Raw genomic sequence first — 110,222 nt, forward strand, 5'->3', positions numbered from 1 at the left:
CCATTGCGAATTTCTTTTCGAAGCCTTCCTGACGGTCCCTCATGCTGCTCATGGTTTGCCTCGCTCAGACGTGAGTTCGACCGCCTTCGATGCATGAGAAGAGCGGCCAGGAGAAGCGAAAATGGGGAGCATGAAGGCCTGTAGCAAGGCCTGATCGTGCTGTGGACGCCGCGGACCCGAAATTCGTGCCGTGCCGGGCCGAAGCTCCGATGTGATTTGACCTGGCCGTGCCGTAGCCTACTTTCGACCGCTGGCAGGAGGAGTGGAGGAGACGGGCGATGCAGTTACCGTTGAACCCCATGCAGGGCGTCGTGCTGGCGGCGGCGTTGATGTTTGGCACTGCCGCCTATGCCCATCACGGCTGGTCGTGGACGCAGGACGAGTTCTTCGAGCTCAAGGGCAAGATCGCGGCGATCTATATCGGCAATCCGCATGCGACGCTGGACGTCGATGCGCAGGGCGAGGTGTGGCGGGTGGAGATGGCGCCGCCGGCCCGCACCATCGCCGCCGGCTTCACCGAGGAGGTCGCCAAGCTCGGCGACGCGGTGACCGCGATCGGCCATCGCTCGCGCGAGGAGGCGGAAAAGCGCATGAAGGCGGTGCGCATCATCGTCGGCGGCAAGCGCTACGACGTCTATCCCGACCGCCTGCCGCCGGCCTAGATGGCGGAGTTTCTGGCCGGCATCGAGCAGCTTGCCTTGGTGCGCGGGCTGAAAGCCTCCTTCGTCGCCTATCCGATCGTCAATGCGCTGCACATCATGGCGGTCGGCGCGTTGCTCACCAGCGTCGGCCTCATGGATTTCAGCGTCCTCGGCGCCTTCCGCTCGCTGCCCCACGCGCCGCTCGTCGCGCTGCTGCGCCGCGTAGCCCTTGGGGCGTTTGGCGGGGCAATCGTCACCGGGGCGCTGCTGTTTTCGGTAAAGGCGAGCACCTATGCGGCGATGCCGATCTTCCTTGCCAAGATGACGCTGATCCTGCTGGCGGGGGCCAATTTCCTCGCCTTCACTCGCCTGATCCGCACGAGCGGGGTGGCCGAGTCGGCCGGGGGCATCGCGGCCGTCCTGGCCGTGATTTCGCTCGGCCTGTGGACCTGCGTGCTTTTCGCCGGGCGGTTCATAGGGTTTTTGTGAAGCAATTCCATGAAGAACCGCTTGCTGCTCAGATGTCCGGCGCGCTGCCGACCTTCTTCTTCAGCTCCAGCGCCCAGGCGCGGCCTTCGTCGCCGCCCCACAGCAGCCAGGCGATGTAGCCGGCAGAGGGATTTTCCTCGTTGCCGTAGTTCTTGCCGCGCTTGTCGACCTCGTGGCGGGCGAAATAGCTGACCATGCGGCGGATGGTCGAGGGTGAAAGGTTCTTGCGGTTCTTCAACTCCGTCGCCCGCGCGACGCCGATCTCGGTGCCGCCGCGGCCGAACTCCTTGCGCAGGCGCAGCCCCTTTGCGGCGTTGTCGGCGACCACCTGCGGGCAGCGCAGATCGATTTCGTCTTCGGAGATGTCACCCATCGCAGATTTTTAGCCTACGGGCAGAATGCGGGGAAGCGGGGTTCCGGAGTTGCTAATCGGTGCCGGTACCAAAATGCGCTGAGATGAACGGGCACGAAGTCGCGCTCTACGGCGCCCCCCTCTGTCCTGCCGGACATCTCCCCCACAAGTGGGGAGATCAGCCGTCATCGCGGCTTTCGCCAATCGCCAACGGTGCAGGATCGGCGAGGCGGCGAAGCTGCGCCAATAGCCTCACCCAAAATACTCCTGCAGCGGCCGAACCTCGAGGTTTCCCGCGCGCAGCGCCGCGATCGCCTCGGCCACGGCCGCAGCGCCCGACAGCGTCGTGTAGTAAGGCACCTTCTGCATCAGTGTCGCCCGCCGCAGCGACTTCGAGTCCGACACGGCCTTCTGGCCATCGGTGGTGTTGAAGACGATCTGGACCTGGCGATTGCGGATGGCGTCTTCGATGTGGGGGCGGCCTTCGAGCACCTTGTTGATCTTTTCCGCCGTCACGCCGTTTTCGGCGAGGAAGCGGGCGGTGCCGGAGGTGGCTAAGACCTTGAAGCCCTGCTCGGCGAGGCGTTTCACCGCCGGCAGAATCCCCTTCTTGTCTTCGTCGCGCACCGAGACGAACAGCGTGCCGGAGCGGGGCAGGTCGACATTGGCCCCTAACTGGCTCTTGGCGAAGGCCAGCGCAAAGTCGCGGTCGAGGCCCATGACCTCGCCGGTCGAGCGCATTTCCGGCCCGAGCAGGATGTCGACGCCGGGGAAGCGGGCGAAGGGGAAGACGGCTTCCTTGACCGCGATATGGCCGGGATTGCGCGCGTCGGGCATGGCGCCGTAATGCGCGAAGGCGTTTTCCAGCGTCTCGCCGGCCATGATGCGGGCGGCGATTTTTGCAATGGGACGGCCGATGGTCTTGGCGACGAAGGGCACGGTGCGCGAGGCGCGCGGATTGACCTCCAGCACATAGACCGTGCCGTCCTTGATGGCGTATTGCACGTTCATCAGGCCGCCGACATTGAGCGCCCGGGCAAGTGCGGCGGTCTGGCGTTCCAGCTCGTCGACGAGTTCCGGCTGCAGCGAATACACCGGCAGCGAGCAGGCGCTGTCGCCCGAATGGATGCCGGCCTCCTCGATATGCTCCAGGATACCGGAGACGAAGGTCTCCTTGCCGTCGCAGAGGCAGTCGACATCGACTTCGGTGGCGCCGGTGAGATAGGTGTCGAACAAAAGCGGGTTCTTGCCGAGCAGCGTGTTGATCTGGCCGGTCTTGTCGGCCGGATATTTCTGCTTGATGTCCTCCGGCACCAGGCCGGGCACGGTGTCGAGCAGATAGGTCTGCAGCATGCCTTCGTTGTAGATGATCTGCATGGCGCGGCCGCCGAGCACATAGGACGGGCGCACCACCAGCGGAAAGCCGAGCTCGGCAGCGACGAGGCGCGCCTGCTCGACCGAATAGGCAATGCCGTTCTTCGGCTGGGTGAGCCCGAGCTTGTGCAACAGCTTCTGGAAGCGGTCGCGGTCTTCGGCAAGATCGATCATGTCGGGCGAAGTGCCGAGGATCGGGATGCCGGCCTTCTCCAGCGCGTCGGCCAGCTTCAGCGGTGTCTGGCCGCCGAATTGGACGATGACGCCGACCAGTTCCCCGGAGGCCTGCTCGGCGCGCAGGATCTCCAGCACGTCCTCCGGCGTCAGCGGATCGAAATAGAGCCGGTCGGACGTGTCGTAGTCGGTCGACACGGTCTCCGGGTTGCAGTTGACCATGATCGCCTCGAAGCCGGCGTCGCGCAGCGCAAAGGCGGCATGGCAGCAGCAATAGTCGAACTCGATGCCCTGGCCGATGCGATTCGGGCCGCCGCCGAGGATGACGACCTTCTTGCGCGACGACACACGCGCCTCGTTGGCGAGCTCGCCGGCGAAGGGCGTCTCATAGGTCGAGTACATGTAGGCGGTCGGCGAGGCGAACTCGGCGGCGCAGGTGTCGATGCGCTTATAGACCGGGTGAACGCCGAGCCTTTGCCTGGTCTTCTGAATCGCTTCCGCGTCGGTTCTGGTCAGCGACGCCAGGCGTGCGTCGGAAAAGCCCATGGCCTTCAGCATGCGCAGGTTCGCCGCGTCCTGCGGCAGGCCGTGCTCGCGGATGCGCTCTTCCATGGCGATGATGCCGGCGATCTGCTCGAGGAACCACGGGTCGATCTTGCACATGGCGTGCACGTCTTCGAGCGAGGTACCCATGCGGATCGCCTGCGCCACCATGCGCAGCCGATCGGGCGTCGGCGTGCCGAGCGCGGCGCGGATGGCGTTGCGGTCGTCGACGTGGTCTGCCGAGCCAAGGCCGGGGATCTCGATCTCGTCGAGGCCGGTGAGGCCGGTTTCCAGTCCGCGCAGCGCCTTCTGCAGCGATTCCTGGAAGCTGCGGCCGATGGCCATGACCTCGCCGACCGACTTCATGGCGGTGGTCAGCACCGGCTCGGCGCCGGGGAATTTCTCGAAGGCGAAGCGCGGGATCTTGGTCACCACATAGTCGATCGACGGCTCGAACGAGGCCGGCGTCGCGCCGCCGGTGATGTCGTTCTCCAGCTCGTCGAGCGTATAGCCGACGGCAAGCTTTGCCGCGACCTTGGCAATCGGGAAGCCGGTCGCCTTCGAGGCGAGCGCGGACGAGCGCGAGACGCGCGGGTTCATCTCGATGACCACCAGGCGGCCGTCGGCCGGATTGACGGCGAACTGGACGTTGGAGCCGCCGGTCTCGACGCCGATCTCGCGCAGCACCGCGATCGAGGCGTTGCGCATCATCTGATATTCTTTGTCGGTCAAGGTCAGCGCCGGCGCGACGGTGATGGAATCGCCGGTGTGCACGCCCATCGGGTCGAGGTTCTCGATCGAACAGATAATGATGCAGTTGTCCGCCTTGTCGCGGACCACTTCCATCTCATACTCCTTCCAGCCGAGCACGCTCTCCTCGATCAGCACCTCGGTGGTGGGCGAGGCGTCGAGGCCGGACTGGACGATGTCGTAGAACTCGGCGCGGTTGTAGGCGATGCCGCCGCCGGTGCCGCCCATGGTGAAGGAGGGGCGGATAATCGCCGGCAGGCCGACATGGTCGAGCGCTTGCGCCGCGATCGCCATGGCGTGGCTGATATAGCGCTGCTTGCGGTCGCCTTCGCCGAGATTCCAGCGCGTCTCCAAAGCATCGAGCGCGGCATCGAGGTTTTCGGGGTTCTCGGCTTTGAGCGCGGCGCGCTCGGCCTCGTGGATCTTGCGGTCGGCGTCCTTGACCTCGGTGGCATTGGCCAGCATCGAGCGCGGCGTCTCCAGGCCGATCTTGCTCATCGCCTGGCGGAACAGCGCGCGGTCCTCGGCCTTGTCGATGGCATGCGCATCCGCGCCGATCATCTCGACATTGTAGCGGTCGAGCACACCCATGCGGCGCAGCGACAGCGCGGTGTTGAGCGCGGTCTGGCCGCCCATGGTGGGCAGCAGCGCGTCGGGGCGCTCCTTGGCGATGATCTTCGCCACCACTTCGGGCGTGATCGGTTCGATATAGGTGGCGTCTGCCAGCTCCGGATCGGTCATGATCGTGGCCGGGTTGGAGTTGACCAGGATGACGCGGAAACCCTCTTCCTTCAGCGCCTTGCAGGCCTGGGTCCCGGAATAGTCGAACTCGCATGCCTGGCCGATGACGATGGGGCCGGCCCCGATGATCAGGATCGACTTGATGTCGGTGCGTCTTGGCATGGTCTATGGATTCCGTTCGGCGAGCGGCTTGCACGAAAAACCGGGCGGGGAGGACCCGGCCGGTTGTGCTTGCGATTCTGGTATCAGGCTAGGAGGGCCTTATAGGGAAGAGTTTTGGCGGATGTAACCCCGAAAATGAGGGTTTTGCGGGTTGGCGTGACGGAACAAAACAGGCGTCTCATTCCTTCGCGCCCCCCTCTGCCCTGCCGGGCATCTCCCCCACGAGGGGGGAGATTGGACGTCACGACTGCTTTCGCCAATTTTCGACGGCGAAGAAAAAGCGAGGCGCCAAAACAGCCGATCTCCCCCCAAGTGGGGGAGATGTCCGGCAGGACAGAGGGGGCGCTGTCCCGCCGGCGTCTTCAGCCTATCAATTCCCCAGTGCCAGCTTATCCGTGATCTCAAAGCGCTCCGAAACGCCGATGCGGATCATGTTCAGGCTGCCTTCGCGGGTGAAGCGGAACTCGTCGGAGGAATCGGAGCCGGCCGGCTTGCCGTCATGGAAGTGGATGATGCGCGTGCCGCCGTCCGGCCAGGTCACGGTCACGACGCTGTCGCCGGCCTCATGTGCGACGCTGATCAGGCAGCGGGTCATCGGCTGGCCGATCCGGCGCGCGCAGGGGATGCCGTCGGTGGCGTCTGGGGCAGGGGTGTCGGACTCCGTGATTGCCGAGGCGGCGAAGGCGAGGGCGTAGGCATCCTGCATGGCGATGGCGCTGATATCGGCCGCGGAAGGAGGATCGGCCGGCTCGCTGCGACCCAGGCGCGCGGCGATGTCCGGCTGCGGTTCTTCAGAGGGCTCCGGCGCGTTCGCTTCCTGTGGCGGGCCGGCGTCAGTTGACGGCACGGCTGCATCCTCGGGCGCCGGGGCCGGGTTGTTCGGGCTGAGATAGCGGGCCGGCGCCCATCCGACGATATGCGCGTCCTGCGTGTCCTCGACCTTGCACCAGGGATACTTGTTGACGGTCTTGCAGCCGTAATTCTTCACGGCCGTGCCGTTGGGCAGGCGCGCCGCGATCTTTCCATCCGGGGAGGCGGTGGTGCGGATGTTGAGGAGATCGTCCGGGGCGAGGCCGCCGATGATCGAAATGATCATGCCTGGCGCGTCCTGGGCCAAAGCCGGCACGGCGGCCAGCAGCAAAGGTGCGGCGATCAGCAATGTCGATCGGAGCGTGACTTTGCGCTTCATCCTTAAATGCACTGCAATCCTGGCGTTTCCGCTCAATCAAATATGAACTTCGTTCAACCCTGGATATGAGCTGGGCTCAATCCTGAATATGAGCTTCGCTCAATCTAGATATGAGCTGCGCTCAATCTTTGTAAATCCGGTCCGCGGCGCGTGCGCCCATTCCGGCCGTCCCGCTGCTTCGGCCTGCTTTGCGGCAGCTTCATGGTCGTAGGCGATGGCGATCGCCTCGGAGCGGCCGGAGGCATCCAGCTCGACGATGCCGTAGCGCGCATGCCGGCTGCCCTGCTCGGAGACATGCGCCGGCTGCGTATTGTCGGAATAGGCGGGGCAGCCGACGCCAGCACCTTGCCATGGATATCGGCCAGAAGCGCAATGCGCATCAGGCGTCGATCTCGGCGTCGGCGGTGCCGACCGCTGGAAGCGCCTTGTCCTCGCCGGCGGCCGCGATCACGCTGTCGAGCAGGCCGGGGAAGCGCTTGTCGAGGTCGTCGCGGCGCAGGGTGATCAGCCGGCTGGTGCCGACCGCTTCGGTGCGCGTCACGCCCGCCTCGCGCAGCTTGGCGAGGTGGTAGCTGAGGTTGGTCTTGGAGGCGAGGTCGAGGAACTTGCCGCAGTTCATCGGCACGCCTTCCTTGCTGGCCAGAAAGCGCACGATGGCCAGCCGGGTCGGGTCGCCGAGCACGGCAAGCACGATCGGCAGGCTGATCTGATCGGCGGTCGGATGGGGCAAGGTCATGGCTGAGAATTAAGCGCAAACGGAACCAACTTCAACGCGTCTCCGCTTCTTGCTTGGTTACACAGCTTCCCGGTTTCTACGGCGTCCTGACACAGGGCTGTCAGCAGGGTTCGGCTAATTTGCCCGAGCTCCGTTGACATCATGCCCCTTCAGGTCCAATTGTTCAATAACTTTTGAACAAAGGATATCCCATGGACAAGCGGATCTTCTGGCTTGCGCTCGGATCGTTTGCGATCTCGACCGAAGGCTTCGTCATCTCCAGCCTTCTTCCCGATATCGCCGCGGATGCCGGCATCTCCGTTCCGCTCGCCGGCTCGCTGATCACCGCCTTCGCGCTCGCCTATGCGATCGGCGCGCCGATCCTGGCGACGCTGACCGGCGAGTGGGACCGGCGGCGCGTCATCCTGTGGACGCTGGTGTTCTTCGTAATCGGCAATATCGTCGCGGCGCTAAGCTCGTCCTTCGAATTGCTGCTCATCGCACGCATCGTCATGGCGCTGTCGTCCGGCCTGTTCGCGGCAACCGCGCAAGGCACGGCCGTGGCGCTGGTCGACGACCATCACAGGGCCCGCGCCATCGCGGTCGTGGTCGGCGGCACCACGGTGGCGGTCGCGGTCGGCGCGCCGCTCGGCGCGCTGGTGGCGGCGATTGCCGGCTGGCGCGGCACTTTCTTTGCCATTGCCGGCCTCGGTGCGCTTGCCGGGGCGATCCTGTGGTGGCGGCTGCCGCGCGGCATTGTCGGCACCAGGCTGCCGCTCAAGGCGCGGCTGGCTGCGGCGGTCCGTCCCGGCGTGTTGCCGATCCTGGTCACAACCGTGCTGGCGCTGGTCGGCGCCTTCACCGTCTTTGCCTTCATCGCGCCTCTGGCGATCGAGGGCGGCGGCCTCAGTCCGCTGGCGCTTCCCGGCATGCTGCTCGCATTCGGCGTTGGCGCCGTCATCGGAAACATCGCCGGCGGCCAGGCGGCGGACCGTTTCGGCGCGGCGCGCACGGTTTGCTGGTCGCTGGGGCTGAGCGCAGCGATGCTCGTTACCCTCTCGCTGATCCCGACCTTCCTGCCGCATTCGATCGCCGGGCCGGGGCTGATGGGCATGATGGTGCCGTGGGGCATCGTCGGCTGGGCCTTCCCGCCGGCCCAGGCGAGCCGGATCATCAAAATAGCGCCCGATGCCGCCCCGATCGTGCTCTCGCTCAACGCCTCGGCGCTCTATTTCGGCGTCGCCCTTGGCGCGGTGGTCGGGGGCGCGGTGCTGCGCTTCGGCGCGCCGGCCGATCTCGGTCTGGTCGCGGCTGTATTCCCGATCGTCGGGTTGGGTGTGGTGCTCGCGGGTCGCGCGCTCGCCCGCCCGGTCGCCATGCCGGCGGAATAGACTTCGCAAACCTGAAGGACTTGCCGGCCTCAGGCTGGCCGCCACATCTGCAGGATGGAGGCGGCCAGCAGCAGGCCAAGCACGATGTTGAGCGCGCGCCATTGCCGCTCGGTTCGGAGCAAACGTGCCAGCAGCGTGCCGGCTACGCACCAGAGCGACAGCGAGACGGCCGCGGCAAGGCCGAACACGGCGCCGAGCAGCAATGCCAACTGCAAGGGGCCGTCGGCAAGCGCCGCGAAGGAAGCGGCCGCACCCAGGCCCATTGCCCAACCCTTGGGATTCATCCACTGAATCCCGGCGCCGCCGAAGAAGCTGTTCGGCCTAGCCATGCTCACGTCGAGCTTGGGCGGGCCGCTGCGGCCGATCCTGATCGCCAGCCAGATCAGATAGAGCGAGCCGGCGATCTTCATCGCAAGCTGGAGCGAGGGGACGGCGGCGATCAGCCCGGCCAGGCCGGCAGCACCCGCCGCCGCTACCGACGCCAGTCCCGCGGCGCTGCCGGCCATCAGCGGCACCGATCGGCGAAAGCCGAACTGCGCCCCGGATGCCGTCGACAGCGTCGTGGCGATGCCGGGCGTCGAGGTCGAGATCAACGCGAACAGCACAAGGGGGATGATGGTTTCGGACATCCAAGCCTCCACGGTGGAAGGAGCCTGCATGTTAGGCGCTCGGCGCTATCAGTAAATGCAATGTTGGATATGGTCTGCATTAGTGATTATAATGCAGCGATGTTCCGCGATCTCGACACCTCACTTGTCCGCACCTTCGTGACGACGGCCGACAAAGCCAGCATGACGGCCGCGGCCAACGCCCTCAATCTGACCCAGGGCGCCGTCAGCCAGCAGATCAAGCGGCTGGAGGAGATCCTTGGCCAGATGTTGTTCGAGCGCGACCGCCGCGGCCTGAGACTGACGCGTTCCGGCGAGCGGCTGCTCGACAAGGGCCGGCGTCTCTTGCGGCTCAATGACGAGATCCTGGCGGAGATAAGCGGCAAGGCGGTCGCCGGCGGGGTGCGGATCGGCGTGCCCTACGATCTTGTCGGCACATTGCTGCAACCTGTTTTGAAAACCTACGCCGAAGCCTATCCGCAGGTGGAGATTTCGCTGGTCTGCGCCTCTTCGCCGGAACTCGCGGCGGCGCTGGCGGCGGGGACAATCGACCTTGCGGTCATCGAGGAGCGGGCCGGTCCGACGGCCGGCGAATGCCTGGTGGTCGACCGCCTGGTCTGGGTCGGCGCCAAAGGCGGCTCCGCGCGCCTGAAGCGGCCTTTGCCGATTTCCATGGTCGCGGATACCTGCGCCTTCCGTCCGGCGGTGCTGGCGGCGCTCGGCACGCATGGGCTCGATTGGCGCACCGTGTTCGAGAACGGCAACATCGACGCAACGACCGCAACGGTACGGTCGGACCTTGCGGTGACCACCTGGCTCGCCTCGACGGTTCCGGCCGACCTCGACATCCTGTCCGACGCCGACTTACCGGCGCTGCCGAATTTTTCCGTCAACCTGCACCTGCCGAAGCATGCGGTCACGCCGACGGCAGAGGCATTCGCCACTCATATCCGCGAGGGTCTGGCGCGGCATCGCCAGGCAGCGTGAGCGACACTTTTCGTTCCTCGCCCCCGCTTTGGGGGCGAGGAACCTTGGCGCTACTTCCAGTTCTTGCGCCGTTCGAGCTCGGCTTCGGAAGGCTGCTCTGTCGCAAAAGATCCGGTCTTGACGTCGCCGCCACGCTCATAGGTCGCCATGATGACACCCGTGCTGGTGGTTTGCGACTTGATGAGCTTGAAGGCGGCGGGCATCGCGTCATCGCCGAACAGGCGCTTTCCCTTGCCCAGCAACAGCGGGAAGATCATCAACCGGATCTCGTCGATCAGCCCATTGGCGAGCAGGGTCTGGATTAGATTGCCCGAACCCTGGATGAGCAGATCGGGTCCGTCTTCCTGCTTGAGCTGCCTGAGCCTGGCAACGACGTCTGGTCCAAGCGGCTGCGTGTTCTGCCAGGTCAGGCTATCCGGCCGATGCGTCGCGACATATTTGGTCGCCGGGTTGAAGGCATCTGCGATCGAATCTTTCTGATACGGCCAATACGCGGCGAAGATGTCATAGGTTCTGCGGCCGAGCAGCAGGGCGAAGGGCTTGGAGAACAATTCGTCCATTGCCTCCCCCGCCACCTCGTCAAAGTAATGGAAGGTCCAGCCGCCGAATTGAAAGCCGCCGACCGGGTCTTCTTCCGGGCCGCCCGGAGCCTGCATGACGCCGTCGAGGCTGACGAATGTGGCGGCGATGATCTTGCGCATCTGTCTTCTCCCTTTTCGTGATCCGCGCCGTCGCGGCCGGATTTCGGCCTAAGGACGGGCGACGAGCCTACGTTCCGACACAGGCTCCCGCAGATTTCTATCGTTCGCTGTCGGCGCGCATGGCGCGGGACGAGAACCAGACATCGCCGAACACGGCAGTGGCAGTGCGATCGGGCGCCTTGTCCTCACTCAGCCAGATCGAGCGCGTGCGGCTGGCGCGTTCGCGAGTTGGCACTCTTGCCTCCGGGCCGGCGAGGGAGGCGCCGACGCAAGGGATGAACCAGGAACCCATGAAGGGCCTGCAGGCGAAACCCGCCTGCATGCGGGTGACCAGCACGGCGAGGCCGATTCGCTGCGCCGGCCGCCAGGGGAAGATCAGCCGGCCGCCGGGCCTGAGCGCCCTCAGCCACGCAGGGGGCGGGGCAATGACGGCAGCATTGACATAGATGATGTCGGAGGGCGGCAGCGGGCCGGCGACAGCGTCGCCGGCAACGACCTCGACATTGCCATAGGCCGCGAGGTTCACCTTGGCTTGCGCGGCGAGATCCGCTTCGATCTCGAAGGCGGTGACGCTGCCGCCGGGCTCGACCAACCTTGCCAGCAGCGCGGTATAGTAGCCGGTACCGGCGCCGATATGGGTGACGGCTTCGCCGGGTTTCGGTTCGACCTTGCCGATCCACATGGCGTGCAGAACCGGTTCGCCGTTGTTGATGCCCTTGTCGGCATCGAGCACCACCAGCACGTTCTGGTAGATGTAGCCGGGATCGGCAGTCGGGGTTTTGAACGCCCCGTCGCCGGCAAAGACGGTCCAAGGTCCAGGGCCGAGAAAGGCCTCGCGCGGCACGGAGGCGAACGCCTCCTCGATGCGGGGATCGGCGGAGCGCGCATGCGCGGCCATCAGTTTGGCGTAGAATTTTCGGGCGTCGTCCGAAACGGTCATGCTTTCAGAAGATAGCGCGGCCGGCCGGGATGTCGCGGCTCGAACTCAGCCGGCAAAAGTGTCGAAGAGCAGCTTGAAGTTGAGCACCAGGATGATCGCCGCGACTACCCAGGCGAGTGCGGCGACGCCGCGCGAGATGGCGAAACTGCCCATCTTCTTGTTATCCGAGACGAACTGCACCAGCGGCACAACGGCGAAGGGCAACTGCATCGACAGGATGACCTGGCTGAAGACCAGGAGTTGGGCCGTTCCCTTTTCGCCGTAGAGCGCGGTGACGATCACGACGGGGACGATGGCAAGGCCGCGCGTCAGCAGGCGGCGCGCCCATTGCGGAATGCGCAGACGCAGGAAGCCTTCCATCACGATCTGGCCGGCGAGCGTCGCGGTGACCGTCGAGTTGAGCCCGGACGCGAGCAGCGCGACCGCGAACAGGATCGAGGCAATGCTCAAGCCCAACAGCGGCGACAGCAGTTCAAAAGCCTGACCGATCTCGGCGACATCCTGGTGCCCGGTGCCGTGGAAGGCCACTGCCGCGACGATCAGGATGGACGCGTTGACGAACAGCGCCAGGATCAGTGCGATGGTCGAGTCCGTAGTCGCCCACTTGATGGCATCGCGCTTGCCCGCATCGGTGCGCTCATAGGCGCGGGTCTGCACGATCGAGGAGTGCAGGTAGAGATTGTGCGGCATCACGGTGGCGCCGATGATGCCGATGGCGATGTAGAGCATCGTCGGGTTGGTGACGATCTCGGGCGACGGCACGAACATCGAATGCAGGATTGTGCCTGCGGGCGGGACGGCGACGAAGATCTGGATGGCGAAGCAGCCAAAGATGATGATCAGGAGCGCGACGACGAACGCCTCGAGATAACGGAAGCCCCTGTTCATGAGCAGCAGCACAAGGAAGGCGTCGAGCGCGGTGAGGACGGCGCCGCCGATCAGCGGGATGCCGAACAGGAGCTGCAGCGCAATCGCCGTGCCGATCACCTCGGCGAGGTCGCAGGCGATGATCGCCAGTTCGCAGGCGATCCAGAGCAGGAAATTTACCGGACGCGGATAATAGGCGCGGCAGGCCTGCGCGAGGTCGCGGCCGGTGGCGATGCCGAGGCGGGCGGCCAGCGCCTGCAACAGGATCGCCATCAGGTTCGACAGCATGATGATGAAAAGCAGCGTGTAGCCGAACTGGGCGCCGCCGGCGAGGTCTGTCGCCCAGTTGCCCGGGTCCATATAGCCGACCGAGACCATATAGCCGGGACCCATGAAGGCGAACAGGCGGCGGAACCAGAGACCGGTGTCGGGCACCCTGATCGAGGCATTGACCTCGCGCAGACTGGGCTGCTCAGTCTCATCGGAGCGGGCAAATTGCCACGAGGGACGGGACACTGCTTCTGACATCGGGGGGTCCGCTGGAAGGGTATCGAGGATCGCCACTATGTATGCTAAGGCTGAACATTATGCAACAGGCTATACTTCATTGTTCAAGCTCTTGTGATGCAGGCCGACAGGCGCCGCGTGCAGCAGCAAACGCCGGGTTGCGCCGACCCGGGAATGCAAATAAACGGCCAGAGCAGCTACGGTCCGTGCTATGAGTGCGGAGCCGATTCAGCCATGAAGGAGCGCGTATTGGCGCTGAGGAACAGACCAGTTCGACGCGAAAAGCCGCTTCCTGATGCCGAAATCCATTCGGAAGGGTTCAGGCAGACCCGCGAAGCGCGCCGCAGCGCGCTTGTCGAGGACTATGTCGAGCTGATCGCCGATCTGATCGAGGACGGAAACGAGGCCCGTCAGGTCGATATCGCGGCCAGGCTTGGCGTCGCGCAACCCACCGTGGCAAAAATGCTGACACGGCTCTGCGCCGATGGGCTGGTGTCCAGGAAACCCTATCGCGGGGTGTTTCTCACGGACGCCGGTCGCAAGGTGGCGCAGGAGAGCCGCATCCGTCACGAGACTGTCGAAGCCTTCCTGCGCTCGCTCGGTGTCAGCGCCGAGACGGCACGGATCGATGCCGAGGGCATCGAGCACCATGTCAGCGCCGAGACGCTGGATGCATTTCGCAGGGCGATGACGACACGCTGAGCCCCGCCAGCGTTAAACTTCCCGACCGACGAGTCGCTGGAACCGCCGAACGGTACGCACGTTGCTCCTGACGTTGCGCGATGATCGCGTGGAAGGGAGGAAGCGACGGGCGTTGAACAGGCACGGACCACGAAGGGCTAGCAAGCGGCCAACGGGTTGAGACAGGCGGCGGCTCGTGACGAGCGCAAAGACCGAGGCCGAAACCGGTCGAAACAAAAGCTCTGAATTCTCCTCCCATCTGGAGCCGGACGCGCGGTCTTTTGGTCAGCAAAAATGCTGTGACTCGGCGTGACCGTTGCGATAATTGTCTGAAGGGGGCGGTCTTAGGCCGGACCTTCCAGAACATCTGCATTGCGAGGAAGTTGCCATGCTTTGGAAAGGCCGCCGTCAGAGCGACAATATCGAGGACGAGCGCAGCGACAGCGGCGGCGGGTTCGGCGGTGGCGGTCCGCGGCAGTTCCGCGTTCCGATCGGGGGGCGAGCGGGCGGCGGCGGCAGCATCATCTTCGTCATTCTGGTGGTTCTCGCCGGATGGTATTTCGGCTTCGATCCATCGCAGATCCTGGGTGAAGGTGGTGGCCTTGTGCCGGGCGGCGGCGGCCAGATTACCGAAGACAGTAGTTCGCCGGACAGCGGCGCGCCCGCCTCGGACGAGATGAAACAGTTCGTGGCGACCGTGCTCGCCGAGACCGAGGACACATGGAGCGGTATCTTCAAGGCCAATGGCCTCACCTATGAGGACCCGAAACTGGTGCTGTTCAGCAGCCAGATCCGGTCGGCTTGCGGCTTTGCCTCTTCGGCGGCGGGACCTTTCTATTGCCCGGGCGATCACAAGGTCTATCTCGACATGACCTTCTTCCAGCAGCTCGACCAGCAGTTCGGCGCCTCGGGTGAATTCGCCCGCGCCTACGTGATCGCGCATGAGGTCGGCCATCACGTGCAGAACCTCACCGGCATCATGTCGAAATTCAACCAGATGCGGCAGGGCATGGGCGAGGCCGAGGCCAATCAGATGTCGGTCCGGGTCGAGCTTCAGGCAGACTGCTTCGCCGGTGTCTGGGCGCACTATACCGCGCAGAAGGGCATTCTGGAGCAGGGCGACATGGAAAGCGCGCTGAATGCCGCCAAGCAGATCGGCGACGACACGCTGCAGAAAAAAATGCAGGGCTATGTGGTTCCGGAAAGCTTCAATCACGGCACGTCGGCGCAGCGGCAGACCTGGCTGGCGCGCGGCTACAAGAGCGGCAAGCTTTCGGACTGCGATACATTCAATAATCCGGTCTGAACAGCGACGCAGGGCTGCGGCACCGCGGCGGGCTGCCGGGAACTGATGTCAGGATGAGGCAGTTGCGGTCGTTCGCTTATTGTTCCGGCCGGCTGTCTCGCCTATAAGACCCTCCCGTCCAAGGCGGCCGAGGAGCTTGTCACCATGATCGACCCCAAGACCGCCAAGCGGGGCCTTGCGCTCGTTTTCACGACGCTGCTGCTCGACGTCATCGGCTTCGGCATCATCATGCCGGTGCTGCCGGCCTATCTGCAGGAGCTGACCGGCGCCGGCGTAAGCGAGGCGGCTATCGAGGGCGGCTGGCTGTTCTTCGTCTATGCGGCGATGCAGTTCTTCTTCGCGCCTGTCATCGGCGGCTTAAGCGACCGTTTCGGGCGGCGGCCGATCCTGCTCGCCTCGGTGCTCACCTTCTCCATCGACAATCTGATCTGCGCCATCGCCTGGTCCTATCCGATGCTATTCATCGGACGCGTGCTCGCCGGCATTTCCGGCGCCAGCTATTCGACGACGTCGGCCTTCATCGCCGACATCTCGAACGACGAGAACAGGGCCAAGAATTTCGGCCTGCTCGGCATTGCCTTCGGCGTCGGCTTCGTCATCGGCCCGGTGCTCGGCGGACTGCTCGGCACATTCGGGCCGCGCGTGCCGTTCTACTTCGCCGCCGGGCTCGCCTTGGTGAACTTCCTCATCGCGATGTTCTTGCTGCCGGAGACATTGGACGAGCAGCATCGTCGCCGCTTCGAATGGAAACGCGCCAATCCGGTCGGCACGCTCATCCAGATGCGCAACTATCCCGGCATTGGCTGGATCGGGCTGGTCTTCTTCCTGATGACGCTCGGCCACATGATGTATCCGGCGGTCTGGTCCTTCGTTTCAAGCTACCGTTATGGCTGGAATGAGCAGCAGATCGGCTTCTCGCTCGGCGCCTTCGGCCTATGCGGCGCGATCGTCATGGCGACGGTGCTGCCGCGTGTCATCCCGAAGCTCGGCGAGTGGAGGACGGCGGCGATCGGCCTTACCTTCACCGCGCTCAGCGCCTTCGGCTACGCGTTTGCGACGCAGGGCTGGATGATCTACGCGGTGATCGTCGCCGGCTGCCTGGAAGCGCTCGCCGACCCGCCATTGAGGAGCCTTGCGGCCGCCAAGGTGCCGCCTTCGGCGCAAGGCGAATTGCAGGGCGCGATGACCTCGATCTTCTCGATCACCTCGATCATCACGCCGCTGCTTTATACGGCGATCTTTTCCTGGTTCACCGGCCCAAGCGCGCCGGTTGAGTTCGGCGGCGCGCCCTATGTGCTCGGCGCGGTTTTCCTCACATTGGCGGTGATCGTCTTCGTGACGAAGGTGGCCAAGCCGACACCGAAGGAGGTCGAGCGCATGCACGCGCAGGAAGCGGCGACCGACGCGGCCTGAGAACGACTAAGGCTCGATCCATTCTCCGGGGATATCGAGCGCCTTCGCCAGCATTGCGCTGGTCTGCTCAGACGGCTTACGGCGATTGGATTCGAGGTCCGATAGGAAACCCTGGCTGACACCGATCGCCGCAGCCAGTTCGGCTTGGGTGAGCTTTCGCCAGTTGCGCAGCGCCTTTAGTCGACTGGAGCCGCGCAAGACATCCATGGTCACGTCCGCCGGTAGCGTCCTTTCGGTTTTGAGGTCGGCTTTTCGCTCGTCATAGATGGCGACATCCGCAGCATCTTCGAGAGCCTCCTCGGCGGCATGCAGCAACGCCTCGTAATCCGCCTTGGGGATCACGACCAATTCCTCGCCGGTTGAGGTTTTGATGATTTGCGGGGCATTCATGACACTTGTCCCGTTATGACCTGCTGTAGGTTGTTGTCTCGCGTTTTCCTATGTAGATAGCTAGGATAGTAGCGCGATCCTCGTCGAATATAACTCGGTAGCGACCGATCCGCAGCCTGCAGCCATCTCTGCCAGCCAAGCGCTTTACATCTCCTCGACCGCTTATCGCGTAATCTACCAAGCCCTCGGATACTTGGTTCCGAACGTCAGCGGGTAGATTGTCGAGATCACGAGCCGCGGCCGCCGAGAGGATGATAGTCTTCACCGGATATCGCCGCTCTTATTTTTATGTCGGCGATATTATAGCTAACACACAGGGCGTGTCAACGTTCTGCCAGCGCTTCCTCGCCGCGCCGCTCGCGGATGAGATTGACGAAGCGGCGGAAGAGATAGTGCGAATCCTGCGGGCCGGGCGAGGCCTCGGGATGGTGCTGGACCGAGAACACCGGCCGGCCGGTCAGCGCGATGCCGCAATTCGAGCCGTCGAACAGCGAGACATGGGTTTCCTCGACGCCTTCGGGCAGCGAGTCGGCGTCGACGGCGAAGCCATGGTTCATCGAGACGATCTCGACCTTGCCGGTTGTGTGGTCCTTGACCGGATGGTTGGCGCCGTGATGGCCCTGATGCATCTTCTCGGTCTTGCCGCCGAGCGCCAGCGCCAGCATCTGGTGGCCGAGACAGATGCCGAACACCGGGAGATCGGTTTTCAGCAGGTTCTGGATGACCGGCACGGCATATTCGCCCGTCGCTTCCGGATCGCCGGGGCCATTGGACAGGAAGATGCCGTCCGGCTGTATGGCTAGGATCTCTTCCGCGCCGGTCTTGGCCGGCACGACGGTGACCTTGGCGCCGAGGCCCGCGAGCAGGCGCAGGATGTTTCGCTTGACGCCATAGTCGATGGCCACGACATGCAGCGACGGCTCGTCCTGCTCGCCGAAGCCTTTGTTCCAGGCCCAGGGCGTCTCGCGCCAGACCGAGGATTGACCCGAGGTGACCTCCTTGGCGAGGTCCAGCCCGATAAGGCCCGACCAGGCGGCGGCGCGCCGCTTCAGGTCGTCGAGGTCGAAAACGCCATCCGGTGCATGGGCGATGACGGCATTGGGCATGCCTTTCTCGCGGATCAGCACGGTGAGAGCGCGAGTGTCGATCCCCGAAAGCGCGACGATGCCGCGCCTCTTCAGCCATTGATCGAGATGCCCGGCTGCCCGGTAATTGGAGGGGTCGGTGACATTGGCCTTGAAGATCGCGCCGACGGCGCCCGCGCGGGCAGCCGGATGCAAATCCTCGATATCCTCGCTGTTGGTGCCGACATTGCCGATATGCGGGAAGGTGAAGGTGACGATCTGGCCGGCATAGGAGGGGTCGGTAAGGATCTCCTCGTACCCGGTCAGGGCGGTGTTGAAGCAGACTTCGGCGACCGCCGATCCGGTGGCGCCGAGGCCGCGGCCTTCGATCACCGTGCCGTCGGCGAGCACCAGAAGGGCGGTCGGCTTTTCGGTGGCCCAAGGGGCGGTCGTGGCCATGGCGGCACTCCTAGAGGCGGCTTCCGGATCATCCCGTTGCAGGGGACGATCCGCGCAGCAAACGACGCGCGGCGGCGAATTCGCGAGCCTGTGCGCAACCAAAGTTTCAGTTCATGCGAGGCTCAGTACATAGGGGATAGCGCCAAAGCGGTCAATGACGCTTCCTCCGAGCGGAATCGATTTGTTTAGCCGAGCAAAATCAACGGTTTGCGGCGATTTGCCTTGAGCGTCCGGCGAAGCTATTGTCCGCCGCGATCGAAGGAGAAGCATCATGCGCGAGAAAATCGCCGAATCCATGAAGAGCGCGATGAAGGCGCAGGACAAGCATCGGCTGCCGACGCTCAGGCTGATCCAGGCCGCCATCCACGACCGCGACATCGCCAATCGCGGCGCGGGCAAGCCGGCGGCGAGCGAGGAAGAGATCCTGCAGATCCTTTCCAAGATGGTGAAGCAGCGCGAAGAATCGGCCAAAGCCTTCGAGGACGGCAAGCGGCCGGAACTGGCGGCGCAGGAGCGCGGCGAGATGGAGATCATCCGCGAGTTCCTGCCGGCACAGCTCGACGATGCCGCGATCACGGCGGCGGCGCGCGAGGCGATCGCGGCGACGGGTGCCGCCAGCCAGAAGGACATGGGCAAGGTGATCGGCGCGCTGAAGCAGAAATATGCCGGCCAGATGGATTTCGCCAAGGCGAGCGCCATCATCAAGGGGCTGCTCCAGTAGAAGACCGGCTCAGTTCTTGCAGATCGGCACCGGCTGCGGCGGCGGTGCCGGATGGTCTTTCTTGTACTGCGCGATGATCGGCTCGAGGGTCTTCTTCGGCCAGAACTTCGGAGAGCCGATTTCCTTCAGGCAGGATGCGTTCCAATAGACGCCCGCAGCCGACAGCGCTTGGCCGGCGGCCTTTGCGCGCGCCACAGCGGCGATGTCGCGCGATTCAGGATAGATGTAGAGCGTGGTCGGGTTGTTCTTCACCAACGGGATGATCTGCTCGGCATCGGCCGGCGACCAGCTGGTGCAGCCATTGCTGCGGCCGCCGGCATAATTCACCAGCTTGCCGAACGGGACGAAGCCGTCATGGTCGGCGTAGGAGCTGTTCGGATCTTTCCGCAGGCACATGCCCCTGAGCAAGGCTGCCGGATGGCCGCCGATCACGCGCTGCCTGGCGTTCGCCGCTTCGCCTTCGCCATCGAACTGGATGAAGGTACGCATGAACACCGCGTTCTGCGCACCGACGCGATAATAGCCCTTGAAGGACGTCTTGGTCTCGGCGGTCATGTAGGCTCCGCCTGCCGTCAGCTCCGAGTCCATCGCGTTGCCGAAGTTTTTCGCGCAACGCCTGCCATTGGAGAAATCGGCAACGCCTTTGAGATTGCGACCGCCGCCATGGCCCGAAGAAACCGCTCGAAAGAGCTGCTTGGCCTCGCAGATGATATAGTAGCGTTGGCCAAGCACACTGTTGCCCAGGTCGCCGGGCCGCGTTGCATCCATGGCGAAGTAGCAGGGGTTGCTGACCGAACCTTCACTGACCTTCTTCTGGTAGAGGGCGCGCGCCCGCTCCAGCACGACCTGCGAGATCTGACCTTCGTTGTCGCCGACATGGCGCTGCAGCCAGTCCGGAATGTTCGATGGGCGCAACGCCGCGAACGAGCCGACCGATGCCGTCAGAGCGGCGAGGACGAAGAGGACGGCGGCACCAAGCGGAACAGATATCAACCGCACCGGATTAATCCCCCTCGAACTGGTATCGCTTGTGGTGAATCACCTGCGCCAATCATAAGAGCATAGCGCCGATGGGCGAAACACTTCTTGTGTCTAGTGCGATCTGCCGAAGCTGGCGCATCTGCGATTTTCGACAGGCAAGAAGTTGGCTACTATCTGATTCCGGCGCGCCCACGCCTCCTCCCTCCGTTGGGAAAGCATTGTTCATGCAGGGCATTCGATCGCTAAACCGACTGTTCGAGCATCGGCATAAGGAGGGATTGCGAAGACTGCTCGCAATAGGAGGTTTTTTGATGCGGCTTTCCGCACCCGTCTATCATCTGAAGCGCCAGGCGAGGTTGCTGTCGCGCAAGGAAAATGTTCCCCTTCATGAGGCGCTTGACCGCATGGCCTTCAAGGAAGGCTTTGGCAGCTGGAGCCTGCTTGCGGCGAAAGCCGCCGAGGCCGCACCCGCCGGGAGGCTGCTGGCGCAACTGATACCCGGCGACATGGTCCTCGTTGCGGCCCGGCCGGGTCAGGGCAAGACGCTGATGAGCCTCGAACTCGCCGTGGCGGCCATGAAGCAGGGCAGTCGCGCCGTATTCTTCACCCTGGAATACATGCATGCCGATATCCTCGACCGGTTCCGCGACATCGGCGTCGACCCTGCCGTTTTCGACCATCTGTTCGAGTTCGACAATTCCGACGCCATCAGCGCCGCCTACATCATCGAGGCGTTGGGGTCGGCGCCGCGCGGCACGCTGGCGGTGATCGACTATCTGCAACTGCTCGACCAGAAGCGCGAAGATCCCGAGCTCATGGTCCAGATACGCGCCTTGAGATCATTTGCCCGGGAACGCGGGCTGGTGCTGGTCTTCATCTCCCAGGTCGACCGGTCATACGATGCGTCCAGGAAGCCTTTTCCCGACCTTGACGATGTCCGGCTGCCGAACCCACTCGATTTATCGCTCTTCGACAAGATGTGCTTCCTCAACAAGGGCGAAATCCGCTTTCAGTCAGCTTGAGGGCGATCCTGACCGGGGCTATGCCTGCCGATCTCGCAAAGGACACGGCTTCATGGTCGAACTCGTCAAACCAGCGCTCGAGCATCTGCCATCCTACAAGGCGGCGCTGGAGCGCGGCTGGTCGCCGGACAATGTGCGGCTGCTGGAGGCTACGCGCGAGCAGCTCGAGGCCATTGAAGAAGATCCGGTGGCATTTCTCGCCGACCTGGACGACCCCGAGGCGAAAGGGTCGCCGATCGCGCTGCCGGACGGCACGACAGTGCCGCGTCTGCCGGGCTTCCGGCGCTGGATCTGGGACGGCGAGGCCGCCGGCTCGATCGGGCTTCGCTGGCAGAAGGGCACGTCGGCGCTGCCGCCGCACGTGCTCGGCCACATCGGCTATGCCGTGATGCCATGGAAGAAGGGACGCGGCTATGCCACCGAAGCGCTGCGGCTGATGCTTCACGAGGCAAGGGCGGTCGGTCTCGACTATGTCGAGATCACCACGGATCTCGACAATCTTGCATCCCAGAAGGTGGTGCTCGCCAATGGCGGCATTCTCGTCGGGCGGTTCGCCAAAGTCGCCGCCTATGGTGGCGCGGAGAGCCTCAAGTACCGGATCGACCTTTAGGTCTCAAGGCAAGCGAGCTTGAGAACCTTATTCGCCGGGCCTGGCCAGTCTTCCTTCTGCGGCCTTGTAGTAGAACTGGCTCGCGACAAGCCAGCCTTTCAGCGGCCTGAGCGGCGGAATGCAGGTCGCAAGGATGATCGGCAACGAAACGAAGGCGTGGAACCACATGGATGGCTCGAACGTCACCTGCGCCCAGACGGCGAACAGGACGGAGGGCACGCAGGCAAAGCAGATGACGAAGAAGGCGGGTCCGTCGGCCGGATCGGCAAAAGAATAGTTGAGCCCGCAGACTTCGCATTTCGGCGCCAGCTTCAGAAATCCGTCGAACAGCCGGCCCTCTCCGCAACGCGGGCATCGCCCGCGGATGCCGACCCGCCAGGGTTCGAGGTGGGGATAGTGCGCGTCGTGCATGGTCATCACTCCAGGACCTCGCATGCATTCGATCGGCCTTGAGGTCACGCATACATACTAATATGATTATTGTATGCATACAATGCGACAAAATGTATGGATACCGGTGGCATGAACAGTGAAGGGGACCTCAGCTGGCTTTCTCCCTTGGCGGAAGACTCACGACCGCTCTATCTCAAGATCGTCGAGGCGCTTGCGGCTGCCCGCTCGATCGGGCGGCTGCAACCGGGGGACAGGCTGCCGCCGCAGCGAGAGCTTGCCCGCTTCCTTGGCGTGGATCTGACCACGGTCACCCGGGCGTTCACCGAAGCCCGCCGCAGGAACCTGATCGATGCAACGACCGGTCGCGGCACCTTCGTCACCCCCGGCGAGCCGGAAGAGCCGATCCTCGATCTGAGCATGAACATTCCGCCGGCGCCTTCGGGCCTCAGCCTGCCGGCATTGATCCGGAGTGGCATCGAGGGACTGCTCAAACGTTCCAGCGCCGAAGCACTGCTTTCCTACCATCCCGGCCCGGGTTCTCCCGCCGAACGCGCCGCTGGCTCGTTTTGGCTTGCCACAGCCGGCGACAGGTTGCCTGTCGAGCGCGTTGCTGTTGGTTCGGGGGCGCAGGCGCTGCTCGCCGCCGTCCTTCTGTCGCAAACCCGCGAGGGCGATACGATCCTCACGGACGCGCTGACCTATCCCGGCCTGATCGAGCTGGCGCAGGCCACGGGGCGAAAGCTGGCTGGGGGGGGCCGCGACGATGACGGCATGCGCCCCGACTATCTGGAGGAAGCGGCGCGACGATACGGCGCCCGCGCTCTCTATCTCAACGCGACACTTCACAATCCGACCACGCTCACCATGCCGGCGGGCCGGCGCCGGGACCTGGTTCGGATGGCGGGCAGGCTTGGCCTGGTGATCGTCGAGGACGATCCCTACAGTCCACTGCAGACCACTTCACCGCCAGCCTTCCTCAGCCTGGCGCCGGAGCGGACATTCCATGTGGCTACATTGGCGAAATGCATCTCGCCATTTCTGCGCACGGCGTTCCTGGCGGCGCCTGACGTGAAATCCGTCGAGCGGATCGCGGCGACAATCCGGGGCACCACCATGATGGCGCCGCCGCTGATGACGGGGCTCGCCTGCGAGTGGGTGCGAAGCGGCCTGGCCGGCGAGATCACCGCCGCGGTGCGTGCCGAAGCAGAGGCCAGGCAGACGATCGCGCGCAAGATCCTGCCGGCCGGTTTCGCCTCGACGGAATCAAGCCTGCATCTTTGGTATCCGCTGGATGCGCGATTGCGTTCATCGGATATCGCCGAGATCGCACGCCGTCGCGGATTGGCCCTCAGCCCGGCGGAAGAGTTCTCCGTCGTGCCCAGTGCCGCTGATGGCTTGCGGCTGGCGTTGGGTGCCGCATCCAGCCACGAAAGGCTGGAGGAGGGGCTTCACAGTTTGGTGTCGATCCTGTCGGGCGGCTCTGGCTCCTTGCGTCCTCACGTCTGAGGCGGCAGAGCGGCACGCCAAGGCTCTATTCCGCCGCAGCCGGCAACGGCGGCGTCGCCCGGCTGCGCCATTCCCAAGCCTGCGAGGCAAGCGCGACCGCCAGGGCCACCAGCATGGCAAGCGCGCCGGCGACCGGCAGGCTGCGATAGCCAAGACCGGCATTGAGCATCGCAGCGCCCAGCGAGGCAGCGAGCGCGATGCCGACATTGAAGCCCGAGGGAATCAGCGACGAGGCAAGGTTCGAGGCGTCTGCCGTCCAGGCCAGGATCCGGGTCTGGATCGGCGCGCCGATGGCGAAGTTGAGGCCGCCCCATATGACGATCGCGACGATCATCGGCACCGGGTAGGGACTGACCGCATAGATGACGCCAAGCATTACCGCCTGCAGGAAAAGCATGGCGATCAACGACGGCATCAGCTTCCAGTCGGCAAGCTTGCCGCCCAAGAGAACGCCGATCGTCGCGCCGACGCCGTTGAGCAGCAGCACAAACGGGATCAGGCTTTCGTGGAGGCCGGTGACTTCGAGCAGCGTCGGCGTGATGTAGGTGAAGAGGCCGAACTGGCCGATCATCAACATCAGCATCAGGATGAGCGAGGTCCAGACCTGCTGGCGCCCCAACACGCGCACCTCGCGCGCGAGGCCGGCGGGCCGGTTGGCGGCGCCTGCCGTGCGGGGCAGCAGCGCAAGCATGGCAACGATCGCGACGACGCCCAGCGCGCACATCACCCAGAAGGTCGCCCGCCAGCCCCAGAGACCGCCGATCGCGGTGCCGGCCGGAACGCCGATAACGTTGGAGACGGTCAATCCAGAGAGGATGACCGCGACCGCCCGGCCGCGCTGGTCCTCGCGCACCAGGCCGACCGCGACCACCATGGCGACGCCGAAATAGCAGCCATGCGCCACTGCAGTGGCAATGCGCAGGAGAAGCATCGAGGTGAAATCGGGCGCCAGCGCGCAAGCGGCCTGGCCAAGAGTGAAGGCAATGGTCAGGGCGATGAGCAGCGACTTTCGCGAGACCCTGCTGGTTGCGAGCGCCAGGAGCGGACCACCAACGGCGATGCCGCAGGCATAGCCGGAGACGAGATAGCCGGCGGTGGGCACGGAAACACTCAGACCCTGCGCTACCTCCGGCAGCACGCCGGCGATGACGAATTCAGTCGTGCCGAAAGCGAAGGCGGCAATGAACAGGGCAATGAGGGGCAGCATGGCGCGGACAGCGATCCTGAATGAGCTGGCCTCAAATCACGGATGGACGCTACGGGCAATGCAGAAATTGTCGATGCCGCTTTAGGTTTTCTTGACCGGGTTGGGCAGTGGTCTCGACTGGCCCTCTTCGTGCCGTACGGGCGCTCAGTCGGAGCCGTCATCACGCTCACCGTCACCTAGCCGACGGATGCGAGGATTGAACGAAGGCTAATTGTGTGCGGGCCGGTCGGTCGATGCTAGCTCGCCTTCAGCGATGCTAGCTCGCCTTCAGCCGCGAGCCGCCGAGCAGCCCGCGCTCCTCCAGCACCGGGTAGGCCATGGAGGCGAGCAGCGAATTGATCTGCTTGAGGTCGCGGATGGTGTCGAGATGGATCGAACTGGTCTCGACGCTTTTCGCGGTCCCGTCGCGCAGCCGCACGAAGTGGCTGGCGCTGGTCTCTTTCTCGCGCTCGCGCAGCAGGTCCTTCTCGAGCACCAACTGGCGGGCGGTTTCCGGGTCGCGCGAGACCAGCACGTTGAAGGCAAGCCGCGCATTGGCCAGAACCGAGGCATGGAAAGCGCAAAGCTCGCGCCAGCCCTCGGGCGTGAATTCCAGCCCGCGCTCCAGCTTCTTCCTGACATGCACAAGCATGTTGCGCACGATGATGTCGCCGACCTGCTCCAGCTTAACGCACGCGCCGATCAGTTCCTGGCAGCGCAGCGCCTCGTCCTCGCTCAGGGGGTTCTTGGTGACCTTGGCCAGATAGAGCTTGATCGCGGCGTGCTTCTGGTCGACCCGGTCGTCGAGCGCGGCCAGCGCCTTGATCTTGCCGGCGTCGGCGCTCCCATAGAGCTCGATGATCCGCTTCAGCATGATCTCGACCGTCTCGCAGACCCGGACCACCTCGCGCGTGGCGTTGGCCAAGGCCTGGCTTGGCGTGTCGAGCGCGCTCTCGTTCAGCGCGGACAATTCGACCACGTCGAGCGCTGCCGCCGGTTCGGGCTTAGTACCGAGCGCCACGATCTTCTGCGAAGCGCGATAGACGAGGCCGGCGAGCGGCAGCCCGGCAAGCAGGATGATCACGTTGAACAGGATATGGGCGTTGACGATCTGGCCGGAGGCCGTCGCGCCGAGAAAGGAGAAGTGCGGCCTGAAAATCATGAACAGGATCAGCATCACGAGCGAGCCAAGCCCGCGCATCAGAAGATTGCCGATCGGAACGATGCGGACTTCCGCCGCTGCCGAGCGGGTGAGCATCGGCGCGATGATCGAGGAACCGAGATTGACGCCCAGGATCAGGACGACGCCGAGCTCCGGAGTGATCAAACCCCGGCCGGCGAGCGTGGCCATGAGCAGGACCGCCGCGATGCTCGACTGGAACAGCCAGGTGATCAGTGCCGCCAGCAGGTAGGAGCTGATCGCATCGCCGGAGAAGTAGTCGATGATGACCGGCATGAGCTGGCTGTCGCGCAACGGCTCGGAAGCTTGGCCGATCATCTCCAGCGACAGGATCAGAAGGCCGATGCCGACAAGGATGCGGCCGGTCTGACGCCAATCGCGGCGCTCGGTGGCCATGAACATGATGGTTCCTGCGACCAGGCACAACGGCACCACGAGCGACAGATCAAAGGTAAGAAGCTTCGCGACCAAGGCCGAGCCGATCTCGGCGCCGCGCACGGCAAGCTGCCCGGCGGCGCCCGACACGATGCCGGCGCCGGCGAAGGAGCCGACCAGCAGCGTGACGGCGGTTGAACTCTGCAGCGCGATCGCGAGGCCACAGCCGGCCAGCACCGCCATCAGCGGCTTGCGCATGGTGGCGCGCAGCCTGTGACGCAGCACATCGCCATAGGCGCGCTCGACACCGGTTTTTACCATGCGGGTGGCGAACAGCATCAGCGCCACTGCGCCGGCAAGGTGCAGAAGGACAACGGATCCGCTCATGCCGAGCCTCGCAACGAGGCGGCCAGGAAGCGGAAAAAGGTGCGAATCGCAAGCATTTCGAAGGTCGAGACTAAAGCAGTTTACATTAGCCGGATAATAAATTTTACCCGATTCGGCCGACATTCGGCACACGACGGCCTGTGTCGGAAATGGATAGAAGGTGCTTTGGTTGCAGATCGCGGTCGGACAGGCGGCAAATGTCGCGTCGACGCGAAGCCTGGGCTTGAACCGGTTTCTGTAAATTGGTGAAGCTGCTTGCGTAACCAACGGAATTCATTACGGAATTGTAACCAGGGTGTTCAGTTTCGGTTCATGCCAGCCGGAATATCTCCCTGCCTATCGACAACCAAGGAGCACTGACCATGAAGCGTCTCATACTTTCCACCGTGACCGCCGCGATGCTGACCGCTTCGGCCTTTTCGGGCCAGGCGGCGCCGCTCGTTCAGCCGAGCGAGACGCAATCGACCTACACACAGGTCGACTGGCAGAAGCCGGGCCGGCATGTCGAGAAGCGCGTCGTGAAGAAGAAGGTCGTGGTGAAGCGCAGCCATTGGCGCAATGGGCAGAAGTATTCCAGCTGGAAGCGCCATCAGGCGGTTCGCGACTGGCACCGTTATGGGCTGCGCCGTCCCGGCCCCGGCCAGGAGTGGATTCGCGTCGGCAACGACTACCTTTTGGTCAGCATCGTGTCCGGTATCATCTTCGGCGCGATCGCCGCGCACTGAGCGGGGAATGGTCCGAAAGACGGGAAGGCGGCCGCGCGGCCGCCTTCTTTTTGTCTGTGAAAAGCGGGTACGATCGGGCTTATCGAGTCGTCGCGCCCAAGCGGCTTGATTATATGGAGGGTAAACGAGCCTTTCCCGATGCGCTTTCCACCCGCCTTCCTCGACGAGATACGCGACCGCGTGCCGATTTCTTCGGTGATCGGTCAACGCGTTTCCTGGGATAGGAAGAAGTCCAACGCATCGCGCGGCGATTATTGGGCGTGCTGCCCGTTTCACGGCGAAAAGAGCCCGTCGTTCCACTGCGAGGACAAGAAGGGGCGCTATCACTGTTTCGGCTGTTCGGTCTCGGGTGATCATTTCAAGTTCCTGACCGAGCTCGACGGCATGAGCTTTCCCGAAGCGGTCGAAAGGATCGCAGAGATGGCCGGCGTGCCGGTGCCGGTGCGCGACGCCCAAGAAGAAAAGCGCGAGAAGGAACGCGCCAGCCTGACCGACGTCATGGAGATGGCGACGGTCTTCTTCCAGGAGCGCCTGCAGGGACCGGAAGGCGCCAAGGCCCGCGCCTATCTGCGCGACCGCGGTCTGACGCCGGCGACGCAGCAGTCCTTCCGGCTCGGCTATGCGCCGGACAGCCGCAACGCGCTCAAGGAATACCTCGCCGCCAAGGGGGTGCCGAAGGCCGATATCGAAGCCTGCGGACTGGTCCGGCATGGCGACGACATCCCGGTCTCCTATGACTGGTTCCGCGACCGCATCATGTTCCCGATCCCGGATTCGCGCGGCAGGATCATCGCCTTCGGCGGTCGGGCGCTGGCGCCGGACGCTTTGGCGAAATACATGAACTCGCCGGAGACCGAGCTCTTCCACAAGGGCAACGTGCTCTACAATTTCGCCCGCGCCCGCAAAGCGGTGGCCAAGGGCGGCACGGTGATCGCCGTCGAAGGCTATATGGACGTGATCGCGCTGGCACAGGCCGGCTTCGAGAATGCCGTGGCGCCTCTCGGTACGGCGCTTACCGAAAACCAGCTCGAGCTTTTGTGGCGCATGGCCGGCGAGCCGGTGCTTTGCTTCGACGGCGACCAGGCCGGGCTGAAGGCCGCCTGGCGCGCCGCCGACCTCGCCCTGCCGGCGATCCAGCCCGGGCGCTCGGCACGCTTCGCGCTGCTGCCCGAAGGCAAGGACCCCGACGATCTGGTCAAAGCGGATGGGCCGGACGCGTTCCGCGCGGTGCTTTCGGAAGCGCGGCCGCTCGCCGATCTTCTGTGGATGCGCGAGACGGCCGGCGGCGTGTTCGATACGCCGGAGCGGCGGGCGGAGCTCGAGAAGACGCTGCGCGAGCTTACCGGCCGCATCCGCGACGAAAGCCTGCGCTACCACTATCAGCAGGAGATGCGCGAGCGCGTCCTAAGCTTCTTCGGCTCGCAGCGCGGCGCGCGGCAAGGCCTACACGGGGGACGCCAGGACGGCCGGCCAGGCGAGCGCGGCAGAGGTTCGGCGCCAGGCGGGGCGTTTGGCCGGAGCGCTGCGGGCGCGCGCACCGCCATCACCGAAAGCCTCGGCCGCTCGGCGCTGGTCAAGCGCACGGGCGAGGCCATGTCGGTACGCGAGGCGACGATCATCGTGGCGCTGGTCAACCATCCGCCGCTGATCGACGAGAATTTCGCGCATGTCGAATTCCTCGATCTTGCCAATTCGGATCTCAGGCGGCTGCATGCAGCCATCCTCGACGCGATGGCGCATGACGCGGCCGACGACCGCGACGCAGTCATCGCCACCATCGAGCGCGCCGGATGCGGCGACATCTGGGAACGCGCGGTGGCGCTGATCAAGCGGGCGCGGCAGTGGCCGGCGCTCGAAACCGCGGGACTTGACGATGCCCGGGACGCCTTCAACCAAGCGCTGCACTTGCAGCGCAGCGCGCGCACCTTACATAGGGAGCTGAAACAGGCGCAGGTGGCGCTCGATGCAGACCCGTCGGACGAAAACTTCCGGCATCTCGTCGAGATTCAAGCGCAATTCAACGATGTACAGGCAACGGAAGCGCTGATCGAAGGGTTCGGCGTTTCGTCGGGCAGGGCTGGGCGCGCTTAGGCCCAGGTCGGCCCGAAATGAAGTGGAAATGCTCAAGGCGCGTCGATTCGACGCCTCTAAGTCGGGCAATTGATTCGCTTTTTTCATGCGAATCATGCCAGAGGCGCTTGACCTTCTGGCAGATTGGCGGAATCAGGACGATTCGAAACGTTAACCGTGCCCGGCGTCGGTGGGAAATTTTGAGCGATGTAAGGTTCTGGCGACTGGACAGGCAAAAGGCCTGCCACAGATACCAGGGTTAATCTGGACTTAATGCATGTCGCCCAAAAGTGGAACCGGTTTTGGGGCAACGACAGGCAGCAAACAAAAGAGATGATGCGGTCAGTGGCCCGGTAAGAAGCGTTCTGGGGCGAGCGCATCCGGTTTGACCGGTCCGGCAGCTTACGCGGCTTCGATATTCGGCCGCTTGGAGACGACAAAGAATGGCGACAAAGGAAAAGGAAGAGGTCGAGACCGAACGTGAAGGCGCCACAGATGGCCCGCTGCTCGACCTTTCCGATGATGCTGTCAAGAAGATGATCAAGGCCGCCAAGAAGCGCGGCTATGTGACCATGGACGAACTGAACTCGGTGCTGCCCTCGGAGGAAGTGACATCCGAGCAGATCGAGGACACGATGGCCATGCTGTCCGACATGGGCATCAACGTCGTCGAGGACGACGAGCAGGGCGAGGAGGCGGAAGGCGGCGACGCGGGCGCCGACTCCGAGGAAGACGCTAACGAGCTTGCCGAGCAGACCGGCACCGCCGTTGCCACCACGACCACCAAGAAAGAGCCGACCGACCGCACCGACGATCCGGTGCGCATGTATCTGCGCGAGATGGGCTCGGTCGAGCTCCTGTCGCGCGAGGGCGAAATCGCGATCGCCAAGCGCATCGAGGCCGGCCGCGAGACGATGATCGCGGGCCTATGCGAGAGCCCGCTCACCTTCCAGGCGATCATCATCTGGCGCGACGAGCTAAACGAATCGAAGATCCTGCTGCGCGAGATCATCGACCTCGAGGCGACCTATGCCGGCCCCGAGGCCAAGCAGGCGCCGGTCGTCGAACGCGTCGAGGAAGCGCCCAAGGCCGAAGAGAAGCCGCGCGGCCGCTCGGCGGCGCGCGAGGAAGAAGACGACATCACCAATGTCGGCGGCGACACGCGCGGGCTGGAAGAAGAGGAAGACGACGAGGACGAGGCAAGCCTGTCGCTGGCCGCGATGGAAGCGGAATTGCGCCCGCAGGTGATGGAGACGCTCGACGTCATCGCCGATACTTACAAGAAGCTTCGCAAGCTGCAGGACCAGCAGGTCGAGAACCGGCTGGCGGCTGCCGGCACGCTTTCGCCCAGCCAGGATCGCCGGCTGAAGGAGCTCAAGGAGCAGCTCATCAAGGCGGTGAAGTCGCTGTCGCTCAATACCGCGCGCATCGAGGCGCTGGTCGAGCAGCTCTACGACATCAACAAGCGCCTGGTGCAGAACGAGGGCAAGCTGCTTCGGCTCGCCGAAAGCTACGGCGTGCGCCGCGAGGAGTTCCTCAAGGAGTATCAGGGCTCGGAGCTCGATCCGAACTGGACCCGCTCGATCGCGAATCTCACCTCGCGCGGCTGGAAGGAGTTCACCAAGAACGAGAAGGACGCGATCAAGGAGCTGCGCGCCGAGATCCAGAACCTCGCCACCGAGACGGCGATCTCGATCTTGGAATTCCGCAGGATCGTCAACCAGGTGCAGAAGGGCGAGCGCGAGGCCGCGATCGCCAAGAAGGAAATGGTGGAAGCGAACCTTCGGCTCGTCATCTCCATCGCCAAGAAGTATACCAATCGCGGCCTGCAGTTCCTGGACCTGATCCAGGAAGGCAATATCGGCCTGATGAAGGCGGTCGACAAATTCGAGTACCGCCGCGGCTACAAGTTCTCGACCTACGCGACATGGTGGATCCGGCAGGCGATCACCCGCTCGATCGCCGATCAGGCGCGCACCATCCGCATTCCGGTGCACATGATCGAGACGATCAACAAGATCGTCCGTACCTCGCGCCAGATGCTGCATGAGATCGGCCGCGAGCCGACGCCGGAAGAGCTGGCAGAGAAGCTCGCAATGCCGCTCGAAAAAGTGCGCAAGGTGCTGAAGATCGCCAAGGAGCCGATCTCGCTCGAAACCCCGGTCGGCGACGAGGAGGATTCGCATCTCGGCGACTTCATCGAGGACAAGATGGCGATCCTGCCGATCGACGCGGCGATCCAAGCCAATCTGCGCGAGACGACCACGCGCGTGCTGGCTTCGCTCACCCCGCGCGAGGAGCGTGTTCTGCGCATGCGCTTCGGCATCGGCATGAACACCGACCACACGCTGGAAGAGGTCGGCCAGCAGTTCTCGGTGACACGCGAGCGTATCCGTCAGATCGAGGCCAAGGCGCTGCGCAAGCTCAAGCACCCGAGCCGCTCGCGGAAGCTGAGAAGCTTCCTGGACAGCTGAGCGGAAACGCAACATATGAAAAAGGGCGCCTCGGCGTCCTTTTTCATTTCCTGTCATTTGTTATGACGCCTTGCCGGGCTTGCTCAACAGGAGGATAATTTCAGGGTCGGATGCATTTGTGGGCGACAAGCCGGATGCCCGCCCCGGACGCCGGTCGCAACTGCCAGGCGTCGCGCTCCGTGGCTCCCGGTGGGAGGTGTGCCATGACAACCTACATCGTGCTTATCAACTGGACCGAATTGGGCGCCAAGAACGTGCGGGAGTCGCCGAAGCGGCTCGATGCCGCCAAGAAGCTGCTCGGTGAAATGGGCGGATCGTTCAAGGCATTCTATCTGACCATGGGCGAATGCGACATGGTCGCCATTGTCGAAGCGCCGGACGATGCCGTGCTTGCCCGTTTCGCGCTGATGTTGTCGTCCGGCGGCAATGTCAGGACGCGGACGATGAAGGCGTTTCCGGAATTCGCCTACCGCGAGATCATCAGTTCGCTGGGGTAGAACGCCGGAAACAGCCCGGCTCGATGCTGTTGCGGTGCCGCGCTCGGTCGCCGATAGTCGCGCGATGCCTGAACCGTTGCTGACTGTCTGGTACAACACACGCTGCCCGGTCTGCGATGCCGGCATCAACCGCCAGAAACGGCGGCTGATTGAAGCGGTCAAATCCGGCCGCGTCGAATTCCGCGATATCAATCTCGAACCGAAAGCGCTTTTAGCCTTCGGCGCCTCGCTCGAGGATGTCCGCCGTCGGCTGCATGCGACCGATGCCGAGGGCAAGCTGCTGGTCGGTGCCGATGTGGCCATCGCGGTCTGGCGGCTCACGCCTGGCGAGGGATGGCTGGCCACCCTGTTCGGCAATCCGGCCGTGCTGCGGCTGACGCGCTTTGTCTATGATCGCTTGGCCGATCTTCTCTACGCCTGGAACCGCCGCACAGGCCGCTGGTAGCCGGTTTTCGCAGCGCGTGGCGTCGCATTTCGGACGCCTGGCGGTTCGCTTGGCGTCAACGAAGATACATCGTAAGATATATCTTGACTTAACGGCCGCCGCCTACTTAAGATATATCGTAAGATAGAACTCAAGGAGCGATCCATGCACAAGCATAGTCCCTTCGGGTACAACCATTTCGGTCAGCGCATGTTCATGCACATGGCCGGTCGTTTCGGCGGTCGCGGCGGCGGCTTTGGTCCCTTCGGGCAGGGCATGCGGGGCGGCGGCCGCGGCGGTCCGGGCGACATGTTCCGCGCCGGCCGCATGCTGGCCGACGGCGATCTCAAGCTGATCACGCTGTCGCTTCTGGCCGAGGCGCCGCGGCACGGCTACGACATCATCAAGGCGCTGGAGGAACGCACCAGCGGCATCTACAGCCCGAGCCCGGGCGTGGTCTATCCGACGCTGACCTTTCTCGAAGAGGCCGGCTATGCCGTCTCGTCAAGCGAAGGCAACAAGAAGGTGTTCTCGATCACCGAGGCGGGCAGGGCGCATCTCGAGCAAAATCGCGAGATGATCGATCACGTGCTCGACCATCTCGAGCGGTTCGGCCGCAAGATGGCCAAGGCTCGCGACTGGTTCGGCTGGAACGACGAGGGCGAGGACGGCGGCCGGCGCGGCCGTCACGAAAAGCGCGACCGGTTCCGCGCACTGCGCCACCGCCTACGCGCCGCACTCAGCGATATTGTCGATGCGCCGGAGGACAAGCAGGCCGAGGCGATCAGCATTCTGGAAGACGCCGCCGCAGCGCTCGAGGCCCTCTCACGTCGATGAGCCGCCCCGGCACTGAAGGAGCTATTGCTGGCTCTCAAAGCGGGATGACTTCCAAAAGTCATCCCGTTTATCTTTGTGAGCATGCTCTTCCCGAAACCGCTGCACAGTTTTCGGGATCATGCTGTAGTGAAAATCGTCCTGCGGCACGCTATGTGATGCAGGACGATTTGCCGTTGGAGGATGCGCTATGTCTTTTCTGAAACGTCTTTTCGGCGGCGGCGGTGGTGAGGCGACGGACACCGGAGCCGCGAAGCCGGCAAAGCAGGTCGAGCACAAGGGATTCCTGATCAGCGCCACGCCCTACAAGGCGGACGGCCAGTACCAGACCTGCGGCATCGTCTCCAAGGAGGTGGACGGCGTGATGAAGGAGCACCGCTTCATCCGCGCCGACCGTTTCGCCGGGCTGGACGATGCGGTCGACATCTCGATCAAGAAGGGCATCCAGCTCGTCGACGAGCAGGGCGAGCGGATGTTCGGATAGGCGTTGCCGCGGGGTCCGTTTTTGTCGGGATCAGAACGCGACTTTGTCGCCGCCCTTCAGCTGCAGGATGTGCCGCGCCTCGTCGGGCGTGGCGATCGAGGCGCCGAAGCCCTCGATGATCTGGCGGACCTTCGTTACTTGTTCGGCGCTCGAGCGGGCAAGCTTGCCCTTGCCGATCCATAACGAGTCCTCCAGGCCAACCCGCACATTGCCGCCCAGCGCGATCGCCTGCGTGGCGATCGGCAGTTGGTGGCGGCCGGCGCCCAGCACCGACCAGTGATATTCGTTGCCGAACAGCCGATCGGCCGTGCGCTTCATATGGGCGACGTCCTCCGGATGCGTGCCGATTCCGCCGAGGATGCCGAACACGCTCTGGACGAAGAACGGTGCCTTCACCAGCCCGCGCTCGACGAAATGCGCCAGGGTATAGAGATGGCCGATGTCGTAGCACTCGATCTCGAAGCGCGTGCCGTTGTCGGCGCAGGTGCGCAATATGTGCTCGATATCGCCGAAAGTGTTGCGGAAGATCCGGTCGCGCGACGATTCGAGATAGGGCCGCTCCCACTCATGCTCGAACGTCTTGAAGCGCTCCAGCATCGGAAACAGCGCGAAGTTCATCGAGCCCATGTTGAGCGAGGCGACCTCGGGCGCGAAGACTTTCGCGGGCCTGACGCGTTCCTCCACGCTCATCGTCGCCGCACCACCGGTGGTGATGTTGACGACGCAGTTGGAGCGCTGCTTGATGACCTGCAGGAAAGGGGCGAACGCCTCGGTCGACTGGTCGGGGCGTCCGTCGACCGGATTGCGGGCATGAAGGTGGACGATCGCGGCACCCGCCTCGGCCGCCTCGATAGCGGCGGTCGCGATCTCCTCGGCCGTCACCGGCAAGTGCGGCGACATTGACGGCGTGTGGATCGAGCCTGTGACCGCGCAGGTGATGATGATCTTGTTCTGGCTTGCCACTTTTTGATGCCCTGATCTGATCTCTTCGCTATTCGGCCGCGCCCTGTTCGACCGCGCCTTGTTCGACCGCGCCCTGTTCGACCGCTTGGGTGATGCCGGCAATGAACCGCTTCGACGGCACGACATAGAACAGGGTACTCGGCAGCGCCGCCAGTGTCAGCCCGGTGAACAGCTAGTCGGCGGTGAATCCGACGAACACCGTCAGGCCCTGGGGCAGTTTCCTCAAATTGTCGAAGGTGATCAGCACCAGCGGGAAGAAACAGTCGTTCCAGATCGGGACGGCTTGACGAACATGCAAGAAAGGCAGGCGCCAATCGGCGCCCGCCTTGTCATTCTCAGGGTATCTTCATTCTCAAGGCAATGATTACGCGGCCACGGCGATCCCGTCCGCGTTAGCAGCCGCGGCAGCGATCGCATCCACCTTGGCGGTCGCCTTGGCAAGCGCGGCGGTAACCGCGTCGGCGCCCATGCCGACGCCTTCGACGCGGATCACTTCGACGTCCGTCATGCCCAGGAAGGCAAGCACGCCGCGCAGGTAGGGGATGGCGTGATCCATCTGCACCGCGGCACCCTCGGAATAGATGCCGCCCGAAGCAAGCACGATATAGACCTTCTTGCCGGCGACCAGGCCCTTCGGGCCATTCTCACCATAAGCAAAAGTCCTGCCCGAGCGTGCGACGTGGTCGATCCACGACTTCAACGTCGAGGAAATGTTGAAGTTGATGAAACCGGTGGCGAGGATAATCGTGTCAGCCGCGAACAGCTCGTCGAGCACCGCATCGGATACGCCGACCACCTCGGCCTGACGCGGGCTGCGTGCCTCGGCCGGGGTGTAGATGCCGGTGGCATAGTCAGGATCGATATGCGGCAGCGGATCGGCGACCAAGTCGCGCACGACAAGTGTGTTGGACGGATCGGCGGCGACCAGCTTCTGAGCAAGATCGGTGGCGACGCGGGTCGAGTGCGAGGCGGCGCCGCGCGGGCTGGAGGTAACAAGCAGTATGGACATGGCGGTGTCCCCTTTGGGTTGGATTGACTTTCCCGTCCAATATGGGGTTGCCGCTCTATCCGGAAAACTGGTATTATTTGCATAGTATCCATCGAGAATGTGGATTGATCATGCAGCCAAATCCGACGCTCGACCAATTGCAGATCCTGGTGGCGGTGGCCGACACCGGCAGCTTCTCGGCCGCGGGGCGCAAGCTAAACAGGGCGCAGTCGGTGGTGAGCTACGGCATCGCGAACCTGGAAGCGCAACTGGGCCTGAAACTGTTCGAGCGCGAAGGCCTGCGCGAGCCCCAACTGACCGATGTCGGAAAGGCCATGCTGGAGGACGCGCGGCGCATGATCGGCGTGCTGCAGCGCATCCGCTCGCGCGCCGACGGCTATAGGCAAGGGCTGGAGGCGGAAGTGAGCCTGTCGGTCGACGTGGCGCTGCCTTCGCCGGCGCTCGTGCGGGTGCTCAAGGCTTTCGAGGCCCAGTTCCCGGCGGTGATGCTGCGCCTCTATATCGGTTCGCTCGGCCTGATCGTCGATCAGGTCGTCAACGGCCAGTCGGACCTCGGCTTTGGCGGCCTGCAAGGCGATGCGGACGTCAATCTGCTGCGCATCGGCTTCATCTCGCTGGTGCCGGCTGCCGCACCCGACCACCCGCTGGCGAAACTGCCGAAGCCAATTGCGATCGAAGATCTGCGCGACCACATCCAGCTTGTCGTTTCCGACCAGTCGGAGCGGACGCGGGGCCGCGACTATGGCGTGTTTGCCTATCGCACCTGGCGGCTGACGGACGTGCGCACCAAGCACGCCCTGATGCGTGAGGGTCTCGGCTGGGGCGGGCTGCCGCGCTGGCTGATTGCCGACGACATCGCCAGCGGGCGGCTGGTCGAGCTCGATCTCGAGCCTTATCGCGAGGTGCGTGCGCCGATGTACGCGATGCACCGCAACGACCGGAGCCCCAAGCCGGCGGCGTCGTGGCTCATCGACGAGTTCAAGCGGCAGCTCGGCTGCTTCAACGAGCTGGAACCGGGCGTTTGGACGGAGGAGGAGCCGGAGACAAGCCGTCCATGAGCGCGATCAGCACGGCGCGATAATCCTCGACCGATGCGCCGGCCTCGATGGCCAAAGCCGCACGATCGAAGGCGGCGGCCAGCAGGGCGGTCAGCGCCTCGGCCGGCAGCTTGACCATCGAGCGCGCGCGCATGGCTGCGACCAGGCCTTCGCGCAGCGAGCGGTTGCCGTGGCGGTTGTCGATCTCGTCCATCGCCGCGCGGCCAAGCACGGCCGGTCCATCGAGCAGCAAAAGCCGCGTGCGGCCGGGCGCGCGCATCGCCGCGAGATAGGCGTCGGAGCCGGCGATCAAGGCATCGCGGGCCGAGAGCGAGGCGGGCGAGGCGCGGTCGATCTCCGCTGCGACGGTCGCTGCCTCCTGATCGACGACCGCGGCGAACAACGCCTGCTTGTCGGCAAAATGATGATAGAGCGCCCCACGCGTCACGCCGGCGGCGGCCACGATCTCCGGCGTTCCGGTCTCCGCATAGGATTTTTCCGTGAACAATTTGCGCGCCGCGCGGATCAGATCGGCGCGCGTCGCCTCGGTGCGGTCGCGGTTGGAGCGGCGTCCAGACTCTTGTTGCATACATACAGCCTGTATGTTATTTGCATTTACATACAGACTGTATGTCGGGTGACAGGAGAAAGAAAGATGAAGACGACCAGCTATTATCCGGTGCTGATGACCGGCGACGTCGCCGCCACGGCCGCCTTTTATATCGAGCATTTCCGCTTCAAGGCGCTGTTCGACAGCGACTGGTACGTCCATCTTCAGTCGGCCGAGGATCGCCGCGTCAATCTCGGCATCGTCGACGGGGACCATGAGACAATCCCTGAGGAGGGTCGGGGACGCACGTCCGGCCTGCTGATTAATTTCGAGGTCCGCGATCCCGACGCCGTCTATAAGCGCATCGTCGCCGCAGGCCTGCCGATCCTGCGCACCTTGCGCGACGAGCCCTTCGGCCAGCGCCATTTCATCACCAAGGATCCCAACGGCGTACTGATCGACGTGATCAAGCCTATTGCGCCGAGCGAAGAATTCCTGGCGCAATACGCCAATGGCGCGGCCGGGAGCTAGGCCAGTCAGCGGGTCTCAGTTCGTCCGCGCCACCGGCGTCACGGCGACCTGGCTGACGCCGGTGCGGCGCACGACGGTGCAGAGCGTCTCGCGACCGATACGTTCGGCGTCGAGCATGCGCACGAGATCATCGACGCCGGTGACCGGTCGGCCGTCGATAGCGGCGATGATGTCGCCTTCCTTCAGGCCAGCCCTCGCGGCGGGGCTGTTCTTCTCGACACTGCGCAGGCGCACGGCCGTGTTGGTCGTGACCTGTGACAGAAGTGCGGCACGGCGCGGCAGGTTGGTCGTATCGGCAGAGACGCCGATGAAGGCGCGGCGCACGCGGCCGAAGCGGATGATCTCGGAAATGACGAAATTGGCGGTGTTGGAGGCGACCGCGAAGGCAATGCCTTGCGCGCCGTGGATCATGGCGGTGTTGACACCGACGACTTCGCCAGCCGACGACACCAGCGGTCCGCCGGAATTGCCGGGGTTGAGCGCGGCGTCCGTCTGAATGACGTCGTCGATCAGCCTGCCGGTCGAGGCGCGCATCGAGCGGCCGAGCGCCGAGACGACGCCGGCGGTGACGGTCCATTCGAAGCCGAGCGGATTGCCGATGGCGATCGCGATCTGGCCGCGCCTGAGGCGCTTGGAATCGCCGAGCGGGGCGACGTCGGCAAAGCTGCCGTCGGCGCGCACCAGCGCGATGTCGGTGTCGGGGTCGCGGCCAAGCACGCGCCCCTCGCGCGAAGCGCCATCCGGCATCGTGACCCTAACGTCGCGGGCGTCGCCGACGACGTGGAAATTGGTGACGACCAGCCCGTCCTGAGCGATCACGAAGCCCGAGCCATGGCCGCCGGCACCAATGCGCTCGATGCGGCAGACGGCCGGTCCGATTCGATCGACGGCGTCGGCGACCGTCGCCGAGTAGGCGTCGAGCAAGGCGCCATCGGATTGGAGTTTTTCGGCGGCGAAGGCCATGGGTGGGGCTCCCGTGTGATCTGGCGCAAACGATGCCTATATGTGCGGAGCGGCAGCAATTGCCGCGACCTGACCACATGGCCAGTCAGGCACTCGACTAGCCGTCAGGCGAGTATCCGCGGCGGCGACATAGAGCGATATCTGGGTCACAGAGCCCAGGAGATCATCGATATGAGCAACTTCAACCTCAGTGCCTTTTCCGATGCCGTTGCCGATATCGCGGCGGCCGCCGCGCCGGCGCTGGCAAGCTTCGCTACGCATCACCACCGCACCGCGAGCGCCTTCCACTGGCGCGACGGCTTCTTTGTTACCGCGGAGGAAGCGGTCGAAGCCGGAGAGGAGATCGAGCTGACGCTGGCCTCGGGCGAAACTGTGAAGGCCGAGCTTGCCGGCCGCGATCCTTCGACGGGCGTTGCCCTGCTGAAGCCGGCTTCCGCCGCCGGTCTGCCGCAACTGGCTGAGGCCGCTGCCGTGCGCCCAGGCAATGTGGCGATCGCCGTCGGCAATAGCGAAGGGGCAGCACTCGCGGTCTTTGGCACGGTCGGCGAGGTCGGGCCCGCCTGGCGCTCGATGCGCGGCGGCGCGATCGACCGGCGCATCAATCTGGCCATCAACGCCGGCGGCCGCTTCGAGGGCGGTCCGGTGCTCGATGCCAAAGGCGGCCTGATCGGCATGCTTTTGTTCGGGCCGCGCCGGCGGGCGCTGGTCATGCCTTACGAGACGATGGAGCGGGCGGTCGCGACGCTGCGCCAGAAGGGACATGTCGCGCGCGGCTATCTCGGTGCCGGGCTGCACCCGATCCGCAACAGCGACACCCACGGCGCCATGGTGATGAGCCTCGACGACAGCGGCCCGGCGAAAGCCGCCGGCCTGCATGTCGGCGACATCATCGTCGCCTGGAATGGCGAGGCCGTGCATGGGCCGCGCGAGCTGATCCGCAAGCTCGGGCCGGACAGCGCCGGCACGAGCGTGACGCTCGGTATCTTGAGTGGCGGCGCTGAGCGCGATGTTTCGATCACCATCGGCGAAAAGCCGTTGAGCTGAGAGGGCCGATGGCAAGCAGCGCGATACAAACGATTGCTCGACCGGAGCCGGCAAGCAACCGGCTGACGGTGCTGATCGCGCTCGGCGACGCGGCCCGCGCCGAGCAACTGGTCGATGCGCTTGCGGCGAGCGAGGACCTGCTGCCGATCCTCGCCGGGAGCGGCATGGGTCAAACGGCGGATGTCGCCTTGGTCGATGAGGCTGCTTCGGAAAGCCGGGCCGTGAGCCCGGCAACGCCATGTGTGCTGCTGTCGCGCCGCGCCGGCCATGAAAGGCCGGGCGGCAATGTGTTTGCGACGCTGCCGGCGTCCGCCGACGGCCTGCTGATTGCCGCCGCCTTGCGCTTGGCGGCGACCGGCTATCGCATCGGCCGCGCAGGACCGTCAGATCTTGGTGCACATGGCGAGTTCCACGCGGGGGTGTCCGAGGACGAGACGCCCGACGACAACCAGCCCCGCGCGGCGTTGTCGCCGCGCGAGGCTGAAGTGCTCGCACTGCTGGCGGAAGGCGCGCCCAACAAGGTGATCGCCCGTCGGCTCAACATCTCCGTCCACACGGCGAAATTCCACGTCGCCGCGATCCTGATCAAGCTCGGCGCCGCCAACCGCACCGATGCGATCGCCATCGCCATGCGGCAAGGGCTGGTGCTGGTCTAGACCCTTTCAGCACGACGCTGCGTAACCTCGGTCCGGTGCCTTTGGCCTTGCGCCACGGCTGCCCGCCGCGCAAGTTGCCTCCCTGTTGCAGAGGGAGCCGAGACATGTCGCTCAAGGGAAAGACGCTGTTCATCTCGGGCGGATCGCGCGGGATTGGGTTGGCGATCGCGCTGCGCGCGGCGCGCGACGGCGCCAATGTGACGATTGCGGCCAAAACCGCCGAGCCGCATCCGAAGCTGCCGGGCACGATCTACAGCGCGGCCGAAGAGATCGAGCAGGCCGGCGGCAAGGCGCTGCCGGTGCTTTGCGACATCCGCGACGAGGCTCAGGTCGGCGAGGCGGTGGCAAAGACCGTCGAGCGGTTCGGCGGCATCGACATCTGCGTCAACAATGCCAGCGCCATCCAGCTTACCGGCACGCTGGAGACCGACATGAGGCGCTACGATCTGATGCACCAGATCAACACGCGCGGCACGTTCCTGGTGTCCAAAATGTGCATTCCACACCTGAAGTTGGCAAACAATCCTCACATCCTGAATCTGGCGCCGCCGCTCGACATGAAGGCCAAGTGGTTCAAGAACCACGTCGCCTACACGATGGCCAAGTTCGGCATGTCCATGTGCACGCTCGGCATGAGCGCCGAGTTCGCCAAAGACGGCATCGCCGTCAATTCGTTGTGGCCGATCTCGACCATCGACACGGCCGCCGTGCGCAATCTCCTGGGTGGCGCCACGGTGGCTGCGATGAGCCGCTCGCCCGACATCATGGCCGATGCCGCGTGCGCGATCTTCCTGCGGCCGGCGCGCGAGGCGACCGGCAATTTCTACATCGACGAAGAGGTGCTGCGGGCAGAGGGCGTCACGGACTTTTCGGCCTATGCGCCAGGCGCGGCTGATCAGCTTGCCGGCGATTTTTTCGTGCCTGACGAAGTGTTCGCCAACTCGCCGACGAAGGTCAGAAGGATCTACTGAAAGCCCGCGGCCGCCTCATTCCGCGACGCCCTTCCTGCCTTTCGACGGATTCGACGCGAGTTTGAGACGCTTCCTGAGATGTTCCGGGGCGGTTTCGCCCTGATCTACGCAATTCCGAAAACCGCTGCGCATTCTCCTGGAATTGCTCTGTGGGGTTCCGCCGTATTTCCGGCAGGTGGACTTATTTTCAAGATAAAGCCCCGCCGGAGAGGGGCGCCGGCGGGGCTCATGTGTCCCGCTGGAGTCGGGACAGGGCAGGGAACGCCCTGACTGGAATCTGGGTGCCGCAATGCGGCGATTCAATGAGCACGGCGGGATGAGCGGGACAATTATTCTTGAATTTCAAGAGAAAGGGCCCGTCCGGGTCCGGACGGGCCCAATCTTGTCGCGCTGATTCCGAAAATCGGCTCAGGACCTTGAAGTCATTGCTCGTTGCTCGCCACAGGCGCCACCAGCGAGGTGATGCGGCGGATGGCAACACGACGGTTCTCGCGGTTCGGGCTAGACGTATTCACCTTGAGATATTCCTCGCCATAGCCCTGTGTCGTGAGGTTCTCGGCCGGGACGCCGAAAGCGTTGGTCAACGCTTCGGCGACCGCCTCGGCACGCCGATCCGACAGTGCGAGGTTCGCGTCAGGCGTACCGACGGCGTCGGTGTGGCCCTCGATCAGGAAGGTCTCGGCCGGGTTCTTCTTGAGAAGTTTGTCCATGGCGGTGGCCACGCCTTCGAGCTTCTGCACTTCGGTGTCGGAAAGAGTCGCCGAGCCGAAATCGAAGTTGAGCGTGTCGAGGTCGATACGACGGGCGATGTCGCGCACGCGGGCCGAGCGCTTGACCTCGTCGATCGAGTAGAGACGCTGCACCCTCTCCACCGGCGGCTGCTCGAGGAAGGTGTAATACTCGTCCGGATCCTCGACTTCTTCCGAATCCAGGATGTAGTCCCGACGCGATATGTCGAGACGCATCGGCGGCAGGTCGTCGCCTGGATCGCGCCAGTCGTCGACATCCTGGTAATAGCGCTCGTCGACATAGCTCAGCACATATTCGCGCCCGTCAGGCGTGATGCGCGAACGCTGGACGATGTCGCCATTGCGGTTGCGGATGGTGACGATCTTGACGCCATTCTCGCGCTCCACGGTCTCGCGGGTGCGGCCGCGCGGCAGATCCTCGTAATAGACATCCCTGGCGCCACGGGTGATGCGAGGAGCCTCGTTGCTTTCCACGAAAGTCTGGTTGTTGAACTGGAGGATCACGCGGTCGCCGAACTGCTTCACCACATCCGCGCCCTGGGGCCGGCGGCGCTCGCGGACCACCTGCTCGGGCGTAAGCTCGATCCGCTTGCCCTTTTCCTCGGTGACCGGAACAAGCTTCTCAGGCTTGATCGCCTGCTGGGCCGCCTTGTCGTCGGTGGGCGGCGGTCCCTGATCGACCGCGGCAGGCCGCTGCTCGGCCTGATTGCCGCCCTGCTGTCCAGCCTGGTTGCCGCCTTGCTCGACACCGGCCTGTCCGTTCTCGTTCTGGCCGGCCGGCTGGCGGCCCTTGCGCTTGCGAACGACATCCTTCTGGCTGTCGAGAATGGGAGCCTCGTTCGCGTTGGCAGGGGCTTCGCCCTGTGCGGCGCCAGCGTTCGCGCCGCCTTCAGCCGGCTGCTCACCGGTAGCGGGCTGGGTGGTTGCCTGGCCTTCGCTGGAGGGCTGCTTGGTCGAAGGTTGCTCTCCCGTCACCGCCTGACCGGTGCCGGGCTGCTCGCCGACCGTCTTTCTACGCTTGGTCTTGTCCAGAGGCTGTTCGCCTTCTGCCGGTGCTGCTTGCTGCTTGTTCTGCATCGGCTCGGCCTGCTGCGCTTCGCCGGCAGGGGCTTCGGTCTTCGGCGCCTGCTCGGCCGGGGCGGTCTCGGTTTGCTGCTGATCCCGCTTCTTCCTGCGCAGCTTGTCCTGCGGCGTGTTGTCGTTGGCCGGCGCCGCCTGTTCGGCAGGCTGCTCGGCCGGTGCGGTCTCGGTTTGCTGCTGCTGGCGCTTCTTCCTGAGCGGCTGCTGTTCGTCGCTCGCCGGCGCCGCCTGTTCGGCGGGCTGCTCTGCCGGCGCCGTTTCGGTTTGCTGCTGCTGGCGCTTCTTCCTGCGCGGCTGCTGTTCGTCGCTCGCCGGCGCGGCCTGTTCGGCCGGCTGCTCGGCCGGAGCGGTTTCGGTCTGCTGCTGGCGCTTCTTCTTGCGCGGTTGCTGCTCGTCGGTCGCAGCCGGTCCGCCCTGATCGGCAGGGGCTGCCTCAATCTGCTGCTGTTGATCGCGTTTCTTGCGCGGTTTGAGCTGTTGCTCCGCCGGGGCCGCCTCTTCCGCCTGGCCGGACTGCTGCTGGTCCTGCCGCTTCCGGCGCGGCTTCTGCTCGGGCTCGGCGGACTGTTCGGCCGGCGCCGATTCCGTCTGCTGCTCGCGCTTCTTTTTCCTCGGCTGCTCGGCTTGCCCCTGCTGGCCTTGCGCACATTCCTCAGCCGATTGGCCTTCGGCGCAGTTCGACTGCGCTAGGATAAACGGCGTCCCCCGCGAAGGGCCGAGATCGGCCTGCAGCGGATACGCGCCCAACGGCGCGGATGCCATTAGCAGGCCGATTGCCGTACCTGCCAGAATCCGTGGTTGGCGTTTCATATCGATTTTCTCCTACTGGGGTCCCATCCCTGCCCAAACTTTCAACAGCATCAATTGGTTCCGCCGGGCATTGTTATCAGCCAAGGATGCCCGGCCGGCCTTTTGAAGGCAATTTCGTGTTTTTCTAATGTTGATACTGGGTCACTGTGACAGCAGTGCTTGACCGACAGGTCCCGGAGGGCCAAATCCAGCCGCATGAATGCGCCATTTTGGAAAACCAAGACGCTCGAGGCCATGACGCCGGCCGAATGGGAATCACTCTGTGACGGCTGCGGCAAATGCTGCCTGTCCAAGCTCGAGGACGAGGATACCGGCGAAATCTATTGGACGAGCGTCGGCTGCCGGCTGTTCGACGCCGAAAAATGCCTTTGCTCGGATTATGCCAACCGGCTGGCGCGCGTGCCTGATTGCGTCGGGCTCACACCGCAGAATGTGCGCACCATCACCTGGCTGCCCAAGACCTGCGCCTACCGGCTCATCGCCGAGGGACACGACCTCTATTGGTGGCACAAGCTGGTTTCGGGAAGCGCCGAGACCGTGCATGAGGCCGGGATTTCGATCCGCGGCCGGGTGAAGGCCAAGGAAACGGATCTCGCCGAGCCGGACGACTATTTTGATTATGTGCTTGATGACGAACCCTGACGGGTCCGCATCTTGATGACGATGACGAACCCTGACGGGTTCGCATCTGAACCTCGAGGGAACTGGGGCCGCGGTGACGCGTTCCCCGCGTCAGATTTGGAAGTGCATTCGGGTGAGGGGTTTTGCCTTTCTTCCACATGAACCGGACATGAACGGCCGGTTCGCACAAAGTTCAGACACAAAAGGGCATTTTGTAATCATTGGTTCGCCAATCCATCCGTTCAAGGGCGAGAGGCCCACAACAAGGAGAGAGACAATGTTCAACCAGATCAAGACGGCAGCCCTTTCGGCCCTTGTCGGGCTTTGCACGCTCGGCGCCATCCCGGCGGCGCATGCGGACAGCCTCTATCTCGGCTTCGGCAACAATCACGATCCGCGCTTCGGCGTCTACACCGGCGATGATGGCTATTACCGCCGCGATCGCGACTGGCGCCGCCGCGGCTGCTCGCCGGACCGCGCGCTCGACAAGGCCGAGCGTATGGGCCTGCACCGCGTTCGCATCGTCGACATCAGCCGGCGAACGGTGAAGGTGGCCGGCCGTCAGTATGGCGACCGCGTGGTGGTGGTCTTCGCCAACGAGCGTGGCTGCCCGATCATCTATCGCTGAGGCTTTTCTGGAGCCTGCGAGGACCGGCTTGGCATGATCCTCTGCAGGACCAGCTGACCTTCTGCGAGGTCGGGAGCAGGATGACTCTCGCCGACGTCACCTGTGAGTGGAGCCCCTTCGGCCAGTGCTGAAGCGCGGCTCAGATAAACCCCGGAGGATTGTCCTCCGGGGTTTAGTTTTGTCCGATTAGCAGAAGCGGGCGGGCTATTTCAGCTCGAACGTGACGGTCACCTGGACGGTGTAGGAATTCTCGCCGGCCTGCACCGGCACGGCGGCGCGGGCGGCATCGAAAGCCTTGGCGTTCAGCGGCATCGGCGCCGGCGCGACGTTCTGGTCGGTGATCTCGATCACCTTGCCAAGGTTGACGCCGGCGGCCGCGGCGAGCGTCTTGGCCTTGGCGAGCGCGTCGGCCACCGCCTTCTTGCGCGCCTCGGTGATGGTGGCCTTCGGATCATCGTTGGTGAAGGCGATGCCGCCGCCCTGGTTGACCCCGAGCGACACCGCCTTGTCGAGGATGTCGCCGGTCTTGTCGACGTCGCGCACGCGCACCGACAGTGTGTTCGTCACCTGGTAGGCAACGAGCTCGGCTTCCTGGCTGCCGTCCGCCTTGTTGGTGTAATTGTAGCGCGGATTGATCTGGATGCCGGCTGTCTGCAGGTCGCGATCGGCAATGCCGGCCGATTTCATCGCCGCGATCACGGCCGCCATGGCATCATTGTTGGCATCGAGCGCGGCGCGCGCGGTCTTTGCCTCACGCATGACGCTGAGCGTCAGGATCGCCATGTCAGGCGCGACAGTCGCTTCGCCTTCGCCCGAGACGACAATGCGCGGAGGCGGCTGGGTGTCGGCGGCGCCTGCCAGCGCCGGAAACGCGATCGCGGCAGCGAGCGCGACAGGCAAAAGATATCTGGTCATGAAAACTCCTCGAAATCTGCGATCCGGTATCCCGCCACCTCTGCCCGGCTCGAAAAAGCATCGATTCCGGGGGTTGCGGGCAGTCCGGACCAGTTCACGCGCCTGATGGGCGCGCACGCCGCTGTACGAAGCGAATATGAGCTGATTTTGGCATTTGCCGCCAGCGCTTTCGAAAGCCTTGTGCCGGGCGGCGAAAAACACTAAGCCAGCCCGCGTGGGGCCTGTAGCTCAATGGTTAGAGCCGGCGGCTCATAACCGCTTGGTTGGGGGTTCGAGTCCCTCCGGGCCCACCATTACCTTTGATTTTGTTAATGAAAATTGAGCGAGGCCAGAACTTCCGGGCCTGTTGACGGGCTGGGCAAAAGGCGACCCCGCGTTTGCTCCCGTCAAGTTGGAGGCGCAGCACCATCGAGCGACTAACCACCATTGCCCGGACGACACAAGCCTACACTGCCGCTGCATGCCCATGCTGGAGGCCAAACTCGGGCCGCCACTTGTGACCGTTCGCTTCCGGCCGCTGCTCCAGATTGTTGGGGCGGCATCTTATGAAGTGAGGTGAATAGCAGACGCTAGCCTTGATGCCATTGACCTCCAAGGTTTGTTAGATCGCCGGCTCGGACCTGGAGGGCATGCGCCTCTGACCTCCTGGGAATCGGTCAAGATGCGCATTGCGCTCGCCCGTTCAACGTCATCGCGCCCCACGAAGGAGTTCAAGAACATAGGCCTTGGCGCCCCGTACCGCCGCCTCCAACGACAGACCTTGAGCTAACGATGCGGCGATGGCGCTGGACAGCACGCAGCCGGTGCCACGCATCCCCGCATGGACGCGAGGCGCTTCGACCCGAACGGCGCGACGGTCCGGCTGCATGAGAAGGTCATTCGCGTGATCTCCGTGCGCGTGCCCGCCCTTGACGAGCACGGCGGTCCGCACCGTCGCCGACAGGTCCTCGCCTTGAACGCAAGCGCCTTCTTCGTCCGTCGCAGGTTCTGATCCCACCAACCTTGCGAGCTCAATCAGGTTGGGGGTCACGAGCCGGCAGAGCGGCATCAGATCACGGCGCAACACGTCGACGGCATCGTCCTCCAGCAACACGCGTCCCGAGGTCGAGGCAAGCACAGGGTCGAGGACCACCGGCACCTTCGGATGGGCCGCCAGGACAGAGCCGACCGCCTCAATGGCTGCCGCCGTCCCCAGCATGCCGATCTTGACGGCTGCGACCGGATTGGCAGCAAAGGCAGCGCACATTTGGGCGACGATAAGCTGCGGCGGCATCTGCTCGATGTGTTCGACGGCCGAGTGCGTCTGGACGGTCACGGCCGTGACGGCGAGGCAACTGCGCAGCCCAAAGGCGGATACGGTCTCGACGTCTCGGGCTGTTCCGGCGCCGCCACTTGAATCGCAGCCGGCGACGATCAGCACATGCGGCGTCAACGCCATTGGGCTGTCGCCGCCAGCCATTCAGCCGTCCGCGCCTCGGGGTGCGTGTTGCGGGTGATGTCGGTGACGACCGCCGCACTTTGGGCGCCGTGCGCGAAGACACCGGCTACGCGCTCGACGGTGAGCCCGCCGATGGCCACAAGCGGAAGTTCGCCGACGCGCTGCTTCCAGGCGGCAATGCGGTCCAGCCCCTGCGGATCCCATTTCATCGCCTTGAGAATGGTCGGGTAGATCGGTCCGAGCGCGACATAGTCCGGCTCGGCTTGGAGCGCGGTTTCGAGTTCGGCGCCGTCGTGAGTGCTGAGGCCCAGCCTCACGCCCGCCCTGCGGATCGCCTTCACATCAGCCTCCGCCAGATCTTCCTGGCCGAGGTGAACGAAATCGCAATCTTCCTCGATCGCAAGGCGCCAGTAGTCGTTGACGATGAACTGGCAGCCGTGGCGGTCACAGACTGCCTTCGAGGCGCGAATTTCTCGGCGCAGCGAAGCTTCGTCCTGGTCCTTAGTGCGCAGCTGCACCAGCTTCACGCCGAGCGGCACCAGACGTTCGATCCAAGCGGCGGAATCGACGATCAGGTAAAACGGATCGAGCTTCATGAGAATGCTGCCATGCCGATGACGGGGGTGGAGGGAACGGCCATGTCGCGCGGCTCGAGCAGGCCGGCGCAATAGGCGTCCCGGCCGGCCTCGACCGCCTTGCCGAAGGCCGCGGCCATGGCGGCGGGATCGCCTGCCCTGGCGACGGCCGTGTTGAGCAACACCGCGTCGTAGCCGAACTCCATCACGGCCGCGGCATGCGAGGGCCGGCCGATGCCGGCATCGACGATCAGCGGAATGCCGGGGAAGTGGCCGCGCAGGCTTCGCAGCGCATCGGGGTTCTGCGGCCCGCGGGCGGAGCCGATCGGCGCGCACCAGGGCATCAAGAGCCTGCAGCCGGCGTCGAGCAGGCGCTCGGCAACCATGAGGTCGTCGGTCGTATAGGGAAACACGTCGAAGCCTTCGGAGGCAAGGATCCTTGCGGCTTCGACCAATCCGAAGACGTCGGGCTGCAGCGTATCGTGGTTGCCGATCACTTCCAGCTTGATCCAGTCGGTGCCGAACACCTCGCGCGCCATCCGCGCCGTGGTGACCGCTTCCACCACCGAGTGGCAGCCGGCGGTGTTGGGCAGCACGCGAACGCCGAGCGACTGGACCAGCGACCAGAACTGGCCGCCGGCTTTGCCGCCCGATGTTTCGCGGCGGAGCGACACCGTGACGATCTCCGTGCCGGACGCTTTCACCGCCTCCGCCATGACGGCAGGCGAGGGGTAAAGCGCGGTGCCCAGCAGAAGGCGGGACGCGAGTTTCTGTCCATAGAACTCGAGCATGGATCAGCCTCCTTTCATCGGTGAGAGGATTTCGATGCGGTCGCCATCGGCGAGCCGGCAGCGGTCGCGCTCCCCGGCTGGCACGACGTCACCGTTCAGCGCGGTGGCGAGCCAGCTGCCCTGGAAGTCAAGTTCGCGGAGCAGCGCGGCAAGCGTTTCGGCCGCGACTTCATGGGCTTGGCCGTTAACGGTGAGCTTCAAGGGCAAACTCCTTTGCTCCAGGATTTCCCAGGATGAGGTCGGCTGCCTGCCGCGCCATGGCCGGCGCGAGCAGGAAGCCGTGGCGGTAGAGGCCGTTGATGCGAATATTCCTCCCGTCGCGCTCGACGCGAGGCAAGTTGTCGACGAATGCGGGACGCACGCCAACACCGGTTTCGACCAGCTCGGCTTCGCCGAAGGCCGGATGCAGCGCATAGGCGGCGCCGAGCAGCTCCATGGTCGAGCGCGCGGTGATCGGGCCTTCGGCATCGCACTCGATCATCGTCGCGCCGACCATGAACAGGTTTTCCGCGCGGGGCACGACATAGACGGAGACGCGCGGATGCAGCAACCGCACCGGGCGGGCCAGCGAGATCTCGTGCGTTCGCAGGATCAGCATCTCGCCGCGCACGCCGCGCAGTTCCGGTCGCCTGTCACCGCTGCCGGTGCAGTCCACCTCGATATCCTGAGATGCCGGCGCCGAGTTGCGGCCGAACTCGACGCGCGCGCCCATCCCGCGCAGCTTGTCGCGCAGGGAAAGCAGAGCCGTCCGTGGGTCGAGATGCGCTTCCTCAGCGAAGTACAGCCCACGGCCGAACCGGCCTTCGAGGGCCGGTTCGAGAACCGCGATTTCACCGGCACCGAGCTGTCTGAAGCCGGACGTGCGGCGGCCGAAGCGGTCGAGTTCGCCGGCATCGCGGGCAGACGCCAGCACCAGCGTGCCGCGGCGCGCGACATGACCGGGCAAGGCGGCGTCCCACCAGTCGGCTGCGCCGCGTCCGAGCGTCAGCACGGTCTCTTCGGCGTTCTCGCGCTCGCACCAGGGCGCGAGCATGCCGCCGGCCTGCCAGGAGGCATTGCCAGCGATCTCGAGGCGTTTCTCGACCACGGTCACATCGGCGCCGCGCGTTGCCAGCTCGTGCGCGAGCGTCAATCCGGCGACGCCAGCGCCGCGAACGAGCACCTTCATGGCGTGTCCGTGCGCTCGGAGGTGCTGTCGACCGGCATGTAGAGATCGCCGCCGTCGCGGTACTTCGCAGCCATGGCCGCGAGCCCTTCCTTCTGCGCTTCCGCGCGGATGTCGTGCGAGATCCGCATCGAGCAGAATTTAGGACCGCACATGGAGCAGAAATGCGCCACCTTGTGCGCCTCCTTGGGCAGGGTTTCGTCGTGGAAGGCGCGCGCCGTCTCGGGATCGAGCGAGAGGTTGAACTGGTCCTCCCACCGGAACTCGAAGCGCGCCCGCGACAGCGCGTCGTCCCTGACCTGGGCGGCCGGATGGCCCTTGGCGAGGTCGGCGGCGTGGGCGGCGATCTTGTAGGTAATGACGCCGGTCTTGACGTCATCGCGGTCGGGCAGGCCGAGATGCTCCTTCGGCGTGACGTAGCAGAGCATCGACGTTCCGAACCAGCCGATCATCGCCGCGCCGATGCCCGATGTGATGTGGTCATAGCCCGGCGCGATGTCGGTGGTGAGCGGCCCGAGCGTGTAGAACGGCGCTTCGCCACAGACCGCGAGCTGCTTGTCCATGTTCTGCTTGATCTTGTGCATCGGCACGTGGCCGGGCCCTTCGATCATCACCTGGCAGTCCTTGGCCCAGGCGATCTTGGTGAGTTCGCCCAGCGTTTCCAGTTCGGCGAACTGGGCCGCGTCATTGGCGTCGGCGATCGAGCCGGGGCGAAGGCCGTCGCCGAGCGAGAACGCCACGTCATAGGACCGGGCGATGTCGCAGATATCCTCGAAATGCTCGTAGAGAAAACTCTCCTTGTGGTGATGCAGGCACCACTTGGCCATGATCGAGCCGCCGCGCGACACGATGCCGGTGACGCGATCGACGGTGAGCGGGATATAGGGCAGGCGCACGCCGGCATGGATCGTGAAATAGTCCACGCCCTGCTCGGCCTGCTCGATGAGGGTGTCGCGGAACACCTCCCAGGTCAGTTCCTCGGCGACGCCGCCGACCTTCTCCAGCGCCTGGTAGATCGGCACCGTGCCGATCGGCACCGGCGAATTGCGCACGATCCATTCGCGGATGTTGTGGATGTTGCGTCCGGTCGAGAGGTCCATCACCGTGTCGGCGCCCCAGCGGATCGCCCACACCATCTTCTCGACCTCCTCGGCCATCGACGAGGTGACGGCGGAGTTGCCGATATTGGCGTTGATCTTGACCAGGAAATTGCGGCCGATGATCATCGGCTCGCTTTCCGGGTGGTTAATGTTGGACGGGATGATGGCGCGGCCGCGCGCCACCTCGTCGCGCACGAATTCCGGCGTGACGAAGTCAGGGATCGCGGCGCCGAAGCTTTGGCCATCGCGTTGAAGTTTCGAACGCAACTGCTCACGGCCGAGGTTCTCGCGGATGGCGACGAACTCCATCTCAGGCGTGATGATGCCGGCGCGCGCATAGGCGAGCTGTGTGACAGCGCGGCCGCCGGCCGCGCGCAACGGTCTGTTGCGAACCGGGAATTCCGGCGTCAGGCGATCGGCTGAGACGAAGCCGTTGTCTTCCGGCTTGATCGTGCGGCCCTCGTAGCGCCCCACGTCTCCGCGCGCCTCGATCCATGCCTCGCGCAGCCGTGGCAAGCCACGCTCGATGTCGGTTTTCACCGTGGCGTCCGTGTAGGGACCGGACGAGTCGTAGACAGTGACCGGCGGCTCGCCGGCGCTCGAGTGGACCGAGATCTCGCGCATCGGCACCCGCAGCTCCGGGTGAAGCTGACCGGGTTTGTGGACCTTCTTCGAAGCGGACAATTCGCCGACGGTGACGGTCGGGGTGTGGGCATTCATGAGTGAGCCTCCTTGCTCGAGTGCAACGGAGACCCAGTCCACGCGATGAGGAGGAAGTGACGCTTCGCTTAGGATGCGGGCACTGCCCGAATGCCGAAGCCGGATTGCCGACCCGCGAAGCCTCGCACCGTCCCTACGCCAGTATGAACTGGATCAGGTTCAACGGGTCACTGCGCGCGATAGCAGTATCTCAGCCCCTTGCCGGGACTCCCCTGGTGAGGGGCGCAGGTTGGACGATGCGACGCTATCCTGTCAACTCGATTTCATGACTTCTCCAGCCTCGAACAAGGGCGACGAGAAGCAGCGCAACCACGCAGCTTTGATCGAGCATCTGACTTACATCGACGCCCATTGAGCCACGATCTTGCGCGCTGGAACTGGCAGCCGGACCCACTTGTCATCCGCCAAGGAAACGCTTTTGCGATCCCTTGTGGCGGCGGGTTGAAGAACGCATTTTTCGCCTCGAAGAGCATCTGTTCGGCGTCTACGGACGCTGGTTCGATTTGTTCAGGACCGGATTATTGTGCAGCCGTAAGGGTCGAGTTGCAGCGTTCCCACGACGGCTGCAAGGGCCTTGCCGGGAGCCTGTTCGCGAATGCTGTGGTTGTTCTCGTCCCGCGTCCCGCTCAACGCCGACAGGATCAGCGTACCGCCATTGCGACCTTTGGCGACTATCTGTTCGGGCCAATGCGCGATGCATTGAAGCGTTATGCCATGTGGGACCCGCCGCCGATTGCACCCGATTGGGCAGACGATTCCTGGGCGCGTGGCGCCGCGGCGCTTGCGACCCAAAGGCTCTTCGACTTCGAAAGCAGCCCCGGAGAAATCGCCGGCACCGGGCTGCAACGATCAACGGTCAAGTAGCTACAGGACCAAAGCGGCGTCCTCGTCCCGATTTCGGGCCTTCGTCTCCGTCTCTGCGCGCCTTTCCGTAGCCAACTGTTTGGAAAAGCGATGCTTGGCCGATGGATGAGGTTCGTGCAAAGGACGCCGGCCGAATGGAAGAAGACCGGCGCGAAGGTGCCGGTCTTGATGTCGTAACGAGCAGAGGAGGTCTGCGACCTCCGGCCTCGGATTGCCTGAGCAGTCAAGCGGCCTTGAGGTTCTTCAAAGCCTTTTCGAAGGCATCCTTGATCGGCTTGGATACGTCTTCGGTGGCTCTCAACATCACCGCCTGCAGGGTCTTGGCCTGCTCGACGGAAGTGTCGATCTGTTTGTTCACGAAAGCGGCCTGCAACTCGAAGAACTCGGATGGCGACTTCACGGCAACCAGTGCTTCGAGGTGAGCGAAGCCGGCTTCGGCATTGGCTCGCAGAGCTGCGATCGTCTTCAGCGACACCTCGTTGCGGGTGGTCTTGGCCACCTCAAGGGTCGACTCAAGAGCCTTTTGAGTCGTCTCGGCGTTCGATTCCAATTTGGAAAATGCTTCCTTCGCCTGCTCAACGCCCTGTTCGGCGACAGCGCGAACCTGCTCGGTAACCCGGTACGGCTCGTAAGTAGCGGATTCCGCGTTGTCGATCGTTTCGGTCTTGCCGGGGATCTTGGACATTTTCCATCCTTTTCCAGAGAGTGGCATTACACAAAGCCCCCCTGTTTCATCTACGAAATCGACACAACGGATTTATGAAGGGGCGAATTGTCGCTCGAGGGCACCACTGCGGCGGCCGGCGCGCTGCCGGCAGCGATCGGTGCAGGTCGTAGCGGCTGCCGTCATTCGGCAGGTCCGCCGGGCGCGAGATTGTGCATCACCGTCTTCGACCAAAAATCAGTCATTCGGTTGATGGCGCAGGAGCGGCCTCTTCGCAGTCCATCGCTGCCATTCGACCCTGGCGCGACCTTCTCAGTTATCCTTGGACAGCCAAGACCCCGTCACTCCTCATGCCAAAACGGCCAAGGCGTCCGCGAAGAAACGGTCGCCACCGAAATTGCCTGACTTCAGGGCAAGCAGCAGCTCGCCGTGCGGGCTGCCGAGTGCGCGCAGCGCGGGGACACCCGCGGCGATTTCGGGGCCCAACTCGAAGGCGGGAATGGCAAGCTGGTCCACGACGGCGCCGGACGTCTCGCCGCCTGCCACGACCAACCTGCGCACGCCGAGTTCGACCAGACCTTCGGCGATCGTCGCCAGCGACTGCTCGATCACATGACCGGCAGCGTCACGTCCATGCCGCGCCTGCAGCGCCGAAACCACCTCGGGCGATCCACTGCTGGCGATGAGGACGGGGCCATCGGCCAAGCGGGCGGCCGCCCATGCGAGCGCACGGTGCGTCTCCGCCGCTCCGCTCATCAACCTTTCCGGATCGAGCCTCAGCACCGGCATCGTCTCTTCGGCGCGGGCAATCTGCGTCAGGGTCGCCCGCGAACAGCTGCCGGCCAAGCACGCCGCGGGCCCCTTGGCCGGCCGATCCCGCAGCACCGTCCGTTGATGGCGCTGCGCGGTGCCGGCGGCGACCAGGCCGCGGGCGAGACCCAATCCCAGGCCGGACGCTCCGACCGACAGGCGTTGTGCCAAGGCTGCGGCGCCGATCGCTTCAAGATCGCTCTCGAACACGGCGTCGACGATCGCCGCTCCGGCCCCATCCTGGGAAATCGCCGCGTTGCGCGCGAGGATCGCGTCCGCGCCGCGCGCGACCGTCGCGAGGTCGATCGACCCGACCGCTGCCATGCTCTGCCGGGCGAGTACGCGCACCAGATTGGCATCGCGCATGGGATTGAGCGGGTGATCCTTGAGCGGACTCTCGTTGAGCGGCACCGCGCCGACGAAAAGATTCCCCTGGTAGACGGTTCGGCCGGTTTCCGGAAAGGCCGGCGTCACCAAAACCGATTTCTCGTTCACGTCGTGACGCAAGGCGTCCAGCACCGGGCCGATATTGCCAGCATCGGTGGAATCGAAGGTCGAGCAGATCTTGTACATCACATGCGCTGCCCCGCGGGCGCGCAGCCATTGGTCGGCCGCGCGGGCGCGCTCCACCGCCTGCGCTGCCGCAACCGAACGGATCTTGAGCGAGACGACAACCGCGTCGACCTCGGGAAGATCGAGACCTGCGGCCGGAACGCCGATGGTTTGAACCGTGCGCAGGCCTTCCTTGGCGAGCGTGTTGGCCAGGTCGGACGCGCCTGTGTAGTCGTCCGCAATTGCGCCGAGGGCGAGGCTCATGGCGAAACTCCGATGCCAGCCTGGGGAAGGGGCTCGCCGGCAAAGGGGGCGAACCAGCCGAGCCCCTCAAGTGTCGTGCCGCTGGGCCGATATTCGCAACCGACGAAACCATCATAGCCCAGCCGGTCCAGTTCCGCGAAGATGAACCGGTCGTTGAGCTCTTCCGAAGTCGGCTCATGGCGGGAGGGCACGCTTGCTATCTGGACATGGCCAATGATCGGCAGCAGCCGGCGCAACGCCATGACGACATCGCCATGCAGGATCTGGCGGTGGTAGACATCGAACTGCAGCTTGAGGTTGGGCAGCGCCAGTTCGCCGATGAGCTGTTCGGCAAAGTCGAAGTCATTGAGGAAATAGCCGGCCATGTCGCGACCATTGATCGGTTCGATCACCAGGTCGATGCCGCGATCGGCAAGCTTGCCGGCGGTCCAGAGGATCGCTTTGCGATAGGCATCCATGGCCGCCCTGTCCTCGCGAGCGGCGAGCCCCGACATCAAATGCAGACGCTTCACGCCCGTGGCCTCCGCGTAGGGAAGGGCAAACGCGACGGCGGCCTGGAGCTCGGCAAATCGATCGGGCAAGGCGGCCAATCCTCGCTCGCCGGCGGCCCAATCGCCAGGCGGCAAATTGAACAGAGCCTGGGTCAAACCGTATCTGCGAAGGCGCTCGCCGATCGCCTCGGGCGTGTGCTCGTAAGGAAACAGGAATTCGACCGCACGGAAGCCGGCATCGGCGGCCGCCTGGAACCGATCCAGGAACGGCCACTCGCTGAACATCATTGTCAGGTTGGCGGCAAAGCGGGGCATGGGCGATCCAGTCTTCCTCAGGCCGATGTCAGGCCGGTTGGCCAGGTTTGCGGGTGGTAGGCAGTTCGGTGCCGGTGATCTTTGCGTAGAGCCGGGCCACGGATGCGTCGTCGTCGCGGCCCATTCCAGCCGCCGAGGTCGCCAGGAACATCTGTAGCGCGGCCGCGGCCACGGGCACCGGAAATTTGGCGCTGCGAGCCATATCCTGAATGATGCCGAGGTCCTTGACGAAGATGTCGACCGCGCTGCGCGGCGTGTAGTCGCCGTCCAGCACGTGCGGCACCCGGTTCTCGAACATCCACGAATTGCCTGCGGAGGCAGTTATCACCTCGTAGACCTTGCGGATGTCCAGCCCTTGCCGGGCGGCAAATGCGATGGCTTCGCTGGCCGCCGCGATATGCACGCCAGCAAGCAACTGGTTGATCATCTTGAAGGCTGCACCAACGCCCGGCTCGTCACCGAGTTCATAGACGTTGGCGGCTATTGCATCCAGTGCCGGCCGCGCTCTGGCGAAGGCGGCAGGGCTGCCGGAGGCCAGAATGGTGAGCGCACCCTCGGCGGCGCGCACCGACCCGCCGCTGATCGGCGCGTCGAGATAGAGCCGTCCCGTCGCTTCGAGCGGCGTGGCAAGGCGGCGCACCGCATCGGGATCGATCGTGGCCGAGGAGACGAAAACCGCGCCCTCGTCCATGGTTTCGGCGACGCCGTTCGTACCGAACAGGATGGCCTCCGTTTGCGCGGCGTTGACGACCACCGACACGACGACGTCGGCACCTTCAGCGGCCTCGGCGGGGCTTGCCGCGCCTCGGCCGCCCGCGTCGACGAGCCGGGCGACGGCCGCGGCGTCCACGTCGAAGCCAGCCACTTCAAACCCGGCCCGCCTGAGCGACATGGCCATGCCAAGTCCCATGGAACCGATGCCGATCAGGGCGGCCCGGTTCGTCCTTGCCCCGGCGGGGTTTTCCTTGCTTCGATCATAAACGGTCATCACGAAGATCCTTATTCGAAACGCAAGCCGGTTTAGCGATTGACCAGCTTGGGTGGCGTCGTCAGCACCAGGACCGCGCCGAGCACCAGGATTGCGGCGAGCGCATACATGCCGACCTGCGTTGCGCCGGTCAAATCCTTCAGGTAGCCGACGAGATACGGGCTAACAAAGCCGGCCAGATTGCCGACCGAGTTGATGAGCGCAATGCCTGCCGCGGCACCCGTCCCGGCGAGAAATGACGTCGGCAGCGACCAGAACAGCGGCGCGCAGGTGATCGCTCCGGCCGCTGCAACGGATAGGAAGGCGATGGCGATCGTCAGATTCGAGCTGGCGGCCGCGACGACGAAACCGACGGCCCCGAGCAGTGCCGGAACGACCAGGTGCCAACGGCGCTCGCGATGCCTGTCAGCGCTGCGTCCGAACAGATTCATGACCACGACGGCACAGATGAAGGGGATCGCGCTGATCAGTCCGATATTGAAGTTTCCGGTGATGCCGGTCGCCTTGACCAGCGTCGGCATCCAGAAAGTCAGCCCGTACTGGCCCATCACGAAGGTGAAGTAGATCAGGCACATCAGCCAAACTCGGCGATCGCGGAAGATACTGGCTACCGAGTGCCCACTCTCCTTGTGACGCTCCTCGCGTGCGATCTCCTGCTCGAGGGCCTGCTTTTCCGTTTCGCTCAGCCACTTGGCCTGACGAATGCTGTTGTCGAGGAAGAACAAGACAGCGATGCCGAGCAGGACGGCTGGAACCGCCTCGATAAGAAACATCCATTGCCATCCGGCGAGGCCGTGGGCGCCATCGAACGAATCCATGATCCAGCCGGAAAGAGGATTGCCCAATATGCCCGAGACCGGGATCGCGGACATGAACACCGCGATGATCTTGGCCCGGCGATGCGAGGGATACCAGTAGGTGAGGAAAAGGATGATCCCCGGGTAGAACCCGGCTTCGGCGACGCCCAGCAGAAAGCGCAACAGGTAGAATGTCGGCGCGGACGTGACGAACATGAAGCCAGCTGAGATCAAACCCCAGGTGATCATGATGCGCGCGATCCACATGCGCGCGCCGACCTTGTGAAGAATGACGTTGCTTGGCACCTCGAACAGGAAATAGCCGATGAAGAAGATGCCGGCGCCGAGGCCGTAGACGGTCTCGCTGAAGCCGAGGTCGGCCGACATCTGCAGCTTGGCGAAGCCGATGTTGACGCGGTCGAGATAGGCAACGACGTAGCACAGCATCAGGAACGGCACGATGCGCCAGAAGACCTTGCTGTAGGCGGTTCTCCTCGTTTCGATTTCAGCTACGGCTTGCGCCGGTAGCGCAGGTGTAAGCACGGTCATTGGTTCCTCCCTTGACTGTGAATGGGGTGTCAGCGTGCCCCGCCGGTGGCGGTTTTGGCAGCGCTTGCGTAACTGGGTAACATGGATTGGCAGCGCTGCCAACGAAAAAGTGGCAGCGCTGCCAACAATTGTTTGAAAAGGTTGCCGCGACATGGCAAAAGAGGATGGACGGAGGCGAGGACGGTCCAGTGCGACGTCGCGCTCCAGCGGGGAGATCGAAAGTGGCCGACGAGCTGGCCGACGGCACGCCGACGGGGACGACGACCCTTACCGATGTCGCACGCGCGGCCGGCGTCGGCGAGAGCACCGCCTCGCGCGTGTTGCGCGGGCACGGTTCATTTTCGGCCAAGACACGCGAGAGCGTCCTCAATGCCGCGAGAAGCCTCGGCTATGTGCCGAACCGCATCGCCGGCACGCTGGCCTCGACCGGCTCCAAGCTGGTCGGGATCGTGATACCGTCGCTCAGCAACATCGTCTTTCCGGACATGCTGCGCGGCGCCAACACGGTGCTGGTGGGCGCCGGGTTCCAACCTGTCGTCGCGGTGACGGACTACGAACAGGGCCGCGAGGAAACCCTCATCGAGTCGCTGCTTAGCTGGCGTCCGGCAGGCATGATGGTGGCCGGGCTCGAACACACCGAGCGTACCGTGGCAATGCTCAGGCACGCCCGCATCAGGGTCGCCGAACTACTCGATTCCGATGGCGATGGCATCGATATCGTCGTCGGCTATTCCAACCGCGGGGCGGGAAGCGCGAGCGCGCGTCATCTGGTCTCGCGCGGCTATCGGCGCATCGGCTATGTGGGCCACGATCTCAGCCGCGATCTGCGCGCCGCCAAACGCTTCACCGGATTTCGCTCGGCACTCGCAGAGGCGGGCCTTGAAGTCGCCGCGGAAGAAATCATTCCCTCATCTTCGTCGATCGAGGCCGGGCGCGACGGTCTCGGCCGGCTGCTCGGGCGCGCCCCCGATCTCGATGCCGTCTATTTCTCTAACGACGACATGGCGATTGGCGGTTATTTCCATTGCCTTGCCCGCGGCATCGCCATCCCCGGCCGGTTGGCGATTTTCGGCTATAACGGCCTGGACGTCGCACGCGCGGCGCCACAACCGCTTTCCACCATCCGGACGCCACGCGTCGCGGTCGGAGAGACCGGTGCTCGGCTGGTCTGCTCCGACGGGCCGCCGACGAAGATCGATCTCGGGTTCGAACTGATCGAGGGAGCCACAACATGAGCGAGGCAAAACTTCGCGAAGAGATATGCCGCTTCGGCCGTTCCCTATTCGAGCGCGGGCTGACACCGGGATCATCGGGCAATATCAGTCTGCGGCTCGATGACGGCGGCTGGCTTGTGACGCCGACGAACGCATCGTTGGGCTTTCTCGATCCGGCTCGCCTTGCCAGGCTCGACGCGCAAGGGCAACTCGTCGCGGGCGATGCGCCGACCAAGGAAATCCCCCTGCATACCGCCCTCTACGAGACGCGGGCAGCAGCGGGTGCGATTGTGCACCTGCACTCCACCCATGCGGTGGCCGTCACCATGCTTCCCGAGATCGATCCCAAGTCGGTGCTGCCGCCAATGACGCCGTACTATCTCATGCGCGCCGGACAGACGGCTTTGGTGCCATATTTCCGTCCCGGAGACCCTGCGGTAGCCGATGCAATAAAAGGCCTCGCCGGACGCTACTCTTCGGTGCTGCTCGCCAACCATGGTCCCGTTGTCGCGGGCGAGACGCTTGAGGCGGCGGTATTCGCTACCGAAGAGCTGGAGGAAACGGCAAAGCTCTATCTGCTTCTGCGCGGCCTCAACCCCCGCTATCTGTCACCGGAGCAGGTCAGCGACCTGGTGCGGACTTTTGGGCTTTCGCTGCAGGAGCATGGTGCGCACGACCACTGAGACCCGATTTCGACCTTCGTGAGGCGCTCCTGGATTGCATAGGTTAGGGGTATTACCTGAGCATGTTGCTAAGTTTCAAAAGCTGCAGCTCAGCAGAATTTCTGCCGTCGAGATAGAAATCGGCAGCGTTCCCAAATGGGTCACCACGACGATGCCCACGCCAGCCTGAATGCCCGCTCTTGAGCATTCGCAGCCCGAAGGTCTCCCAGCTTCCGAAGTCCAAAGCATTCCTTACCAGTGCGACGGCGCCTCGCCGTGTCTGCGGCCACGCCAGTTCAACCCAAGCGCGCTTGAATGCTTAGCCGGACTGCGCGATTGTTGCCCCAGGAAAAGGGGGGATGCGCAATGGAAAAGGCATCGCCTTTTGTGCCAGCCGAAATCCATGTCCACACGGTTGCCGATGAGGGGGGCAATCTTGGCATCCTTTCGATCCGCACGACGGAAGGCATCCTGGATATTGCCTTGGACTGCCACGCCGCCGATGCCATCGTAAGCGCAATCAGCTCCATACGACCGAAGCTGGATGCAAGCGAAAAATAAAGCCTGGCGGGAACCGGGCCAGGAGGCCTTCTGGGGGACGATCGGATCAACGTGTTCGGTTGTCCTAACGTGAAGCATGAGCATGACGGCTCGATGAAGCCACGGCAGATCATGTCTGCCATGCGCTGAGCATCAGCAGTAGCGTTGGCCAATAGCGCGTCAGCTCTGTTGAAGATCGCTATTGCTCCAGTCGCATCCGTTCACCGTCATTGCGCTGCGACAGCAACCACGCTTCATGCAATGCGGGCCGTTCGACCGCGCCGCGCCAGGAGATTGGCGATCACCAGAAGCACGATTGACAGCGCCATCATCAGCGTCGCTGCGGCGGTGATCGCCGGGCTCAATTTTTCTCGCAAGCCGATGAACATTTCGAGCGGCATGGTGCGCTGGCTGGCGCTGGCCAGGAACTGCACGACGACAACTTCGTCGAAAGAAGTGACGAAGGCGAAGGCCGCACCCGAAAGCACCCCGGGCAGGATCAGCGGCAGCATGACGCGGAAGAACGATGTCAGGGGTTTTGCGCCGGAGATCGCCGCGGCCCGCATCAGATTGCGGTCGAAACCGGTGAGGCTGGCGCCCACCGTCACCACCACGAAGGGGCTGGCCAGAGCGGTGTGCGCCAGGATGATGCCGGCATAGGTGCTGGCCAGACCGACGCGCGCGTAAAACAGGTATGAGCCGACGGCAGTGATCACAACCGGCACGATCAGCGGCGACAGCAGCAGCGGCATGATAATGCGCCGGCCGGGGAACTTCTCGTCGGACAGCGCAATCGCCGTCAGCGTGCCGAGCGTCGTCGCGATCACTGTCGTGCCCAAGGCGACGATCAGGCTGTTGCCGATTGCCGCCTGCCAGCGCTGCGTGCCAAGCACCACCTCGTACCAGCGCGTCGAAAGGCCTTCGAGCGGGAAGATGAAGAAGGAGCCGCTGTTGAAGGAAAGCGGCACCGGGATCAGGATCGGCACCAGCAGGAAAAGGATTACAAGCCCGCACCACAGCCAGAGCAGGACGATGCGGATGCGTTCGCCGGTCGTGGGGTAGGGGGACAAAAGCATGGTTACACCAGCTTAAGGCGGTCGAGGCCGAGGATACGGGCAAAGATGCCGAACAGCGCCAGCGTGAAGACGAGAAGGATGAAGGACAGCGCCGCCGCCATCTCCCAGTTCAGTTCGACATTGACGTAGTTGGCTATGAAATTGCTGATCAGCTGATCGCTCGCCCCGCCGATCAGCGCCGGAGTTATGTAATAGCCGAGGCACAGGATGAAGGTGAGCATGCATCCGGCCATCACGCCCGGGAACACCTGCGGAATGTAGATGCGGCGGAAGGCGGTGAACGGCCTGGCGCCCAGCGAATAGGCGGCCTTCATCTGCGACGGCGGGATGGTGCGCATGACGCTGTAGATCGGCAGCAACGTGAACGGCAGCTGGATATGGGTCATGGCGATGATCAGGCCGATGCGGCTGTACATCAGGTCGAGCCGGTCGCTGGTGACGCCGATAAAAAGCAGGAAATCATTGACGAGCCCGAATTTCTGCAACAGCACCGTCCAGGCTGCGGTGCGCACCAGGATCGAGGTCCAGAAAGGCAGAAGCACGGCGACGATCAGGATGGCCGCCAATCCCTTCGGCACGTTGGCGATGAGATAGGCGAGCGGAAAGCCGAGGATCAGCGTTGCCAGCGTCACCGACGCCGCGACGAAGAAGGTGCGCAGGAACACCTGGATGAAGATCGCCTGCTCCGGCGGCACCCGTTCGATGCCGCCAGCGGCGTTCCAGCGCAGGTCGAGCGCGCTGAGCAGATAGAACGAAGTGAGGCTGTTTGTGCCGCTCCGGATCGTCGGCCATGTCGACGGCGCCGACCAGAACGGCACCGATTTCATGGCCTCGAGCGCGGCTTGGCCGTCGGCGCTTTCGAGCTTGCGCACCGTCTTCAGCACCTGGCTGCGCGCGCCAGGCAAGCGGGCGTTCAGGCTCTTGGCAAGCTCATAGGCCGTGCCCTTGGCCTGGTTGTCCTTGAGGTCCGCCGCGAGCGCCGCGAACGCATCGTCGCCCGGAAGGCCCTGGCCGCTCCAGCCGGCCAGGGCCACGGTCGTCTTGGGCAAGGCATCCGCGATTGTCGGATCATAGACGGCGCGTGACAGCAGCAGCAGGATCGGGATGCCGAAGCTCAGCGCCAGAAGGACGAGCAGCGGCGTGGCCAGCAGCAGCGAACGCATCCGGTCGCCGAATTCGGCGCGCCGGAGCGCCGCCGACACTGATTTGAGATCCGCGTCGGCGGCTGACCGGTCGCGGGCCAGCGTCGGCCGGTCGAGTTCGCTGGGCTGGAGCGCCGACATCTCGCCTTCCTACTGGGCCAGCCAGGCGTTGAAGCGCTTGACGAGGTCCTCGCCATAGTCGCCCCAGAACTCGGTGTCGGCGACCAGATAGGCGCCTGCTAGATGGTCGGGAGCGTTGGGCAGTTTGGGCAAGGCGTCAGCCGCTACGAAGGATGCCGCGTCGGTGCGCACCGGCCCGTAGGTGATGTAGCTGGCGAGCTTGGCGTTGTTCTCGGGCTGGCTGATGTAGGCGAGATATTTATAAGCGAGCTCCGGATTGCGCGCGCCCTTCGGAATGGCGATCATGTCATATTCGAGGATCTGGTTGTTCCAGACGATCTTGAATGGCTTCTTGTCGGTGTCGATGGCGTTCTGGATGCGGCCGTTCCAGGCGGTGGTCATCACCACTTCCTTGGAGGCGAGAAGCTGCGCCGGCTGCGCGCCGGCATCCCACCAGACGATGTCCTTCTTGATCGTGTCGAGCTTCTTGAAGGCGCGGTCGACGCCTTCCGGCGTTGCCAGCACCTTGTAGACGTCTGCCGGCGCCACGCCGTCGGCCATCAGCGCCCATTCGAGGTTCTGCGCCGGGAACTTGCGCATGGCGCGCTTGCCCGGGAATTTCTTCGTGTCAAAGAGGTCGAGAACCGAGGTCGGCGCTTCCTTGAGCACGGTCGGGTCATAGGCGAGGATGTCGCCGTAAGCGTCGAGACCGACACCGCAATCCAGCGCCGAGCCCTCGATGAACTTGTCGCGCGGCCCGATCTTGGCATAGTCGAGCCGTTCGAGGATGCCGGCGTCGCAACCCTGCAGCACGGTCGCCGTTTCCACCGTCACCAGGTCGATCGGCACGTTGCCGGTCTCCACCATGGCTTTGACCTTGCCGAGATCGCCGAGATATTCCTGCTCGAGGATCTTGGCGCCGGTTTCCTTGGCGAAGGGCTCAAACCAGGCCTTGCGCTGAGCGTCCTGCCAGGCGCCGCCGCTCGCCATAATCGAGAGCTCCTCGGCGAAGGCGGCGCCGGCGATGGTCATGCACGCCGTGGCGGCCGCGAGGGCGATCAGACGTGTTCTCAGATGTTTCATGTCGTTTTCCCCTGTTTTGGAATGGCACCACCCGTTCCGGCATCGGCCGGAAAGGCGCGGCAATCGTTGGGCGCGCAGGAGACCGTCACGGTCTCACCATTCGCCATCGTTGCTTCGGGGCCGAGCTTGACGGTCAGCACCTGGTCATTGGCGAGCCTGGCCAGAAGCCGCAGGTGGTCGCCGAGATAGATGCGCCCGTCGACAGTTGCCGCCAGTGCGTTGCCGCCATCGGCGGCGGCCGACAGGTTGAGCCGCTCGGGCCGGACGGCGACATGGCAGGGACTGCCTTGCGTCACGCCGACCGCCAGCGCTGCGATCTCGCCGCCGCCGTTCAACTGGACGCGGCATTGCTCCCCCGAAACGCGGTCGACCACGCCTTCCAGCGTGTTGTTCTCGCCAATGAAGCTCGCCACAAATGAGCTTTGCGGGGTGTTGTAGAGATCGTCAGGCGAGCCGAGCTGGGCGATGCCGCCCTGATTGAAGACCGCGACGCGGTCGGACATCGTCAGCGCCTCGCTCTGGTCGTGCGTAACATAGACGATGGTGACGCCGAGCATGGTATGGATCTGCTTGATCTCGAGCTGCATGTGCTCGCGCAACTTCTTGTCGAGGGCGCCCAGCGGCTCGTCCATCAGCACCAGGCTCGGCTGGAACACCAGCGCCCGGGCAAGCGCCACGCGCTGCTGCTGGCCGCCGGAAAGCTGCGCCGGGCGGCGGTCGCCGAATTGCTTCAGCCGCACCATGTCGAGCACGCGGCCGACGCGGGCCGCGATGTCCGCCTTGCTCACCTGGCGGACGGACAGCGGAAAGCCGACATTCTCCTCGACTGTCATATGCGGGAACAGCGCATAGTTCTGGAACACCATGCCGATGTTGCGCTGATAGGGCGGCAATCGGTCGACCGGCTGGCCCTCCAGCGTGATCGTGCCATGCGTCGGCCGCTCGAAGCCGGCGAGCATATTGAGCGTCGTCGTCTTGCCGGAACCGGAGGGCCCGAGCAGCGTCAAGAACTCGCCGCGCGCAACGCTGAGGTTCATCCGCGTCACCGCGAAGGTCCGCCCGTCATAGGATTTCTCGACCTCGGCGAATTCGACGAAGCCTGGCCCGGCGCTCGCCAGCACGGGACGCGCAGTGGCAGCTCCGTGGGCCGGCGCAGCGGCTTGGCTGGCGCTCATCGCCCTCAACCCCGGCTGCCAGCGGGCGATTTATCAAATGGCTTGCGATCCATGCCTCGTCCTCCCGGTACCGGCCGCGAACTACGCGCGCCGTCCGACTTGTATGATCACACAATTAGGCTGGAACCGACCATAGATGCGGACAAGTTTGCCCGTCAAGCCGTAAAATGCGGCATTGTGTGATAATTTTCCGAAGTTGAGTGTAGGACAACTTCTATTGTCGGGATCGTTGTCTTATGCTAAATGCCCGACAACTCAGTACCAGCCGCAGTTCGAAATCCGCATGCTCGAAAATCTTCGCCTCACCGAGGACGAAAGCCCTGTCTATCGCCGCCTTGCCGACGCGATCGCCGAACGCATCGCAGCCGGCACGCTTGCCGTCGGCGACCGGCTGCCGCCGCAGCGCGAGATCGCGCGCGCCCTGGGCATCAATGTCACGACCGTGACGCGGGCGTTGTCCACCCTGCAGGAGCAAGGCCTTCTTGAGGCGCGTCCCGGACGCGGCACCACGGTTGCCGCCCGCGACATCGTCGAGCGGCCGGGCTTCGTGTCAGCGCCGAGCGACCAGAGCGGCGTCATCGACCTCTCGGTCAACCGGCCGCCTACGTCAGCCTATCTCGACGCCGTTGCGACGCTGATGCCGCGTCTTTCCAAGGATCGCCAATACGCTTCGTTGCAGGATTATCATCCGCCGGAGGGACCGCTTTGGGGTCGTGTCGCGGTCGCCGATTGGTTCAAAACCGTCGCCGGTGAAGGGGACCCGGGCCGCGTCGTGCTCGCCGCCGGCGCCCAGCATGGCCTGGACTGCGTTCTTGGCGCCGTCACCCGGCAGGGCGAGGTGGTGCTGGCCGACGAGGTGACCTACCAGGGCATCAATGCCCTCTGCCGCGTGCACGGGCTTGATCTCAGGGGCGTTGCCATGGATCGCGGTGGGATGCGGCCGGACGCCTTCGAGGCGGCTTGCGCGCAGCTTCGCCCGCGCGCGGTATTCCTCGTGCCGACGCTGCACAATCCGACGACAATCACGTTGAGCCAGGAGCGTCGGCGCGAACTCGCCTCGGTCGCCCGGCGCCACAACGTGCTGATCATCGAGGACGACGTCTACCGGCCGCTGGCCGACGATCCGCCGCCGTCCTTCGCCAGCCTCGAGCCGGAGCTGACGATCCATCTCGGCGCGCTGTCAAAATGCGTCGCGCCCGGCCTGCGCCTCGGCTTCGTCATCGCCCCGCGCCCGATCGCCGGCCAGGTCGCCGCGGCGCTGCGCATCAACTGCTGGAGCATCAGCCCGCTGACCGCACTGATCGGAGCCAGGCTGCTCGAGGAGGGCGCCGCCGCCCGCATCATCGACATCCAGAAACAGGAACTGCGCCAGCGTCAGGCTATCCTGAGCGACATCCTCGGCCGCTTCGACATCCAGAGCCAGCCGACCTCGACCCATGCCTGGCTGCGCCTGCCCGAGCCGTGGCGCGGCGCGGGCTTTGCCCGCACCTGCCTGGAGCGCGGCGTCGCCGTCCTGCCAGGTGATGCCTTCGCCGTCGGCCGCGAGCCGGTCCAGCACGGCGTGCGCATCAATGTCGGCGCGGCGCGATCGCAAGAGGATCTGCGCTCGGCGCTCACCACCATGGCCGAGCTGCTCGCCGCCGGCCATCTGCAACTGCCTGGCTTTGTCTGAGACCATGGCCTCCTCGCCGAAATCAGTCGAGATCGCCATCATCGGCGCCGGCGTCGTCGGGCTGGCGACCGCTTTGCGCCTTGCCGGCGAGGGTCGCGAGGTCCTGCTCATCGACCCGCACGAGCCCGGCTCGGGCGCTTCGTTCGGGAATGCCGGCACGATTGCCGAATATGCCTGCATGCCGGTCGGCAATCCCGGCCTGCTGCACGCGTTGCCGAAGCTGCTGCTCGATCCCGAAAGCCCGTTCTCGCTGCGCTGGGCAGCGCTTTTCCAGCTCGCGCCATGGCTCATCCGCTTTGTCCGCCAGTCGCTGCCGGCGGCAACCCGCGCCAATGCACTGGCGCTTGCCGGCTTGCTCGCCGAAGCGCTGCCGGCCTGGGGCGAAATGGTGCAGGAGGCCGGACTTCAGGATCTTATGCGTCGCAATGGCTGCCTCTATGTCTATCGCCGCGACAGCGATTTTGCCGCCTCCGAGAGTGGACGGGCTTTGCGCGCCGAGCTCGGCGTTCATCAGCAGGTTCTGACCGCCGATCAGGTGGGCGCGCTGGAGCCGCGGCTGGCGGCGTTTGGGACCCACGGCCTCTATTTCCCGGATTCGATCAATGTCAGCGATCCCAAGGCGGTGATGGCGCGGCTGGCGGCAGCCGCTACCGCCAGGGGTGCTCAACTCATGCGCGCGAGCGTCACCGGCCTCGCAACGGGGGCAGGCGGCGTGTGGCTGAGCGGCCCGGGCCTTGCCGTCACGGCGCAAAAAGTGGTGATTGCGGCGGGCGCGCGGTCGCGGCCGCTCGCCGCCCAGGCCGGCGACCGGATCCCGTTGGAGACCGAGCGCGGCTATCATCTCGAGTTTTCGACCACGACACCTTTGCTCAACCGCCCGGTCTGCCCGGTCGATCTCGGTTTCTACATGACGCCGATGGACGGCAGGCTGAGAGTTGCCGGCACCGTCGAGCTGGGTGGGCTCGAAGCACCGGCCAATCCGCGCCGGCTGGCGCTGCTCGATCGCGGCGTGCGGCAGTTCTTCCCCGATCTCAGCCAGCCATCGTCGCAATGGCTAGGCTTCCGGCCGTCCCTGCCGGACTCGCGCCCTGTGATCGGACCCTCGAGGAAATCGCCGGACGTGATCTACGCCTTCGGCCACGGTCACCTCGGACTCACCCTCGCACCAATTACTGCCCGACTAGTCGCCGACGTGATTCACGGAAAGGACAGCACATTGCTGTCCGCCTTCAGCTCGGCCCGGTTCTGAACAGGCGAATCCCACGTTTGACCGCGACTAGAGGTTCCGGCGGCGGGCGGAACCTCGCCCCGGACCGTCGCTGTCTATCGGTCGCGTTGCGGTCAGGCCGGCTTCGATGGATCTGAGAAGCTCAAGCGCGGCATTGAGATTGCGTGTGTCGCCGCCGGCGGCCTCGGATACGGCAGTTGCCCACTCCTTGCGCACCAGGGCGTAATTGTGGGCTCCCCGCCGGGTGCGGTGGACGCTGACGCCCCGGCGATCTTGCGGGTCGACATGGCGCTCGATCAGCCCCTTGCCTTCCAGGTCGCGCAGCACGGTGGAAACATTGGTGCGCTGCAGCCCGGTCGCCGTCGCGATCTGGCTGGGCGTTGCGGAAGCGTGCGCAACGAGGTGGCGCATCACCATGCCCTCCGATTGCGACAGCGACAGCGCTTTTTCGTCCCGGTAACCGCGAAATTGAATCTCACGGGCAATGATGAGAATCAAGTCGGCCAGGTCCGCCCAGCGAACAGCCGGGGGAGCTTTGCGAGCGGACGATTCCTGGTCGGTTTCCATAGGGCGCAGTTTACAGACTTCCAACGTCTATGTATATGAACATAATCATTATGATCATATAACTATGTTTTCATACACATCTGGAGGTTCGGATGACCAACTCGACAACCGCCGCCGGGCACGCTTGGCACACACCTCGTTCCATGGCCCGCGCCGGCGGGCTGCACGGGATTGGCGTGTACGTTCTGCTCGCCGGCGCCTTCCTGCCGATCGCCGACTTTTTCATCGTCAACGTGGCGCTGCCGACCATCGCCACCTCGCTGCAGGCGACGCCGGCCGCACTTGAGCTGGTGGTTTCAGTCTATGGTGTGGCTTACGCCGCCATGCTCGTTCTCGGCGGCAGGCTGGGCGACCGTTTTGGACGCCATAGCCTGTTCTTGGTCGGGCTCTCCGGGTTTATCCTCGCCTCTCTCGCCTGTGGTCTGGCACCCACCATCGATCTCCTTATCGCCGCGCGCCTGGTCCAGGGCGCAATGGCGGCGATGCTCGTGCCGCAGGTGCTTGCGACCTTCCAGGCCACCCTGGAAGGCGAACGCAAGACCCGGGCCATCGCGCTTTACGGCGCCACCTCGGGCATCGCCGCGGTTGTCGGCCAACTCGCCGGCGGACTGCTGGTCAGCGCCAATCTGTTCGGCACATCCTGGCGGCCGATCTTCCTGATCAACATCCCGCTCGGCGTCATGGTGTTCTTCGCCTCGCGGGCGGTCGTGCCAGCCAACCGCTCGCCGCACCCCGCGGGCATCGACGTCGCCGGCACTATACTTTTCGCCGCCACGCTGACGGCTCTGCTGGTGCCGCTGACCGAAGGCCATTCGCTCGGCTGGCCGGCATGGACGTGGGCAATGCTGGCTGCAGCCGTCTTGCTTGCCGTCGCGACGGTCACCGTCGAAAGGGCCGCCGAAGCGCGCGGCGAGATGCCGTTGCTGCCGCCGTCGCTGCTCAAGCTGCCCTCGATGTCGCGCGGCCTGGCCATGATCACGCTGTTCAGCGTCGGCTTCGGCGCCTTCATGTTCGTCTTCGCGCTCACCGTCCAGAACGGACTCGGCGCCAACCCGCTCGAAAGCGGCCTCGCAATCCTGCCGATGGCGGCGATGTTCTTCATCGGTTCAGTGGTCAGCCCGCGCATCATCGGCCGTTTCGGTCGTGGGGCGCTCGCGGCCGGGGGTCTCCTGCAGGCGCTTGGACTGGTCACGTTGATCGCAATCACCGTGTCCAGTTGGCCAAGGGTGAGCCTCCTCGAATTTGCCGTGCCGCTGGTCGTGATCGGGGCCGGACAATCGATGTTGTTTTCGGGCTTGTTCCGGGCCGTGCTCGCCGATGTCCCCAAGCATCTGGCGGGCGTCGGCAGCGGCGTCCTCATCACCCTACAGCAGTCGGGCCTGGCGCTCGGGGTCGCAACCTTGGGCACGCTCTACCTGGCACTGGAGCCGGCGAGCATTTCGCACGCCTTCGGCACAGTCATCGCATGTCAGTTCGTCATTGTCGTCATGCTGGTCCTGTGCACCGGGCTGCTGCCGCGGTTCAACAAGGATCAGGCCGACACCCAGCCCGTGGAGATGTGATTTCAAATGCCGGAACAGCGTGGGAATCACGGATCTGAGCCGCCGCGGCTGAAGGAACGGACCGATCGCGAGCTTTAGGTGGGCGATGGTCGTCCGCGCATTCGTCATTCAACTGGGTGATGATGCTGACGGCGAACTCTGAATTGGACGGCGTAACCCATCTCGGGAACGCTGTGCGCGCAAATCGGCCTCGGCGCAGGTGGGTCGCGGCCTCGACGAAAAGCACATGGAGCTCTGGGATGACCGCCCCTCGCAAGATTCTCGATCACCTGTTCGACGCCACCGGAGGTGCCGAGCCCCGGCTGACCAGCGGCGACATCGTCAATCCGAGCCGCCGCGCATTTTTGGCCGCCGGCTGCTTTTGTCTGGCCTGCGGCCTGGCGACGCCGTTGTTCGCTGGCGCGCCCATGGCCAAAAGCCAGGCACCTGGGTTCCATCGTTTGACGCTCGGCGATTTTGAGATAACGGCGCTGTCCGATGGCAGCAATATGCTCCCCGCGACGAAGTTGCTGCAGGGCGACCCGGCGCGGATCGAGGAAGCACTCAAACGCAACTATCTCACCGAGGTCGTCGAGACGTCGCACAATTCCTTTCTCGTCAATACCGGAGCCAGGCTGGCGCTGATCGACGCTGGTGCCGGGTCTCTGTTAGGCCCTGGCACCGGCCACCTGCTGAGCAATCTCAGCGCATCAGGCTATCGGCCGGAGCAGATCGATGAGATCTACCTCACGCACCTGCACACCGACCACGTCGGCGGTCTCATGGTCGACGGCCAGAGAGCCTTCCCCAACGCCGTCGTGCGTGTCGAAAAGCGCGACACCGACTATTGGCTGAGCGAGGCAAACATGCACGCGGCTCCCGCTGAAGCGAAGCGGTTCTTTCAGGCCGCCATGGCATCGATCGGGCCATATCTGCAAGCGGGCAAGCTCGCCGTTTTCGATGGCAACACCGATCTGGTGCCCGGCGTGCGCGCACAAACCGCCTATGGCCACACACCTGGACATACAATGTATGTGGTCGAGAGCAAAGGCGAGAAGATCGTCCTGTGGGGCGACGTCGTGCATGTCGCCGCGGTACAATTCAAGGACCCGTCCATCACGATCCAGTATGACGCCGACGCATCGGAAGCCGAGCGCGTGCACGAGCGCGCGTTCGCCGATGCGGCTGACAGCGGCTATATCGTAGGCGGCGCCCACATATCGTTTCCTGGGCTTGGCCGTGTCCGGCGCGACGCCGCGAACGTCTACTCATATGTGCCCCTGAACGGTTAGAACTGGTGCCGCGAGGAAGCCGGATCCATCTGCGCCAGTGACATCCTGGATGTCGCTTCCGCCGTAAGATCATGTCGTTCCCACGAGCGGCGCTTCTCCAACCAGCTAGCCATCGAAGGACGAACCGCAGGCGTCCGTCACGAGCGCGCGAAACCATTGGTGGGCGGGGTGCTGCTGCAGTCGTTCGTGCCAGATCAGCTTGTAGAGCAGCTTCTCGGTTTCGAACGGCAACTCGCACACCACCAGGTCACGTCCATCCGCAATCGTTCGCCACGGTCCATTGAAGAAGCCGAGCGGCACGCAGGTGATGAGGTCGCTACGCGAGACAATCTTCAGCGCGTCGGCAAAGTGATTGACCACAACGGCGATCGTCCTTGTCCGTCCCGTCAGGCTGAGCCAGCCATCCACCAAGCCGCGTTCCAGACCGGACGGGGTCGCCAAGACGTGTGCCGCGGCCGTGAATCGATCGAGCGTCAGGCAATCAGCCAGGTCATGTCCGCCGCGCATGACGCAGACATAGCGATCCGTCCGCAGGCTCCGTACATGCATTTCTCTTGGCAGCGAGGCAAACATGCCCACGGCGCAGTCAAGGGTGCCGCGATCGATTCCTTCCAGGGAGCCTTCATGGGTATGCACCGCGAAGGAAACGCGGGCGCGCGGCGCCGCGGCCTGCAATTTCAGCGTAATTTCGCTGACGCCTTCCATCGCGAGACTGTCGGTGACGGCAATGCGAAAACTGGTCGCATCCGACGCGGGATCGAACTCGTCGGGCGCGAAAGAAGCGCGAATTGCCGTGAGCGAGCGATGAAGGTCGGGCCACATCGCGACCATGCGAGCGGTGGGCTGGACCCCCGTTGCCGTCTTGAGGAAAAGTTGATCTTTAGTGAGGCGGCGGGCTCGACGCAACGCATTGCTGACCGCCGGCTGGCTCATCGCCAGGCTCGAGGCCGCACGTGTCACATTCCTCTCCAGCATGATGGCCTCAAGGACCGCAATCAGGTTCAGATCAAGGCGCACGTTATTCACCCAGCAAATGATGCATTGGTCGATTCTAAATTGGACGCATTGATGGCGGCAAGCCATCCTGATGCCGCTGATCGGAGGATAAGGCATGAATGATACAGCTCTCGCGGATGTGCTGCCGAAGCTCACCGGCAAGATCAGTCGCGACCGCATTCGACTGATGCGGGTACCGCGCCCGCCGAAGGATCTGATCGACGGCTTCAAGCGGATCGGCGACGCCACCAGCGTCATCTCGGACATCATGGATGAGCTCGGTATCACCGGCGCGGTTGGCGCATCGGTTCTGAAGCCGACCCTGCCTTCGGTGTCGATCGTCGGTCCGGCGCTTACGGTGCGCAACATCCTGCAACGCGAGCATGTCTACGAAACGGCGAAAAACCACGTCAACCGGATGGCGGAGTTCGAGGCCCACAACCTGGCGCTGCCGGGCGACGTTGTGGTGATCGAGGGCGTTGCCGGCGTTTCGAACATGGGCGGAATTTCGGCCCAAACCGGAAAACGGCAGGGCGAGGCCGGAGCAATCGTGGACGGAGGCGTTCGCGACCTCGGGCATTCGCGGCGGGTCGGATATCCGCTTTGGGCCACCGAGATAACGCCTGTCACCGGCAAATGGCGCATCGAGACCGTGGAGATCAACGGCGAAATCCAAGTCGCCAGCGTGCGCGTTGCTCCAGGCGATATCGTCGTTGCGGACGAAACCGGCGTCTGCTTCATCCCGATTGCCCGGGCCGCCGAAGTTCTGGCAAAGGCGCTGAGGAAGTCGGCGCTTGAAGAGGCCAAGTGCGAAGCAATCGACGCCGGTACCTCCGTTGCGGATTTGCCGGGCAATGCATGAGGCGATAGGTCACCCCGTGAGAAAGCTTCGCGTCGCCATCATCAACGACTACCAGGACGTGGTCCGCACGCTGGACTGCTTCTCCAGGCTGGACGGCCACGACGTCACGATCTGGACCGATATCATCGAGGATGTCGACATTCTGGCAGATCGCCTGGCGGAGGCGGACGTCCTGGTGCTGATGCGCGAGCGCACCAAGATCGACGAAGCTTTGCTGAGCCGCCTTCCCAAGCTGAAGCTCATAAGCCAGAACGGCCACATTCCCCACATCGATCTGGCGGCCTGCGACAGGCACGGTGTCGTCGTTTCGTCCGCTCTGACGTCGCGTCCGTCCTATTCGACGGTCGAACTCACCTGGGGGCTGATTCTTGCGGCGATGCGCAACATTCCTTTCGAGAGCGCGTCGTTGCGGCAAGGCCGTTGGCAGACCACCATAGGCCTCGGCCTGCGCGGCCGCGTCCTCGGCATCTATGGTTTCGGCCGGTTGGGCTCGATGGTGGCGCGGATCGGCAAGGCCTTCGGCATGGAGGTGCTGATCTGGGGGCGCCAAGGCTCGTTGGATCGCGCTAAGGCCGAGGGTTTCAGCGTGGCACAAGACAAGCCGTCCCTGTTCAGGCTGTCGGATGTTCTCAGCTTGCATCTGCGGCTGAATGCCGAGACCAGCGGCGCGATTGGGCCTGACGACCTGGCCTTGATGAAGCCGACCGCTTTGCTTGTGAACACCAGCCGTGCCGAACTGATCCAGCCGGGCGCTTTGGTGGCGGCGCTGAAGAGCGGTCGCCCCGGCAAGGCGGCGGTCGACGTGTTCGAACGCGAGCCGCTCACCAATCCGGACGACGCCCTGCTCAGGCTTCCAAACGCCCTGTGCACGCCGCATCTCGGCTATATCGAGCGCGACAACTATGAGTTCGCGTACGGCAATGCGTTCGACCAGATCGTAGCCTTCGCGGGCGGAACCCCGATCAATGTCCACTCCGCTGGCGGCCAGAAACAGGATCACTGAAATGAACCTCGAGCTCGACGGGAAAATTGTCCTGATAACCGGGGGCAGCAAGGGAATAGGGCTGGCCTGCGCACGCGCCTTTGCCAGGGAAGGGGCCCGCGTGGTGATTGTGTCACGCAGCCAGGAGAACCTCGACAACGCCAAGAAAAAGCTGGCCGCCGAGGGGCTGTCGGCAACGAGTTTCGCCGCCGATCTGTCGGACGGGCTTGCGGCAAAGGAAATGGTCGCCGCGCTCGAGGAGCAGGTGGGGCCGATCGCGTCCCTGGTCAATTCGGCCGGTGGCGCCAGGAGAGTTGCCCCCGACGAACTGACGCCGGACAAATGGCGTGTCGCGATGGACGCGAAGTTCTTCACCTACATGAACGTCACCGACTACGTCCTGCCGCTGATGGTGGCGCGGGGCGCCGGCACGATCGTCAACATAGTCGGCACCGGCGGCAAGATCGCGTCGCCCATGCATTTGCCGGGAGGCGCCGCCAACGCGGCGCTGATGCTCGCCTCGGCGGGGCTGGCAGCGGCGTGGGGGCATGCAGGCGTAAGGGTGAACGTGATCAATCCGGCCGCCACCATGACCGAACGCCTGCAATTGTCGCTTGAAGTCGAATCCAGGGTGACGGGCAAGACGCCGGAAGAACTGCTGCGGCTGAACGAGCAGCGAATTCCGCTGCGGCGCTACGCAAATCCTGAAGAGGTGGCCGATGCGGCGCTTTTCCTCGCCAGCGCAAGATCCTCCTACGTGACGGGCGCTTCGCTGACCATGGACGGAGGACTTACGCCACTGGTTGTCTAGCCGGCGTCGCATCGACAAAACGGGAGGAAGAGATGTTCACTTGGTACAGGGAGTTGACGTCGCGCGAGCGGAACACCTTCTGGGGCTGTTTCGCCGGCTGGGCCGTCGATGCGATGGATGCGCAGCTCTTCAGCTTCGTGCTGCCGATCCTCATCGCGGCCTGGGGAATGACGACGGCGCAGGCCGGCTATCTGGCCACCGCGACGCTGCTCTCCGCGGCGATCGGAGGATGGCTCTGCGGTTATCTCGCCGACCGTTTCGGTCGGGCCCGCATCATGCAGTTCACGATCCTTTGGTTCTGCGCCTTCACTTTCCTTGCCGGGTTCGCCCAGGACTTCCAGCAGCTTATGGTCTTGCGCATCATGCAGGGGCTGGGCTTCGGCGGCGAGTGGGCGGCCGGTGCGGTCCTGATGGGCGAGATCATCCGGGCCGAACATCGCGGCAAAGCCGTAGGCACCGTCCAGAGCGGATTCGGCATCGGCTGGAGCGCCGCCGCCATATTGGCGGGCGTGGTCCTGGCGCATTTGCCCCAGGATTACGGATGGCGCGTGCTGCTGATGATCGGTGTGCTCCCCGGCGTGCTGGTGCTCTATCTGCGCCGCAAGATCGACGAGCCGGAGATCTTCGTCAAAACGCGCGAGCTCGTCGAGAAGAGCGGCGTTCGGCCCGGGCTGGGTGCGATATTTCAGCCTGACGCCCTGCGCGTGACGATCCTTTCTTCATTGCTGGCATTCGGCGTGATCGGAGTCGGCGGTGCGATCGTCAACTGGCTGCCGACCTTCATGAAGACGGTGCGCGAACTGTCGCCGAGCGCATCTGGATATTACCTGTTCGTGGTGACCGGCGGCTCGTTTTTCGGATTTCTGGCCAGCGCATACCTGGCCGATCGTCTCGGGCGGCGGCGGACGTTTCAGCTTTTTCTGGTATGTTCATGGCTGATCACCATCGCCTATATGTTCCTGCCGCTCTCCGGCTGGTCGCTGATTATCCTGGGTGCGCCGTTCGGCTTCTTCACCATCGGAAACTATGCCGCGCTCGGCCCATTCTTCACCGAGCTTTTCCCCTCCGCCATCCGCGCCAGCGGTCAGAGCTTCGCCTACAATTTCGGTAAGGCGGCCGGTGCGGCCGCCGTATCCAGCATCGGAATACTGGCGCAACATATCAGCCTGGCGGAGGCGATCGGCCTTGTCGCGCTGTTGGGCTACAGCATCGCATTCGCCGCGACCCTGATGCTGCCCGAGACGCGGGGAATCCAGCTGACGTCCGGCTATGAACCGCCCGCGCCGCATCCCGACACCGGCGCTTCTTCGCCACCCGCGCAAGCCTCGGTTTTGCGCGCGAGACGATAGGTCCTTCCAGCCGCACTCGCGCGCCAGGCATTCAGACCAGCCGTTCACGAATTTCCCGCTACAGATCGCGAAGGATCAGCAGAACCATGCGCAAAAGTATTTCGGTGAAAGGACTGAGCCACAGGCATCCAGTTCCCAATGCCTGCCGGATCGGCAACATGGTGTTCTCGGGGGCGATTCATGGCGTCAGCCCGACCACGCAGGAATTGCCGGCCGGAATGGCGGCTCAGTCGGCCCATGTATTCGCCAACATGCGCTCCGTCATCGAGGCGGCGGGCGGGCGCGCGGAGGACATCATCAAGGTGGATATTTATCTGCGCGACAGCAGCGACAGGGTCGCCGTCAATGAAGAATGGCTGCGGATGTTTCCAGATTCCGGGTCGCGTCCGGCCAGGCACGTGAGGCCGTTGACACCGGACAGCGCTTCCCTGGTGCAATGCGAATTCGTCGCAGTTATCGAGCTCTAGAATTGCATCTGCTGTATCTCGCAATTTCTGCGTGAGGTCAGTTCAGGTCGATGCATGCCGGCGCCCCGAGCCGGTGAAGTCGTCACCGATGACGCCGATCCGCATGATTTCAATCGTGCGTGCGCTGCTGCCAGAAGGTGACGGCAAGCTGCTCTAGATGCGTGCGCATGGCCTGCTCGGCGCGATCGGGATCACGCGCCGCGATGCCTTCATAGATCGCCTTGTGCGCCTCGAACGCCGTCCTTTCCTGCCCCTTTGCCGCAAGGGTCACCGTGCGCTGTTCCTTCAGCCACTCCGAGATCTGGTCGTGCAGCGCGATGAAGACTGGATTGCGCGCCATCTTCGCCAGTTCGAAGTGGAAGGCGATGTCGGTTGAGGTGAAACGCTCGCGGTCGCCGATCGCTTTCCGGTTGGCTTCGAGCGCAGTCGCCAGCGCCTCGAGGTCCGTGGCCGTCGCGTGCCGGGCGGCCTCGCGCGCCAACCCAACTTCGAAGAACAGGCGCGCGCCCTGGAAGTAACGATGTCCCTCCTCGGTCGAAAGCATCTGCCGCACGGCCGGCGCCATGCCCGTGAAGATGTGCGAGGCGGTCGGCATCAGCACCTTGGCCCGCGCGCCATTGGTGAGTTCGACCAGCCCGGCCTTCTGCAGCGAGATCAGCGCCTCGCGGATGGCGGGCCGGCCGACGCCGAAGCGCGTCTGCAGGTCGCGCTCGGGCGGCAGCTGGTCTCCGGGCTTGAGCTTGCCGGACAGGATCTGCGCCTCGAGATGCGAGGCGACGTGCTCGAAGAGCTTCTTGCGTTCTATAACGAGAGGATCGACCATGACCTTTCATACCATCATACTTGACAACCATGCAACTGCTTGCAAGGATGACCGCAACATAAGCAGACAAGGCCGGATCGGCTAGCGGCTGCGCTCGCCGAAAGCGCGTTTCCACAAGATCCTGGAGGCGGCGCCCCCGGCTTTGCCGAAAACAACCCGTGGTGGGACAGGGAGCGAAAGACATGCGGATCGCCATTCTGGGCGGCGGCGGTGCCATGGGTGGCATTTTCGGCGGCTATCTTGCCCGAGCAGGCAATGACGTGACGCTGATCGACGTCTCGACGCCGGCCGTGCAAGCGATCAACGACAACGGCCTCACGATCGAGGAGAAGGACGGCTCCCAACCGGTTATCCGCGTTCCGGCAACCACGGAGCCGTCGAAGGTCGGACCGGTCGACCTGATCATCAATTTCGTCAAATGCTATCACACCGATGCGGCGGTCCGCGCGGCGGCCCCGATGATCTCGGGGGACACGGCGGTGCTCAGCCTGCAGAACGGCTGGGGCAACGCGCCGTGCATCGCCGGCATTGTGGGAGAGGACAAGGTCCTGGTCGGCCTGACTTACCATGGCGGCACGTTGCTCGGCCCCGGCAGGGTGAAGCATCCCGGCGTCGGGATGACCTATATCGGCGAACTGAGCGGCAAGGCGACACCGCGCCTGGACAAGGTGATCGAGACCTTCCGTGCCGCAGAGATCGAAACCACCAGGTCCGAGCGCATCCTAGACGAGGTCTGGAAGAAGCTGGCGCTGAACGCCTGCACGCTGCCGGTCGCCGGCCTTCTGCATCTCATGTCGCACGAACTGGTCGCCTTCGACGGCACGAAGTCGCTGATGGCGGCAATCCTGAAGGAAGTCGTGGCGGTTGCCAAAGCGCAGGGCATTTCGCTCGACTATGACGAGCGCTGGGCCGCCATAACGGGGTTGCTGGAGAAGGCCGTGGGCGGCAAGGCCTCCATGCTCCAGGACGTCGAGGCGCGGCGCCAGACGGAGATCGAGGTCATCAACGGCGCCATCGTCGACGCCGGCAAGCGCACCGGCGTGGCCACGCCGGTGAATGAAACCATGGTCTGGATGATCCAGGCCAAGCAAGCTCACTACCTTCAGGCGAAGGCATAGCCATGCCGGCCGCACTCGTCAGCGCTTGAGGTCGACATGGCGCCGCGCCTGCAGATCTCGCAGCTTTGCAAGACGTTCCCCGGCGTGCGGGCACTCGACGACGTGTCGATATCGGTCGAGCCCGGTGAAATCCGGGCACTGCTTGGCGAGAACGGTGCCGGCAAGTCCACGCTGGGAAAGATCGTTGCCGGCGTCTACAGCCGCACCGGCGGCGAGGTGCGGCTCGACGACGCCGTACTCGGCGACCTCGACGAGAAGGCCGCGGGCGAGCTGGGCATCGGCATCGTCCATCAGGAAGGCTCGCTGGTGCCGCAGCTGTCGGTCGCGGAAAACATCTTTGCCGGCCGTCAGCCGACAAAATGGTTCGGCCAGGTCGATATCCGGCTGATGCGCGAAAGAGCGCACGCTCTCATCGCCCAGCTCGGCGTCGCCATCGATCCGGCAATGAAAGTGGCATTCCTGTCGCCAGCCCAGGCGCAGATCGTCGAGATCGCCAAGGCATTGTCGCGCGAACTGAGGCTGCTGATCCTCGACGAGCCGACGGCGGCGCTGACGCTGACCGAAACCGAAAAGCTCTTCGAGATCGTGCGCCGGCTGGCCAGGGACGGCGTTTCGGTCATCTATGTCTCCCACCGCCTAGCCGAGATCTTCGCGCTCTGCGATTCCGTCACGGTGCTCAAGGACGGGCGGCTCGCCGGTACGCGCAAGGTCGCCGAGACGACGACGGACGAGTTGATACGGCTGATGGTCGGGCGCGAGGTTCATCTCACCCGCGCGGCTTCGGCGCGGCAAGCGGGACCGATCGTTTTTGAAGCCGACGGGGTCTCCGCGCCGCCGCTTGTGCGCTCGGCTTCGATCACCGTGCGCGCCGGTGAGGTTGTCTGTCTTGCCGGGTTGATCGGTTCCGGGCGGAGCGAATTCTGCGAGGCCATTTTTGGCGCCAGGCGCCACACGGCCGGCGACATCCGGATCGGAGGCGCACCGGTCGACCCTCAGGGCCCGTGGGACGCCAAGCACGCCGGCATCGGCATGGTTCCGGAGGATCGCAAGACGTCGGGTCTCTTCCTCGGGATGGACCTCGTCAACAACATCGCCGCCACTGTGCTTTCGAAGGTCTCGTCCGGCGCCAACTTCTCCAACAGCAAGGCCGAACGGCTCGCAGGCGATTTCGTCAAAGAGCTGCGCATCGCCACCCCCAGCGTGCGCAAGATCGTCGGCGAGCTTTCGGGCGGCAACCAGCAGAAGGTCCTGCTGGCGAAATGGCTGGCCATGGAGCCGCGCCTGCTCATCGTCGACGAGCCGACGCGCGGCGTCGATGTCGGCGCTCGTTCCGAAATTTATCGCCTGCTGCGCGGACTGGCGGAGAAGGGCGTGGCGCTTCTCGTCGTCTCGTCCGAGCTGCCCGAGGTGCTGGCGCTTGCGGACCGGATCGTCGTGATGGCCGAGGGCCGCACGGTCGGGGAACTGCCGGGCGAGGGGGCGACCGAAGAGCAGGTGCTACGGCTGGCGACCCGGTTCACATCGTCGGTCGCGAACGTACGCGAGGAAGCGGTTGGAGCATGAGCGTGGCACAGATATCCCAGAACGAAGCGCAGGCCCCGGTCGAACAGCGCGAGGCCCTGCCGCTGCGCATTGTGCGCCGCCTGGCCAACTCGCGTGAGCTGACATTGTTCGTGCTCGTCGTGCTGCTCGCGCTGGCGATGACCATCGTCTATCCGCACAACTTCCCGACCGGGCCGAACATGCGCGCCGTGCTGCTCAATCTGGCACCCGTCGGCATTCTCGTCTGCGGCATGATGCTGCTGATGATCGCCGGCACTTTCGACCTGTCCGTCGGATCGACGCTCGCGCTTTCCGGGGTCTGGGCCGGTGTGGTTGCCGGCTGGTGGGGCTGGCCGGCGGAGGCAGCTCTTCTCGTTGGGGTCCTGGTTGGCGCGGTGGCCGGCTTGATCAACGGCCTGATCGTGACCCGCATCGGCATCAACGCACTGATCGCGACGCTCGGCACACTCACCATCTATCGCAGCCTGACCTATGTGACGGCCGGAACGGGTGTCACGCCGATCTCCGACAGCTTCGCCGAATATGGCCGCGCCGCCGATCCGATCCTGCGCATCCAGTCGCCGTTCTGGGCGATGCTGGTCCTGGTGCTGGTCGGCGGCTGGCTGGTCGCGCGCACCCGCTTCTTCCGCCAGTTCTATTTCGTCGGCGGCAACCCGCGCGCGGCCCAACTGTCCGGCATCCGCGTCGACAGGCTGATCCTCATCGGCTTCATCATAATGGGTGCGCTGGCAGGCATCGCCGGTGTGCTCGGGGCGGCGCGGCTCAACAGCGCTGTTGTCAATGCCGGCGTCGGCATCGAACTCAAGGTCATCACCGCAACGGTCCTTGGCGGCGCCAGCCTCAAGGGCGGCGAGGGCACCGTTCTGGGCGGCATTCTCGGCGTGCTTTTCATCGCGCTGATCGAGAACGCCATGATCATCAACGCGGTTGGCGTTTTCTGGCAGGGACTGGTCGTGGGGCTTGTCCTGCTGTTCGCCGTTTCGCTCGACCGCTTCAAGACCGCGGGCCGCGGCTAGGCCGGCGGGAACCGAGGGGAATCCGGCAAGGCCGGTGGACTGCAAAAACTGGGAACAGAACCCAATCAGGAGGAAACGGGAATGCGCTTTATGATGAAATCGACATTGGTCGCCTTGGGGATAACGGCGCTCGCGGCAGCCGTGACGGCACCGGCGCGCGCGCAGGAATCGTCTTTCGGCCCGGCCGACGCGAAGGAAACCTATTACTGGATTTCCAACAAGGCCAACCTGCCGCTCTTCGTGCAATACGACTATGTCGGCATGAAGAAGATCGCCGAGGAGCTCGGCGTCAAGGTGGTTGTGGCCGGCCCGACCGATTTCGACCTGCCAGGCTTCATCGCCGCGGTCGATCAGGTCTGCGCCCAGAAGCCGAACGGCGTGTCCGTGGTGGGCGGCTGGGATCCGTCGCTGACGGAATCGGTCAAGAAGTGCCTGGAGCAGGGCGTTCCCACCGTCGTCGATGACGGCGACCTGCCGGCCTCCGGACGTCTCGCCTACATCGGCACGAACTGGACGCAGGTCGGTGTCGCTCAGGCCAAGAAGATGATGGAGAAGCTGCCCAACGGCGGCAAGCTGGCCATGATGTCGATCATCAACGCCGGTAACATGCGGGAGGCAGTCGCCGGCTTCAAGGCCTATATCGAGGCCAATGGCGGCGGCAAATACAACATCGTCTCCAACGAGGACGACGGCGGCGATGCGCAGAAGGCGGCGCAGGTGACGGCCGCGATCCTCGCTGCCCATCCTGACATCGCCGGCTTAGCGGGCTTCGATTCGGAGTCGGGCGCCGGCATCGTGACCGCGTTGCGTGAGGCCGGCAAGAATCCGGGCGACATCAAGGTGACGGCGATGGAGCAGACGCCGGACTTCTTCAAGACCGCCAAGGAAGGCTGGGTCGACGGCATAGTGGTGCAGAACCGCGAACTGTTCATCTACTACGCGGTCAAGATCCTGCACGACTACAACCACAACGGACTGAAGTCCGCCGGCCTCGGCGCCAGCGACGGCGGCCGCCCGGTTCCGGACACGCTCGACACCGGCGTGCTGCTCGTCACCAAGGACAATGTCGACAAGGTGACGGCCGCGCTCGGCGTCAAGTAGTCGACCACCACACTGAGGGCTCTGCCCTCTTGCCTCCGGCGTTTCACTCCCCGGCCGTCGGAGGCAACATCGAAGCCAGCCAACCCAGAAGTCGCGCCCATGGCCGCAATGGTGACAACGGACGAACCGAACATCCCGGACGAGGTGGACATCCACGATCCGGCGTTCGTTGCCGATCCATTCGCGGCTTTCGAGCATTTGCGCCGGAAATGTCCGGTAGCACGCTCGAACAAATACGGGGGCTTTTGGTTGCTGAGCCGATACGACGATGTACGGAGCGCCGCAATTAATTGGCGCGACTACACGTCCAGCGTTCCCGGCGTGACGGCCATTCCCGTGATCACGCCGCGGACCGAACCTCAACTGCCGATCGAAATCGATCCGCCCCGGCATTCGCGTTATCGCGCCCTGGTCAACCCGGTCTTCGCGCCGCAGCGAATTGCCGCGATCACACCTCGCGTAAAAATGCTGGCCCGGTCGCTCTTCGAAAAGATGATCGCTGCGGGAAAGGCCGAGGCCGTTGCCGAATTCTGCGTGCCGGTTGCGATCACGTCGCTCGCGGCCTTCACCGACGTGCCGCTGCAAGACTCGGACAAGTGGGTCGGCTGGATCACCAGCATGTTCAACGTGAAGGACCCGAGCGCTGGAGCGACGGCAAGCCGCGAACTCAACACCTATATCGAGACCCTCATTGCCGCACGACGCGCCAAGCCGACGGGCGATTTCGTCAGCATGCTGATAGCGGCCGAGATTGACGGCGAAAGGCTCGACGACATTCAGATCCGCTCGTTCATGAGCGTCGTGTTCGGCGCGGGTTTCGAGACCACGGCGGACGCCCTTTCGGTCATGCTGCACTGGCTGGCCGAGCATCCGGAGGCGCTGGATCGGCTTGCCAGCGAACCGCAGCTTGTTCCGACCGCGGTGGAGGAGTTCCTGCGCTATTCCTCGCCGATCGAGATTTTCGGCCGCAATGCCTCGCATGATTTGTGCCTGCACGGTCGCGACATAAGGCGGGGCGACATTGTGGCCCTTGGTTTCGGCGCGGCGAACCGGGACCCGTCGGTATTCGATGCGCCGGACGAGATGCGCCTCGATCGCAGTCCCAACAAGCATCTCACCTTCGGAGCCGGCCCGCATCTGTGCGCCGGCGCCGGCGTGGCGCGCATGGAAATGGCGGTGACGCTCGAAACGCTGATCGAGACCGGCGCAAGGCTCGCACCCGCATCGGAGCAAGAGCTTCGCTGGAAGACACGCGGCGACCGGCGCGGGCTCGCTCGCCTGCCGCTCACAATCGACACGAGAAAGACGAACCGAAGATGACGCTTCAACCCACCACCCGCATCCGCTTCCACGGCGTGGCCGCCTACGAGATCGTGACGAGCAACGGGCTGCGCATCCTTTGCGACCCGTTCCTCGACCAGAATCCTGGAGCCGCGACCAAATCCACCGACTTCGACCATGTCGATCTGGTGATCGTCAGCCATGCGGCGTTCGATCATCTCGGCGACACCGACAAGATCGCCGCCGCGTACGGCTGTCCGGTTGTCTGCGGCGGCGAGGTGAAGGCCTGGCTGATGGATCGCGGCATCCCGGCCAGCCAGATCCGCGCGACGACCTGGGGCATTCGGGTCAAGGTGTCCGGCATTGAGATCCAGCCGCTGGAGTGCCATCACTGGTCGCAGATCAGGCTGATGGACAACTCCTTCATCTCCGGCGTGCCGATGGCCTTCATCGTCTATGCCGACGGGCTGCGCTTCTATCACTATGGCGATACCGCCATTTTCTCCGACCTGAAACTGCAGGGCGAACTCTATAAACCCAATGTCGGCTGCATCGGCATCGCCAATCCGCAGGAGATCCTGCATCTCAATCCGATGCCGGGAGAAATGCTGACGGGCGAGATGAGTCCCAATGAAGGTGTGCTGGCGACCCAGTGGCTCGGACTCGAGACTGTCCTGCCGTGCCACTACATCACGCTCGATGGCGACAAGGACGTCGCCGCCTACATGGAACATCACGGCGCGGCCAGGGCTCGCGGCGAGGCCATTGCCGATCCCTATCTGCTGCGGGCCGGCGACTGGATCGAATTCGATGCCGATGGCAGGGTCGTGCGCCCCGCGAAGGCGGCATGATGCGGGCCGCCATTTTCGACCAGCCGCAGTCGATCCGCATCGGCGATGCGCCGAAGCCCGTTCCTGGGCTGGGCGAAGTGCTGGTACGCGTCAGGGCCGCGGGCCTTTGCGCCGGTGATCTCTATATCTATACCGGCAAGAACCCCTATGTGACCTATCCTCGGATCGGCTGTCACGAAATCGCCGGCAGGGTCGAGGCTTACGGGCCAGGAGCGGCCGGTCCGAAGGTCGGGACGCGGGTCGTCGTCGACCCCTTCATCGGTTGCGGCCATTGCTATCCCTGTCGGATCGGCAAACGCAATTGCTGCGCCAATCTCACCATCATCGGGGTGCATCGCGAAGGCGGCTTCGCTGAATTCGTCACCGCGCCCGCGGGCAATCTGAACGTCGTGCCGGAGGGGCTCTCCGACTTCGAGGCGGCGTTCGCCGAGCCCGTCGCGATCGGCGTGCAGGGCTGCCGGCGCGGCATGGTCATGGGCGAGGACACGGTCCTCGTTCTTGGCGCGGGTCCGATCGGGCTGGCGATCGTCGAGGTCGCGCGGGCCCATGGCGCAAAAGTCTATGCCACGGATCTGTCGGCGGAGCGGCTGTCCACCGCCGCCGATCTGGGCGCAATCCCTGTGGCCGGCGGTGAAGGGCTGCTTGAACGGGTGATGGAGATCACGACCGGCGAAGGCATGCCCGTGGTGCTGGAGGCTACGGGGGCGGCGCCGGCGATGGAGCAGACCATCGATCTCGTTGCCGCGGGCGGCCGCGTCGTCATTCTCGGTCTCGTCAAGAAAGGACAAGGCGTCACGCTGCCCGGGCTGGATTTCACCCGCAAGGAGGTCACCATCCTCGGTTCGCGCGCCTCCGTCGATTGCTTTCCCGAGGCGCTCGACCTGCTTGCGTCGGGCAAGATCCATTACCCCAAAATCGCCAGCAGCTTTGCGCTGTCCGAGGCGCCCGCCGTCTTCAAAACACTCGCTGACAATCCGATGGCCCTGCACAAGGCCGTCTTCATCCCGGAGGCCGCATGAAATTCGTCACTTTCTCTCACAGGCAGGCCGGGCATCGCCAGCACGCCGGCATTCTGGACGGCGAGCAGGTCGCCTGCCTGACCGAAGCAGGACTGGCAGCGTCGGTGCTCGAGGTCGTGCAAGGCGGCGGGGCGGCGCTGGAGAAAGTCCGCGCGGGACTTGCCAAGGCGCCGCGCTATGCGCTTGCCGATACTATCCTCGAAGCGCCTATTCGTCCCGGCAAAGTGCTCTGCTCCGGCATCAACTACAAAGGTCATGCCGAGGAAAACCCGAATGCCAAGATGACCGAGCCGTTCTTTTTCGCCAAGCTGCCGTCATCGGTGGTCGGGCCCGATGTGCGGGTCGAAAAGCCGGTCCGGACGGAGCAGATGGACTATGAGGTCGAATTCACGGCCGTGATCGGCAAACATCTGCACAAGGCTTCCGAAGCCGACGTGATGCCGGCGATCTTCGGCTATACGCTGCTCAACGACATCTCGGCCCGCGACGTCCAATTCAAGGACAACCAGATCACCATCGGCAAGAATTTCGCGGGCTTCGCACCGATAGGCCCATGCATCGTCACCACTGATGAACTGACCAGGCCCGACGACGTGACGCTCAAGACAAGGCTGAACGGCAAGCTTTTGCAGAACGGCAGCACGTCGGACTGGCTGTTCCCGCTGCCGCGGCTGATATCCTTCCTTTCGCACTACGTGCCGCTGGAACCAGGCGACCTCGTCTCGACCGGAACGCCGGCGGGCGTCGGCGCCTTCCAGAAGCCGCAGATATTCATGAAGGCTGGCGACGTCGTGGAAATCGAGGCCGCCGGCATCGGTGTGCTTAGAACCCCCATCGTGGCCGGATAGAGGGCATGGACCGGTCCCTGCGCATCGGCGTGATCGGCTGCGGCTTCTTCGCGCAGAACCATTTGCATTCCTGGAGCGACCTCGCCGAAAAGGGCGCCCAGCTTGCCGCCGTCTGCGACGTGAATGCCGCCAAGGCGCGCGCCGCCGGCGAGACATTCCGTGTGCCGTATTATTCGGACGCCGCAAAGATGCTCGAGGCTGAGCGCCTCGACGTGGCCGATATCGTGACACGCCACGACACGCACCGGCCGTTGGCGGAAATGGCGCTCGCGCACGGCGTGGCCACAATCGTGCAGAAGCCCTTCGCATCGACATGGGAAGATTGCATCGCGATCGTCGAAGCTGCGCACAAGGCAAATGCGTGGCTTGCCGTGCATGAGAACTTTCGGTTTCAGGGGCCGATGCGCGCCGTCCGCAAGGTAATCGACAGCGGCGCGATCGGAACACCGAACTGGGCAAGGATTCGCTTCAGGACCGGCTTCGACGTCTACAAGACCCAGCCCTATTTCTATGACGAGGAGCGGCTCGCGATTGCCGATGTCGGTATCCACATGCTGGACCTGTCCCGCTTCTTCCTCGGCGAGGTCGAGCACATCTCCTGCGAAAAACAGAAGCGCAATCCACGCATCCGCGCTGAGGACACGGCGACCATGCTGCTCAGGCATCAAAGCGGCGCGGTGTCGGTCGTGGAATGCACCTACGAGTCGCGCCGATTGCCGGATCATTTCCCTGAAACGCTGCTCGTCATCGAAGGTCCGAGGGGAGCCATTTCGCTCGATGCCGGTTGCAGCATGACGGTGACCAGCGACGGCGCGACGTGGACCGAAGACGCAAGCTCGCCGCTCCTGTCCTGGACCGCTTATCCCTGGCATGTCGCCCAGCAAGGCGTGATCGGTGCATGCGGCCATTTCCTCGACAGCCTGCAGCGCGGCGTTCCGCCCGAAACCAGCGGTGAGGACAATCTCAAGACATACGCGTTGGTCGATGCCGCCTATCGCGCCGCCAGCGAACGGCGCGCGGTCGAACCTAAGCGTTGGAACCATGGCTTAGCCAATGGCGGAGAGCGGCCATGAGCATTTCGCCTGCCGAAGCGGCCTTTGCCCTCACCGTCGTTTTCGATCTTGTCGAAGGGACCTTTCCCGAATTCTACCGGCTCGTTTCGCAGAACGCGTCTCTGTCGGTGGAACTCGAGCCGGGATGTCTGCGCTTCGATGTGCTGACGCCGTTAGGCACGCAAAAGCCGTCCCAGATATTCCTGTACGAGATCTATCGCGATCGGGCTGCCTTCGACCTGCACCTCGCTTCGGCTCACTATCTGAGCTTCGATGCCAGCACGCGTGACATGGTGAGCCGCAAGACTGTCGTCACCTACAGGGTGGACGAGAATTCCAAGCAGGCGGTGGCATGACCGCCAATGCCGATCTCCTTGCGCTTTACGGCACCGACGAGCCGCTTCCGCAACGGAAGCTTCTTGCCGCCGGACCGCTGACCGCCGTTCTCGAGGACGGCAATCTGCGGACGATCTGTTTTGCCGGCGTGGAGGTGGTTCGGGCGATCAACTATCTTGCGCGCGATGCGTCCTGGGGGACTTACAAGGCCGAGCTTTCCAACATGCGAATTTCCGAGGACGGCACGTCGTTCGAGCTTCGCTATGACGGACTCTGCGCCGGCCCGCAGGGACGTTTCGCCTATCGCATGAAGATTCGTGGCGACGCGTCGGGCGAGCTGACCTTGCAAGCGGATGGCGTGGCGCTCACCGATTTTCCCACCAACCGCACCGGTTTCGTGGTGCTTCATCCTTCAGAGGCGGCGGGCAAAAGGCTGACCATCCGGCATAGCGACGGAAGCATCGAGGAGACGACATTTCCCAAATTGATCAGCCCGGACCAGCCTGCCTTCGACATTTCAGCGCTGACGCACGAGCCAGCACCCGGCTTGGTCTGCGCCGTCGCCATGGAAGGCGATGCCTTCGAGATGGAGGACCAGCGCAACTGGACGGACGCCTCGTTCAAGACTTATGTGCGGCCGCTCTCAAAGCCCCGACCTTATGTCATCGGCAAAGGTGTGAAGGACATACAGCGCGTCACGGTTTCCGTGCACGCCGAGACATCGGCGCCTGGACCGGCTATCAGCAGTCCAGCAACCCTGACCGTTGGCGGACCTGCCGGGCGGATGCCGTCGATAGCGCTGTTCGTCGATCCCGACCAACTGCCGGCAGCCATCGCCGGAGCGGCTTCGCTTGGCCCGGTGCCGGAGATCATACTGCGCTTCGACAGCGCGCGCGGGCATGATCGGCGCGTGCTGGAAAAGGCAGCCGAGCTTGCGAGCGCGCTTGGCGCCCGGCTGGCGCTCGAGGCGATCTTTGATGCGATCCACCCCGGGGCCGAGGCCCAGACCCTTGCAGCTATGGTTCGCTTGGCGGGCGTCGAACCGAGCGCCATTCTGGTTTCACCACGGCGCGAATTCAAGACACGCCCCTCGAACCATTTGCCGAACGGTGAGCGACCGATTGACGAGATCGTGCAGGCATTGCGGGCTGTCGGTCTCGCTTGCCCGATAGGGGCTGGTACGCCCTCCCTATTCACCGAATTCAACCGCAACCCGCCGACCGGCAATGCGGATTTCGTCTTCTTCGGCAACAGCGCCATCGTGCATGCCGCCGATGAGCAGTCGGTCATGGAAACCCTGACCGTTTATCCTGCAATCATGGAGACAGCACGGCAATTGTGTCCCGGAAAGCCGATCTGGCTTGGGCCTTGCACGATCGGCTTGCGGCACAATCCCTATGGTGAGGTGGTCGCAGCCAATCCCGGAAATAACCGGGTGCCCGCCGCCGGCACCGACCCGCGTCAGCGGGCATTGTTCGGTGCCGCCTTTGCCGTCGGCGTCGCGGCCCGGGCCGCTGAGACAGCCGCCGAGCAGTTGATATTGGCAGAACTGACTGGCCCCTTCGGTCTCTTGAACGAGGACGGCTCCCGACGACCTTTGCAAGCCGTCCATGCCCAAATCGCTGAGGCCGCCGGCGTCGAACGCTATGGGATTTCGAGTGATTGGCCAGGCGTGGCAGCGATTGCCTTTCGTCGCGGCAACACGATCCGCGTGCTGGCGGCCAACCTGACCCCCGTGCCGATCGACATAGCGCTATCCTCGGATGCTAAACTGCTTTGCGTTGCAGGTGAGGACACGAAGCCGGCGAAGTCCCCGCTGACCACCCATACATTGGGGCCGTACAACTCTGTCGCTCTTCAGTTTGTCCAGACGCCAAGTCGACCGGACGGCAGGCCCAGGAAAAGCTGAACGTCAAGATACGCAATCCAAAGCGGGATGTCTCGTCTCCCAGCTATTTGCGTGGGCGGGATGATGGCGCCCGGCAGGAGCATGGAGTGCGCGGACAGGCCTCAAGATCAGCAGCTTCTGCAGGCGAGCGGCGCCTCTGAAGCGCTGAACCTTCGATTGTTGCGTCGGCGTCGAACCGCCAAAGACGTGTGCGGTCAACCGCCTCCGTACATGAGCTTCGGCAGCCAAATGACGATCGAGGGGAACACGATGCACAACCCTACTCCGATCGCCTGCAGGAATAAGAAGGGAACGGCGGATCGGAAGATCGTCGCCATCGATATCTCCGGTGGCGCGACACTCTTCAAGTAAAACAGTGAATAGCCGAACGGTGGGCTCAGGAACGCCATCTGCATGTTGACCATGAAAATGACGCCATACCACAGCGGCACGTCTTCAGGAGCCACACCGGCTAAGCCGAACGTACCGCCGAATTCCAGGGACTTAAGGATGGGCAGAAATATCGGTACGGTGAGAAGGAGAATGCCCACCCAGTCCAGAAACATGCCCAGGACGAACAGGATGATCATCATCAGAACAAGAATGCCGTAAGGCGCGAATCCAGTTCCGAGAATAGATTCGGCAACGAAGTTCTGCCCGCCCTTCAGGATGAAGAAGCCGACGAACATGGTGGCTCCGAAGAATATCCACATCACCATCGCAGTCGCCTTGAGGGTCGCCACGCCGGCTTCCCGGATCGTGTCCCAAGTCAGGCGGCGATGGGCGGCGCAGACGATGAAAGCACCGAATGTGCCGATGCCGGCGGCTTCAACAGGCGTTGCTATGCCAAGGAAGATGACCCCGAGCACAAGCAGGATGAGCAGAATGGGCATGAACGTGCGGCGCAGAAGCCTCAGCTTCTCCCCAAAGCCGATGCGCTCGCTCGGCGGCAAAGCCGGGCCGAGCTTGGGGTTGATGTAGCAGCGCGCCGTGACGTAGACGACATACATCCCCGACAGCAGCAGCCCTGGGAATACCGACCCGATCAAAAGCTCGCCTAACGACTGTTGCGCGACGACGGCGTAGACGATCGCCATCACCGAAGGCGGTATGAGGATGCCAAGCGTTCCTCCGGCGAGCAGCGAGCCGCAGGCGAGCTTTGCGTCGTAGTTGCGGCGGAGCATCGCTGGCAGAGCGATCATGCCCATTGTCACTTCCGTCGCACCGACGACCCCAACCATTGCTGCGAGCAGGGTGCACGAGATTATGGTGGCCGAGGCAAGTCCACCTTTCAGCCCACCCAGCCATTTATAGACCACGTCAAACAGCTCCTCGATGATCCCCGCTTTCTGAAGGATCGCGGCCATGAAGATAAACAGCGGCACCGCCGAGAGCTGATAATCCGTCATGAAGGGAAAAATCCGCGACGGCAGCATGTTCAGCATGGCCGCATTACCGAACAAGAAGAGGAAGAGAACGGCGAGGCTGCCCGTGCAGAAGGCCATTGGCAGCCCGAGCAATAAAAGAACGCCCAGTCCGCCGAACATGAGGATGCTCAGCCACAGGATTGGAAGCTCGAGACCCATGGCTTAGCGGAGCCTTCTTGTTGCGGTCGCGATGTCACGCATCAGGCGAGACACGCCTTGAAGCAGCAGCAGCGCGGCGCCAACAGGAATCGCCAGCTTCACCGGCCAATATTGAATACCCCACTCGGTGAAAGAACTCTCGCCCACCGCCATCGCGTCGCTGGCAAAACGCCAGCCGGCAACGAGCATTGTACCCACGAACAGGAAAAAGAATGCCGAGGTGATGATATCGCAGATCGCCCGGCCACGTTCGGAGAGGTGGCTGTACACGATGTCGACCCTGACATGGGTCTCATCGCGATAGGCATAGGCCCCAGCCAGCATGTATTGCATACCGAACATCAGAAACATGCTCTCGTGCACCCAGTTGGTCGGGGAGTTGAAAACGAAGCGGGCGACCACCTCGTAATAGTACGCCATGACCGCGAGGACCGACCAATAGGCGACGAACTCGCCTGTCACTCTTACAAGCCAGTCGACCGGCCCAAATGGCGCAAGAGGCTGTTTGACGGGCGTCGCGGGCACATCGACGACGATCTCATGGTGGGTCGCGGCGCGCCCAGTCTCACGGGCGCGGGCGCGCCGCGCAAGACCGGGTATGAGAAGGGCGTCGCCGACGATAATGAGACCGAGCAGAAGTCCCGCAATCCGGCTGATGCTGCTGTCCCACTCGAGCCCGTGAACGGCCGCCGTCAGATTGTTGCGCGCCGCCGCGGCCTCAGCCTCAGCTTTTGCAAGTCGATCGGCAGCCCCCTGCTTGTTGGCTGCCATATCTGCCTTGGCACGCGGCAACAGTCTCCCGGCGTGCTCGCTCTGGGATCGCGCGAGTGAAACTGCCTCGCGTCCATCGCGCACCTGGGTGCTTGTCCAAAGTACCGCGATGAAGAACGGGATAAAAATGAATCCCCACCTGCTCTTCAGATAGAAGCGGTGCATGCCGAGGAAGCCGGCTGTGACCAGGAACAGATAGGCAAGAAACAGGTTTGGACGGCCGGGATCACGCTGTGCCCGTTCTCGATGGACAAAATGAACGGCGGCCAGCGGAAAGACCGCGAGGGTTAACCAGTAGAGCCAGTGCGGCAGCACAAATGTTAGGGAAGGCATCGGCGAACGCCTGCTGCAGGAGCGAGCGCCCGTCCGGCTCAGGACGGGCGAAAGAGGGTTCACAGGTTGATGGTCAGCCCCTGGTACATGTCCGGAGTGACATAACCGACTGTCGGGTTCTCCATGACCTCGAGCTGCAACTTGAAGATGCGCGCTGCGTCCTTGTCCTTGTTGGCCCACTCGAACCAGATGGGCACCGCGATTTCCTGGAACTTCTGGAGGTCCTCCGGTCCAAGCCGATTGATTTCAATGCCGGCATCCAGGAATTTTTGCCAAGCCTCCATGTCGGCCTTCTGGATCGAGCCGAAATGGGCATTGGAATAGACTTGGATCTCGTCTTCCACGAACTTCTTGAGGTTGTCCGGGAGTTGGTTCCAGACATTCATGTTGACGGCAAAGTCCATCAGGTCGACGGGCTGGTATACGGACATCAGACCGGCTGGACCCATGGAAATGTACTTGGTCACCTGCTGGAAACCGAGGGCCCAGTTTACGGCCGGACCGGTGTAGTCGGCGGCATCGATCGTGCCCTTTTCCAGCGCGGAGAACACCTCGCCGCCCGGCAGCAACGTCGTCTTGGCACCGGCTTTCGCGAAGGTTTCGGCGATCATGCCGCCCGGTACGCGCAGTTTCAGATCCCTAAAATCCTCGATTGAGCGGATCGGTGTCTTTGAGTGGATGATGTTCGGGCCGTGATGAATGCGGTTGACGTAGTAAAGGCCTTGTTTCGCATAAAGGTCGCGCGCGGCCTGCAGACCACCTTTTGAATAGAAAAAGATATCCCATTCGTGCGGATAGCGTAGCCCCAACGTGTAAGAGGACAGGAACGCCGTAGCGGGAAGCTTGCCGGCCCAATAAAGTGAAAACGAGTTCATCGCTTCCAGAACGCCGTTCTTCACCCCGTCGAGGAGTTCGAAATCACCAACGATATCCTTTGCCTTGAACGGCTGAAATTCGAGTTGGCCTCCGGTTTTTTCCTTGATGGTGCCACACCAGTTTTGGAAGGTTTCAAGTCCGACACCCGCCGGCCACGAGGTTTGGATTTTCCAGGTGATTGCGTCTGCGGCTCCGGCCCTTCGAACCCAGGGCGCGGTGACCGCCGTCGCCGTTAGCCCAGCGACAAGTCCACTCGTCTTCAGAAACTTTCGCCTTGATTGGGAACGCGTTTCTCCGTCCATTGCTTTCCTCCCTGGTCGGCAAGCGGGCAAATGATGGGCCCGTCGCCGGTTCAAATCGCAAAATCAATGACGCAAAGGATGTCCCGTTCTTGTGAGACCAGAGCTGCCTCCTTTTTCGCAGTCGTTTCCAGCCGGATGCCAACGCCACAAACGATAGCGACAGGGACCGGCGCAGCCTGTAAATAACATAACGCGGCGCAATCATTTTCAACCACTGCTCGCCCGATCCATAGTATGCCTGTGCGGCTGTAATAAATCCATTGGTGAGTCACGCCCAATGACGCGCTCGGGGCGTCGATCTGATGCTTCAGAATTGGGATTGGGGTAAGAGCCATCGGCTCGTACTGAGCGAGTCCTTGCAGGCCCGCAAGGTCAGTCAGATGTAGGACGCGCGAGTTGCTGGTGATGAGCTGTTCGACACGCAATGCTGAATTGCGCGATTGAGATGGGGCACACTCAGTCCGAGCGCGTCCGCCATGACTTCCCCATGCGGTATAAACCAGCTCTTGCAAATGGCGTTCGGGCGTCTCCCAGCTATTTGCGCAGGCGGGATGATGGCGGCGCCCGGCGGGAGCATGGAGTGCGCGACAGGCCTTAAGCAGCTTCTGCGGGCGTCCCCTGGATACGGATCGGTCAGCCGACCGTCGCTTGACCCGTTGCCTCCTTAATCTTGTCCAAGACCGCTTCAGGCGCCACGTCGCGCTTCAGCTCCTTCAACTCATTGTCTGCTTCCGTCGGAACATCCAGGCGCTTCGCGATCTCCTCGACCAGTTTGATGAGCTTGGTCGTCTCATGCTCGTTGAGCAGGCTCACCTGCAGATCGAGGTCTGCCCGCGCATCATCCTGGGCGGCCATGCGGTTCTGGTTGATCAGTACGAACGTTGAGAGAAAGATCGCCTCGACCGAGGCGAACATGGCCAGGATAACCAGAGAAGGATCCCAGGGTTTTATAAAGTTCACGATCCCGAAATTTAGGCCGATCCAGGCGCCAAAGAAGACGAGGTGGATGTAGACGAACATCATGCTGCCGGCAAACCTGCTGATTGCCGCCGCCGCGCGCTGCTCCAGCGATGCTGCCTTGGCATCGCGCTTTCGCCTCTCGACCAGTGCCTCGATGTTCCGCGCCAGGGCAGGGGCGAGGCCTTCCGCCGCCGGCGTGGTCGGAGTGGCGTAGCCCTGGTCCTCTGGAGCGGCTTTGGGATTCATTGTTGTCTCTCCCGTCTAGGCAGCCTAACTCCCTATTTGGCAATTCGCTCCATTTCGCCGCTGTCCTGAGTGCCGAACGAGCGCCTTGTCCGGCGATCCTGCCCGATGCAACAGCGGTTGCTGCAGACCGGTGCAGGCTCGCTTCGCGTTGAGTTCGCAGGGCAGGACTCCTACTTAAGGGGATGCCCGCGAGCAGAAAAATCGATTCGACTGCACGGCTGGTTGCAGAGTGGCCGCTATCCCCGGCGGCGACGCTTGGATCGTCGGTGCGGGCGAGGGGCATTTTTCTTGAAATGCGCGCTCGCCTTCCGACGGACTTGAGAAGCCTGCTCCATAGCGAGTCCCGGGTTCTCACCTTGCGTCTGCCGGAGGGCTCCCATGCCAATGTTGAAGCCGCATCGGCGATCGTGTCCAAAGCCATGCAGGACATCGAAGACTTGCCCGTCATGCCTCGCGAGGTCGAGGACATTCTGACGATCTCGGCGGGCGAGCGTCAGCGCTGGCTCAAGGCCGGCCGCTTGCAGAGCGCCGGGACGCGGACCGTGAAACTGCGTGGGCGCGCGAGGAAAATCACCTTCCACGTTTTTGATCCGCGCCTGATCGAGGATGTGCTCGACCGTGACCTTGTAGCTGTCTGGCGCGAGGAAGACGCTGCGAGAGCCGCCGAGAACCGACGCCGAGCCGCTGCAAAGGCGGCGCTCAAGCGCTCGCAAAAGAGCCGCGGCGCGGCCGCAACCGACGACAGCCAAAGCGAGGCAGTCCACTCCAAGTTGCGCGGCTGGGAAGACTTCGAGAGCGACGGGCTCCTCCGCTGAGGCGGGGACGCCGTGTCATCTTGTGGGCGGACCTCAGCGCCCTTTGGGGACAGCGATGTCGGCCTCGCGGTCCCCACCGGGCGGCGAGAGACCGGCGCGCCGACGAGAAACGCGCCAAGCGCGTCACCCGGCGACATATTCACGATACTCTTCGGTGGTGACACTCGGAGCCACGATTCTGTCAGCCTCGCGTCTCGAAGAAGGCTGCAAAGATAATTGGCGGCAGTGTGGGAAAGAGCGTGACCATAGAGACATGACAAAGCAGAGAATTCTTTTTGATACCGATCCCGGCGTAGATGATGCCCTTGCGCTGCTTTACCTGCACCGTCATCCCAACATCGAACTGCTCGGCATCACAACCGTATTCGGCAACGCATCGATATCGGTTACAACGCGCAATGCCAGGTTCCTCGCCGAGGCTTGGGGGATCAAAGCGCCCGTTCACGCCGGTGCTTCCGTTCCGCTAAACTGGTCCGGGGCGCCGCACCCCTATCCTGTCCATGTTCATGGCGCGAACGGGCTGGGGGATTATCCTATTGCCCAGGAAGCGCGGGAGGAGAAGGACACTGCCGCGCGATTCATCGTCGATACCGTCCGGCAGAATCCGCGTCAGGTGCGGTTGCTTGCTGTCGGAGGCCTGACCAACTTGGCGCGGGCACTGGAGGTTGATCCGGCGATAACAGATCTGGTGCAGGACGTCGTCGTCATGGGCGGCGCGTTCGAAGTCCCTGGCAATGTGTCGCCCGTTGCCGAGGCCAATATCTACGCAGATCCGAAGGCAGCCGATCGAGTGTTTGCAGCCTCGTGGAAAGTGACCGCGGTTCCGCTCAATCTCACAAATCAAACGGTGATGACGCGACAGGATCTCGCCGCGGTCTCGGAAGGTGCCGATGCCGCCATGCAAATGGTAGCCGCACTGTCGCAAGGCTACATCGACTTCTACTTGCAATGGGGCGAAGCGGGTATGCTCGTGCACGACTGCAGCGCCGCCGTCTACCTGACCGACCCGCACTTATTCGCCACCCGATCCGGTTCGATCGTCGTATTGGAGGACGGCCCGGCGGCAGGTATGACCGTGCAGAGACTGGGCGCCGCCAGTTATTCACCGAACAAATGGGATCAGCGTCCAGTCCAGTCGGTGTGCGTTGGTGGCGATGCTGCAGGAATCTTGGCGAGGATTTACGCTGTCTGCAGGGGAAGTTTCGCGGAGCCATCCCCAAAAAGCTAAAAAGGCTCCCTCCGGCGAGAGAGCCGCGATAGCGCGGCCGAGCCTGTGGCGCGGCTTCTACCCGCAGCCATCCAACGGGTCGGGCTCGAATGGTTCACTAGGCCCGACGCGAATGTTCCTCGAACGCGATTCTTGCAAATCGATCCGGTCTGTTCAGATCAGGACTTGTTCGTTGTCGACGGTTCGGTATCGGACAGCCTCCGGTGCACCGCCTCATCGGCTTTGTCGGCGGCGGACTTGACGACATCGCTGACCTTGTCAGCGAGCGTACCTTCGCTCGACGCCTGCCGTCCTGCTTCGTCGCTGGCCGCCTGGTAGGCTTCGGCTGCAACCTGCTTCACCTGGTCGACGCCCTTCTCGAGCGCGTCCTCGGCCCTTTCGCGAAGCTGTTCGCGATAGCCGCCGAGCCGCTCGTCTTCGAGTTGCGTGTGGGGCAGCATCGCGCCGATCGCCGCTCCGATCGCGAGACCGACAGCAGCAACTGCCAGAGGCTGATCCTCCATCAACTGCTGCGCGGAACGAGTGGCCCTCGTCGCCATGTCGGCCGTGGCTGTCGCCGAGTTCGTCAGCGTCTCCGCCGCGCCGCTGGCCATGCCAGATACGCTGCCGGCTGCGCTGCTGGCCATGTCAGACATGGTGCCGGCCGCACTGGTGGCCATCCCCGAGACAGTGCCGGCCGCACCGCTGGCCATGTCGCCGACAGAGGCATAGGTGTCCGAAGTCATGGCTCCGGTTCCCGCCGTGGATGTGCCGTCATGCCCGTCGGAACCGCGACGGGTCGCGTAGCCGGGCGCGGCGGTTGCGGCGGAAGCGCCGCTGCCCAGCATCAGCCAGGCCAGACCGGCGCCGATTACGGTCAATGGCAGAGGATTGTCTCGCACCTGAGCCTTCAGGTTGTGGAGCATGTCGGAGCCTGCACCGCCGCTGAAAATACCGGTGAACTCATCGAAGAGCTGGCCGGGCGTCATCTTGCCTCGAATGGACTCGGCGGTCGCCACCACCCTTGCTCGCGTGGCCTCGGCTTCGCGTTCGAGTTCGGCTGCGGATTTGTCGCTCATCTCGCTTGTTCCTTGATTACGTTCGCGTCACGCTTCAGTTGCTCCTGCGTACGGTCCGGCGCCAGCTCGGAGGGCGACATGCTTGCCATGCCGGTCCGCAGGAGGATGACACCCAGCACGGCAACGACCACTCCGACGAGCAAGGCGGACCAGCCGGCGCCCAGGCCGAGGCGGGTCAGGGCAATGACCAGCGCTTGCAGCAGCACTATCAGCGCGGCGAGGAGACATACCGCGCCGCCCAGAACCCCGACGGCGCCGGCCTCCGCTTTAGTCACGCTCTCGGATAGCTCCGCCCGCAGGAGTCTGGCCTCCGTTTGCACCAGCGTGCTCACCTGCTGTGCCAGATCGGCGACCAGAGTGCCGAGGCTTTGGTTGTCTTGAGTGTTCATTTCTTTAGCTCCGCTGCCTTCCTGGGAGCGCCGCCGTCGACGCCCCAATTGGTCGTCGCGTCATCCCACGGCTCGCTCGCCTGCGCACCAGTCTGCCTGCTCGTTTCCCTACCTGTCTTCCCGGTCTTCCGCGGCGTCGCTGCGCTCTGCCCCGCGCGGCGCGTTTCCGGGGGAGAAGCCTTTATGAACCGTCCGAGCGCCAGTCCTGCCAGCACCGAACCAGCGATCAGAGTGCCGGGATTTTGGCGGCCGAAGTTCTGAATTTCCTCAAGCACCTCGCCGAAGGGCTTCTGCTTCAACGAGGAGGACAGCCTCTCCAGTCCGCCTGCCGCATCCCGCATGAAATTCGACGCCGAGCTCTGGTCGCTGTTTGCCAGATGGTCGCTTGCCGCACGCAGAGCGCCGCCGAATGCCGCCAGGCTCGATCCGATGTCGCGCTGCGTTTCCTCGGCCCTCTCCGACAGGACCTCCTGTGCTTCCAACGCATAGTCGACTGCCCTGCGAGCGACCTCGTCGCGGGCATCGTGGAGCGCTTCGCCGGCGCTTTGGGTTTCTTTCTTAACTCGATCGGAAACTTCGGTCTTCGCCTTGGCGAAGTCGGCCGGCTCGCGGCCCTGATTATTTTCGCGCTGCATGACGCCTCCTAATGAAAGCCGAGAAAGGAGAGTATCGCGAGCACAACCACGATGAGACCGATAAGATAGATGACACTGTTCATGGCGCAGGCTCCTCCTTGCCTGTTCCAACTTCGCGCCCGCCGCGATGTTCCCTTCCGTGACCAGGATTTTTTGTAAGTAGCTACTTACCCCGATCGGCGCCTCCGAAGCCGGCAAGCTCGTCATCCGAACAGAGCAGCCGCGGCTGCGCCGGATCGGAGATATCGAGCTTGTCCCAAGGTATGCGGTAGAGGCCCTCGCGGCGGCGCAGCGCGAAAAAGTCGAGCAATGCGGTGCCGATGGCCGAGGCCGACAGGCGTTCAAAAGCTGCGAAGATGCCGACATGGAATTCGGTGACGACGAGGTCGTCGCCGTCCTGCTCAGCGATGACCTCCTCGATATGGCCGATGCTCCTGCCGCCCTGCGTGAGAACGCGCCGACCAGCCAGATGCTCGAGATTCACATTCGCCATCCTCAGGCTCCCGGGATTCGGCCGACGATGCGATCGCGCAGCCAGCTCTGCCAGGCCAAGATCTTGGTCCTGCGCACGTCGATATCGAATTCGATGTCGACGCCGATGTCGCGCACCTTGTTCCAGGCGATGCGATGCGGCCGTGCCTGCTGCTTCCCGCTCAGCCTTGCCGCCAGCCGCGCCGTTAATCGCCCAGGCCGAGCGCCTAGCCGTCGGGCCAGCGCAATCGCGCCAAGCTCGACCGCAACGACCCTCGGCGGCTTGCCCTGCCTCAGCTCGGCGACCAGTCCATCCACCTTGCCGATCTTGACCTGCTCGCGGTCGACGACCTGCTTGTCCAGGATATCGCGCAGCAGCTGCATCAGGTGCCTCCGAATATCTGCAGGGGAATAGTCACCACCGCCAGCACGAAGCCGAGCGCGATGACGAAGATCACGGCGGCATTGGAGATGACGCCGTTGCGGTGCTGGCCGACATAGCGCTCGTCATTCAGCAGGAAGAGGAACGGCACGACCGTCAGCGGCAGACTGGCGGCGGTCAACGCCATTGAGAAGATGGTGAGCCTCAGCGGGTCGAGACCAAGCGCTATCGGAACGGCTGAAAGAAAAAGCGTGAGCGTGTAAACGAGGCTGAAGCCGGGATCGTCGCGCGGCTTGAGATCCTCGCCCCAGGTCCAGCCGAACCCTTGCGCGACGAGATAGGCCTGCTGCAGCGCCACTTCCAGAGCGGCTCCGAAACAGGCGATGCCGAGCGATGCGACGAAAAGGACGAAGCCCCAGAAGCCGAACACCGAGATCAGCATCAGCGGGAGCTGGTTGTAGTCGTCCACCTGGTTCACGCCATGGGCGCCGAGCACAAGCGCGGCCACGATCAGCACGGCCACGGAGATCGTTCCTCCGAAGCTCATGCCGAGACCGGCAATCGCCCGATTGGTGCCGAGATAGCTCTTGTCCCATTGATCCTCGACCGCGCCCGAGGAATAGAACATGAAAAGGTAGGGCGAGATGGAAGCACCGAGGATGCTGACGGCCATGAACCAGTAGTTCGCCGTATCGTGTTGCGGCAGGCTGGGCACGGCACCGGCAGCCACCTGTTTCCATTCGGGCTTCAGCATCACCGCTGCGACGACGAAGCAGAGCGTGATCAAGCCAAGCATCGATACGCCTTTTTCGATGAGGCCGAACGTGCCTTTCCACAGCAGCAGCCACGCGAGGAAAGCCGCTGGCAATGCCCACCATTGAAAGCTGATCCCGGTGGCAAACTCGGCAGCGATGGCAACCCCGCCTATTTCTGCGGAGAGGACCAGGAAATTCACCCCAAGGACTGCAAGCAGCGGCCAAAGGAAAGCATTGAAGCCGAAGCGTTCGCGGATGCCGTCGGCGATGGTGTGATGGCTCACGGCGGCGAAGCGACCGGCCATCTCGACCAGGAAGATGATGCAGATGGTGCCGAGCACGATCGCCCAGATGAGTTGGAAGCCGAACAGGGCGCCGGCCTGCGCCGCCGTCGCCATCGAACCGACCTCCAGGAAGCCCCCGACGCTGGTCACGACGCCAAGCGAAATTTCCAGCAGCTTCTTCATCGTTGCGGCGCGAAATAGCCGCGATAGGCCGTGGCAAGATCCGCCTGCGCGGCGCGAAGCTCATTGCGTGCCTGGCTGGCCTGCGCCCGCTGTTCGGCCTCGACCGCGCTCTCCACCCCGCTTGCGGCAGTGGACAGCCGGCTGACCGCCGCCTTCAGCGTGTCTCGCTTCGCAGGATCGGAGGGCGAGGCCGATTCCACTTGCCGGCCGGCATCGGCGAGTGTCCCGGCGAAGGATTGCAAAGCAGAGGACGCGTAGTGGGACGGCGCCGCGCCCGAAAGCCACGCATCGGTCACCAGCACCGCCGCTTGCGCGGTCGAGGCGGCACGCTTCGATTGCTGTTCGACGGTTTCAGACGAGGAGCAGGAAGCAAGTGTCAGTGCAAGCACCTGCAGTAAAGGCAGTTTCCGCCGAGCAATGCTGCGCAATGCTTCCTCTCACTGCTGCTGCTTCGAACATGGAGATAAAGCGGCGCAGGATCGGAAGGTTCCCCGTCGAAGGCCGGTTGCACGGCACTGCCGCTTATCGGTCGCTCCGCTGCGCGTCCTCGGTGGTCGAAAGAGCGGCGATCTTGTCTATCATGGCGAGCACCGCCTGCGGGGCTGTCAGGTGCACCATATGCCCGGCATCGGGGACGACGTCGACTACCGAGTTTGCGAGATCCGCGTGCAGCCGAAACGCCTCGGCCGGCGCGTCGAAAAGCTGATCGCCGGCGCCGGCGATTATCCCAACGGGAACGGAAATGTCGTGGTGCCGAGGCGTTGCAAACGCCGCTGCGATCCACATCAGGAAGGACTCCGCCGCGATCGACCGCAGTTGCGAGGGGCGGCTCGCCAACTCCCTCGTCGTTGCGGTGAATGCCGCCGAGATCGGCGCCGGGCCAAATATCTTTCGCATTGACCAAGCCCAGCCAAGCCTGACCAGCGGCGGCAGCAAGGTGTGGCGGAAGGCCGTTCCGATCAAAGGCAAGATCGGCAACCCCGACAAGGCGAGTTCGAACCTTGGCGATGGATAGTGGTAGCCGGAGACAAGCACGACCCCGGCAACGCGCCCAGGGCGCCGTCGCGCCATCTCGAGCGCAACCGCGGCACCCCAAGAGTGGCCAAGAACAATATAGCGTCCAATTCCGAGTTTGGCGGCCGCGGCATCGATCAGATCGGCCTGGGCGGCGGCCGACCAGATCCTGCCGATCGGGCGCGAGCTCCTGCCGAAGCCTGGTCTGTCGAAAGCCAGAACACGATAGTCTGCGGCCGCTTTGTCGACGATGCCGCTTGTCGTGAAATCCTCGGCCGAAGAGCCGTTGCCATGCAGCAACAACAGCGGCATGCCCTTGCCGTCCTCGATCAGGTGCAGCCGCGCTTCGTCGACTTCGACGAAGCGTCCAAAACGGCGGCCTCGTAACGCCCGCCGCGCTCGCAGGCCATTGTAGAGGGCAAGCCCGGCCGCTGCCGCGGCAAGGAGGAGGACCACGTCGTTGAACGTGGCGATGTCAGGCATGATCCCGTGCTGCTACGGAGCCATGGCACAAGCCGCTGTTGAGAGAAGCGGCGGATGTACCCAGGCGCTGGCTTCCAAAGAAGGAGCTTTCAGGCCGAGCCCTTCTGAGGCAGCTCCGTCTCCTCATCGACCTTTTCCTGGAGAGCCCTGCGTTCGCGCTCTCTTCCCTCAGCGTCGGCCGGTCGATCTTGCCGTTCAAGCTCGCGCTCCACCGTGTCACGCGCGCCCTCGACAGGATCTTCCTGCGGCAAACGCTTATCTGTTCGCTTTGTGCCTTGCTCGCTCGCCCGGTCACTGTCCGATCCCAGTTTGGACGGATCGTCCTTTGCAGAATGCTTCGTCATTGGCTTACTTACCTATCTGGCCTGCCACGTCGGCGGATCACGTGCCGATCTGTTCAGAAGCAGCCCAACAGGCGAGCTGTCTCTTTGTTCCGGATATCCCGTGCGGCAGTTGGTCAGTCCCGATCCTCATGGTCTTCCGCCTGTGCCGGTTCCGACTCCTCGAGAGCTTCAATGACCGGGGCCAGCAAGCTCTCTTCCTGAGGATTTTATTCTGTCGGGTCCTCCTGCTCGGCCGTCATGTCGAGCGCCCGTTCGATTGCATCTTCGATATTGCCGATTTCCTCCTCGCGAACCTCGTGCCCGTAGCCTGCGGCGTCGGCGTCCTGCTCGAACTGTTGCACAAGCACCGGAACGCTGACTTGCGTGTCGGCAGGCAAGTTCCCGACGTTCTCCTCGAGCCAGCTTCGAAAGAACTCCTTGGTTGCACTCATGGGCCGCCTCCTTCGAGCTGAGAACGGCCGCGATCTGCCAATGTTCCTCTGGCGGAGCTTGCGTTGCCGCGTCTTTCGTCTGAGCGGTTACAACGAGGATCAGACGGGTCGCTCTTGCGCATGTTCGGAACGATCGAGTCCAACTGCCGTTACCGACAAAAGAACAGGAGGAACCGGTGAGCGGACGCAGAACCCATGACCAGCAAGTGCGCATTCTGGAAGAACGTGAGAACACGAAGAACGCGTCCAAGGAATTCGACGCCAAGGCGGAGCTGAAGCAGTCGGCGGCGGAGCGCGAAGCGCGGCGGAAAGGTTCGGACCTCAGGAGCGACACGCCCGACCTCGTCGGCTCCGATGACCGCAACATGCTTCGCGGCAAGAATCAGGAAAGCGGCCACAACAAGCATCGTGGCGACTAAAGCGCGTCACGCATGTCTTGGTCCCGAAGCCGGATTCCACTTTCGGAAGACATGTTTTAGGCAGGGCGGCCTTCGGCGTGAGATGCGATCGTCCCCTTGCTGGCGGTCTTGGTTTGGGCACACCTGGTTCTGAATTCTTGGGCCTCCGCTTCCGTGAGATGCTCGATGCCGATGAAGTCGTTTTTTGCGCGGCCTGAGCGAATGAGCTCATCGAGCTTCGCCTGAATGGCCACGCCGTCGCGGTTCTGGGTATTTTGAATCAGGAAAACCATCAGGAAAGTAACGATCGTCGTCGCGGTGTTGATGATCAGCTGCCAAGTCTCGGAGTAATGAAAGGCCGGGCCGGCAATGGCCCAGAGGACCACCGAAACCATGCACAAGACGAAGGCCCATGCACGGCCCGCGGCATGGGCGACAATCTCCGCAAGCCGATTGAATGCTTTTTCCAATGTTGAACTCCGGACTTCCACCCCGACGAAATCAAGCCAGCCTGAGGATAGCGTGCCGGATGAACTGCACCGAGATGGAGCGGTTCTCCTGTCGTTGGCGCTGGGCACGGCAAGAAATCAACTGAAGGCGGGCGCGACGCCAAGAAGGCGACCGCTCCGCTGAAAAACTTGCAGCGTTTCGCGAGGAGGCGAGCCCCTCACTAATCGCGGCCTCGGTCAAAGAGACCGGGGCCGCGTCGCCAAGTCGACTTTTGGCATGCGAATAAGCGTTTATCGGGCGCCTTACGCGGCCGCCTGCATGGCCCGCTTGTTCGCACCGCTTTCGCCGAGCTTGCTAAGTGTCTCGTCGGTAGCGGATTCTTCCTTGAGGGTGTCGCGCAGCAAGGGGAGGGCGTCTTTCAGGCCCAGTTGCTCCGCCCAGGCAATCAGCGTGCCGTAGCGCGCTATTTCATAATGCTCGACCGCCTGGGCGGCAGCCACAAGGCCCGCGTCGAGCGCCGGCTCGTCCTTGTATTCCTCGAGGATCTCCGAACCCTCTTCAATGATGCCATCGATCGCGGGACACGTCTTGCCGCGCGCCGGCTTGCCCAGCATTTCGAAAACCTGCTCGAGCCGGTCGACCTGAGCTTCAGTCTCGGTGCGATGCTTTTCGAAGGCCGCGCCCACTTCCTGTGACTGCGCCGCCTTGGCCATCTTAGGCAGCGTCTTCAGGATCTTTTTCTCTGCATAATAAAGGTCTTTCAGGCCATCCACGAACAGGCTTTCCAAGCCGTTCGCCGCGCCGGACGAACTTTTCTTTGCCATCGACGTCTCCTTCGTTCGACTTTCTTGACCAAACAAAACCGGTGGGATCGATCGATGTTCCCGCGAAATATTTTTTGAAGCCGCGACGACGCGCCGAGGTGCGCGAGCGTTACTTCGGCGTGCCCTTGCCGTTGCGGGACGAAAGTTGGTCGAGCATGCTGAGCGCTGCACTGGGCCCCGCATGCTCCAGCAGACCCTGCTCGGCGGCCGCCTTCTTGAAGGCGGCAAAGGCGATCGCCGGCCGGCAAATCCCGTTGGTCGCGTCTTCCACCAGCCGGACCGCCTTGCGGTAGGCTGGTGAGTCCTTGCTCTTCCATTTCCGGCCAAGCGCCTTCTTGGCGTCAGCGATCGACGACACCATCATCGTGCCGCCGTTGACGAAGTGGATGGTGAGGGGCAGGAATCTGCTCAAGGCTCTTTCACCGTCCTAGCCATTCGCACACAGGCCGGGCGGGCCCGACGAAGAGGTCCGCGGTCGGCGCCGCCGCCAAGGGATTATCGGTCCGAAAGGATTTCATGGTGCTACCGCCTGTTTGAGATCGCATAAAACGAAGCTGCTGCCGGGTAGTTGCATTCAGCCGGCCCGTGGCGGTCAAAAAACGTGCTCCTGACTGATCGCCGTCCGGGTGAGCGGCGCCGGAGGTGGTGACGGCCGTGGTTGAGGTCCCAACGGATGTCGCGACCGATGTCCGGATTGAGAGCCGGCAGCTTCGGAGCGAGGCCAACCTTTTCTGTTTGCGTGCGTTGTCCCTCGAAAGCGAAGGAGACACCGATGCCGACGAAATCCGCCAGGATGACCGACTCCGCCACACCGATGAAATCGGCCCCGCGGACCAAATCCACCTCCGAGCAGGCGGCCAGCAAGCAGCGGAGCGTGCAACGCAAGGTCGACGCGACCGATCGCGCCAAGTCGAACGGCAAATCCAAATCACAAGGCGCCATGCAGGCCGGCGCACGGGAATACCCAGTGCCGCCTTTCCCGAAGCGGCATCATCCGAAACCCGGCGAGGAATGGGCGATCGAGCCCGCGCCGCTCTACGACGCGCCGTTCTGGCAGGGGTCGAACAAATTGGAAGGCAAGGTGGCGCTGATCACCGGCGGCGATTCCGGCATCGGCCGCGCAGTTGCCGTGTTGTTCGCCCGGGAAGGGGCGGATATCGCCATCGCCTATCTCAGCGAGGATCGCGACGCGAAGGCGACAAAGCAGGCGGTCGAGGCCGAAGGCAGGCGCTGCATCATCATGCGCGGCGACGTGGCCAGGCGGACCTTCTGCCACAAGGCGGTGGAGCGGACGCTGAAGGCCTTCGGCAGGCTCGACGTGCTCGTCAACAACGCTGCCTTCCAGGTGCATTCGACCGATTTCGCCGACCTCACCGAGCAGCACTTCGACACCACGCTGAAGACCAATCTCTACGGCTACTTCCACATGGCCCAGGAAGCCGTTCCGCACATGAAGCCGGGTTCGGCCATCATCAACACCGGGTCGGTCACCGGCATCGAAGGCTCGAAGGAACTCATCGATTATTCGATGACCAAGGGCGGCATTCACGCCTTCACCCGGGCGCTCTCTGGTAACCTGATCAGCAAGGGCATTCGCGTCAATGCCGTGGCGCCGGGGCCGGTTTGGACGCCGCTGAACCCGTCGGAGAAGGAAGCGGACAAGGTCTCGCAGTTTGGGGCAAAGACCCCGATGAAACGGCCAGCCCAGCCGGAAGAGATCGCGCCTGCCTATGTATTTCTCGCTTCGCCGCAATGCTCCAGCTACATCACCGGCGAGATCCTGCCGATCATTGGGGGCTATTGACCGCGGCCGCCTATATGAAGGTCTTGATGAAGAAGGCGGTTCTCGATCCGCCGGCCGTCTTGGTAATCCGGCCTGACGGCTGCCCAGCCAACCTGATTAGCCAAACGGCCGGCCAGGCAGTCGCAGACGCCGGGAAGAGTCCGAAGGAATTCAGGATTTTTCGGTACAGCCTGAACCTGTCGGCCTTTCGACAGTTTCAAGGCTAGGAGGTTTCCATGAACGAGCACACCGACAAAGGCGACTCGCATGACGGTGCCGTTGAGATCCTGGCCGGCCGATTGGCCAGGGAGGCAGACATTACCGAAGAGCAAGCCCGCGAACTGATCGAGTTGATCGGGACCGATTGGAATTCTCTGCTTCGAGAGGCTCATTTTCTGAAGGCGCAGCATCGCCTATGAGCGAACGCGGGGCCGAATTCTTTGGCGAATGGATTACCGACAACGTGATGCGCGGCAGCGTCGGCGCTGACATCATTTCCGTCGCGGAATTGACGACCAAGCTCTTTGCAGATGCGAAGGCCGCAGGTGTTTCCGAGCATGAGATTGAAGAGGAGATCGGGAGCGCTTACGATGCCATACTGGCTGCAATCGTCGGACTTGAAGACTCGAGCAAATCCGATTGAAAGCCAAGGCAGCCAGCAATTAACCCGGATAGGGGCGCGTTCAGCCCGCCTTGCGCGGAACGATGTAGCCCGTCCCTTTCGCGCCGCGGGATCGGCCGACAGACCGATGCTGCCTCTGGGCTGCAGGCTCGATCGCCGGCGCTGTTTCCATCTGCGATCGCTCAGCGTCATCCGACATGACAAAGGAGAGCGCGATCAGATCGTCGGCGTCGATGCCGCCGCGACCGTTGTCCATATGGTCGGCGACCCTTTGAAATGCCTGCATGTCATCCATGCTCACGTTGGCCGCCCGCAGCCTCTCTTGGAGACCCGTCAACTTGGTGGCCAAGGCTTTGGAAGTTTCGATCATAATTGCCTCCGTGGTTCCAATCTTAAGTGCCAGACCGGGATAAGAGCCTCGAACAGTGCGGGGGCCGATGAACAGACTGATTTGCCATTTACCTGCTATCGCCCAGCCGCTCGGCCTGCCGGCAACCTTTGCGAACTCTCCGTCTGTTGGAATGACCTCGAGGGTGGCAGGGGCTCATCCTCGCCAGTCGCGACCCAATGGAATTTCTCGCAAGATGTTCCTCCCCCCGACCTTTGAGTTGGCCCGTACGACATTTGTCCCGCATTCGCTGGGACCGGTGGCCGAGGTCCAGAATTTTAGGGAACGGTCGCTGTCGGATTTTGTTGATTGAATGCCTGCTGCGCACGTTGCCAGGTTTGCGCACTCAGGTACCAACCTCCAGAATACTCAGCCCGCAGGCTCCGGTCTGCGGGCTTTTTCGATGCCATGGAATGCGGCGCTCGCGCTGCCGCTGCCCGTCCGCATCTGGGACGGCGGCGTCGGCTGCGAGACTTAGCTCTCATTCACTAGCTTCGGAAACAAAAGGCCGGGCGGATCGTTCGCTCTATGCCAGACCACCGGGTGCCGCGCCATGCCGTCCACCTCGATCAAGAAAACAGAATACGATCCGGCCAAAGGGATTCTTTCCGTATGGTTTGTGGCCAGCGGAAAACGCTACGAGTTCGAGGGGGTGCCGCCGGAGACATTCGCGGCATTCCGATCAGCCTTTGCCAAGGGCCGCTTTTTCAACGCGCACATCCGCAATCGCTTCCGATATCGTCGCGTCACAAGCGATGACGATGATTGACCGGCTATTCAGCGTCCAGTTCAAGCGGCTCGGCTGCGCTTGCTCATGGTTTGGCGTCACGGCGATCGACGCTCGTGCGGGATCTTGGTCATCCGCGAAGCTTCTCGGCCTCGCGTTCCAAGGTCTTCCGGTCGTTGCCGTGCTGTTTGATGAGATCGCGAACCTGTTGAGCCGTCAGGCCGACCTTGTTGGCGAAATGCCGGACTTCGTAGTCATCGTCCGCTGATACCCGATTGCGGTCACTGCCACCACGCTTGCTCTTGTCGTCTGCCATCGCTTGTTCCTCCGGCAGGGAATAACAGCGGCCGCGCAGGAATGTTCCAGGCGTGGCAAGCGGCAATTTTAGACGGGACTAACAAAAGTTATCGAAAACGGACTGGTCGCTCGTGCAGGATTGACGTCACTCCGCCCGCTATGGCGGAGGATGGGAGGACCGGCCTCAACAAAGCGGAAGGCCGGGCTACTTGGCCCGTTGCGCGGATTCCTTGGGCGCTGCGACGGGCCAAGGTCGCTTGCGTCGGTCTTTCCTCCAGCGGCGCCTTTCTCGTCAAGCCAGTAGTGTACCATTAACATTTGTTACTGCGGACCTGCTAATGAACTGCGTAGATGACTGGGCGGGCGTTGCCCTGGGCTTTGGAGTTGGGTTCGGTTTGCGGCGACAGTGTCACCGACTTGAGAAGCGAACCGATAGCTAGGCCCGTTGTCTAACCTTGGCGGGTCACGGCAACGGGTCTAGCGTTCCTCCGCTTGGGAATGGATTTCCGGCCGAAGATGAATGTGCCGTCTCTGACGGCGTTCACACCGCCCCCGATACGAGCCCGAAACACCTTCGCGGCATGAGGAG

The 110,222-nt window shown here is 63.6% G+C and carries 116 protein-coding genes, 1 tRNA gene and 1 riboswitch (1 of these 118 cut by a window edge); of the genes, 58 read left to right on the top strand and 59 right to left on the bottom strand.

Features of this window, described 5'->3' with window-relative positions; all coding sequences use genetic code 11:
- Positions 1-52, bottom strand: partial view of a DUF1476 domain-containing protein gene (locus tag A9K71_RS10955; RefSeq protein ID WP_066994550.1) — the beginning only. Its footprint begins 269 nt before the window's first position; the window shows 52 of its 321 coding nt (coding positions 1-52); the start codon lies at positions 50-52; its stop codon lies beyond the left edge, outside the window.
- 226 nt (positions 53-278) lie between these two features.
- Here A9K71_RS10955 and A9K71_RS10960 point away from each other — a divergent pair, with 226 nt between their 5' ends.
- Positions 279-662: a DUF6152 family protein gene (locus A9K71_RS10960; RefSeq protein ID WP_066994553.1), complete on the top strand. Its 384-nt coding sequence runs from the start codon at positions 279-281 to the stop codon at positions 660-662.
- Complete coding sequence (locus A9K71_RS10965; RefSeq protein ID WP_066994556.1) at positions 663-1,130, top strand: hypothetical protein; 468 nt, start codon at positions 663-665, stop codon at positions 1,128-1,130.
- A gap of 28 nt (positions 1,131-1,158) precedes the next feature.
- Here the strand turns inward: A9K71_RS10965 and A9K71_RS10970 are convergent, their stop codons facing one another.
- From A9K71_RS10970 to A9K71_RS10985, 4 genes are all read right to left on the bottom strand, one after another.
- Entirely contained in the window at positions 1,159-1,503 is a 345-nt protein-coding gene (locus tag A9K71_RS10970; protein ID WP_197504217.1) for a hypothetical protein, read from the bottom strand.
- A gap of 231 nt (positions 1,504-1,734) precedes the next feature.
- Positions 1,735-5,226, bottom strand: coding sequence for a carbamoyl-phosphate synthase large subunit (carB, locus tag A9K71_RS10975; RefSeq protein WP_066994558.1), 3,492 nt, complete (start codon positions 5,224-5,226; stop codon positions 1,735-1,737).
- 370 nt (positions 5,227-5,596) lie between these two features.
- Positions 5,597-6,367, bottom strand: a complete 771-nt coding sequence (locus tag A9K71_RS10980) for an SH3 domain-containing protein (protein ID WP_348626986.1) — start codon at positions 6,365-6,367, stop codon at positions 5,597-5,599.
- Positions 6,368-6,794: 427 nt separating this feature from the next.
- Positions 6,795-7,151: a helix-turn-helix transcriptional regulator gene (locus A9K71_RS10985; protein ID WP_066994564.1), complete on the bottom strand. Its 357-nt coding sequence runs from the start codon at positions 7,149-7,151 to the stop codon at positions 6,795-6,797.
- A gap of 191 nt (positions 7,152-7,342) precedes the next feature.
- Between A9K71_RS10985 and A9K71_RS10990 the strand changes: the two genes are divergently transcribed.
- Positions 7,343-8,521, top strand: coding sequence for an MFS transporter (locus A9K71_RS10990; protein WP_066994567.1), 1,179 nt, complete (start codon positions 7,343-7,345; stop codon positions 8,519-8,521).
- 29 nt (positions 8,522-8,550) lie between these two features.
- Here A9K71_RS10990 and A9K71_RS10995 read toward each other — a convergent pair whose 3' ends face one another.
- Positions 8,551-9,150 carry a LysE family translocator gene (locus tag A9K71_RS10995; protein ID WP_066994945.1) on the bottom strand — a complete coding sequence of 200 codons (600 nt, stop codon included), beginning with the start codon at positions 9,148-9,150 and terminating at the stop codon, positions 8,551-8,553.
- Positions 9,151-9,249: 99 nt separating this feature from the next.
- On the opposite strand from A9K71_RS10995, the gene A9K71_RS11000 reads away from it, so the two are divergent.
- On the top strand, positions 9,250-10,116 hold the full coding sequence (locus A9K71_RS11000) for a LysR substrate-binding domain-containing protein (RefSeq protein ID WP_082980449.1): 867 nt from the start codon (positions 9,250-9,252) through the stop codon (positions 10,114-10,116).
- A 50-nt stretch (positions 10,117-10,166) separates the two neighbouring features.
- Here A9K71_RS11000 and A9K71_RS11005 read toward each other — a convergent pair whose 3' ends face one another.
- From A9K71_RS11005 to A9K71_RS11015, 3 genes are all read right to left on the bottom strand, one after another.
- The gene (locus A9K71_RS11005) at positions 10,167-10,817 is read right to left on the bottom strand and encodes a dihydrofolate reductase family protein (protein ID WP_066994573.1); all 651 of its coding nucleotides are present in this window, start codon (positions 10,815-10,817) and stop codon (positions 10,167-10,169) included.
- A 97-nt stretch (positions 10,818-10,914) separates the two neighbouring features.
- Positions 10,915-11,757, bottom strand: coding sequence for a protein-L-isoaspartate O-methyltransferase (locus A9K71_RS11010; protein ID WP_066994576.1), 843 nt, complete (start codon positions 11,755-11,757; stop codon positions 10,915-10,917).
- A gap of 45 nt (positions 11,758-11,802) precedes the next feature.
- Positions 11,803-13,152: an Nramp family divalent metal transporter gene (locus A9K71_RS11015; RefSeq protein ID WP_066994584.1), complete on the bottom strand. Its 1,350-nt coding sequence runs from the start codon at positions 13,150-13,152 to the stop codon at positions 11,803-11,805.
- 228 nt (positions 13,153-13,380) lie between these two features.
- On the opposite strand from A9K71_RS11015, the gene mntR reads away from it, so the two are divergent.
- The 3 genes from mntR to A9K71_RS11030 all read left to right on the top strand — a co-directional run bounded on the left by mntR (position 13,381) and on the right by A9K71_RS11030 (position 16,531).
- Positions 13,381-13,833, top strand: a complete 453-nt coding sequence (mntR, locus tag A9K71_RS11020; RefSeq protein WP_066994948.1) for a manganese-binding transcriptional regulator MntR — start codon at positions 13,381-13,383, stop codon at positions 13,831-13,833.
- A 367-nt stretch (positions 13,834-14,200) separates the two neighbouring features.
- Positions 14,201-15,118, top strand: coding sequence for a neutral zinc metallopeptidase (locus A9K71_RS11025; protein ID WP_066994587.1), 918 nt, complete (start codon positions 14,201-14,203; stop codon positions 15,116-15,118).
- A 144-nt stretch (positions 15,119-15,262) separates the two neighbouring features.
- Complete coding sequence (locus tag A9K71_RS11030) at positions 15,263-16,531, top strand: TCR/Tet family MFS transporter (protein ID WP_066994589.1); 1,269 nt, start codon at positions 15,263-15,265, stop codon at positions 16,529-16,531.
- A gap of 6 nt (positions 16,532-16,537) precedes the next feature.
- Here the strand turns inward: A9K71_RS11030 and A9K71_RS11035 are convergent, their stop codons facing one another.
- Positions 16,538-16,921 (bottom strand): helix-turn-helix transcriptional regulator, encoded by a 384-nt coding sequence (locus A9K71_RS11035; RefSeq protein WP_066994590.1) that lies wholly within the window; start codon positions 16,919-16,921, stop codon positions 16,538-16,540.
- Positions 16,922-17,244: 323 nt separating this feature from the next.
- Entirely contained in the window at positions 17,245-18,444 is a 1,200-nt protein-coding gene (gene carA / locus A9K71_RS11040) for a glutamine-hydrolyzing carbamoyl-phosphate synthase small subunit (RefSeq protein ID WP_066994593.1), read from the bottom strand.
- A 271-nt stretch (positions 18,445-18,715) separates the two neighbouring features.
- On the opposite strand from carA, the gene A9K71_RS11045 reads away from it, so the two are divergent.
- Positions 18,716-19,165: a GatB/YqeY domain-containing protein gene (locus tag A9K71_RS11045; protein WP_066994594.1), complete on the top strand. Its 450-nt coding sequence runs from the start codon at positions 18,716-18,718 to the stop codon at positions 19,163-19,165.
- A 9-nt stretch (positions 19,166-19,174) separates the two neighbouring features.
- On the opposite strand, the gene A9K71_RS11050 is transcribed toward A9K71_RS11045, so the two are convergent.
- Positions 19,175-20,164, bottom strand: a complete 990-nt coding sequence (locus A9K71_RS11050) for a hypothetical protein (RefSeq protein WP_066994596.1) — start codon at positions 20,162-20,164, stop codon at positions 19,175-19,177.
- A gap of 293 nt (positions 20,165-20,457) precedes the next feature.
- On the opposite strand from A9K71_RS11050, the gene A9K71_RS11055 reads away from it, so the two are divergent.
- Both A9K71_RS11055 and A9K71_RS11060 read left to right on the top strand, forming a co-directional pair.
- A complete protein-coding gene (locus A9K71_RS11055; protein WP_066994597.1) occupies positions 20,458-21,168 on the top strand; it encodes a DNA helicase in 711 nt (236 codons plus the stop codon).
- Positions 21,169-21,220: 52 nt separating this feature from the next.
- Positions 21,221-21,778, top strand: a complete 558-nt coding sequence (locus tag A9K71_RS11060; protein ID WP_066994598.1) for a GNAT family N-acetyltransferase — start codon at positions 21,221-21,223, stop codon at positions 21,776-21,778.
- 27 nt (positions 21,779-21,805) lie between these two features.
- Here the strand turns inward: A9K71_RS11060 and A9K71_RS11065 are convergent, their stop codons facing one another.
- Entirely contained in the window at positions 21,806-22,189 is a 384-nt protein-coding gene (locus tag A9K71_RS11065; protein ID WP_082980464.1) for a DUF983 domain-containing protein, read from the bottom strand.
- A 111-nt stretch (positions 22,190-22,300) separates the two neighbouring features.
- Between A9K71_RS11065 and A9K71_RS11070 the strand changes: the two genes are divergently transcribed.
- Complete coding sequence (locus A9K71_RS11070; RefSeq protein ID WP_197504218.1) at positions 22,301-23,677, top strand: PLP-dependent aminotransferase family protein; 1,377 nt, start codon at positions 22,301-22,303, stop codon at positions 23,675-23,677.
- Positions 23,678-23,702: 25 nt separating this feature from the next.
- Here A9K71_RS11070 and A9K71_RS11075 read toward each other — a convergent pair whose 3' ends face one another.
- Entirely contained in the window at positions 23,703-24,884 is a 1,182-nt protein-coding gene (locus tag A9K71_RS11075) for an MFS transporter (protein ID WP_066994601.1), read from the bottom strand.
- Positions 24,885-25,140: 256 nt separating this feature from the next.
- On the bottom strand, positions 25,141-26,805 hold the full coding sequence (locus A9K71_RS11080) for a Na/Pi cotransporter family protein (protein WP_066994603.1): 1,665 nt from the start codon (positions 26,803-26,805) through the stop codon (positions 25,141-25,143).
- Positions 26,806-27,167: 362 nt separating this feature from the next.
- On the opposite strand from A9K71_RS11080, the gene A9K71_RS11085 reads away from it, so the two are divergent.
- The 7 genes from A9K71_RS11085 (at position 27,168) to A9K71_RS11115 (ending at position 34,313) form a co-directional block, all read left to right on the top strand.
- On the top strand, positions 27,168-27,530 hold the full coding sequence (locus A9K71_RS11085) for an RcnB family protein (protein WP_066994606.1): 363 nt from the start codon (positions 27,168-27,170) through the stop codon (positions 27,528-27,530).
- 138 nt (positions 27,531-27,668) lie between these two features.
- The gene (gene dnaG, locus A9K71_RS11090) at positions 27,669-29,621 is read left to right on the top strand and encodes a DNA primase (RefSeq protein ID WP_066994609.1); all 1,953 of its coding nucleotides are present in this window, start codon (positions 27,669-27,671) and stop codon (positions 29,619-29,621) included.
- Between the two features lie 422 nt (positions 29,622-30,043).
- On the top strand, positions 30,044-32,074 hold the full coding sequence (gene rpoD, locus A9K71_RS11095; RefSeq protein ID WP_066994612.1) for an RNA polymerase sigma factor RpoD: 2,031 nt from the start codon (positions 30,044-30,046) through the stop codon (positions 32,072-32,074).
- A 203-nt stretch (positions 32,075-32,277) separates the two neighbouring features.
- Positions 32,278-32,571: a GYD domain-containing protein gene (locus A9K71_RS11100; RefSeq protein ID WP_066994615.1), complete on the top strand. Its 294-nt coding sequence runs from the start codon at positions 32,278-32,280 to the stop codon at positions 32,569-32,571.
- Positions 32,572-32,635: 64 nt separating this feature from the next.
- Positions 32,636-33,016 carry a DCC1-like thiol-disulfide oxidoreductase family protein gene (locus tag A9K71_RS11105; protein ID WP_197504219.1) on the top strand — a complete coding sequence of 127 codons (381 nt, stop codon included), beginning with the start codon at positions 32,636-32,638 and terminating at the stop codon, positions 33,014-33,016.
- 144 nt (positions 33,017-33,160) lie between these two features.
- Positions 33,161-33,832 (top strand): PadR family transcriptional regulator, encoded by a 672-nt coding sequence (locus A9K71_RS11110; RefSeq protein ID WP_066994618.1) that lies wholly within the window; start codon positions 33,161-33,163, stop codon positions 33,830-33,832.
- A gap of 187 nt (positions 33,833-34,019) precedes the next feature.
- Complete coding sequence (locus tag A9K71_RS11115) at positions 34,020-34,313, top strand: HlyU family transcriptional regulator (RefSeq protein WP_066994621.1); 294 nt, start codon at positions 34,020-34,022, stop codon at positions 34,311-34,313.
- A gap of 30 nt (positions 34,314-34,343) precedes the next feature.
- On the opposite strand, the gene A9K71_RS11120 is transcribed toward A9K71_RS11115, so the two are convergent.
- The 3 genes from A9K71_RS11120 to A9K71_RS11125 all read right to left on the bottom strand — a co-directional run bounded on the left by A9K71_RS11120 (position 34,344) and on the right by A9K71_RS11125 (position 36,285).
- Entirely contained in the window at positions 34,344-35,276 is a 933-nt protein-coding gene (locus A9K71_RS11120; RefSeq protein ID WP_066994624.1) for a 3-keto-5-aminohexanoate cleavage protein, read from the bottom strand.
- Positions 35,277-35,448: 172 nt separating this feature from the next.
- Complete coding sequence (locus A9K71_RS32865) at positions 35,449-35,574, bottom strand: hypothetical protein (protein WP_280940543.1); 126 nt, start codon at positions 35,572-35,574, stop codon at positions 35,449-35,451.
- Positions 35,575-35,640: 66 nt separating this feature from the next.
- The gene (locus A9K71_RS11125) at positions 35,641-36,285 is read right to left on the bottom strand and encodes an FMN-dependent NADH-azoreductase (RefSeq protein ID WP_066994627.1); all 645 of its coding nucleotides are present in this window, start codon (positions 36,283-36,285) and stop codon (positions 35,641-35,643) included.
- Between the two features lie 110 nt (positions 36,286-36,395).
- On the opposite strand from A9K71_RS11125, the gene A9K71_RS11130 reads away from it, so the two are divergent.
- Entirely contained in the window at positions 36,396-37,343 is a 948-nt protein-coding gene (locus A9K71_RS11130; protein WP_066994956.1) for a LysR family transcriptional regulator, read from the top strand.
- Here the strand turns inward: A9K71_RS11130 and A9K71_RS11135 are convergent.
- A complete protein-coding gene (locus A9K71_RS11135) occupies positions 37,285-37,911 on the bottom strand; it encodes a TetR/AcrR family transcriptional regulator (RefSeq protein ID WP_066994630.1) in 627 nt (208 codons plus the stop codon). The genes A9K71_RS11130 and A9K71_RS11135 overlap by 59 nt on opposite strands.
- Positions 37,912-37,977: 66 nt before the next feature.
- Here A9K71_RS11135 and A9K71_RS11140 point away from each other — a divergent pair, with 66 nt between their 5' ends.
- Positions 37,978-38,403, top strand: a complete 426-nt coding sequence (locus A9K71_RS11140) for a VOC family protein (protein ID WP_066994633.1) — start codon at positions 37,978-37,980, stop codon at positions 38,401-38,403.
- 15 nt (positions 38,404-38,418) lie between these two features.
- Here the strand turns inward: A9K71_RS11140 and A9K71_RS11145 are convergent, their stop codons facing one another.
- Positions 38,419-39,366, bottom strand: coding sequence for a trypsin-like peptidase domain-containing protein (locus A9K71_RS11145; protein ID WP_066994637.1), 948 nt, complete (start codon positions 39,364-39,366; stop codon positions 38,419-38,421).
- 171 nt (positions 39,367-39,537) lie between these two features.
- Here A9K71_RS11145 and A9K71_RS11150 point away from each other — a divergent pair, with 171 nt between their 5' ends.
- The 3 genes from A9K71_RS11150 (at position 39,538) to A9K71_RS11160 (ending at position 42,037) form a co-directional block, all read left to right on the top strand.
- Entirely contained in the window at positions 39,538-40,410 is an 873-nt protein-coding gene (locus A9K71_RS11150; RefSeq protein WP_066994640.1) for a S1C family serine protease, read from the top strand.
- 8 nt (positions 40,411-40,418) lie between these two features.
- Positions 40,419-41,066, top strand: a complete 648-nt coding sequence (locus A9K71_RS11155; protein ID WP_066994643.1) for a helix-turn-helix transcriptional regulator — start codon at positions 40,419-40,421, stop codon at positions 41,064-41,066.
- 104 nt (positions 41,067-41,170) lie between these two features.
- The gene (locus A9K71_RS11160; RefSeq protein ID WP_066994647.1) at positions 41,171-42,037 is read left to right on the top strand and encodes an NAD(P)-dependent oxidoreductase; all 867 of its coding nucleotides are present in this window, start codon (positions 41,171-41,173) and stop codon (positions 42,035-42,037) included.
- Positions 42,038-42,459: 422 nt separating this feature from the next.
- Here the strand turns inward: A9K71_RS11160 and A9K71_RS32485 are convergent, their stop codons facing one another.
- Complete coding sequence (locus A9K71_RS32485; protein WP_245299582.1) at positions 42,460-43,863, bottom strand: OmpA family protein; 1,404 nt, start codon at positions 43,861-43,863, stop codon at positions 42,460-42,462.
- Here A9K71_RS32485 and A9K71_RS32490 point away from each other — a divergent pair.
- From A9K71_RS32490 to A9K71_RS11175, 3 genes are all read left to right on the top strand, one after another.
- The gene (locus tag A9K71_RS32490) at positions 43,846-44,556 is read left to right on the top strand and encodes a hypothetical protein (RefSeq protein ID WP_245299583.1); all 711 of its coding nucleotides are present in this window, start codon (positions 43,846-43,848) and stop codon (positions 44,554-44,556) included. The two genes, A9K71_RS32485 and A9K71_RS32490, sit on opposite strands and share 18 nt — an antisense overlap.
- Positions 44,557-44,871: 315 nt before the next feature.
- On the top strand, positions 44,872-45,318 hold the full coding sequence (locus A9K71_RS11170) for a YcgN family cysteine cluster protein (RefSeq protein ID WP_066994651.1): 447 nt from the start codon (positions 44,872-44,874) through the stop codon (positions 45,316-45,318).
- A 256-nt stretch (positions 45,319-45,574) separates the two neighbouring features.
- Positions 45,575-45,925 carry a hypothetical protein gene (locus tag A9K71_RS11175; RefSeq protein WP_067326832.1) on the top strand — a complete coding sequence of 117 codons (351 nt, stop codon included), beginning with the start codon at positions 45,575-45,577 and terminating at the stop codon, positions 45,923-45,925.
- A 204-nt stretch (positions 45,926-46,129) separates the two neighbouring features.
- Here A9K71_RS11175 and A9K71_RS11180 read toward each other — a convergent pair whose 3' ends face one another.
- Positions 46,130-46,840: an SIMPL domain-containing protein gene (locus A9K71_RS11180; RefSeq protein WP_066994657.1), complete on the bottom strand. Its 711-nt coding sequence runs from the start codon at positions 46,838-46,840 to the stop codon at positions 46,130-46,132.
- 217 nt (positions 46,841-47,057) lie between these two features.
- On the opposite strand from A9K71_RS11180, the gene A9K71_RS11185 reads away from it, so the two are divergent.
- Positions 47,058-47,133: transfer RNA gene (locus A9K71_RS11185), tRNA-Ile, on the top strand.
- A gap of 395 nt (positions 47,134-47,528) precedes the next feature.
- On the opposite strand, the gene A9K71_RS11190 is transcribed toward A9K71_RS11185, so the two are convergent.
- From A9K71_RS11190 to thiC, 6 genes are read right to left on the bottom strand one after another with little or no spacing between them, the layout of a single operon-like run.
- A complete protein-coding gene (locus A9K71_RS11190) occupies positions 47,529-48,278 on the bottom strand; it encodes a hydroxymethylpyrimidine/phosphomethylpyrimidine kinase (protein ID WP_066994661.1) in 750 nt (249 codons plus the stop codon).
- Positions 48,269-48,874: a thiamine phosphate synthase gene (locus A9K71_RS11195; protein WP_066994663.1), complete on the bottom strand. Its 606-nt coding sequence runs from the start codon at positions 48,872-48,874 to the stop codon at positions 48,269-48,271. Before A9K71_RS11195 ends, A9K71_RS11190 begins: the two co-directional genes overlap by 10 nt.
- Positions 48,871-49,644 (bottom strand): thiazole synthase, encoded by a 774-nt coding sequence (locus A9K71_RS11200; RefSeq protein WP_066994666.1) that lies wholly within the window; start codon positions 49,642-49,644, stop codon positions 48,871-48,873. Before A9K71_RS11200 ends, A9K71_RS11195 begins: the two co-directional genes overlap by 4 nt.
- 3 nt (positions 49,645-49,647) lie before the next feature.
- The gene (gene thiS / locus A9K71_RS11205; protein WP_066994668.1) at positions 49,648-49,845 is read right to left on the bottom strand and encodes a sulfur carrier protein ThiS; all 198 of its coding nucleotides are present in this window, start codon (positions 49,843-49,845) and stop codon (positions 49,648-49,650) included.
- Complete coding sequence (gene thiO / locus A9K71_RS11210; protein ID WP_066994671.1) at positions 49,829-50,812, bottom strand: glycine oxidase ThiO; 984 nt, start codon at positions 50,810-50,812, stop codon at positions 49,829-49,831. Before thiO ends, thiS begins: the two co-directional genes overlap by 17 nt.
- On the bottom strand, positions 50,809-52,629 hold the full coding sequence (gene thiC, locus A9K71_RS11215; protein ID WP_066994674.1) for a phosphomethylpyrimidine synthase ThiC: 1,821 nt from the start codon (positions 52,627-52,629) through the stop codon (positions 50,809-50,811). Before thiC ends, thiO begins: the two co-directional genes overlap by 4 nt.
- 112 nt (positions 52,630-52,741) lie before the next feature.
- A riboswitch (TPP riboswitch) is annotated at positions 52,742-52,853 on the bottom strand.
- 127 nt (positions 52,854-52,980) lie between these two features.
- Between thiC and A9K71_RS32020 the strand changes: the two genes are divergently transcribed.
- Positions 52,981-53,493 (top strand): hypothetical protein, encoded by a 513-nt coding sequence (locus A9K71_RS32020; protein ID WP_179295196.1) that lies wholly within the window; start codon positions 52,981-52,983, stop codon positions 53,491-53,493.
- A 223-nt stretch (positions 53,494-53,716) separates the two neighbouring features.
- On the opposite strand, the gene A9K71_RS11225 is transcribed toward A9K71_RS32020, so the two are convergent.
- The 5 genes from A9K71_RS11225 to A9K71_RS11245 form a co-directional block, all read right to left on the bottom strand.
- Positions 53,717-54,178, bottom strand: coding sequence for a phasin (locus tag A9K71_RS11225; protein WP_066994680.1), 462 nt, complete (start codon positions 54,176-54,178; stop codon positions 53,717-53,719).
- A 327-nt stretch (positions 54,179-54,505) separates the two neighbouring features.
- Positions 54,506-55,783 carry a 3-oxo-tetronate kinase gene (gene otnK, locus A9K71_RS11230; protein WP_066994683.1) on the bottom strand — a complete coding sequence of 426 codons (1,278 nt, stop codon included), beginning with the start codon at positions 55,781-55,783 and terminating at the stop codon, positions 54,506-54,508.
- The gene (gene otnI / locus A9K71_RS11235) at positions 55,780-56,589 is read right to left on the bottom strand and encodes a 2-oxo-tetronate isomerase (RefSeq protein WP_066994686.1); all 810 of its coding nucleotides are present in this window, start codon (positions 56,587-56,589) and stop codon (positions 55,780-55,782) included. Before otnI ends, otnK begins: the two co-directional genes overlap by 4 nt.
- A gap of 28 nt (positions 56,590-56,617) precedes the next feature.
- The gene (gene ltnD / locus A9K71_RS11240) at positions 56,618-57,577 is read right to left on the bottom strand and encodes an L-threonate dehydrogenase (RefSeq protein ID WP_066994689.1); all 960 of its coding nucleotides are present in this window, start codon (positions 57,575-57,577) and stop codon (positions 56,618-56,620) included.
- A 32-nt stretch (positions 57,578-57,609) separates the two neighbouring features.
- Positions 57,610-58,923 (bottom strand): MFS transporter, encoded by a 1,314-nt coding sequence (locus A9K71_RS11245; protein WP_066994692.1) that lies wholly within the window; start codon positions 58,921-58,923, stop codon positions 57,610-57,612.
- Positions 58,924-59,144: 221 nt separating this feature from the next.
- Between A9K71_RS11245 and A9K71_RS11250 the strand changes: the two genes are divergently transcribed.
- From A9K71_RS11250 to A9K71_RS11260, 3 genes are all read left to right on the top strand, one after another.
- Positions 59,145-60,158 (top strand): LacI family DNA-binding transcriptional regulator, encoded by a 1,014-nt coding sequence (locus A9K71_RS11250; protein WP_066994695.1) that lies wholly within the window; start codon positions 59,145-59,147, stop codon positions 60,156-60,158.
- Positions 60,155-60,820, top strand: coding sequence for an aldolase (locus A9K71_RS11255; RefSeq protein ID WP_066994698.1), 666 nt, complete (start codon positions 60,155-60,157; stop codon positions 60,818-60,820). Before A9K71_RS11250 ends, A9K71_RS11255 begins: the two co-directional genes overlap by 4 nt.
- Positions 60,821-61,165: 345 nt before the next feature.
- The gene (locus A9K71_RS11260) at positions 61,166-61,360 is read left to right on the top strand and encodes a hypothetical protein (protein WP_066994701.1); all 195 of its coding nucleotides are present in this window, start codon (positions 61,166-61,168) and stop codon (positions 61,358-61,360) included.
- A 233-nt stretch (positions 61,361-61,593) separates the two neighbouring features.
- Here A9K71_RS11260 and A9K71_RS11265 read toward each other — a convergent pair whose 3' ends face one another.
- From A9K71_RS11265 to A9K71_RS11280, 4 genes are read right to left on the bottom strand one after another with little or no spacing between them, the layout of a single operon-like run.
- Positions 61,594-62,415, bottom strand: coding sequence for an ABC transporter permease (locus tag A9K71_RS11265; protein WP_066994704.1), 822 nt, complete (start codon positions 62,413-62,415; stop codon positions 61,594-61,596).
- A gap of 2 nt (positions 62,416-62,417) precedes the next feature.
- Positions 62,418-63,698 (bottom strand): ABC transporter permease, encoded by a 1,281-nt coding sequence (locus A9K71_RS11270; RefSeq protein ID WP_082980452.1) that lies wholly within the window; start codon positions 63,696-63,698, stop codon positions 62,418-62,420.
- 9 nt (positions 63,699-63,707) lie between these two features.
- On the bottom strand, positions 63,708-64,760 hold the full coding sequence (locus A9K71_RS11275; protein ID WP_066994707.1) for an ABC transporter substrate-binding protein: 1,053 nt from the start codon (positions 64,758-64,760) through the stop codon (positions 63,708-63,710).
- A complete protein-coding gene (locus A9K71_RS11280; protein ID WP_082980453.1) occupies positions 64,757-65,935 on the bottom strand; it encodes an ABC transporter ATP-binding protein in 1,179 nt (392 codons plus the stop codon). Before A9K71_RS11280 ends, A9K71_RS11275 begins: the two co-directional genes overlap by 4 nt.
- Positions 65,936-66,218: 283 nt before the next feature.
- Here A9K71_RS11280 and A9K71_RS11285 point away from each other — a divergent pair, with 283 nt between their 5' ends.
- Positions 66,219-67,607, top strand: a complete 1,389-nt coding sequence (locus tag A9K71_RS11285; RefSeq protein WP_066994710.1) for a PLP-dependent aminotransferase family protein — start codon at positions 66,219-66,221, stop codon at positions 67,605-67,607.
- A 4-nt stretch (positions 67,608-67,611) separates the two neighbouring features.
- Positions 67,612-68,856 (top strand): FAD-dependent oxidoreductase, encoded by a 1,245-nt coding sequence (locus A9K71_RS11290; RefSeq protein WP_066994713.1) that lies wholly within the window; start codon positions 67,612-67,614, stop codon positions 68,854-68,856.
- A gap of 27 nt (positions 68,857-68,883) precedes the next feature.
- On the opposite strand, the gene A9K71_RS11295 is transcribed toward A9K71_RS11290, so the two are convergent.
- Positions 68,884-69,402 carry a MarR family transcriptional regulator gene (locus A9K71_RS11295; protein WP_066994716.1) on the bottom strand — a complete coding sequence of 173 codons (519 nt, stop codon included), beginning with the start codon at positions 69,400-69,402 and terminating at the stop codon, positions 68,884-68,886.
- A 92-nt stretch (positions 69,403-69,494) separates the two neighbouring features.
- Here A9K71_RS11295 and A9K71_RS11300 point away from each other — a divergent pair, with 92 nt between their 5' ends.
- Positions 69,495-70,964 carry an MFS transporter gene (locus A9K71_RS11300; RefSeq protein ID WP_082980454.1) on the top strand — a complete coding sequence of 490 codons (1,470 nt, stop codon included), beginning with the start codon at positions 69,495-69,497 and terminating at the stop codon, positions 70,962-70,964.
- Positions 70,965-71,203: 239 nt separating this feature from the next.
- Positions 71,204-72,235 carry an MBL fold metallo-hydrolase gene (locus A9K71_RS11305; RefSeq protein WP_082980455.1) on the top strand — a complete coding sequence of 344 codons (1,032 nt, stop codon included), beginning with the start codon at positions 71,204-71,206 and terminating at the stop codon, positions 72,233-72,235.
- Between the two features lie 105 nt (positions 72,236-72,340).
- On the opposite strand, the gene A9K71_RS11310 is transcribed toward A9K71_RS11305, so the two are convergent.
- Positions 72,341-73,252 (bottom strand): LysR family transcriptional regulator, encoded by a 912-nt coding sequence (locus A9K71_RS11310; protein ID WP_245299584.1) that lies wholly within the window; start codon positions 73,250-73,252, stop codon positions 72,341-72,343.
- A gap of 94 nt (positions 73,253-73,346) precedes the next feature.
- Here A9K71_RS11310 and A9K71_RS11315 point away from each other — a divergent pair, with 94 nt between their 5' ends.
- From A9K71_RS11315 to A9K71_RS11335, 5 genes are all read left to right on the top strand, one after another.
- Positions 73,347-74,093, top strand: coding sequence for an RraA family protein (locus A9K71_RS11315; protein ID WP_066994722.1), 747 nt, complete (start codon positions 73,347-73,349; stop codon positions 74,091-74,093).
- A 16-nt stretch (positions 74,094-74,109) separates the two neighbouring features.
- Positions 74,110-75,096, top strand: coding sequence for a D-2-hydroxyacid dehydrogenase family protein (locus A9K71_RS11320; protein WP_245299585.1), 987 nt, complete (start codon positions 74,110-74,112; stop codon positions 75,094-75,096).
- A 1-nt stretch (position 75,097) separates the two neighbouring features.
- Positions 75,098-75,886: an SDR family oxidoreductase gene (locus tag A9K71_RS11325; protein WP_066994728.1), complete on the top strand. Its 789-nt coding sequence runs from the start codon at positions 75,098-75,100 to the stop codon at positions 75,884-75,886.
- Positions 75,887-75,918: 32 nt separating this feature from the next.
- On the top strand, positions 75,919-77,235 hold the full coding sequence (locus A9K71_RS11330; RefSeq protein ID WP_066994730.1) for an MFS transporter: 1,317 nt from the start codon (positions 75,919-75,921) through the stop codon (positions 77,233-77,235).
- Positions 77,236-77,321: 86 nt separating this feature from the next.
- Positions 77,322-77,702 carry a RidA family protein gene (locus tag A9K71_RS11335; RefSeq protein WP_066994733.1) on the top strand — a complete coding sequence of 127 codons (381 nt, stop codon included), beginning with the start codon at positions 77,322-77,324 and terminating at the stop codon, positions 77,700-77,702.
- Between the two features lie 109 nt (positions 77,703-77,811).
- Here A9K71_RS11335 and nanR read toward each other — a convergent pair whose 3' ends face one another.
- A complete protein-coding gene (nanR, locus tag A9K71_RS11340) occupies positions 77,812-78,525 on the bottom strand; it encodes a transcriptional regulator NanR (RefSeq protein WP_066994736.1) in 714 nt (237 codons plus the stop codon).
- Positions 78,526-78,707: 182 nt separating this feature from the next.
- Here nanR and A9K71_RS11345 point away from each other — a divergent pair, with 182 nt between their 5' ends.
- The 11 genes from A9K71_RS11345 to A9K71_RS11395 all read left to right on the top strand — a co-directional run bounded on the left by A9K71_RS11345 (position 78,708) and on the right by A9K71_RS11395 (position 90,619).
- The gene (locus A9K71_RS11345; protein ID WP_066994739.1) at positions 78,708-79,643 is read left to right on the top strand and encodes a 2-dehydropantoate 2-reductase; all 936 of its coding nucleotides are present in this window, start codon (positions 78,708-78,710) and stop codon (positions 79,641-79,643) included.
- Between the two features lie 36 nt (positions 79,644-79,679).
- Positions 79,680-81,206: a sugar ABC transporter ATP-binding protein gene (locus A9K71_RS11350; protein ID WP_066994742.1), complete on the top strand. Its 1,527-nt coding sequence runs from the start codon at positions 79,680-79,682 to the stop codon at positions 81,204-81,206.
- A 2-nt stretch (positions 81,207-81,208) separates the two neighbouring features.
- Positions 81,209-82,222, top strand: coding sequence for an ABC transporter permease (locus A9K71_RS11355; RefSeq protein WP_245299586.1), 1,014 nt, complete (start codon positions 81,209-81,211; stop codon positions 82,220-82,222).
- A gap of 81 nt (positions 82,223-82,303) precedes the next feature.
- Positions 82,304-83,323, top strand: a complete 1,020-nt coding sequence (locus A9K71_RS11360) for a substrate-binding domain-containing protein (protein WP_066994750.1) — start codon at positions 82,304-82,306, stop codon at positions 83,321-83,323.
- A 99-nt stretch (positions 83,324-83,422) separates the two neighbouring features.
- The gene (locus A9K71_RS11365; protein WP_066994752.1) at positions 83,423-84,643 is read left to right on the top strand and encodes a cytochrome P450; all 1,221 of its coding nucleotides are present in this window, start codon (positions 83,423-83,425) and stop codon (positions 84,641-84,643) included.
- Positions 84,640-85,455: an MBL fold metallo-hydrolase gene (locus A9K71_RS11370; protein WP_066994755.1), complete on the top strand. Its 816-nt coding sequence runs from the start codon at positions 84,640-84,642 to the stop codon at positions 85,453-85,455. The genes A9K71_RS11365 and A9K71_RS11370 overlap by 4 nt, the downstream gene beginning before the upstream one ends.
- Entirely contained in the window at positions 85,452-86,474 is a 1,023-nt protein-coding gene (locus tag A9K71_RS11375; protein ID WP_245299587.1) for a zinc-binding alcohol dehydrogenase family protein, read from the top strand. The genes A9K71_RS11370 and A9K71_RS11375 overlap by 4 nt, the downstream gene beginning before the upstream one ends.
- Positions 86,471-87,322 carry a fumarylacetoacetate hydrolase family protein gene (locus tag A9K71_RS11380; protein WP_066994757.1) on the top strand — a complete coding sequence of 284 codons (852 nt, stop codon included), beginning with the start codon at positions 86,471-86,473 and terminating at the stop codon, positions 87,320-87,322. Before A9K71_RS11375 ends, A9K71_RS11380 begins: the two co-directional genes overlap by 4 nt.
- Positions 87,323-87,327: 5 nt before the next feature.
- Complete coding sequence (locus A9K71_RS11385; RefSeq protein ID WP_066994760.1) at positions 87,328-88,395, top strand: Gfo/Idh/MocA family oxidoreductase; 1,068 nt, start codon at positions 87,328-87,330, stop codon at positions 88,393-88,395.
- A complete protein-coding gene (locus tag A9K71_RS11390; RefSeq protein WP_066994764.1) occupies positions 88,392-88,730 on the top strand; it encodes an antibiotic biosynthesis monooxygenase in 339 nt (112 codons plus the stop codon). Before A9K71_RS11385 ends, A9K71_RS11390 begins: the two co-directional genes overlap by 4 nt.
- Positions 88,727-90,619 carry a hypothetical protein gene (locus A9K71_RS11395; protein WP_066994767.1) on the top strand — a complete coding sequence of 631 codons (1,893 nt, stop codon included), beginning with the start codon at positions 88,727-88,729 and terminating at the stop codon, positions 90,617-90,619. The genes A9K71_RS11390 and A9K71_RS11395 overlap by 4 nt, the downstream gene beginning before the upstream one ends.
- A 194-nt stretch (positions 90,620-90,813) precedes the next feature.
- Here A9K71_RS11395 and A9K71_RS32025 read toward each other — a convergent pair whose 3' ends face one another.
- The 5 genes from A9K71_RS32025 to A9K71_RS11420 all read right to left on the bottom strand — a co-directional run bounded on the left by A9K71_RS32025 (position 90,814) and on the right by A9K71_RS11420 (position 95,672).
- Positions 90,814-92,184 carry a TRAP transporter large permease subunit gene (locus tag A9K71_RS32025; RefSeq protein WP_066994770.1) on the bottom strand — a complete coding sequence of 457 codons (1,371 nt, stop codon included), beginning with the start codon at positions 92,182-92,184 and terminating at the stop codon, positions 90,814-90,816.
- A 3-nt stretch (positions 92,185-92,187) separates the two neighbouring features.
- The gene (locus A9K71_RS32030; RefSeq protein WP_066994773.1) at positions 92,188-93,288 is read right to left on the bottom strand and encodes a TRAP transporter small permease subunit; all 1,101 of its coding nucleotides are present in this window, start codon (positions 93,286-93,288) and stop codon (positions 92,188-92,190) included.
- Positions 93,289-93,347: 59 nt separating this feature from the next.
- A complete protein-coding gene (gene dctP, locus A9K71_RS11410; protein ID WP_066994776.1) occupies positions 93,348-94,466 on the bottom strand; it encodes a TRAP transporter substrate-binding protein DctP in 1,119 nt (372 codons plus the stop codon).
- Positions 94,467-94,516: 50 nt separating this feature from the next.
- Entirely contained in the window at positions 94,517-94,891 is a 375-nt protein-coding gene (locus A9K71_RS11415; RefSeq protein ID WP_066994779.1) for a hypothetical protein, read from the bottom strand.
- A 208-nt stretch (positions 94,892-95,099) separates the two neighbouring features.
- Positions 95,100-95,672 carry a DUF1003 domain-containing protein gene (locus tag A9K71_RS11420; RefSeq protein WP_066994781.1) on the bottom strand — a complete coding sequence of 191 codons (573 nt, stop codon included), beginning with the start codon at positions 95,670-95,672 and terminating at the stop codon, positions 95,100-95,102.
- Positions 95,673-95,854: 182 nt separating this feature from the next.
- Here A9K71_RS11420 and A9K71_RS11425 point away from each other — a divergent pair, with 182 nt between their 5' ends.
- Together A9K71_RS11425 and A9K71_RS11430 are read left to right on the top strand one after the other, a co-directional pair.
- Positions 95,855-96,487, top strand: a complete 633-nt coding sequence (locus tag A9K71_RS11425) for a hypothetical protein (RefSeq protein ID WP_066994784.1) — start codon at positions 95,855-95,857, stop codon at positions 96,485-96,487.
- Between the two features lie 253 nt (positions 96,488-96,740).
- Positions 96,741-97,715 carry a nucleoside hydrolase gene (locus A9K71_RS11430; RefSeq protein ID WP_066994786.1) on the top strand — a complete coding sequence of 325 codons (975 nt, stop codon included), beginning with the start codon at positions 96,741-96,743 and terminating at the stop codon, positions 97,713-97,715.
- Between the two features lie 158 nt (positions 97,716-97,873).
- Here the strand turns inward: A9K71_RS11430 and A9K71_RS11435 are convergent, their stop codons facing one another.
- From A9K71_RS11435 to A9K71_RS11480, 9 genes are all read right to left on the bottom strand, one after another.
- On the bottom strand, positions 97,874-98,773 hold the full coding sequence (locus A9K71_RS11435; protein ID WP_066994790.1) for a DUF3618 domain-containing protein: 900 nt from the start codon (positions 98,771-98,773) through the stop codon (positions 97,874-97,876).
- A complete protein-coding gene (locus A9K71_RS11440) occupies positions 98,770-99,162 on the bottom strand; it encodes a phage holin family protein (RefSeq protein WP_066994794.1) in 393 nt (130 codons plus the stop codon). The genes A9K71_RS11435 and A9K71_RS11440 overlap by 4 nt, the downstream gene beginning before the upstream one ends.
- The gene (locus A9K71_RS11445) at positions 99,159-99,995 is read right to left on the bottom strand and encodes a hypothetical protein (RefSeq protein WP_245299588.1); all 837 of its coding nucleotides are present in this window, start codon (positions 99,993-99,995) and stop codon (positions 99,159-99,161) included. The genes A9K71_RS11440 and A9K71_RS11445 overlap by 4 nt, the downstream gene beginning before the upstream one ends.
- Positions 99,961-100,290, bottom strand: coding sequence for a hypothetical protein (locus A9K71_RS11450; protein ID WP_066994801.1), 330 nt, complete (start codon positions 100,288-100,290; stop codon positions 99,961-99,963). The genes A9K71_RS11445 and A9K71_RS11450 overlap by 35 nt, the downstream gene beginning before the upstream one ends.
- A gap of 2 nt (positions 100,291-100,292) precedes the next feature.
- A complete protein-coding gene (locus A9K71_RS11455; protein WP_066994803.1) occupies positions 100,293-100,652 on the bottom strand; it encodes a hypothetical protein in 360 nt (119 codons plus the stop codon).
- Entirely contained in the window at positions 100,652-101,872 is a 1,221-nt protein-coding gene (locus A9K71_RS11460) for a divalent metal cation transporter (protein WP_066994807.1), read from the bottom strand. The genes A9K71_RS11455 and A9K71_RS11460 overlap by 1 nt, the downstream gene beginning before the upstream one ends.
- Positions 101,869-102,300: a hypothetical protein gene (locus A9K71_RS11465; RefSeq protein ID WP_156752634.1), complete on the bottom strand. Its 432-nt coding sequence runs from the start codon at positions 102,298-102,300 to the stop codon at positions 101,869-101,871. The genes A9K71_RS11460 and A9K71_RS11465 overlap by 4 nt, the downstream gene beginning before the upstream one ends.
- 94 nt (positions 102,301-102,394) lie before the next feature.
- The gene (locus A9K71_RS11470; protein WP_066994810.1) at positions 102,395-103,369 is read right to left on the bottom strand and encodes an alpha/beta hydrolase; all 975 of its coding nucleotides are present in this window, start codon (positions 103,367-103,369) and stop codon (positions 102,395-102,397) included.
- Between the two features lie 550 nt (positions 103,370-103,919).
- Entirely contained in the window at positions 103,920-104,144 is a 225-nt protein-coding gene (locus tag A9K71_RS11480; RefSeq protein WP_156752635.1) for a DUF768 domain-containing protein, read from the bottom strand.
- A gap of 176 nt (positions 104,145-104,320) precedes the next feature.
- Between A9K71_RS11480 and A9K71_RS11485 the strand changes: the two genes are divergently transcribed.
- Positions 104,321-104,563, top strand: coding sequence for a hypothetical protein (locus tag A9K71_RS11485; protein ID WP_066994816.1), 243 nt, complete (start codon positions 104,321-104,323; stop codon positions 104,561-104,563).
- 56 nt (positions 104,564-104,619) lie between these two features.
- On the opposite strand, the gene A9K71_RS11490 is transcribed toward A9K71_RS11485, so the two are convergent.
- The 3 genes from A9K71_RS11490 to A9K71_RS11500 form a co-directional block, all read right to left on the bottom strand.
- Positions 104,620-105,012, bottom strand: coding sequence for a low affinity iron permease family protein (locus tag A9K71_RS11490; protein ID WP_066994819.1), 393 nt, complete (start codon positions 105,010-105,012; stop codon positions 104,620-104,622).
- 282 nt (positions 105,013-105,294) lie between these two features.
- Entirely contained in the window at positions 105,295-105,816 is a 522-nt protein-coding gene (locus A9K71_RS11495; RefSeq protein WP_066994822.1) for a ferritin-like domain-containing protein, read from the bottom strand.
- 109 nt (positions 105,817-105,925) lie between these two features.
- Positions 105,926-106,228 (bottom strand): DUF982 domain-containing protein, encoded by a 303-nt coding sequence (locus A9K71_RS11500; RefSeq protein WP_066994825.1) that lies wholly within the window; start codon positions 106,226-106,228, stop codon positions 105,926-105,928.
- Positions 106,229-106,630: 402 nt separating this feature from the next.
- On the opposite strand from A9K71_RS11500, the gene A9K71_RS11510 reads away from it, so the two are divergent.
- The 3 genes from A9K71_RS11510 to A9K71_RS11525 all read left to right on the top strand — a co-directional run bounded on the left by A9K71_RS11510 (position 106,631) and on the right by A9K71_RS11525 (position 108,242).
- The gene (locus tag A9K71_RS11510; protein WP_066994831.1) at positions 106,631-107,620 is read left to right on the top strand and encodes an SDR family oxidoreductase; all 990 of its coding nucleotides are present in this window, start codon (positions 106,631-106,633) and stop codon (positions 107,618-107,620) included.
- A 215-nt stretch (positions 107,621-107,835) separates the two neighbouring features.
- Positions 107,836-108,018, top strand: a complete 183-nt coding sequence (locus A9K71_RS11520; protein WP_066994838.1) for a hypothetical protein — start codon at positions 107,836-107,838, stop codon at positions 108,016-108,018.
- Positions 108,015-108,242 (top strand): DUF768 domain-containing protein, encoded by a 228-nt coding sequence (locus A9K71_RS11525; RefSeq protein ID WP_066994842.1) that lies wholly within the window; start codon positions 108,015-108,017, stop codon positions 108,240-108,242. Before A9K71_RS11520 ends, A9K71_RS11525 begins: the two co-directional genes overlap by 4 nt.
- A 40-nt stretch (positions 108,243-108,282) precedes the next feature.
- Here A9K71_RS11525 and A9K71_RS31360 read toward each other — a convergent pair whose 3' ends face one another.
- Entirely contained in the window at positions 108,283-108,591 is a 309-nt protein-coding gene (locus tag A9K71_RS31360) for a hypothetical protein (protein WP_066994845.1), read from the bottom strand.
- A 571-nt stretch (positions 108,592-109,162) separates the two neighbouring features.
- On the opposite strand from A9K71_RS31360, the gene A9K71_RS11535 reads away from it, so the two are divergent.
- Positions 109,163-109,378: a KTSC domain-containing protein gene (locus A9K71_RS11535; RefSeq protein ID WP_066994848.1), complete on the top strand. Its 216-nt coding sequence runs from the start codon at positions 109,163-109,165 to the stop codon at positions 109,376-109,378.
- A gap of 88 nt (positions 109,379-109,466) precedes the next feature.
- Here the strand turns inward: A9K71_RS11535 and A9K71_RS11540 are convergent, their stop codons facing one another.
- Positions 109,467-109,652, bottom strand: a complete 186-nt coding sequence (locus A9K71_RS11540) for a DUF3606 domain-containing protein (protein ID WP_066994850.1) — start codon at positions 109,650-109,652, stop codon at positions 109,467-109,469.
- Positions 109,653-110,222: the final 570 nt, after the last annotated feature.

Source organism: Mesorhizobium sp. WSM3873 (genome assembly GCF_001672445.1).
Taxonomy (GTDB): domain Bacteria; phylum Pseudomonadota; class Alphaproteobacteria; order Rhizobiales; family Rhizobiaceae; genus Mesorhizobium.

Coding starts and splice junctions, on each gene's coding strand:
- A9K71_RS10965 (WP_066994556.1), top strand. CDS start 663: ATGGCGGAGTTTCTGGCCGGCATCGAGCAGCTTGCCTTGGTGCGCGGG.
- thiC (WP_066994674.1), bottom strand. CDS start 52,629: ATGAATGCCCACACCCCGACCGTCACCGTCGGCGAATTGTCCGCTTCG.
- A9K71_RS11335 (WP_066994733.1), top strand. CDS start 77,322: ATGCGCAAAAGTATTTCGGTGAAAGGACTGAGCCACAGGCATCCAGTT.
- A9K71_RS11495 (WP_066994822.1), bottom strand. CDS start 105,816: ATGGCAAAGAAAAGTTCGTCCGGCGCGGCGAACGGCTTGGAAAGCCTG.
- A9K71_RS11365 (WP_066994752.1), top strand. CDS start 83,423: ATGGCCGCAATGGTGACAACGGACGAACCGAACATCCCGGACGAGGTG.
- A9K71_RS10960 (WP_066994553.1), top strand. CDS start 279: ATGCAGTTACCGTTGAACCCCATGCAGGGCGTCGTGCTGGCGGCGGCG.
- A9K71_RS11460 (WP_066994807.1), bottom strand. CDS start 101,872: ATGAAGAAGCTGCTGGAAATTTCGCTTGGCGTCGTGACCAGCGTCGGG.
- A9K71_RS11280 (WP_082980453.1), bottom strand. CDS start 65,935: ATGAGCGCCAGCCAAGCCGCTGCGCCGGCCCACGGAGCTGCCACTGCG.
- A9K71_RS11295 (WP_066994716.1), bottom strand. CDS start 69,402: ATGGAAACCGACCAGGAATCGTCCGCTCGCAAAGCTCCCCCGGCTGTT.
- A9K71_RS11285 (WP_066994710.1), top strand. CDS start 66,219: ATGCTCGAAAATCTTCGCCTCACCGAGGACGAAAGCCCTGTCTATCGC.
- A9K71_RS11330 (WP_066994730.1), top strand. CDS start 75,919: ATGTTCACTTGGTACAGGGAGTTGACGTCGCGCGAGCGGAACACCTTC.
- A9K71_RS11155 (WP_066994643.1), top strand. CDS start 40,419: ATGGCAAGCAGCGCGATACAAACGATTGCTCGACCGGAGCCGGCAAGC.
- A9K71_RS10990 (WP_066994567.1), top strand. CDS start 7,343: ATGGACAAGCGGATCTTCTGGCTTGCGCTCGGATCGTTTGCGATCTCG.
- A9K71_RS11540 (WP_066994850.1), bottom strand. CDS start 109,652: ATGGCAGACGACAAGAGCAAGCGTGGTGGCAGTGACCGCAATCGGGTA.
- A9K71_RS11470 (WP_066994810.1), bottom strand. CDS start 103,369: ATGCCTGACATCGCCACGTTCAACGACGTGGTCCTCCTCCTTGCCGCG.
- A9K71_RS11315 (WP_066994722.1), top strand. CDS start 73,347: ATGAATGATACAGCTCTCGCGGATGTGCTGCCGAAGCTCACCGGCAAG.
- A9K71_RS11160 (WP_066994647.1), top strand. CDS start 41,171: ATGTCGCTCAAGGGAAAGACGCTGTTCATCTCGGGCGGATCGCGCGGG.
- A9K71_RS11275 (WP_066994707.1), bottom strand. CDS start 64,760: ATGAAACATCTGAGAACACGTCTGATCGCCCTCGCGGCCGCCACGGCG.
- A9K71_RS11225 (WP_066994680.1), bottom strand. CDS start 54,178: ATGTCCAAGATCCCCGGCAAGACCGAAACGATCGACAACGCGGAATCC.
- dctP (WP_066994776.1), bottom strand. CDS start 94,466: ATGGACGGAGAAACGCGTTCCCAATCAAGGCGAAAGTTTCTGAAGACG.
- A9K71_RS11055 (WP_066994597.1), top strand. CDS start 20,458: ATGCGGCTTTCCGCACCCGTCTATCATCTGAAGCGCCAGGCGAGGTTG.
- A9K71_RS11380 (WP_066994757.1), top strand. CDS start 86,471: ATGAAATTCGTCACTTTCTCTCACAGGCAGGCCGGGCATCGCCAGCAC.
- A9K71_RS32030 (WP_066994773.1), bottom strand. CDS start 93,288: ATGCCTTCCCTAACATTTGTGCTGCCGCACTGGCTCTACTGGTTAACC.
- otnI (WP_066994686.1), bottom strand. CDS start 56,589: ATGCCCCGCTTTGCCGCCAACCTGACAATGATGTTCAGCGAGTGGCCG.
- A9K71_RS11000 (WP_082980449.1), top strand. CDS start 9,250: ATGTTCCGCGATCTCGACACCTCACTTGTCCGCACCTTCGTGACGACG.
- A9K71_RS11105 (WP_197504219.1), top strand. CDS start 32,636: ATGCCTGAACCGTTGCTGACTGTCTGGTACAACACACGCTGCCCGGTC.
- A9K71_RS11025 (WP_066994587.1), top strand. CDS start 14,201: ATGCTTTGGAAAGGCCGCCGTCAGAGCGACAATATCGAGGACGAGCGC.
- A9K71_RS11115 (WP_066994621.1), top strand. CDS start 34,020: ATGTCTTTTCTGAAACGTCTTTTCGGCGGCGGCGGTGGTGAGGCGACG.
- A9K71_RS11350 (WP_066994742.1), top strand. CDS start 79,680: ATGGCGCCGCGCCTGCAGATCTCGCAGCTTTGCAAGACGTTCCCCGGC.
- A9K71_RS11085 (WP_066994606.1), top strand. CDS start 27,168: ATGAAGCGTCTCATACTTTCCACCGTGACCGCCGCGATGCTGACCGCT.
- A9K71_RS11110 (WP_066994618.1), top strand. CDS start 33,161: ATGCACAAGCATAGTCCCTTCGGGTACAACCATTTCGGTCAGCGCATG.
- ltnD (WP_066994689.1), bottom strand. CDS start 57,577: ATGACCGTTTATGATCGAAGCAAGGAAAACCCCGCCGGGGCAAGGACG.
- A9K71_RS11370 (WP_066994755.1), top strand. CDS start 84,640: ATGACGCTTCAACCCACCACCCGCATCCGCTTCCACGGCGTGGCCGCC.
- A9K71_RS11300 (WP_082980454.1), top strand. CDS start 69,495: ATGACCAACTCGACAACCGCCGCCGGGCACGCTTGGCACACACCTCGT.
- nanR (WP_066994736.1), bottom strand. CDS start 78,525: ATGGTCGATCCTCTCGTTATAGAACGCAAGAAGCTCTTCGAGCACGTC.
- A9K71_RS11080 (WP_066994603.1), bottom strand. CDS start 26,805: ATGAGCGGATCCGTTGTCCTTCTGCACCTTGCCGGCGCAGTGGCGCTG.
- carA (WP_066994593.1), bottom strand. CDS start 18,444: ATGGCCACGACCGCCCCTTGGGCCACCGAAAAGCCGACCGCCCTTCTG.
- A9K71_RS11030 (WP_066994589.1), top strand. CDS start 15,263: ATGATCGACCCCAAGACCGCCAAGCGGGGCCTTGCGCTCGTTTTCACG.
- A9K71_RS11325 (WP_066994728.1), top strand. CDS start 75,098: ATGAACCTCGAGCTCGACGGGAAAATTGTCCTGATAACCGGGGGCAGC.
- A9K71_RS11005 (WP_066994573.1), bottom strand. CDS start 10,817: ATGCGCAAGATCATCGCCGCCACATTCGTCAGCCTCGACGGCGTCATG.
- A9K71_RS11100 (WP_066994615.1), top strand. CDS start 32,278: ATGACAACCTACATCGTGCTTATCAACTGGACCGAATTGGGCGCCAAG.
- A9K71_RS11175 (WP_067326832.1), top strand. CDS start 45,575: ATGTTCAACCAGATCAAGACGGCAGCCCTTTCGGCCCTTGTCGGGCTT.
- A9K71_RS11360 (WP_066994750.1), top strand. CDS start 82,304: ATGCGCTTTATGATGAAATCGACATTGGTCGCCTTGGGGATAACGGCG.
- A9K71_RS11510 (WP_066994831.1), top strand. CDS start 106,631: ATGAAATCGGCCCCGCGGACCAAATCCACCTCCGAGCAGGCGGCCAGC.
- otnK (WP_066994683.1), bottom strand. CDS start 55,783: ATGAGCCTCGCCCTCGGCGCAATTGCGGACGACTACACAGGCGCGTCC.
- A9K71_RS11375 (WP_245299587.1), top strand. CDS start 85,452: ATGATGCGGGCCGCCATTTTCGACCAGCCGCAGTCGATCCGCATCGGC.
- A9K71_RS11190 (WP_066994661.1), bottom strand. CDS start 48,278: ATGGCGTTGACGCCGCATGTGCTGATCGTCGCCGGCTGCGATTCAAGT.
- A9K71_RS11385 (WP_066994760.1), top strand. CDS start 87,328: ATGGACCGGTCCCTGCGCATCGGCGTGATCGGCTGCGGCTTCTTCGCG.
- A9K71_RS11440 (WP_066994794.1), bottom strand. CDS start 99,162: ATGAACACTCAAGACAACCAAAGCCTCGGCACTCTGGTCGCCGATCTG.
- thiO (WP_066994671.1), bottom strand. CDS start 50,812: ATGAAGGTGCTCGTTCGCGGCGCTGGCGTCGCCGGATTGACGCTCGCG.
- A9K71_RS11125 (WP_066994627.1), bottom strand. CDS start 36,285: ATGTCCATACTGCTTGTTACCTCCAGCCCGCGCGGCGCCGCCTCGCAC.
- A9K71_RS11145 (WP_066994637.1), bottom strand. CDS start 39,366: ATGGCCTTCGCCGCCGAAAAACTCCAATCCGATGGCGCCTTGCTCGAC.
- A9K71_RS11390 (WP_066994764.1), top strand. CDS start 88,392: ATGAGCATTTCGCCTGCCGAAGCGGCCTTTGCCCTCACCGTCGTTTTC.
- A9K71_RS11070 (WP_197504218.1), top strand. CDS start 22,301: ATGAACAGTGAAGGGGACCTCAGCTGGCTTTCTCCCTTGGCGGAAGAC.
- A9K71_RS11480 (WP_156752635.1), bottom strand. CDS start 104,144: ATGAGTGCAACCAAGGAGTTCTTTCGAAGCTGGCTCGAGGAGAACGTC.
- dnaG (WP_066994609.1), top strand. CDS start 27,669: ATGCGCTTTCCACCCGCCTTCCTCGACGAGATACGCGACCGCGTGCCG.
- A9K71_RS11035 (WP_066994590.1), bottom strand. CDS start 16,921: ATGAATGCCCCGCAAATCATCAAAACCTCAACCGGCGAGGAATTGGTC.
- A9K71_RS11265 (WP_066994704.1), bottom strand. CDS start 62,415: ATGCTTTTGTCCCCCTACCCCACGACCGGCGAACGCATCCGCATCGTC.
- A9K71_RS11170 (WP_066994651.1), top strand. CDS start 44,872: ATGAATGCGCCATTTTGGAAAACCAAGACGCTCGAGGCCATGACGCCG.
- A9K71_RS32485 (WP_245299582.1), bottom strand. CDS start 43,863: ATGCAGAACAAGCAGCAAGCAGCACCGGCAGAAGGCGAACAGCCTCTG.
- A9K71_RS11305 (WP_082980455.1), top strand. CDS start 71,204: ATGACCGCCCCTCGCAAGATTCTCGATCACCTGTTCGACGCCACCGGA.
- A9K71_RS11520 (WP_066994838.1), top strand. CDS start 107,836: ATGAACGAGCACACCGACAAAGGCGACTCGCATGACGGTGCCGTTGAG.
- A9K71_RS11260 (WP_066994701.1), top strand. CDS start 61,166: ATGGAAAAGGCATCGCCTTTTGTGCCAGCCGAAATCCATGTCCACACG.
- A9K71_RS11525 (WP_066994842.1), top strand. CDS start 108,015: ATGAGCGAACGCGGGGCCGAATTCTTTGGCGAATGGATTACCGACAAC.
- A9K71_RS11045 (WP_066994594.1), top strand. CDS start 18,716: ATGCGCGAGAAAATCGCCGAATCCATGAAGAGCGCGATGAAGGCGCAG.
- A9K71_RS11420 (WP_066994781.1), bottom strand. CDS start 95,672: ATGAATCCCAAAGCCGCTCCAGAGGACCAGGGCTACGCCACTCCGACC.
- A9K71_RS11290 (WP_066994713.1), top strand. CDS start 67,612: ATGGCCTCCTCGCCGAAATCAGTCGAGATCGCCATCATCGGCGCCGGC.
- A9K71_RS11060 (WP_066994598.1), top strand. CDS start 21,221: ATGGTCGAACTCGTCAAACCAGCGCTCGAGCATCTGCCATCCTACAAG.
- A9K71_RS11395 (WP_066994767.1), top strand. CDS start 88,727: ATGACCGCCAATGCCGATCTCCTTGCGCTTTACGGCACCGACGAGCCG.
- carB (WP_066994558.1), bottom strand. CDS start 5,226: ATGCCAAGACGCACCGACATCAAGTCGATCCTGATCATCGGGGCCGGC.
- rpoD (WP_066994612.1), top strand. CDS start 30,044: ATGGCGACAAAGGAAAAGGAAGAGGTCGAGACCGAACGTGAAGGCGCC.
- A9K71_RS11425 (WP_066994784.1), top strand. CDS start 95,855: ATGCCCGCGAGCAGAAAAATCGATTCGACTGCACGGCTGGTTGCAGAG.
- A9K71_RS11135 (WP_066994630.1), bottom strand. CDS start 37,911: ATGCAACAAGAGTCTGGACGCCGCTCCAACCGCGACCGCACCGAGGCG.
- A9K71_RS10970 (WP_197504217.1), bottom strand. CDS start 1,503: ATGGGTGACATCTCCGAAGACGAAATCGATCTGCGCTGCCCGCAGGTG.
- A9K71_RS11270 (WP_082980452.1), bottom strand. CDS start 63,698: ATGTCGGCGCTCCAGCCCAGCGAACTCGACCGGCCGACGCTGGCCCGC.
- A9K71_RS11430 (WP_066994786.1), top strand. CDS start 96,741: ATGACAAAGCAGAGAATTCTTTTTGATACCGATCCCGGCGTAGATGAT.
- A9K71_RS31360 (WP_066994845.1), bottom strand. CDS start 108,591: ATGATCGAAACTTCCAAAGCCTTGGCCACCAAGTTGACGGGTCTCCAA.
- A9K71_RS11075 (WP_066994601.1), bottom strand. CDS start 24,884: ATGCTGCCCCTCATTGCCCTGTTCATTGCCGCCTTCGCTTTCGGCACG.
- A9K71_RS11535 (WP_066994848.1), top strand. CDS start 109,163: ATGCCGTCCACCTCGATCAAGAAAACAGAATACGATCCGGCCAAAGGG.
- A9K71_RS11200 (WP_066994666.1), bottom strand. CDS start 49,644: ATGCTCGAGTTCTATGGACAGAAACTCGCGTCCCGCCTTCTGCTGGGC.
- A9K71_RS11345 (WP_066994739.1), top strand. CDS start 78,708: ATGCGGATCGCCATTCTGGGCGGCGGCGGTGCCATGGGTGGCATTTTC.
- A9K71_RS32025 (WP_066994770.1), bottom strand. CDS start 92,184: ATGGGTCTCGAGCTTCCAATCCTGTGGCTGAGCATCCTCATGTTCGGC.
- A9K71_RS10995 (WP_066994945.1), bottom strand. CDS start 9,150: ATGTCCGAAACCATCATCCCCCTTGTGCTGTTCGCGTTGATCTCGACC.
- A9K71_RS11245 (WP_066994692.1), bottom strand. CDS start 58,923: ATGACCGTGCTTACACCTGCGCTACCGGCGCAAGCCGTAGCTGAAATC.
- A9K71_RS10985 (WP_066994564.1), bottom strand. CDS start 7,151: ATGACCTTGCCCCATCCGACCGCCGATCAGATCAGCCTGCCGATCGTG.
- A9K71_RS11140 (WP_066994633.1), top strand. CDS start 37,978: ATGAAGACGACCAGCTATTATCCGGTGCTGATGACCGGCGACGTCGCC.
- A9K71_RS11130 (WP_066994956.1), top strand. CDS start 36,396: ATGCAGCCAAATCCGACGCTCGACCAATTGCAGATCCTGGTGGCGGTG.
- A9K71_RS11450 (WP_066994801.1), bottom strand. CDS start 100,290: ATGGCGAATGTGAATCTCGAGCATCTGGCTGGTCGGCGCGTTCTCACG.
- A9K71_RS11195 (WP_066994663.1), bottom strand. CDS start 48,874: ATGAAGCTCGATCCGTTTTACCTGATCGTCGATTCCGCCGCTTGGATC.
- A9K71_RS11455 (WP_066994803.1), bottom strand. CDS start 100,652: ATGCAGCTGCTGCGCGATATCCTGGACAAGCAGGTCGTCGACCGCGAG.
- A9K71_RS11180 (WP_066994657.1), bottom strand. CDS start 46,840: ATGACCAGATATCTTTTGCCTGTCGCGCTCGCTGCCGCGATCGCGTTT.
- A9K71_RS11150 (WP_066994640.1), top strand. CDS start 39,538: ATGAGCAACTTCAACCTCAGTGCCTTTTCCGATGCCGTTGCCGATATC.
- A9K71_RS11065 (WP_082980464.1), bottom strand. CDS start 22,189: ATGCACGACGCGCACTATCCCCACCTCGAACCCTGGCGGGTCGGCATC.
- A9K71_RS11015 (WP_066994584.1), bottom strand. CDS start 13,152: ATGTCAGAAGCAGTGTCCCGTCCCTCGTGGCAATTTGCCCGCTCCGAT.
- A9K71_RS11435 (WP_066994790.1), bottom strand. CDS start 98,773: ATGAGCGACAAATCCGCAGCCGAACTCGAACGCGAAGCCGAGGCCACG.
- A9K71_RS11255 (WP_066994698.1), top strand. CDS start 60,155: ATGAGCGAGGCAAAACTTCGCGAAGAGATATGCCGCTTCGGCCGTTCC.
- A9K71_RS11010 (WP_066994576.1), bottom strand. CDS start 11,757: ATGACCGTTTCGGACGACGCCCGAAAATTCTACGCCAAACTGATGGCC.